At 63.2% G+C, this 110,771-nt stretch carries 129 protein-coding genes and 1 pseudogene (1 of these 130 only partly in view); 89 read left to right on the forward strand and 41 right to left on the reverse strand.

Going from position 1 to position 110,771, the window contains the following annotated elements:
* Positions 1–305, forward strand: partial view of a BREX system ATP-binding domain-containing protein gene (locus VJ109_RS12240; protein WP_324757035.1) — the final stretch only. The gene continues 874 nt to the left of window position 1, outside the view; the window shows 305 of its 1,179 coding nt (coding positions 875–1,179); the start codon falls outside the window, past its left edge; it ends in the stop codon at positions 303–305.
* 56 nt (positions 306–361) lie between these two features.
* On the opposite strand, the gene VJ109_RS12245 is transcribed toward VJ109_RS12240, so the two are convergent.
* Both VJ109_RS12245 and VJ109_RS12250 read right to left on the reverse strand, forming a co-directional pair.
* Positions 362–3,526 carry a UvrD-helicase domain-containing protein gene (locus tag VJ109_RS12245; RefSeq protein WP_324757036.1) on the reverse strand — a complete coding sequence of 1,055 codons (3,165 nt, stop codon included), beginning with the start codon at positions 3,524–3,526 and terminating at the stop codon, positions 362–364.
* A gap of 59 nt (positions 3,527–3,585) precedes the next feature.
* Positions 3,586–4,605, reverse strand: a complete 1,020-nt coding sequence (locus VJ109_RS12250; RefSeq protein ID WP_324757038.1) for a transcription initiation factor IIB — start codon at positions 4,603–4,605, stop codon at positions 3,586–3,588.
* Positions 4,606–5,152: 547 nt separating this feature from the next.
* On the opposite strand from VJ109_RS12250, the gene VJ109_RS12255 reads away from it, so the two are divergent.
* The 3 genes from VJ109_RS12255 to VJ109_RS12265 all read left to right on the forward strand — a co-directional run bounded on the left by VJ109_RS12255 (position 5,153) and on the right by VJ109_RS12265 (position 10,434).
* Positions 5,153–7,492: an ATP-binding protein gene (locus tag VJ109_RS12255; RefSeq protein WP_324757039.1), complete on the forward strand. Its 2,340-nt coding sequence runs from the start codon at positions 5,153–5,155 to the stop codon at positions 7,490–7,492.
* Between the two features lie 81 nt (positions 7,493–7,573).
* Positions 7,574–9,721: a queuine tRNA-ribosyltransferase tRNA-guanine transglycosylase gene (locus tag VJ109_RS12260; protein WP_324757040.1), complete on the forward strand. Its 2,148-nt coding sequence runs from the start codon at positions 7,574–7,576 to the stop codon at positions 9,719–9,721.
* Positions 9,722–9,723: 2 nt separating this feature from the next.
* On the forward strand, positions 9,724–10,434 hold the full coding sequence (locus VJ109_RS12265) for a hypothetical protein (protein WP_324757042.1): 711 nt from the start codon (positions 9,724–9,726) through the stop codon (positions 10,432–10,434).
* 19 nt (positions 10,435–10,453) lie between these two features.
* On the opposite strand, the gene VJ109_RS12270 is transcribed toward VJ109_RS12265, so the two are convergent.
* Entirely contained in the window at positions 10,454–11,152 is a 699-nt protein-coding gene (locus tag VJ109_RS12270) for a hypothetical protein (RefSeq protein WP_324757043.1), read from the reverse strand.
* 92 nt (positions 11,153–11,244) lie between these two features.
* Between VJ109_RS12270 and VJ109_RS12275 the strand changes: the two genes are divergently transcribed.
* Entirely contained in the window at positions 11,245–12,036 is a 792-nt protein-coding gene (locus VJ109_RS12275; RefSeq protein WP_324757044.1) for a hypothetical protein, read from the forward strand.
* Between the two features lie 25 nt (positions 12,037–12,061).
* On the opposite strand, the gene VJ109_RS12280 is transcribed toward VJ109_RS12275, so the two are convergent.
* Positions 12,062–12,745, reverse strand: a complete 684-nt coding sequence (locus VJ109_RS12280) for a ribonuclease H-like domain-containing protein (RefSeq protein WP_324757045.1) — start codon at positions 12,743–12,745, stop codon at positions 12,062–12,064.
* Between the two features lie 58 nt (positions 12,746–12,803).
* Positions 12,804–13,079, reverse strand: coding sequence for a transcriptional regulator (locus tag VJ109_RS12285; RefSeq protein WP_324757046.1), 276 nt, complete (start codon positions 13,077–13,079; stop codon positions 12,804–12,806).
* Between the two features lie 391 nt (positions 13,080–13,470).
* Between VJ109_RS12285 and VJ109_RS12290 the strand changes: the two genes are divergently transcribed.
* Entirely contained in the window at positions 13,471–13,821 is a 351-nt protein-coding gene (locus VJ109_RS12290) for a helix-turn-helix transcriptional regulator (protein ID WP_324757047.1), read from the forward strand.
* A gap of 243 nt (positions 13,822–14,064) precedes the next feature.
* Here VJ109_RS12290 and VJ109_RS12295 read toward each other — a convergent pair whose 3' ends face one another.
* Positions 14,065–14,277 (reverse strand): hypothetical protein, encoded by a 213-nt coding sequence (locus VJ109_RS12295; RefSeq protein ID WP_324757048.1) that lies wholly within the window; start codon positions 14,275–14,277, stop codon positions 14,065–14,067.
* A gap of 201 nt (positions 14,278–14,478) precedes the next feature.
* On the opposite strand from VJ109_RS12295, the gene VJ109_RS19615 reads away from it, so the two are divergent.
* From VJ109_RS19615 to VJ109_RS12475, 38 genes are all read left to right on the forward strand, one after another.
* Positions 14,479–14,877 (forward strand): DUF8112 family protein, encoded by a 399-nt coding sequence (locus VJ109_RS19615; protein WP_491745811.1) that lies wholly within the window; start codon positions 14,479–14,481, stop codon positions 14,875–14,877.
* Positions 14,874–15,869 (forward strand): HNH endonuclease, encoded by a 996-nt coding sequence (locus VJ109_RS12300; RefSeq protein ID WP_324757049.1) that lies wholly within the window; start codon positions 14,874–14,876, stop codon positions 15,867–15,869. The genes VJ109_RS19615 and VJ109_RS12300 overlap by 4 nt, the downstream gene beginning before the upstream one ends.
* Positions 15,870–16,279: 410 nt before the next feature.
* Positions 16,280–16,540 carry a DUF7386 family protein gene (locus VJ109_RS19535; RefSeq protein ID WP_434737258.1) on the forward strand — a complete coding sequence of 87 codons (261 nt, stop codon included), beginning with the start codon at positions 16,280–16,282 and terminating at the stop codon, positions 16,538–16,540.
* Between the two features lie 188 nt (positions 16,541–16,728).
* Positions 16,729–18,288 carry a pentapeptide repeat-containing protein gene (locus tag VJ109_RS12305; RefSeq protein WP_324757051.1) on the forward strand — a complete coding sequence of 520 codons (1,560 nt, stop codon included), beginning with the start codon at positions 16,729–16,731 and terminating at the stop codon, positions 18,286–18,288.
* A 326-nt stretch (positions 18,289–18,614) separates the two neighbouring features.
* The gene (locus tag VJ109_RS12310; protein ID WP_324757052.1) at positions 18,615–18,839 is read left to right on the forward strand and encodes a hypothetical protein; all 225 of its coding nucleotides are present in this window, start codon (positions 18,615–18,617) and stop codon (positions 18,837–18,839) included.
* 214 nt (positions 18,840–19,053) lie between these two features.
* Positions 19,054–23,010 carry a hypothetical protein gene (locus VJ109_RS12315; RefSeq protein WP_324757054.1) on the forward strand — a complete coding sequence of 1,319 codons (3,957 nt, stop codon included), beginning with the start codon at positions 19,054–19,056 and terminating at the stop codon, positions 23,008–23,010.
* Positions 23,007–23,264 carry a helix-turn-helix domain-containing protein gene (locus VJ109_RS12320; protein WP_324757055.1) on the forward strand — a complete coding sequence of 86 codons (258 nt, stop codon included), beginning with the start codon at positions 23,007–23,009 and terminating at the stop codon, positions 23,262–23,264. Before VJ109_RS12315 ends, VJ109_RS12320 begins: the two co-directional genes overlap by 4 nt.
* Before the next feature lie 54 nt (positions 23,265–23,318).
* The gene (locus VJ109_RS12325) at positions 23,319–23,879 is read left to right on the forward strand and encodes a hypothetical protein (RefSeq protein WP_324757057.1); all 561 of its coding nucleotides are present in this window, start codon (positions 23,319–23,321) and stop codon (positions 23,877–23,879) included.
* A 229-nt stretch (positions 23,880–24,108) separates the two neighbouring features.
* Positions 24,109–24,438: a hypothetical protein gene (locus VJ109_RS12330; RefSeq protein WP_324757059.1), complete on the forward strand. Its 330-nt coding sequence runs from the start codon at positions 24,109–24,111 to the stop codon at positions 24,436–24,438.
* Positions 24,425–24,652, forward strand: coding sequence for a hypothetical protein (locus VJ109_RS12335; protein ID WP_324757061.1), 228 nt, complete (start codon positions 24,425–24,427; stop codon positions 24,650–24,652). Before VJ109_RS12330 ends, VJ109_RS12335 begins: the two co-directional genes overlap by 14 nt.
* Positions 24,642–24,767 (forward strand): hypothetical protein, encoded by a 126-nt coding sequence (locus VJ109_RS12340; RefSeq protein ID WP_324757062.1) that lies wholly within the window; start codon positions 24,642–24,644, stop codon positions 24,765–24,767. The genes VJ109_RS12335 and VJ109_RS12340 overlap by 11 nt, the downstream gene beginning before the upstream one ends.
* Positions 24,764–24,901, forward strand: coding sequence for a hypothetical protein (locus VJ109_RS12345; protein ID WP_324757064.1), 138 nt, complete (start codon positions 24,764–24,766; stop codon positions 24,899–24,901). The genes VJ109_RS12340 and VJ109_RS12345 overlap by 4 nt, the downstream gene beginning before the upstream one ends.
* 16 nt (positions 24,902–24,917) lie before the next feature.
* Positions 24,918–25,673, forward strand: coding sequence for a hypothetical protein (locus VJ109_RS12350; protein ID WP_324757066.1), 756 nt, complete (start codon positions 24,918–24,920; stop codon positions 25,671–25,673).
* Positions 25,670–26,236: a hypothetical protein gene (locus VJ109_RS12355; protein ID WP_324757068.1), complete on the forward strand. Its 567-nt coding sequence runs from the start codon at positions 25,670–25,672 to the stop codon at positions 26,234–26,236. The genes VJ109_RS12350 and VJ109_RS12355 overlap by 4 nt, the downstream gene beginning before the upstream one ends.
* Entirely contained in the window at positions 26,233–27,750 is a 1,518-nt protein-coding gene (locus tag VJ109_RS12360) for a DEAD/DEAH box helicase family protein (RefSeq protein ID WP_324757070.1), read from the forward strand. The genes VJ109_RS12355 and VJ109_RS12360 overlap by 4 nt, the downstream gene beginning before the upstream one ends.
* Positions 27,751–27,755: 5 nt before the next feature.
* On the forward strand, positions 27,756–27,911 hold the full coding sequence (locus VJ109_RS12365) for a hypothetical protein (RefSeq protein WP_324757071.1): 156 nt from the start codon (positions 27,756–27,758) through the stop codon (positions 27,909–27,911).
* On the forward strand, positions 27,908–29,488 hold the full coding sequence (locus VJ109_RS12370; RefSeq protein WP_324757073.1) for an anti-CBASS protein Acb1 family protein: 1,581 nt from the start codon (positions 27,908–27,910) through the stop codon (positions 29,486–29,488). The genes VJ109_RS12365 and VJ109_RS12370 overlap by 4 nt, the downstream gene beginning before the upstream one ends.
* Positions 29,488–30,465, forward strand: a complete 978-nt coding sequence (locus VJ109_RS12375; RefSeq protein WP_324757075.1) for a phage minor head protein — start codon at positions 29,488–29,490, stop codon at positions 30,463–30,465. Before VJ109_RS12370 ends, VJ109_RS12375 begins: the two co-directional genes overlap by 1 nt.
* 47 nt (positions 30,466–30,512) lie before the next feature.
* A complete protein-coding gene (locus VJ109_RS12380) occupies positions 30,513–30,887 on the forward strand; it encodes a hypothetical protein (RefSeq protein WP_324757077.1) in 375 nt (124 codons plus the stop codon).
* A 2-nt stretch (positions 30,888–30,889) separates the two neighbouring features.
* Complete coding sequence (locus VJ109_RS12385) at positions 30,890–31,513, forward strand: hypothetical protein (RefSeq protein WP_324757080.1); 624 nt, start codon at positions 30,890–30,892, stop codon at positions 31,511–31,513.
* A gap of 97 nt (positions 31,514–31,610) precedes the next feature.
* A complete protein-coding gene (locus tag VJ109_RS12390; RefSeq protein ID WP_324757082.1) occupies positions 31,611–33,251 on the forward strand; it encodes a DUF7282 domain-containing protein in 1,641 nt (546 codons plus the stop codon).
* A gap of 3 nt (positions 33,252–33,254) precedes the next feature.
* Positions 33,255–33,716, forward strand: coding sequence for a hypothetical protein (locus tag VJ109_RS12395; RefSeq protein WP_324757083.1), 462 nt, complete (start codon positions 33,255–33,257; stop codon positions 33,714–33,716).
* A gap of 10 nt (positions 33,717–33,726) precedes the next feature.
* Entirely contained in the window at positions 33,727–34,881 is a 1,155-nt protein-coding gene (locus tag VJ109_RS12400) for a hypothetical protein (protein WP_324757085.1), read from the forward strand.
* 4 nt (positions 34,882–34,885) lie between these two features.
* A complete protein-coding gene (locus tag VJ109_RS12405) occupies positions 34,886–35,275 on the forward strand; it encodes a DUF8129 domain-containing protein (protein WP_324757086.1) in 390 nt (129 codons plus the stop codon).
* Positions 35,276–35,278: 3 nt separating this feature from the next.
* Positions 35,279–35,641, forward strand: a complete 363-nt coding sequence (locus VJ109_RS12410) for a hypothetical protein (RefSeq protein WP_324757088.1) — start codon at positions 35,279–35,281, stop codon at positions 35,639–35,641.
* Positions 35,638–36,012 (forward strand): hypothetical protein, encoded by a 375-nt coding sequence (locus VJ109_RS12415; protein ID WP_324757089.1) that lies wholly within the window; start codon positions 35,638–35,640, stop codon positions 36,010–36,012. The genes VJ109_RS12410 and VJ109_RS12415 overlap by 4 nt, the downstream gene beginning before the upstream one ends.
* Positions 36,012–36,359, forward strand: coding sequence for a hypothetical protein (locus VJ109_RS12420; protein WP_324757090.1), 348 nt, complete (start codon positions 36,012–36,014; stop codon positions 36,357–36,359). The genes VJ109_RS12415 and VJ109_RS12420 overlap by 1 nt, the downstream gene beginning before the upstream one ends.
* A gap of 1 nt (position 36,360) precedes the next feature.
* The gene (locus VJ109_RS12425) at positions 36,361–36,642 is read left to right on the forward strand and encodes a hypothetical protein (RefSeq protein ID WP_324757091.1); all 282 of its coding nucleotides are present in this window, start codon (positions 36,361–36,363) and stop codon (positions 36,640–36,642) included.
* Positions 36,639–37,163, forward strand: coding sequence for a hypothetical protein (locus VJ109_RS12430; RefSeq protein ID WP_324757093.1), 525 nt, complete (start codon positions 36,639–36,641; stop codon positions 37,161–37,163). The genes VJ109_RS12425 and VJ109_RS12430 overlap by 4 nt, the downstream gene beginning before the upstream one ends.
* Before the next feature lie 5 nt (positions 37,164–37,168).
* Positions 37,169–37,336 (forward strand): hypothetical protein, encoded by a 168-nt coding sequence (locus tag VJ109_RS12435; protein ID WP_324757095.1) that lies wholly within the window; start codon positions 37,169–37,171, stop codon positions 37,334–37,336.
* Positions 37,333–38,571: a hypothetical protein gene (locus VJ109_RS12440; protein ID WP_324757096.1), complete on the forward strand. Its 1,239-nt coding sequence runs from the start codon at positions 37,333–37,335 to the stop codon at positions 38,569–38,571. Before VJ109_RS12435 ends, VJ109_RS12440 begins: the two co-directional genes overlap by 4 nt.
* Positions 38,571–39,041: a hypothetical protein gene (locus VJ109_RS12445; RefSeq protein WP_324757098.1), complete on the forward strand. Its 471-nt coding sequence runs from the start codon at positions 38,571–38,573 to the stop codon at positions 39,039–39,041. Before VJ109_RS12440 ends, VJ109_RS12445 begins: the two co-directional genes overlap by 1 nt.
* Positions 39,038–39,295, forward strand: a complete 258-nt coding sequence (locus tag VJ109_RS12450; protein ID WP_324757100.1) for a hypothetical protein — start codon at positions 39,038–39,040, stop codon at positions 39,293–39,295. The genes VJ109_RS12445 and VJ109_RS12450 overlap by 4 nt, the downstream gene beginning before the upstream one ends.
* An 18-nt stretch (positions 39,296–39,313) precedes the next feature.
* Complete coding sequence (locus VJ109_RS12455; RefSeq protein WP_324757101.1) at positions 39,314–42,133, forward strand: phage tail tape measure protein; 2,820 nt, start codon at positions 39,314–39,316, stop codon at positions 42,131–42,133.
* Positions 42,130–44,181, forward strand: coding sequence for a phage tail family protein (locus tag VJ109_RS12460; RefSeq protein WP_324757102.1), 2,052 nt, complete (start codon positions 42,130–42,132; stop codon positions 44,179–44,181). Before VJ109_RS12455 ends, VJ109_RS12460 begins: the two co-directional genes overlap by 4 nt.
* Positions 44,181–44,963: a hypothetical protein gene (locus VJ109_RS12465; RefSeq protein WP_324757104.1), complete on the forward strand. Its 783-nt coding sequence runs from the start codon at positions 44,181–44,183 to the stop codon at positions 44,961–44,963. Before VJ109_RS12460 ends, VJ109_RS12465 begins: the two co-directional genes overlap by 1 nt.
* 2 nt (positions 44,964–44,965) lie before the next feature.
* Positions 44,966–45,892, forward strand: coding sequence for a hypothetical protein (locus VJ109_RS12470; protein WP_324757105.1), 927 nt, complete (start codon positions 44,966–44,968; stop codon positions 45,890–45,892).
* Positions 45,893–45,967: 75 nt separating this feature from the next.
* The gene (locus tag VJ109_RS12475; RefSeq protein WP_324757107.1) at positions 45,968–46,279 is read left to right on the forward strand and encodes a hypothetical protein; all 312 of its coding nucleotides are present in this window, start codon (positions 45,968–45,970) and stop codon (positions 46,277–46,279) included.
* Positions 46,280–46,357: 78 nt separating this feature from the next.
* On the opposite strand, the gene VJ109_RS12480 is transcribed toward VJ109_RS12475, so the two are convergent.
* From VJ109_RS12480 to VJ109_RS12500, 5 genes are read right to left on the reverse strand one after another with little or no spacing between them, the layout of a single operon-like run.
* Entirely contained in the window at positions 46,358–46,807 is a 450-nt protein-coding gene (locus VJ109_RS12480; protein WP_324757110.1) for a hypothetical protein, read from the reverse strand.
* Complete coding sequence (locus VJ109_RS12485) at positions 46,804–47,007, reverse strand: hypothetical protein (RefSeq protein ID WP_324757112.1); 204 nt, start codon at positions 47,005–47,007, stop codon at positions 46,804–46,806. Before VJ109_RS12485 ends, VJ109_RS12480 begins: the two co-directional genes overlap by 4 nt.
* Complete coding sequence (locus VJ109_RS12490; protein ID WP_324757113.1) at positions 47,000–47,407, reverse strand: hypothetical protein; 408 nt, start codon at positions 47,405–47,407, stop codon at positions 47,000–47,002. The genes VJ109_RS12485 and VJ109_RS12490 overlap by 8 nt, the downstream gene beginning before the upstream one ends.
* Positions 47,407–47,772, reverse strand: a complete 366-nt coding sequence (locus VJ109_RS12495; RefSeq protein ID WP_324757115.1) for a hypothetical protein — start codon at positions 47,770–47,772, stop codon at positions 47,407–47,409. Before VJ109_RS12495 ends, VJ109_RS12490 begins: the two co-directional genes overlap by 1 nt.
* Complete coding sequence (locus VJ109_RS12500) at positions 47,772–47,951, reverse strand: DUF8118 domain-containing protein (RefSeq protein WP_324757117.1); 180 nt, start codon at positions 47,949–47,951, stop codon at positions 47,772–47,774. The genes VJ109_RS12495 and VJ109_RS12500 overlap by 1 nt, the downstream gene beginning before the upstream one ends.
* Before the next feature lie 174 nt (positions 47,952–48,125).
* Here VJ109_RS12500 and VJ109_RS12505 point away from each other — a divergent pair, with 174 nt between their 5' ends.
* The 4 genes from VJ109_RS12505 to VJ109_RS12520 all read left to right on the forward strand — a co-directional run bounded on the left by VJ109_RS12505 (position 48,126) and on the right by VJ109_RS12520 (position 51,683).
* Entirely contained in the window at positions 48,126–48,395 is a 270-nt protein-coding gene (locus VJ109_RS12505) for a hypothetical protein (RefSeq protein ID WP_324757119.1), read from the forward strand.
* Between the two features lie 90 nt (positions 48,396–48,485).
* Positions 48,486–50,300 carry an ATP-binding protein gene (locus tag VJ109_RS12510; protein WP_324757121.1) on the forward strand — a complete coding sequence of 605 codons (1,815 nt, stop codon included), beginning with the start codon at positions 48,486–48,488 and terminating at the stop codon, positions 50,298–50,300.
* Complete coding sequence (locus tag VJ109_RS12515; protein WP_324757123.1) at positions 50,297–50,812, forward strand: hypothetical protein; 516 nt, start codon at positions 50,297–50,299, stop codon at positions 50,810–50,812. The genes VJ109_RS12510 and VJ109_RS12515 overlap by 4 nt, the downstream gene beginning before the upstream one ends.
* A gap of 121 nt (positions 50,813–50,933) precedes the next feature.
* Positions 50,934–51,683, forward strand: a complete 750-nt coding sequence (locus VJ109_RS12520; protein WP_324757125.1) for a hypothetical protein — start codon at positions 50,934–50,936, stop codon at positions 51,681–51,683.
* Positions 51,684–51,793: 110 nt separating this feature from the next.
* Here VJ109_RS12520 and VJ109_RS12525 read toward each other — a convergent pair whose 3' ends face one another.
* On the reverse strand, positions 51,794–52,066 hold the full coding sequence (locus VJ109_RS12525; protein ID WP_324757127.1) for a hypothetical protein: 273 nt from the start codon (positions 52,064–52,066) through the stop codon (positions 51,794–51,796).
* A 239-nt stretch (positions 52,067–52,305) separates the two neighbouring features.
* Between VJ109_RS12525 and VJ109_RS12530 the strand changes: the two genes are divergently transcribed.
* Together VJ109_RS12530 and VJ109_RS12535 are read left to right on the forward strand one after the other, a co-directional pair.
* Positions 52,306–52,563 (forward strand): hypothetical protein, encoded by a 258-nt coding sequence (locus tag VJ109_RS12530; RefSeq protein WP_324757129.1) that lies wholly within the window; start codon positions 52,306–52,308, stop codon positions 52,561–52,563.
* A complete protein-coding gene (locus tag VJ109_RS12535) occupies positions 52,560–52,685 on the forward strand; it encodes a hypothetical protein (protein WP_324757131.1) in 126 nt (41 codons plus the stop codon). Before VJ109_RS12530 ends, VJ109_RS12535 begins: the two co-directional genes overlap by 4 nt.
* Positions 52,686–53,096: 411 nt before the next feature.
* On the opposite strand, the gene VJ109_RS12540 is transcribed toward VJ109_RS12535, so the two are convergent.
* Both VJ109_RS12540 and VJ109_RS12545 read right to left on the reverse strand, forming a co-directional pair.
* Positions 53,097–53,759: a DUF3800 domain-containing protein gene (locus VJ109_RS12540; RefSeq protein ID WP_324757133.1), complete on the reverse strand. Its 663-nt coding sequence runs from the start codon at positions 53,757–53,759 to the stop codon at positions 53,097–53,099.
* Positions 53,760–54,007: 248 nt separating this feature from the next.
* Positions 54,008–54,361 (reverse strand): hypothetical protein, encoded by a 354-nt coding sequence (locus tag VJ109_RS12545; RefSeq protein ID WP_324757135.1) that lies wholly within the window; start codon positions 54,359–54,361, stop codon positions 54,008–54,010.
* 151 nt (positions 54,362–54,512) lie between these two features.
* On the opposite strand from VJ109_RS12545, the gene VJ109_RS12550 reads away from it, so the two are divergent.
* A complete protein-coding gene (locus VJ109_RS12550; RefSeq protein ID WP_324757136.1) occupies positions 54,513–55,571 on the forward strand; it encodes a Cdc6/Cdc18 family protein in 1,059 nt (352 codons plus the stop codon).
* A gap of 127 nt (positions 55,572–55,698) precedes the next feature.
* Positions 55,699–55,947, forward strand: a complete 249-nt coding sequence (locus VJ109_RS12555; protein ID WP_324757138.1) for a hypothetical protein — start codon at positions 55,699–55,701, stop codon at positions 55,945–55,947.
* 13 nt (positions 55,948–55,960) lie between these two features.
* Here VJ109_RS12555 and VJ109_RS12560 read toward each other — a convergent pair whose 3' ends face one another.
* On the reverse strand, positions 55,961–56,263 hold the full coding sequence (locus VJ109_RS12560) for a phage repressor protein (protein ID WP_324757140.1): 303 nt from the start codon (positions 56,261–56,263) through the stop codon (positions 55,961–55,963).
* Positions 56,264–56,780: 517 nt separating this feature from the next.
* Between VJ109_RS12560 and VJ109_RS12565 the strand changes: the two genes are divergently transcribed.
* The 8 genes from VJ109_RS12565 (at position 56,781) to VJ109_RS12600 (ending at position 61,883) form a co-directional block, all read left to right on the forward strand.
* Positions 56,781–56,996 (forward strand): hypothetical protein, encoded by a 216-nt coding sequence (locus VJ109_RS12565; RefSeq protein WP_324757142.1) that lies wholly within the window; start codon positions 56,781–56,783, stop codon positions 56,994–56,996.
* Entirely contained in the window at positions 56,996–57,334 is a 339-nt protein-coding gene (locus tag VJ109_RS12570; RefSeq protein WP_324757144.1) for a hypothetical protein, read from the forward strand. Before VJ109_RS12565 ends, VJ109_RS12570 begins: the two co-directional genes overlap by 1 nt.
* Positions 57,334–57,780, forward strand: a complete 447-nt coding sequence (locus VJ109_RS12575) for a hypothetical protein (RefSeq protein ID WP_324757146.1) — start codon at positions 57,334–57,336, stop codon at positions 57,778–57,780. Before VJ109_RS12570 ends, VJ109_RS12575 begins: the two co-directional genes overlap by 1 nt.
* Positions 57,777–58,760, forward strand: a complete 984-nt coding sequence (locus VJ109_RS12580) for a zinc finger domain-containing protein (protein ID WP_324757148.1) — start codon at positions 57,777–57,779, stop codon at positions 58,758–58,760. Before VJ109_RS12575 ends, VJ109_RS12580 begins: the two co-directional genes overlap by 4 nt.
* On the forward strand, positions 58,750–59,520 hold the full coding sequence (locus VJ109_RS12585; RefSeq protein ID WP_324757149.1) for a hypothetical protein: 771 nt from the start codon (positions 58,750–58,752) through the stop codon (positions 59,518–59,520). Before VJ109_RS12580 ends, VJ109_RS12585 begins: the two co-directional genes overlap by 11 nt.
* A complete protein-coding gene (locus tag VJ109_RS12590) occupies positions 59,517–59,918 on the forward strand; it encodes a nucleoside triphosphate pyrophosphohydrolase family protein (protein WP_324757151.1) in 402 nt (133 codons plus the stop codon). The genes VJ109_RS12585 and VJ109_RS12590 overlap by 4 nt, the downstream gene beginning before the upstream one ends.
* Complete coding sequence (locus VJ109_RS12595; protein WP_324757153.1) at positions 59,915–61,645, forward strand: ParB/RepB/Spo0J family partition protein; 1,731 nt, start codon at positions 59,915–59,917, stop codon at positions 61,643–61,645. Before VJ109_RS12590 ends, VJ109_RS12595 begins: the two co-directional genes overlap by 4 nt.
* Before the next feature lie 73 nt (positions 61,646–61,718).
* Positions 61,719–61,883 carry a hypothetical protein gene (locus VJ109_RS12600; protein ID WP_324757155.1) on the forward strand — a complete coding sequence of 55 codons (165 nt, stop codon included), beginning with the start codon at positions 61,719–61,721 and terminating at the stop codon, positions 61,881–61,883.
* Between the two features lie 5 nt (positions 61,884–61,888).
* Here VJ109_RS12600 and VJ109_RS12605 read toward each other — a convergent pair whose 3' ends face one another.
* Positions 61,889–63,172, reverse strand: coding sequence for a site-specific integrase (locus VJ109_RS12605; RefSeq protein ID WP_324757157.1), 1,284 nt, complete (start codon positions 63,170–63,172; stop codon positions 61,889–61,891).
* Between the two features lie 160 nt (positions 63,173–63,332).
* Between VJ109_RS12605 and VJ109_RS12610 the strand changes: the two genes are divergently transcribed.
* From VJ109_RS12610 to VJ109_RS12620, 3 genes are all read left to right on the forward strand, one after another.
* Complete coding sequence (locus tag VJ109_RS12610; RefSeq protein ID WP_324757159.1) at positions 63,333–64,097, forward strand: ABC transporter ATP-binding protein; 765 nt, start codon at positions 63,333–63,335, stop codon at positions 64,095–64,097.
* Entirely contained in the window at positions 64,094–65,674 is a 1,581-nt protein-coding gene (locus VJ109_RS12615) for a hypothetical protein (RefSeq protein WP_324757161.1), read from the forward strand. Before VJ109_RS12610 ends, VJ109_RS12615 begins: the two co-directional genes overlap by 4 nt.
* Before the next feature lie 153 nt (positions 65,675–65,827).
* Positions 65,828–66,655: a DUF7847 domain-containing protein gene (locus VJ109_RS12620; RefSeq protein ID WP_324757163.1), complete on the forward strand. Its 828-nt coding sequence runs from the start codon at positions 65,828–65,830 to the stop codon at positions 66,653–66,655.
* A gap of 44 nt (positions 66,656–66,699) precedes the next feature.
* Here VJ109_RS12620 and VJ109_RS12625 read toward each other — a convergent pair whose 3' ends face one another.
* The 5 genes from VJ109_RS12625 to VJ109_RS12645 form a co-directional block, all read right to left on the reverse strand.
* Positions 66,700–67,053, reverse strand: coding sequence for an ArsR/SmtB family transcription factor (locus VJ109_RS12625; protein WP_324757165.1), 354 nt, complete (start codon positions 67,051–67,053; stop codon positions 66,700–66,702).
* A gap of 2 nt (positions 67,054–67,055) precedes the next feature.
* The gene (locus tag VJ109_RS12630) at positions 67,056–67,724 is read right to left on the reverse strand and encodes a sensor domain-containing protein (RefSeq protein ID WP_324757167.1); all 669 of its coding nucleotides are present in this window, start codon (positions 67,722–67,724) and stop codon (positions 67,056–67,058) included.
* Between the two features lie 80 nt (positions 67,725–67,804).
* Positions 67,805–68,083, reverse strand: a complete 279-nt coding sequence (locus VJ109_RS12635; protein WP_276222417.1) for a DUF7521 family protein — start codon at positions 68,081–68,083, stop codon at positions 67,805–67,807.
* Positions 68,080–68,433 (reverse strand): hypothetical protein, encoded by a 354-nt coding sequence (locus tag VJ109_RS12640; RefSeq protein ID WP_324757169.1) that lies wholly within the window; start codon positions 68,431–68,433, stop codon positions 68,080–68,082. Before VJ109_RS12640 ends, VJ109_RS12635 begins: the two co-directional genes overlap by 4 nt.
* Positions 68,430–68,792 carry an ArsR family transcriptional regulator gene (locus VJ109_RS12645; RefSeq protein ID WP_324757171.1) on the reverse strand — a complete coding sequence of 121 codons (363 nt, stop codon included), beginning with the start codon at positions 68,790–68,792 and terminating at the stop codon, positions 68,430–68,432. Before VJ109_RS12645 ends, VJ109_RS12640 begins: the two co-directional genes overlap by 4 nt.
* Before the next feature lie 106 nt (positions 68,793–68,898).
* Here VJ109_RS12645 and VJ109_RS12650 point away from each other — a divergent pair, with 106 nt between their 5' ends.
* The 3 genes from VJ109_RS12650 to VJ109_RS12660 all read left to right on the forward strand — a co-directional run bounded on the left by VJ109_RS12650 (position 68,899) and on the right by VJ109_RS12660 (position 70,910).
* Positions 68,899–69,684 (forward strand): sensor domain-containing protein, encoded by a 786-nt coding sequence (locus VJ109_RS12650; protein WP_324757173.1) that lies wholly within the window; start codon positions 68,899–68,901, stop codon positions 69,682–69,684.
* 22 nt (positions 69,685–69,706) lie between these two features.
* Positions 69,707–70,348 (forward strand): hypothetical protein, encoded by a 642-nt coding sequence (locus VJ109_RS12655; protein WP_324757174.1) that lies wholly within the window; start codon positions 69,707–69,709, stop codon positions 70,346–70,348.
* Positions 70,349–70,514: 166 nt separating this feature from the next.
* On the forward strand, positions 70,515–70,910 hold the full coding sequence (locus VJ109_RS12660; RefSeq protein ID WP_324757175.1) for a hypothetical protein: 396 nt from the start codon (positions 70,515–70,517) through the stop codon (positions 70,908–70,910).
* 3 nt (positions 70,911–70,913) lie between these two features.
* On the opposite strand, the gene VJ109_RS12665 is transcribed toward VJ109_RS12660, so the two are convergent.
* From VJ109_RS12665 to VJ109_RS12675, 3 genes are all read right to left on the reverse strand, one after another.
* On the reverse strand, positions 70,914–71,444 hold the full coding sequence (locus VJ109_RS12665; RefSeq protein WP_324757176.1) for a GNAT family N-acetyltransferase: 531 nt from the start codon (positions 71,442–71,444) through the stop codon (positions 70,914–70,916).
* 67 nt (positions 71,445–71,511) lie between these two features.
* Positions 71,512–72,015 carry a PH domain-containing protein gene (locus VJ109_RS12670; protein WP_324757177.1) on the reverse strand — a complete coding sequence of 168 codons (504 nt, stop codon included), beginning with the start codon at positions 72,013–72,015 and terminating at the stop codon, positions 71,512–71,514.
* A 1-nt stretch (position 72,016) separates the two neighbouring features.
* Entirely contained in the window at positions 72,017–72,814 is a 798-nt protein-coding gene (locus tag VJ109_RS12675) for a hypothetical protein (protein WP_324757179.1), read from the reverse strand.
* Positions 72,815–72,912: 98 nt separating this feature from the next.
* Here VJ109_RS12675 and VJ109_RS12680 point away from each other — a divergent pair, with 98 nt between their 5' ends.
* The 10 genes from VJ109_RS12680 (at position 72,913) to VJ109_RS12725 (ending at position 84,994) form a co-directional block, all read left to right on the forward strand.
* Positions 72,913–73,437 carry a hypothetical protein gene (locus VJ109_RS12680; RefSeq protein ID WP_324757181.1) on the forward strand — a complete coding sequence of 175 codons (525 nt, stop codon included), beginning with the start codon at positions 72,913–72,915 and terminating at the stop codon, positions 73,435–73,437.
* 176 nt (positions 73,438–73,613) lie between these two features.
* Complete coding sequence (locus tag VJ109_RS12685; protein WP_324757184.1) at positions 73,614–75,014, forward strand: sulfatase; 1,401 nt, start codon at positions 73,614–73,616, stop codon at positions 75,012–75,014.
* Between the two features lie 6 nt (positions 75,015–75,020).
* Positions 75,021–75,431: a GtrA family protein gene (locus VJ109_RS12690; RefSeq protein WP_324757185.1), complete on the forward strand. Its 411-nt coding sequence runs from the start codon at positions 75,021–75,023 to the stop codon at positions 75,429–75,431.
* Positions 75,432–75,475: 44 nt separating this feature from the next.
* A complete protein-coding gene (locus tag VJ109_RS12695) occupies positions 75,476–77,458 on the forward strand; it encodes a hydantoinase/oxoprolinase family protein (protein ID WP_324757187.1) in 1,983 nt (660 codons plus the stop codon).
* A complete protein-coding gene (locus VJ109_RS12700) occupies positions 77,455–79,017 on the forward strand; it encodes a hydantoinase B/oxoprolinase family protein (RefSeq protein WP_324757189.1) in 1,563 nt (520 codons plus the stop codon). The genes VJ109_RS12695 and VJ109_RS12700 overlap by 4 nt, the downstream gene beginning before the upstream one ends.
* Positions 79,018–79,220: 203 nt before the next feature.
* Positions 79,221–81,119 (forward strand): 2-oxoacid:acceptor oxidoreductase subunit alpha, encoded by a 1,899-nt coding sequence (locus VJ109_RS12705; RefSeq protein ID WP_324757191.1) that lies wholly within the window; start codon positions 79,221–79,223, stop codon positions 81,117–81,119.
* A gap of 2 nt (positions 81,120–81,121) precedes the next feature.
* On the forward strand, positions 81,122–82,060 hold the full coding sequence (locus VJ109_RS12710) for a thiamine pyrophosphate-dependent enzyme (protein ID WP_324757193.1): 939 nt from the start codon (positions 81,122–81,124) through the stop codon (positions 82,058–82,060).
* Positions 82,061–82,140: 80 nt separating this feature from the next.
* Complete coding sequence (lrpA1, locus tag VJ109_RS12715) at positions 82,141–82,569, forward strand: HTH-type transcriptional regulator LrpA1 (RefSeq protein WP_276222389.1); 429 nt, start codon at positions 82,141–82,143, stop codon at positions 82,567–82,569.
* Positions 82,570–82,613: 44 nt separating this feature from the next.
* Positions 82,614–84,161: a DHH family phosphoesterase gene (locus VJ109_RS12720; RefSeq protein ID WP_324757196.1), complete on the forward strand. Its 1,548-nt coding sequence runs from the start codon at positions 82,614–82,616 to the stop codon at positions 84,159–84,161.
* Positions 84,162–84,199: 38 nt separating this feature from the next.
* Positions 84,200–84,994 (forward strand): CBS pair associated ParBc domain-containing protein, encoded by a 795-nt coding sequence (locus VJ109_RS12725; RefSeq protein ID WP_324757197.1) that lies wholly within the window; start codon positions 84,200–84,202, stop codon positions 84,992–84,994.
* Here VJ109_RS12725 and VJ109_RS12730 read toward each other — a convergent pair whose 3' ends face one another.
* From VJ109_RS12730 to VJ109_RS12755, 6 genes are all read right to left on the reverse strand, one after another.
* Complete coding sequence (locus VJ109_RS12730; RefSeq protein ID WP_324757200.1) at positions 84,995–85,843, reverse strand: ABC transporter permease subunit; 849 nt, start codon at positions 85,841–85,843, stop codon at positions 84,995–84,997.
* Positions 85,840–86,754, reverse strand: a complete 915-nt coding sequence (locus VJ109_RS12735; RefSeq protein WP_324757202.1) for an ABC transporter ATP-binding protein — start codon at positions 86,752–86,754, stop codon at positions 85,840–85,842. Before VJ109_RS12735 ends, VJ109_RS12730 begins: the two co-directional genes overlap by 4 nt.
* A 45-nt stretch (positions 86,755–86,799) precedes the next feature.
* Positions 86,800–87,084, reverse strand: coding sequence for a DUF7520 family protein (locus VJ109_RS12740; protein WP_276222381.1), 285 nt, complete (start codon positions 87,082–87,084; stop codon positions 86,800–86,802).
* A 200-nt stretch (positions 87,085–87,284) separates the two neighbouring features.
* Complete coding sequence (ctaD, locus tag VJ109_RS12745; RefSeq protein WP_324757205.1) at positions 87,285–89,078, reverse strand: cytochrome c oxidase subunit I; 1,794 nt, start codon at positions 89,076–89,078, stop codon at positions 87,285–87,287.
* 193 nt (positions 89,079–89,271) lie between these two features.
* Positions 89,272–89,523 (reverse strand): DUF6684 family protein, encoded by a 252-nt coding sequence (locus VJ109_RS12750; RefSeq protein ID WP_324757206.1) that lies wholly within the window; start codon positions 89,521–89,523, stop codon positions 89,272–89,274.
* A gap of 48 nt (positions 89,524–89,571) precedes the next feature.
* Positions 89,572–89,967 (reverse strand): DUF7541 family protein, encoded by a 396-nt coding sequence (locus tag VJ109_RS12755; RefSeq protein ID WP_324757208.1) that lies wholly within the window; start codon positions 89,965–89,967, stop codon positions 89,572–89,574.
* Between the two features lie 130 nt (positions 89,968–90,097).
* On the opposite strand from VJ109_RS12755, the gene VJ109_RS12760 reads away from it, so the two are divergent.
* Entirely contained in the window at positions 90,098–92,677 is a 2,580-nt protein-coding gene (locus tag VJ109_RS12760) for a DUF7527 domain-containing protein (RefSeq protein ID WP_324757209.1), read from the forward strand.
* Positions 92,678–92,717: 40 nt separating this feature from the next.
* On the opposite strand, the gene VJ109_RS12765 is transcribed toward VJ109_RS12760, so the two are convergent.
* The gene (locus tag VJ109_RS12765) at positions 92,718–93,023 is read right to left on the reverse strand and encodes a hypothetical protein (RefSeq protein ID WP_135304560.1); all 306 of its coding nucleotides are present in this window, start codon (positions 93,021–93,023) and stop codon (positions 92,718–92,720) included.
* A 197-nt stretch (positions 93,024–93,220) separates the two neighbouring features.
* Between VJ109_RS12765 and VJ109_RS12770 the strand changes: the two genes are divergently transcribed.
* The gene (locus VJ109_RS12770) at positions 93,221–94,597 is read left to right on the forward strand and encodes an adenylosuccinate synthase (RefSeq protein WP_324757213.1); all 1,377 of its coding nucleotides are present in this window, start codon (positions 93,221–93,223) and stop codon (positions 94,595–94,597) included.
* 3 nt (positions 94,598–94,600) lie between these two features.
* Here the strand turns inward: VJ109_RS12770 and VJ109_RS12775 are convergent, their stop codons facing one another.
* Complete coding sequence (locus VJ109_RS12775; protein WP_324757215.1) at positions 94,601–94,960, reverse strand: group I truncated hemoglobin; 360 nt, start codon at positions 94,958–94,960, stop codon at positions 94,601–94,603.
* Positions 94,961–95,047: 87 nt separating this feature from the next.
* On the opposite strand from VJ109_RS12775, the gene VJ109_RS12780 reads away from it, so the two are divergent.
* Positions 95,048–95,242, forward strand: a complete 195-nt coding sequence (locus VJ109_RS12780) for a methytransferase partner Trm112 (protein ID WP_324757217.1) — start codon at positions 95,048–95,050, stop codon at positions 95,240–95,242.
* Positions 95,243–95,275: 33 nt separating this feature from the next.
* Entirely contained in the window at positions 95,276–95,830 is a 555-nt protein-coding gene (locus tag VJ109_RS12785; RefSeq protein ID WP_324757219.1) for a DUF7524 family protein, read from the forward strand.
* Here VJ109_RS12785 and VJ109_RS12790 read toward each other — a convergent pair.
* Together VJ109_RS12790 and VJ109_RS12795 are read right to left on the reverse strand one after the other, a co-directional pair.
* Complete coding sequence (locus VJ109_RS12790) at positions 95,827–96,909, reverse strand: DR2241 family protein (protein WP_324757220.1); 1,083 nt, start codon at positions 96,907–96,909, stop codon at positions 95,827–95,829. The two genes, VJ109_RS12785 and VJ109_RS12790, sit on opposite strands and share 4 nt — an antisense overlap.
* Positions 96,910–96,979: 70 nt before the next feature.
* On the reverse strand, positions 96,980–97,861 hold the full coding sequence (locus tag VJ109_RS12795; protein ID WP_324757222.1) for a CbiX/SirB N-terminal domain-containing protein: 882 nt from the start codon (positions 97,859–97,861) through the stop codon (positions 96,980–96,982).
* 85 nt (positions 97,862–97,946) lie between these two features.
* On the opposite strand from VJ109_RS12795, the gene VJ109_RS12800 reads away from it, so the two are divergent.
* Positions 97,947–98,417: a DUF7523 family protein gene (locus tag VJ109_RS12800; RefSeq protein WP_324757224.1), complete on the forward strand. Its 471-nt coding sequence runs from the start codon at positions 97,947–97,949 to the stop codon at positions 98,415–98,417.
* Here the strand turns inward: VJ109_RS12800 and VJ109_RS12805 are convergent.
* Complete coding sequence (locus tag VJ109_RS12805) at positions 98,414–98,848, reverse strand: type IV pilin domain-containing protein (RefSeq protein ID WP_324757226.1); 435 nt, start codon at positions 98,846–98,848, stop codon at positions 98,414–98,416. The two genes, VJ109_RS12800 and VJ109_RS12805, sit on opposite strands and share 4 nt — an antisense overlap.
* An 89-nt stretch (positions 98,849–98,937) precedes the next feature.
* On the opposite strand from VJ109_RS12805, the gene cysS reads away from it, so the two are divergent.
* From cysS to corA, 3 genes are all read left to right on the forward strand, one after another.
* On the forward strand, positions 98,938–100,416 hold the full coding sequence (gene cysS, locus VJ109_RS12810; RefSeq protein ID WP_324757227.1) for a cysteine--tRNA ligase: 1,479 nt from the start codon (positions 98,938–98,940) through the stop codon (positions 100,414–100,416).
* A 111-nt stretch (positions 100,417–100,527) separates the two neighbouring features.
* Entirely contained in the window at positions 100,528–100,695 is a 168-nt protein-coding gene (locus VJ109_RS12815) for a hypothetical protein (protein WP_324757228.1), read from the forward strand.
* Entirely contained in the window at positions 100,692–101,669 is a 978-nt protein-coding gene (gene corA, locus VJ109_RS12820; protein WP_324757229.1) for a magnesium/cobalt transporter CorA, read from the forward strand. The genes VJ109_RS12815 and corA overlap by 4 nt, the downstream gene beginning before the upstream one ends.
* On the opposite strand, the gene VJ109_RS12825 is transcribed toward corA, so the two are convergent.
* From VJ109_RS12825 to VJ109_RS12840, 4 genes are all read right to left on the reverse strand, one after another.
* Positions 101,664–102,890: a tripartite tricarboxylate transporter permease gene (locus VJ109_RS12825; RefSeq protein WP_324757230.1), complete on the reverse strand. Its 1,227-nt coding sequence runs from the start codon at positions 102,888–102,890 to the stop codon at positions 101,664–101,666. The two genes, corA and VJ109_RS12825, sit on opposite strands and share 6 nt — an antisense overlap.
* Positions 102,891–102,999: 109 nt before the next feature.
* Positions 103,000–103,350 (reverse strand): 50S ribosomal protein P1, encoded by a 351-nt coding sequence (rpl12p, locus tag VJ109_RS12830; protein WP_324757232.1) that lies wholly within the window; start codon positions 103,348–103,350, stop codon positions 103,000–103,002.
* Positions 103,351–103,365: 15 nt separating this feature from the next.
* The gene (locus VJ109_RS12835; protein WP_324757234.1) at positions 103,366–104,409 is read right to left on the reverse strand and encodes a 50S ribosomal protein L10; all 1,044 of its coding nucleotides are present in this window, start codon (positions 104,407–104,409) and stop codon (positions 103,366–103,368) included.
* A gap of 1 nt (position 104,410) precedes the next feature.
* The gene (locus VJ109_RS12840; RefSeq protein ID WP_276222346.1) at positions 104,411–105,049 is read right to left on the reverse strand and encodes a 50S ribosomal protein L1; all 639 of its coding nucleotides are present in this window, start codon (positions 105,047–105,049) and stop codon (positions 104,411–104,413) included.
* Positions 105,050–105,199: 150 nt separating this feature from the next.
* Between VJ109_RS12840 and VJ109_RS12845 the strand changes: the two genes are divergently transcribed.
* Entirely contained in the window at positions 105,200–106,843 is a 1,644-nt protein-coding gene (locus VJ109_RS12845; protein WP_324757237.1) for a sensor histidine kinase, read from the forward strand.
* Between the two features lie 21 nt (positions 106,844–106,864).
* On the opposite strand, the gene VJ109_RS12850 is transcribed toward VJ109_RS12845, so the two are convergent.
* Both VJ109_RS12850 and VJ109_RS12855 read right to left on the reverse strand, forming a co-directional pair.
* Entirely contained in the window at positions 106,865–107,353 is a 489-nt protein-coding gene (locus tag VJ109_RS12850; protein ID WP_324757239.1) for a 50S ribosomal protein L11, read from the reverse strand.
* Between the two features lie 129 nt (positions 107,354–107,482).
* The gene (locus tag VJ109_RS12855) at positions 107,483–107,683 is read right to left on the reverse strand and encodes a VNG_1110C family protein (protein ID WP_324757241.1); all 201 of its coding nucleotides are present in this window, start codon (positions 107,681–107,683) and stop codon (positions 107,483–107,485) included.
* Positions 107,684–107,818: 135 nt separating this feature from the next.
* On the opposite strand from VJ109_RS12855, the gene VJ109_RS12860 reads away from it, so the two are divergent.
* The 4 genes and pseudogenes from VJ109_RS12860 to VJ109_RS19540 all read left to right on the forward strand — a co-directional run.
* A complete protein-coding gene (locus VJ109_RS12860; RefSeq protein WP_324757243.1) occupies positions 107,819–108,931 on the forward strand; it encodes an OBG GTPase family GTP-binding protein in 1,113 nt (370 codons plus the stop codon).
* An 89-nt stretch (positions 108,932–109,020) separates the two neighbouring features.
* Complete coding sequence (locus VJ109_RS12865; protein WP_324757245.1) at positions 109,021–109,467, forward strand: TIGR04206 family protein; 447 nt, start codon at positions 109,021–109,023, stop codon at positions 109,465–109,467.
* A 31-nt stretch (positions 109,468–109,498) separates the two neighbouring features.
* The gene (locus VJ109_RS12870) at positions 109,499–110,251 is read left to right on the forward strand and encodes a VOC family protein (RefSeq protein ID WP_324757247.1); all 753 of its coding nucleotides are present in this window, start codon (positions 109,499–109,501) and stop codon (positions 110,249–110,251) included.
* A 327-nt stretch (positions 110,252–110,578) separates the two neighbouring features.
* Positions 110,579–110,674 (forward strand): annotated as a pseudogene (locus VJ109_RS19540) (surface glycoprotein); the annotation flags it as partial.
* Positions 110,675–110,771: the final 97 nt, after the last annotated feature.

Raw genomic sequence — 110,771 nt, forward strand, 5'->3', positions numbered from 1 at the left:
TGTGGCAGGACGTAATGAGTGAGTACCATGCCTTTTCCGAGCGAATCGGTCAGGAGGTCGCACTCCGGCCACTTTCCGAAAACGATCTAGAGGATTTGATCCGCTCGTATCTTGAAACGGCCCGAAAGAGCGGAAAAGCAGACATCTCCCCGTTTACTGAGGATGGACTACAGGCGATTCTCCAACGCTCACAGGGCAACACCAGACAGGTCCTTTCAGTATGTAGCCGCGCGTTGGACCGCGCAGTCGACCGCGATTATAGTCGTGTCGACGAAGATATCGTTATCGACGTGCTTGACGGATAAACAATACAGCTCTCAGTCACGTTCTCGACCCAACTGACCCCAAAAATTGTCAGCCGCTATGGGTCGTACGCGTCGCAGTCGTTGTTCACGGGGCACTCTGCACAGGTTTTTTGATCGGGAGCGTCACCGTCGTCAATTGCACCCCATGAGTCTGTCTCCCTAGTGGCTTCGATCTCGCCAACCGTGTCGTCGAACGCGTCTAGCGCATCCTCAACGTCTATCTCGTCGAAGGAGATGGTCAGTCGTTCGCGTTCGGGGTCATCCTCGTTAATGAAATAAATCACCCCTTCGTCGGGTAATTCGCCTTCCGAGCGACGGTACAACGCCGCGTAGGCTTTGAGCTGCAGGCGGTATTCCGCGAGTAGCTCGTCGTCGTCTTCCGGCCGCTTGGCGGCCTTGTAGTCGCACAACGTGACGGCGTTGTCTTCGACTATCACATCCACTACGCCGTTGAGAACTGCCGACCGAGTATCATAGCGAAGTTTTTGCTCGGTGTCTGTGACCCGAGGGTACAGATCTGGTCCGACGGTCCGGTTGAATCGCTCAATGTGCTCGAAGATGGTATCCTCAACGGCGGCCCCGACTGGAAGGATTCGTTGCTCGCGCAACGCGGTCACTGACTCATCGAAGTACTCTCGCAACCTTTCTCTATCAGGGATTTCACCTGCAGTGGCGCCGTTGAGGTCGCCGCGGAAATGGCGGTGGGCGCGGTCGAGTGTCCGGTGAACGACGAGCCCAGCGAACAACTGCGTCGCCTGTGGCGTCGCGTAGTCGTATTCGACGAGATAGCCGTACTGCCGCTGGCACCGCCGGAACGCGAGCCAGTCACCGACGACACTGTACTCACGCTTAGGGTCGCCCGCTGATGCAGGACCTATCGGCGTCGACGGGTCTGCGATATCATCAGCATCACGGACTGTTCTGTCGGGGGCAAACCAGTCCAGCCCCATCGCTGTTCCATCTGCTTGCTGGCCCAGTGAGGGGACAAGCCCACCAGCCGTGTCGAACTCGTCACGAGTGCCCAGCAGGACTAGGTGCTCGCTCGCACGGCTATGTGCCACGTAGAACTGTCTGACGAGATCGCGTGCGGCCCGAACGTCAGCCGAGGCGGTGGCACGACGCTCTCCGTACGGTCCGAGGGTGTCTTCAGTCCAGTGAGATGCCCCGGCGTCGGTCTCCCAGTCGATACTCCCGACAAATGTGACTGGGAATTCTAGCCCCTTCGCTTGATGGACAGTCATCACTTGAACATGCCCGTCGGGCAACTGGTCGTGGAGGTCCTCGGGGTCGTCGAGGTTCGCTTTGGTCACGTAATCGCAGAACTCCCAGTACAGCGATGTCAGAAACTGCGTTGAGGCAGTGTTGTAGTCATTGTGGGTAGTCCGGATAATCTCCCGCGAGGAGAGTGTCCCCGGTGCAACGCCCTCGAACGACTCCAGCAGCGCCGTGACCTTGCCAATCCGCCGGGTCCGCATGGGTGTCCGCTCCGCTCCTTCTGTCCATGAGGAAATTGGATCACACCCTCGGATTGCGTAGAAAAGTTCGAGCAGTCCGAAACCGAGTGACTCACCAGGGTCTGTCCGCCGAACGCGCTCTGCGTACTCGCTGATGGTGTCGCGGAGATCGCTGTCTGCCGAGACGACACGCTCGAACGTAGCGAACCACTGGTGGACCTGGTCGAGATTGTCGCCGACGCGGTCCTCGAACACTTCCAACCCTGGGTCGAGACACTTGATCAGTGACGCGAGGATGACCTGCACGTCGTCTTCATCCATGAACGCCTTGTTACGTGGATTGTGGACGGGGACTCCGCGGCTTCGAAGTTCGGTGACACAGCGGCCGACGAGTGTCGCGTTCCCACTGCGTGATTCCATCGTGCTGTGCGTGAGCAGCGCGATGTCGCTGTAATCGTCGATATATCCCGACTCATGGAGCTGAACGACAGTGTCAGCGAATCGGGTCGCCAGTGCCGCCTCATCACGGTCGGTGAGTGCCGTCACTGCTTCGGCGTCCGTGTCCGGACGGACTGGTCGCATCGGTTCCTTCCCCGGTGCTCGTGCTCCGGGGCCCTGCATCACCGGATGCTGCCCGATGAATCGGTTGATCCACCGGACGATGCCCGGCCGCGAGCGGTAATTACTCCGTAGCTGCACCGTCTCGACGGAATCCTCGTCTACCGACAGTTTCCGTGCTACCCGTTCAGGGAACTCGATGAGCGAGTCCACTGTCGCGCCCCGAAAGCGGTACAGCGATTGGTCGTCGTCACCGACAACTGTGATACTTGGCTCGTCCATCGTTGCCGCGAGCGTGAGATAGATTTTCTCCTGCAGCGGGTTGACATCCTGGTATTCGTCAACGAGCACGTGCGTAAGAGGTGGGACGCCGCGCTCGTCGTCGCCCTCAAGGAACCGCTGGCCGGCAGTGCTTTCGAGAAATTCTATGAACCGCTCTTGCACGGTAGTGAAGTCGCACCGTGCGGCCTCGGCAAGAGACTCCTCGTACTGTTCGCGGGCGGCTGCAAGTTCGCGCAGCCCTGGGTCGTCCGCTGTTGCGAGGGCATCGAGATCGACGCAGTACTGCCCGACGCGATTGAACAGGGTCGTCGCTGCGTTTGCTGCAAACACTTTCCGACATCCACTTCCGGACGTGTACCACACGTCACGCGTTCCAACCAGCCCGTCGAACGAGTGGATTCCGCCATCGGATAGATAGTCGACAAAGTCGCTCTCGCGCCGGATAAAGAACTTCTGTGCGTCCTCGTCCAGAAGCTCAACGTCGAGGTACTCTTCCCAGCGGAACTCCCGCATGATATCGTCCCACACGGCGTGGCTCGTCCCGACCCACATCTCGCTTACATCGACAGTGTCGCCGACTCCCAATCCCGAGAGCCGGTCGACGAGCCGCTGTTCGAGACTCTGTGCCGCCTTCTTCGTGTAGGTGGTGAGCACGATTCCATGTGGGTCGACGCCATCGACGAGGATCCACTTGAGCGTCCGCGCGACGCTGACTTCGGACTTACCCGACCCTGGTCCGGCCGTAACCTGCAGAGGGGCGTCCGGCGCCGTGATGGCGGCCTGCTGGCTCTCATTGAACGACCAGCCCTCACGACCGGTCCGTTCACGCATGACCGCTTCGTATTCTGTAATGAACCGCTCGATGCTCCACGTCCCCGGTGCGGGGACCTCCTGTGTTCCGTTCTGCGTAAAGTTGTCACTGGACATAGTGCTATTGCGGGCTCGCTCATCAGGGCGGCCGAGCCCACTGACCGCCGACGCGATATTCAGTCGCGTTTCACGATGGTGTTCAGCGTCTCTTCGTCGATGTCGTCGATGACCTTCTTGCCCGTCGTCCGAATCGTCTTCTTACACGGTCCTCCCGCGTCGTCAATCTCCTGCTGAGTCGGCGTGTTCGGTGCATCTAATTGTCGACCCGTCTCGAACAGCAACGCAGCAGCGTAGCTCATTGATTTTCGACCGTCTCCCAGTCGTGCATATTCCACGGCGTCGAGCAAATCGATTGTTGCTTGTTCGACCACGGGGGACGCTCCACAGTCGGAGACGAGCCGACGAATATGCTGAGCGATTTTTTCTCGGAGTTCATCTTCATCGGGGACAATCGAGTCCCAGAGGCTGAACTCGTCGGCTATCTGTTTCTGGGAACGTAGCACCTTTTCTTTCGGAGCCTGAGACACGGTGAGAATCTCCTCAATGTCGCGGGACTGGTTGCACTGCTCGAGAGCGATATTGAGGGCAGCGGTCGACACGTCTTCTCTCGACCACCCTGGGAGCAGCCCCGCTTCGACGCACTGCTGGTACAGTCTACAGGCGCACTCTTTCACATGACCCTTGACCCCAAGTGCTGAGCACATCCGATTGATCTCTCCGAGACCGTCTCGATGGCTCTCTTCTCTGCGCTGTGCAGTCTTACCATACTGCTGGGTGCGTCGAATTTTATTTGCTCGGCGGCGTTGGTGCTCGCTGAGACGGTTACCGTTAGCATCCTTGTCCTGCCAGTCGATTTCGGTCGTGAGGCCCCCGTCATGTAGAGTTTCCGTGACCGGGGACCCGCAGCGTGCTCGCTTGTCGCGTTCGGTAGCTGTGCTAGCCCGCCACTCTGGGCCTCGGTCGATAGTTGATTCTTGGACGACGAGCCCGCACTCTTTACAGATGTGTTCCGACTCCTCAGTGATGATTCCACCATTGCACTCGGGGCACGTTCTCGTCTGCCCGTCGTGGCTGGTCTTCTGACCAGTGCTCTCGGCGGTTTCGGTCTCCGCTCGAAGTATCCCTGCCTTACTCATCGGTTACCACCACAGTGCGGTCGTTGACCATTGCACCCACATGTACAGAGAGCCACAATAAAAGGCTACCGGCAGATTTGCCGATTCGACAGTTAGACGCGTCGCCCTATCGCTATAGACAGAAGAAAATGAGATTCTGCTGGCAAATACTCTTGCTATATCTAACCCAATTTACCGTTGTGAAATTCGGCTAACTTCGCAATAATGACAGTACGTTCAAAAACCGCTGATAGGAACTGCTTGCAATCGGCACTCTTTGGTGTCATCTTCGCTAATTAATCGCAAATCTTAGTGTCGATGATATCTGTCGAGCACGCTGTAGATCAACGAGAAAAAAATCCACGACGAAAACAGATTCTAATCACCGAATAAAGTTCTGTCATGAAGGTTGATTACGCACCCGCTATCACAACTATTTCTTTGCGTTTCAAAGGCACTCTAACACCGTGGTTAATCCGACCTATGAAATCACCCGAGTAATAGCCAAAATAACGGAGTAGTTAGAGGGGAGGTTTATACAATTGGAGGGGGTAACAGCTAATAGACGATGTCAGAAGACCGCTCTAACTCCGAAACGGCGAATAACCGCCCAGTTGCAAAGGTTCATCCATCAAAAAGCACTTACAGTTCGATCGCCGCAGACGTAACCGTTGATTCGGCACTTGCAGAACTCATCGATAATTCGATCGATTCGGCAGCGATTCATGACAAAGATCCCGTTAACGTCACCATAAGCTACGAAGACGACGCCGAAGAGATGGTTTACTCCGACCGTGCAGGTGGGGTTAAAGCGGACGAAATGGGTGTGTTTCTCGGACTCGGCCGGAGTAAAGATACACGGGCTGAAGGTCGAAATATCGGTGCCTTCGGATTGGGTACTAAAAAGGCGCTTAACCATCTAGCTAACAAGTTTACAATTGCCAGTCGGCATGAAGACGCGGACCAAGGCTGGAAGTATACCGTCGGTGAAGATTTCTTTGCAGAGGACAACGAGACGTGGGAATTCGAAATGGAGCCCGCAGACTTGGAACGCGGTCAGACCGTTATTACGCTCCATGACTTGACGTTTGAATGGGAGGATGAGGGAGACGCTATCCGCGAGGAGCTGGAACAAAAGTATCAGCGTTTCCTCTCAGATGACAATGATACGAGTGCCAATCTCTCTGTCGACCTGGCTGGCGAAGAACTCACTCCGCCGCCGCAGGTACAGTGGACATTTTCACCTTGGCAAGGAGGCGCACACCCACGTCACTTTACTGGATTGGAGTTCACCGATGACCAATGGAGCGCGCCAATCCAAGTTGAAGTGACCGTTGGGTTGATGCGGAGTTCCGACATTCAAAAGGTTGAGGCTGGTACTGCATTCTTTTGCCAGGACCGTCTAGTTGAGCAGGGCATCACGGAAACCAAGGGTGGCTTCGGCCAGTCTGGAATGAACAAATTCAATAATGCAAAAGACAAGCGTCTCCGGATCGAGATTAATTTTTACACGGATGGCGATGCTGACGACCTTCCGTGGAACTCCGACAAGAGCCGCATCAGTCGGATGCACCCTGCCCTGTCTAGGGAAAATGGCGTATACTTTTGGCTACGCCGTTTCGCAGATCGACATAAGCGAATCGGCCAGTATGGTAGGGCCCCAAAGTGGATATTCACGGAATACGATAGTGATAGTCTCCACGCAGCGAACGACGGTGAAATAGAGGAGGTCAACATCGCTGATAAGCAGCAACGGCTTGAACAGGGTGATATATCCCAGCCTCGGATTCATAACAAGCCAGATAAGGATCTCTCGCTTGCAGAAGATATGGAGCGGGTAGCTATCGCTCACTCGGAATTAGGTATTAAATCCGAGAAAATCGACTGGTTCAAAAGTTGGGTTGTTCCGGCGTACGAGCAGGCGATATATGTGGAATTCAAAGACCGGTTCGACATTGATGATGATCACCTGCCACACCTGTTGGACATTGACGATCTTGATGAACTCTTAGATGAGGACGGCTTCGAAAAAGACGAGATTATTGCTGGGCTCTACGAAACCAGCGGCGCCCCGGACGGGCAGACTCCACCGTGGGACACCGAGGAGAACATCGATGGTGTTCTCAATGGGATTGAACGAGAAGCGAAACAAGATGTCAAATCGAACCAAAGACGGTCTGCTGATGCTTACGATGATCTCCGCATTCACCGTTACGAGTACGAACTTGCTCGCGCCGGTGCGGATATTGACGTAGACTTAGATGATTTGACTCCAGTTAATGACGAGCCCGCCCCGCTCGTGGAGCAGGAAGAGCCAGAGGTGCCTGACACAACTGATTCCGAAGCGGACAGTACTGACCGTGGCTCTCAAGACAGCCCGTCGAGTAATCGTGAGCCAGAGGCACCTGATACTGACGGGTCTGAGACTTCGACGGCTGATGGCCCCTCTGAAAATTCTGCAGGCAGTAGCTCTCCGCTCGACGACATCGCTGACATGGATCCCGGTGTCTCACATAATTCGGGCGATGCGGATTCGCAAACCGCTCTTGGTACCACGGAGTCTGACAGTTCAATAAAACCAGAGGTTGATGAGGGTGCTGAAACTCATGACAGCCAAGATACTGCAGAAGGGGACCCGGTCCGTGACCCCGATGCCGCTGCGGTTACTGAGCAACTTGAGGGGCTCAAACGTGAGCATGACGAACTCTTGGACCGGCTCGATATTGACGAGGACGCCGATCCCGGCGAGTGGATTGACCAACTCGTCGACGCTGCCGAGCAACTCCAGACCGTACTTGACCTACTAGAGGATTCTCCTGCAGAGGGAGACTCACTGGAGGAACGGCTCGAAACGCTGATCGACCAGGCAAATCGCTACGAGAAGATGATGCAGGCTGCGGGCGAATAATCACACCACTGAAACGGTATCGACACGGACCGCGCCTTTCAAATGGAGTCACATAGTAACCATCGGAAGGTGAATTAATTCGTGCGGTTCTATGTACCGGACTGGGACGACCACGTCGACGCTAATTACGATTTCCTGTACGATGTCCACTCCGAGGCTGAGAACGCCGCTCGTGAGAATCTCTTTCTCTGGGACGTATTCGAGGGTCGTAATCTCCCCGTAGATGGACTGCTGCTCTCACGCGACTCAGTGACACAGAGCGCTGGGCTGCGCGATCGACTCAATGAACACGGAATTTACGGTGACCCACGCCTCAATATTCCCTCGTGGCTTCCAACCATTAGCGACTGCGGCGCATGGGGCTACCGGGATCACCCGTTTCCGGTATATGGTATCCAGGAACTCATTGATTTTTATGACCGGATCGGAGTGAGAATCGGTGTCACCCCCGATCACGTCGTTTGGAAAGGACCGAACCAGCGTCGCCTGTACCTCGATGAGCGTGCCTTCGATTCTGAGATTTCCCCAGACGATGTACTTGGAGAACTGCGAGCCACGGAGGGGCTCGACGTGTTTGTGACTGAGTGGCCCGACGCTTGGCCTGATTACGTGCGTGAGTTTGACTCTGATGTCTACGATGGCATCGTTGAGATGTTCACACACGACGACTTTGAGGGGTCAGCGGAAGAAGTCTGTAATCGGCTTGCATCATCGTCGAGCGCGGTCTTTCGAGAGCAGGACAATGTTTTTCGACAGGACCTTTCAGAGGAGCTAGCCCAGCGGATCCGTGAAGAGTATGACCCGGCCGAGGACGGGTTTCGGCTGATGGCTGCAGTCCAAGGATGGGACCCTGAGAGCTATGCTGAGGACGCTCGAAAAGCCCTCGAACAGGGGTATGACTGTCTCGGCATCGGTGGACTCGCTGGCGCGCGTGCAAACGATGTGGCTGCGGTCGTCGAGGAAGTCGGCGATGTTATCGCCGAGTACGAATCTGAACGTGGACGCCGCATTGACGCCCACGTGTTCGGGTTCGCAAAGACTGCACTCTTCGAGACGGTCCGCGATGCTGGTATCACGAGCTTCGACAGTACGAGTATGCTCATTGCCGCTTGGACAGGCGGAAAGAACTACCACCTCGACTCTGAAGAACAGTACGACGCAGTCAGAGTCCGATTCCCACGCGCCCGTGACGATCGTTCGACACAGGTCGAGAAAGCAATTCGCGGCCAAGAGATGATCCGCGCGCTGGAGGCGTACGACGCCGGTGAGTCGATCCCTGCAGCACTCGAGTCCTTCTATGACGAGGCAGAGGCGACTCTTGATGCAACTATAGCGTACCTTCAAGATCGTCGCCATGCTGATGGGTACAACGCTGATAATATGATGGATGCCCGTGTCTTCTTCCGCGAAGATTTCGAGCATGCAGTCGAATTCAAGGGAACTGTCGGTGAGCCTATCTGGCGAGATATCATTCACCTGCTCCGAAAGGATACTGAGAATAACCCACGGCTGTTCGAGGATTATGAAGATCGTATTCGCCCAGTCCGTCAGTTCTTATCAGGTCGGCGAGAGGGTGAACCTGTACGCTCTGCTGAGTCGCTCATCTCGCCCGAACAGGGCTCGTTCGAGGCGCTGTCACCGTATCTTCGTGAGTACGCTCAGGCTGTCGGCGACACAGACAAGCTTGACGGATACAGACGCACACTGGAAGAACGGCCGTGGGAACGCTGTGATTGCCCGTTCTGCGAGAAACATGGGATTCAGATGTGTATCTTTCGCGGGAACAATCGGAATCGCCGACGTGGCTTCCACAACATGTACCGGTTTAGGCTAGAAATGGCCGAGACGTTCGATGAAATCTTTGTCGCAGCTGCACTCCCCGAAGCACCAGATGCGCGCTGCGATGATGCTCTCAGCGAGCGATACCCGGAATTCTGGTCGCACGTTGTCGACCTCCCGTCGGTCGAACTGGGTGCGCTCACTCCCGACGGTGCAGTAGAGTGGTGGGACCGACTTGACACGGATGCGGTCGCCGACCGGAGCCCCGAAAGCATCGCCGCACAGTTCGAGCGTGTCCTCCTATACGACCCTGACGAAGAATCTTCGATGGTTGAGGCAATTGAGGCGGCCGGCTGTACGGTCGACACGTTTGACTCGCCATCTGAGCTCCAATCGGCTGCGATGAGACGACTCCGTCCGAGTGAACAGCAGAGCCTTACGGAGTTCTAAACATGCATGTACTCATCGTCGACCAGTGTTGTAAACAGAAGGCCTATCCCAAAGATAGCGAGACGCTCACCGCCGACGATATTGATGCAACAGAGCGAGAGGCCCTGCTTGACCGCAAGGATGTTCACTCAATCCCAGCAGCGGATCTGTACGTCGGACGCCAACAGAAGGCAATTGATCGCGCTGTTAATACGCTTCGTGCGACTGACCACACAGTCACACGGGTATTCATAAGCGCGGGATTCGGCGTCGTTGATGAGAATGAACCTTTGCCCCCATACAATGTGACTTTCAGTGGAATGTCCGCGGGTGATATCCGAAAGCGCGCGGATGAACTCTCAATCACCCAAGACCTGCTCAACGTAATCAGTGACTCGCCTAAACCTGATGTCGCGTTCTTTGCGCTTGGCGCCGATTATTTTACTTCGTTCGATACTGAGGCTGTCCTCTCCGCACTCCCCGGTGAGACAGTCAACGTGTTATATAATCGTGAGGAGCGTGCGTCGACGTTGTCAAATTCGATCTCGTTGCCCGCACGTAATGCCGATGCGAGCCAGTATGGCGTCAATGCAATTGAACTGAAGGGCTACTATATTGAGCGGTTCGCCTCCCGCCTTGAGTCAGTGAGTGACGATCAGCCACTGTCTACCGATGAAATATGGTCGGTTTGTACAGAAAGTAACAGTTCACAATCTGCTCTCGATTCTTTCTAGAGGCGTCGAATAGTCCTGTCTACTCCGTTCCTGGGAGACTATCTTGTTCAGTCGTTATTTCCCAATCTTCCGGCTGAAGATGCTCAAGTTGCTTTCTGAGCCGCCGACCTTTACCGGTCAGTTCGTATCTGCCGCCGCCTACAGGAACTATCCAGTTGATATGTTCAGCCCAGTCGAAGTGAACCTCAGTCTTCGTCTGTTTCGTGTTCTGTTCCCACGTTGGATCGTATTTTTGGAGATGCTGTACGCGTCGAATGAAACCTGATGTTCGGTCGTTGCTGTGTCCATATGAGACTGATTCTGTCTCTGCTTGATGGAGAACGGCAAGCATTGGTATCAGATTGTGCTCCAAAAGTAGCGACTGAAACAGAGATTGTTCCGTCCGTGTCAGCTTCTCTTTGGTATCGATTGGTGGAACAGTATCAGTGTTGGACTCGGGCCGTTGAAATACACCAGCGATTGTCGCACCGGCGCCCGTTAGATTATCGTCAGGTCCACCAAGGCACCCTATCTTCCTAAGAATACTTGACACCTCACTGACTTTGGTTTCGGCGGCAGAATTAAGCAGAATTTCTCTTATATCCTGCCAGGCATCTTGTGGACGCTCGGCACGCAGTGCGAGTACTTCACACGCGAATGGGAGGTCGCTGTGAGAGGGTTGCGGCCCCTCTATGTGAGGCGAGTCCGGTGCAGACGGGTCGATTGAGGAACCCTTCATACCTGATTATACCGAGTTTGATCATATAAGCCGCCCGGCAATTACCCGGGACGAGACGCAGCAGTTATTCGCCGCCGTAGTAAGAGAATGGTATGACGATGGCTGTCGACCGACCGCATCCGATATCTCTCGCTGACGGAAAAGAGTACGTCATTGGCGATGCGGTTGAAGTGCTTTCATCTATCGATGATGCGGATGTAATTTGTCTTGATGATGCATGGTCTAGACCCCACCGGGGTGGGCAGTTCGGAGTCGAGTACGACACCCACCCATTTGATCACGAACATAACGATTCGGCAACCTCGACAAAGCTGGTTGTAGACGCTTGTATGGAGGCGCTCAATCCTGGTGGGTGGCTGATCGCTGATGCGGATGATTGGCTACTTCCCCGGCTTACATCCTATCTAATGGATGAATACGGAGATGTCAACGACGACTACGGTGGCGGCGGATACCGGAAGGTTGGGAGCGTCACATATCTGAGTTCGGATGGCACACCTGATCGAAGTACTCCTGGTATGTACGGGTCCACTGGGGGATATTCTGTCGTGTTCGGGCACAAAGGTGAAACCGAGAGGCGGTGGTCCGAATCTGTCAGACAGGTTGTTCCACGACAGCGAGAGAAATTCGGCTGGGGTAGCGTCAAGCCAATTGTGCCCTATAAAAAATGGGTCAGTGACATTTTGAATCCAGACGACCACTTGGTCGTCCCGTGTGCCGGCACAGCGCCAGCCGCACTGGGCGCGGAGATCGCTTTTGGGGCGTCCATTAGGTACACCTGTATCGACAACGAGCCGGATGCCTACAATGCGTTTCGCCGGCGGGCTCGTGAAGAGGGCACCGTTGAAGCGGACGCATTGAATTTACCGGATCTTCTAAGTTAAGTAATACCGAGCGGTTGAATTAGGTCTATTTGAACGGTCGTGCGTCCGCCAGTTCGAAGAGCAACTCAACATCCGCTTGTACGTAGTGAGTTAGCATCTCTTCGAGGACAGCTACAGGTATATCACTACGCTCACCGTCAACCCTATCAAGATAAATCTCGCCGAGGAGCGCAAGGTCGGCTGACGTGATCGCCTCTGAGGGGTTTTTTGTCCATTCACTACGTGGAATCTTGTGGTCAAACTTGCTGGGCAGAGTCTCCACCGGGTCAAGGCCGACTTGTTCCAGTGCCTCCTCTAAGCTCGTATAGTCACCATACGCAGCCCATGCTTCCGGTTTGAGATCGATATGTTCAGTCCCCTCAAAATATGACTGTACGGGTTCGTGTGCACGCTCACCGACTGTTGCACCAGCGATTCGGGCTCTCCCCTCTAGGTGTGCGAGGTCGAACCGTTCACCGTTGTAAGTGATAACCGTTTCTGCGGGTTCAAGCCGGTCAAGTAAAGTCTCGATCAGGTCGAGCTCTGCCCGTGGGCCCCATCCATTGCGCCATTCTACGACCGTTTCTCTCGAACCGTCTGCGTACTCGTAGGCGATGCCCGCGCCTGAGAGTTCGAAGTCGTGTGAGTCCGTGAAGTCTGGGTACTGGTCGTCCGGAACGTCCGGAGAAACGGTCTCAATATCAAACGCTGCCCGTACTATGTTGCTCACACCGTCTGTAGCTAAGTCGATTATATAAGCCTCCTATCGAAGTCAGGTCGCCACCATGTCACCTGTCTTCAGAAAGGAATTCACGGCCAAGATCAGTAATCCACCACATCGGCACGCGACCAGATTTTTTTGTGGCTATGAGCCCCTCATCATTAAGCGCGCGAAGGCGAGGGAGAGTACCCTGATTCGAGAAACCAATTTCGTCAGCGACTTCGCCTGTAAATAGGGCTGGATCTTCGGTCTCATCGAACACTCGGAGTATCTCCGTATCTGTTATTGTTTCCTCACGTCCGCCAGCCATTGAGTATATGTCTGAACTCTGTCCGTATATCACCATAGGATTGTGCTGAAAGGCCGAGATAAGTCTACTAAACTAGTTTAGTACAAACAACTAAGTGTCGAGAGTTGTTACGGGTAGTTACGGGACAAACACATCGGTGGCGAATTCGGTGTGATGAGAAGCGGACTCGGTGCTGGTACACCAGTCCGCGAGAGGTCCCGTAGTTACGGTACGGAACCCATGTACGCAAACACAATACGGGGATTTCAAACCCCAGCACGGATTGATTTACGGTCCAAAAACCGACAAGAGACTCGTCCGAAGATCAGTATTACCGACTACGAGATACTCTACTATGCTAAGAGAGGGCGAACTTCGTTTGTAGCATCTTCAGGTCGGCCTCAAAGTGTACTTACAGAGTATCAGATGCCATGCGAGCAGAACAATGTCTAGCCACTCCTCACAGCCAAAAAAGTTGACCGAAAGTGATGCACACCCCCGTTGGACTGATCTGACAGCGTTCGAAGGGAATGTCCTCTACGCTGTCGTTCGCCTCCAGACTGATGATGAGACTCCCTATGGTCTTGCAGTCAAAAGTGTCCTCGAAAATATCTACGATGAAGAAATTAATCACGGGAGAGTATATCGCGCACTTGATGATCTTGCGGAATACGGACTCGTGAAGAAGTCTACCTTGGACAAACGGACGAATGAATACAAAGCCACTGACGTTGGCTATGATTTGATCCGCCGACGAGCCAGTCTACTCCACGATACACTCAATAAAAAAGAATAGTCTCAGGGCGGTACATGGATTAGTCGACTTGATTACTACCTTTCTCCGTGCCGGGACACTCACTGCGTTCTATGGCACACTCGCCTTTGCAGATTGTAGTGGTAGCGGAGTCGTGCCGCTGCGCCAGAAGCTCTGCAGCAGTAATGGATAGTTCGATCTGTGTAGATTGGCTTCCGATTTGGACTGTGTAGTAACCAAATTAGGTGGAGAACTACTGATGATCAACACCGAAATGAATCCACCTTAGATATCTTCTTCATCGCAGACAATAGCACGTATTTCATCGAGCAGTTCCGGATGGTGCTCCTCTAGTAATTCAACATCCTGTGGTAATTCATCTTGAATACGGTTCCTAACCCGGGAAATGGCCTGATAGCGCTTATTCTCATCCACTTCGCCTTCTTTCGAAATTTGCTCTCGATCAGTCTTCGTCAATAGAGCACGAGTCCGAGCCATCTAATTGGGGTTTTGCTCCGACATTTCAAATACACACACCATATGCACATAGACATAGTTTGCTTATGGGCATACGTTTGCACATTTGCAAACTATTAAGTTACTGCAGTATGTACTCTCAGGAGAGGCCCTATACTCAGCGTGTTGAGGAAACTGGTGGGTGATGGCCACCAGAAAGGGTTCTCATTACCCAGAGAACCAATGACAGGTAACAAACTGACGGACAATGAAGATGCCGATGAACGGACAATCGAAGAAGTATATCAAATATCACAAGACTGGCCCGTGGAATGTCAAGTCTGTGATCAGCAGCTGAGGGATGGGAGCGTGGTATCTGCGTATGCGGTTCGGGGTGGATCGCGCGCTCCGTGGTTGGTTTCCAATGTTCAGTGTGGGGACAATTCACTTTCGCTTGGGAGTCTCTCGACGTTTGGTGTGTATGAGCGGGTGGTGTCAGGGCGGCTTGGTCGCGTGGTGGATCAGGCGTCGCAGCGTGAGTGGCGTGTGGTTCTTGGTCGGGTTAGGGAAGTGTCGCCGGCGTGTACAAGATCTGTTGCGGTCTGTGACGATTTTCACGGTTCACGGAGGGAGCGAGCGTGACGGGGGAACCATGTCACGGTCCGGGCGACGAACACGAGACTGTTGCCCCGGCGAAGCGTGAAGCGGTACTAGACCGGGATAATCATCGGTGTCGGATGTGTAACCGAGTCGGGTCGACGGGTGGTGGGACTGCAGAACTCCAGATTCACCACGCGACGCGTGATCCTGACGGTATGGATGAACATGACATGGAAAATCTGGTTACGTTGTGCCGTGGGTGTCATCACTGGCATCATCAGCAAGCGAGCGAGGATGACCTGCCGGTGACGATTACTGATGCTGATCGTGAAGAGGTGGTGTTGGAACACGATGGCAAAATCTTGGAGACGCTGGATCGGATTGGGCCAGCGACAACAGGTGAGATTGAAGATGCTTTAAGCGTGGATCTCAGCAACCTGACGATACGGGAGCGGCTCTGGAAATTGATGGGACTGGATAACAGAGTCGATGAGCGTGAGCGGCAAATTGTCGATCAGGATGCCGATTCCGGAAAATGGGGGCTGACAAGTCAGATCTCGACATCGGCCCGTGGGCGGATTCCGGACGACACGCAGAAACTGTTGCAGCGAGCCGAAGAAGAACGAGTCAGGATGGCGCTTGACCGTGGTTGTGACCGGGACATGGTCGCTGCCGTGATGGGTGTGACCGAACGGACGACATGGCATAAAGAAGCACGGGCAAAAGCCTACGACTTCCCGTTAGCAGCGCTTGAAAGTCACCGCGGGCAGTCAGACACAAGCGAGGAAACGGCCCCGGACCAGGCGGCTTCACAAGGCGACCCCGTTGCCAGTGACGATACCAACGATCAAGATGGGCAGCAACAACTTGGGAGCGTAGCTGTGGATGACGAGGCGAGTAATGACAATATGGGTGCCGACGCTGATCTAGGCGATGTGCGTGTAACGCCGACTGACGGTGGTGACGGCGACAGTCTTGAAAGCCATATCCAGCAGGCTATCGACGCGTTAAGCGCGCTTCACGCGGAGCTCTAAACCGCTATTGACAGTCACGCGGTATCCCGTCCGCCTCAGCCGTTTGCTGCATAAAATGATGTTTCAACCCGCTCAACGATAGTCTAAGGTTCACGTTCGATTCACCCACCATGTTCCGGTTTAGCGATTACGTTGGAAAAACAGCCTGTATGAGAAACGAAAGTCTGCTCAGATACTTGGAACCGGATTCTCAATCCCGACCCCAAGGGGTTGCACGTCAATGTATGCAGTTGCCGCGATGTATGCACACTTTTCTCGGGGAGCACGGAATTGCGTATATAGATCGAAGGGTTGCTCACCGGAATCACAGTACTATCGAATTAGGAACTCCTGAGCCAATTATAAAGAAACAGTGTTCAGTCACCTCAGAACGACGGCAACCACCCCATCGTATGGACATTTGTATATAAATGGCTGATAGAACCACACTCAGACTAAGTGACGAGAGGAAGCACAAAATTGATCGCGCCAGCGAGATCGTAGCCGGCGGCCCGGATGATGATCCGCCGATGAGCGATGTCATTGACGCAGCCCTGACGCACCTCATCGAGAGCGAAGAAAATCTGCAGGATGTTCGTGACCGATACCCGCCGCAAAAAATCAAAGATTGCTGTAACACGTCTGTGCTTGGATTACGGTATCGGACGAGCATTGAGTCGAAATGGCGATAGTCAGTAGTTCAATTCACCAATCCTTGCGGGTCTGATTGAATTGACGATAGCTCCTACCGAACCTGGTAAAGTAGGGCCACCTGGAAATTAATAGATTCATTCTCTTGGCAGTTATACATTAAAATATGGATCATCCATTCCGCTGGTATTTAGATGGCTGACATCAGATGTACTGACTACTGTTTAGAATGACTCATTGTGGATATGTTAAGCCTAAATCAGAGTTACCATCTGGCTTTGGTGAGGCTGCCTGTGCCCGAGAAACTTGGAATAATACTGGACGCTGTATTTGGCATGCTGATGAGAATCAAAAGCCGGCTACAGAAATGGAGCGCATTCGCATTATTGGCCCAGAGCGTATTGATGACCTGATTGTGCGAAATACTGATATCGCGCATCGAATTGACTTTGAGCAGTGTACCTTAGTCAACGCCGATTTTTCAGGTACAAGATTAGCTGGGTGTGATTTTACTGGAGCGTACCTTAGAAAAGCAGATTTCACTGGTTGTCAAATGAGAAGTGCGGAATTTGATGACGTGATGGCGAATAGTGCACACTTTTCTAACTCTTGGGGGGCTGGCACTACGTTCACAAATGCAGACTTGGTTCACGCTGTGTTCACATCAACAAATCCAATGCCGACAATTTTTTCTGAGGCTGATTTTACCGATGCAGACTTATTTGATGCTGATTTTAGCAAGGCAGACATCTCAGGAAGCGACTTTCATGGAGCGCGTCTACGTCACGCAGAGTTTCTTGACACACAAGCACAGAGTGTGGATTTCCGTGATTCGGATTTAAGAAATGCATCCTTTGTATATGCTCGTCTTCATAACGCTGTGTTTGGGAACGCAAGGATAGCTACCTCAACTGAATTCGGAAACCATGCTGCTTCAGAACTAATTGCGGATCAAATAGCAGAGTCTGTCCCAATGCTGGCAAAGGTGAAATTGGATGTTATCCGATTCATCCATTGGATAGTTCATAAACCTATATTATCGTTGAGGAAGTATGAGGATATGGGGAAATGGTGCTTGATAACGATTGTTTTGAAATTGTTTCTCTTCCCCTTCCGAATTATAACAGGTTATCTTCCTACAGTGCCCAGGCCGTCCTCAATTGACGCTAATAGTATCATTCTGAGTAACTCAAGTGCTTACCCTCGGACAAGAAGAGAACGATTTCGTATGGCTATTAGGAGATTTTACAATAGAATATCCTTGGAACTTGGAAGGAGAGAGAGCCACAACCGTCGTTTGAAAGAGGGTATCGCTACTTATCAGTTGCTTCGTCACCAACTGAAAACAACACCATTGAAGGACGAATATGAGCGATTTTATCTCCGTTCCCGCCATGCTAAGCGCAAGGTAGCGTTTTCCAATCAGCAATATTGGAAGTGGATGAAGCTAACCCTCTCTCGAATCACTATTCGTTACGGAGCGAGCCCTTGGCGTCCGGGATTCTTTGGCATCGGTGTGATTGGGCTTAGCGCACTAGCGTATCCTATCTGGGGGTTAAGAACAACAAGCGGGAGTGAGAATGTCCTTCTCCAATATGGTGCAGATGAGCCACTCCTCTCAGTAATCACCGAAAGCCTGTACTTTAGCTTGGGAGCTTTTACTACGCTTGGATACAACGGTGTACAACCTACTGGGCTTGGAAAAATGATTGCTATGATAGAGGCGGGGATAGGATCTATATTAATCGCTTTAATTGTCTTCGTGTTGGGTTGGAGAACCACACGCTAATTCTCTTAGACTCATTCTATGATCCGTTATTTTCGATTAACTCTATTATCGCAGAGAGTGTCAATACACCTCTACCTGAGAATTTTCTCTATTTGGGTTCCCAATGTGTACCCGAAATTTCGATGATGCGCCAGATGTTTGGCTGAGAACGCGGAACATCTGGAGCACACGGCTCAACACGACGGACCGACTTCGCAGAACGAAACTCCGAACATCCCATCGCGGGATGGTTCTCTTCCGCTGTTTTCGACCGCCAGCGGCGTCTATGAAGCAAATTTCGCTATAGCGACGCCGCCAGGTACAGTCGAAACAGGGGGGTGCTCGGCATGAGCCGGAGTTCCTACTCCGGCGACCCGCTGGACGGAACCGTCCAGTACATCACCGAGCGTCCCGAACTCGACGACAACGGCGAGACCGTCGACGTCGTCGACGACCGGATCGATGCCGAGGGCGAGGAGCGCGTCGAGAACGTCCCGATCCCCGAGGACGAGCCTGACCGGCCCGACGCCGGCGGCCAGTCGACGCTCGATGACTGGGGGTGGTCACGGTGAGTCGCCTCGTAGAGCGCGATTCGTGGCCACTCGACGAGCGGGATCGTGTTCACCGTGCCCTGTGCGAGGCTGTTTTTTGGCAACGAGTTGAACCGCACAAAGCCGATTACTGGTCTACGTTCGATCAGACCCTCCTCGCCGGGTATCCCGATGTCAGGTTCGAAGAATCTGAGCCACAAACCCGACTCGACGAGTTCGCGGGGGGTGCGTCTGCGTGACCGACGGGCTCTCGCTGCGGGAGCGCGTCGAGCGCCATCGCGAACAACACCCCACCGCTTCCGCTGTTCAGATCGCCGGCGCTCTAGGGGCACCCCCGTCAGCAGTCGCGGACGTCCTCGACGAGAACACCGGCGATGACCCCCCACAGTTAAGTGAAGATGCGGGGGACCGTGTGAGAAGGTCGCGAGAGCGGTCTCGTATAGGCGCCGAGTGGGGCCGTTGGAACGGGGCCGACTGGGCTGACCCCGAGGCTGACGTCTACCCGCCGGCGCTGCTCGATCGCGAACAGTGGATGGGCCACCAGGAGAAGAAACCGTTCGCGCCGTGGGCTGATCGCGACGCTCCCGCAGAATGCAGCGAGGACGGCCACGACACCGCGGCGACCTGTGACTGCGACGCACGGTATAAGTGGGGCTACGAGGGCAATTACCTCGACGGCGAGGGCATCGCGATGGCCGAGGTCGACCCCCGCCTCGATGGCCGGGCATTCCTCCAGCAACCCGAGGATCCGTTCGCCTACGTCGACGGTGACGACGTCCGGAACCCCGAAACCGGCGACGTCCACCCGGCCTTTGTCGCCATCCTCGAACATTTGGGCCTGACCTACGCCGACGTCTCCCAGTCCGGCAGCGGGGCCCACGCCATCTACCGCGGCGAGCTCCCCGAGGGCGTCAAGGAGGCTTCCTGGCAGCTCGACGAGGATCCGTGGGGCGGCAACGACGACCTCCCGAGCGTCGAGATTTACGCCCGGAAGCGCGTGTGCGTGATGACCGGCGACCACGTCGACGGCACGCCCACCGAGGTCCGGGAGTGGGATGACGACGCCCTGGAGACGATCGTCCGGGTCAACGACGACGTCGCTGCCAGCCAGCAGGAGCGCGTCGAGGACGTCGACGCCGCTCGCGAGAGCTTCGACAGCACGGACTACGAACCAGCTGCGACTTCGGCCGACGAGACGACGACCGACATCCGGGACATCTTCGCCGCAATTGACCGCCTGGATGCTCGCGACGTCGCCGACCGGACGATCGTCCACCGCTGGAACGACTCGGCGTCGACGAGCGACGGCGAGCGGGCGTTCGCCCCTACCTGGGGGAAGAGCTCGAATGGCACCGCGAACATCGTCAACGACAAGCGCTGGATGGACACGGGCGACCGTGGCGGGTACGGCGGTCCCGTGGTCATGGCGGCGATCGACGCCGGCGAGCTCGACGAACGCCACGCTGCGGGTGGGGTCTCCGGCGAGACCTGGTGGCGCGGCGTCGAGCACCTCCGGGACCTGGGCTTTTCGATCCCGGAGCTGGAGGAGCCCGACGACTACGACGCCGAGCAGACCAGCGGGGGGATCTCCGAACACTGGCCCATCGAGGAGTGTGAGCCTCCGAGCCTGGACAGGGAGACCGTTACTCCCGAGGACCGCTGGGGCGAACTGCAGGGCGAGCGCTTCGAGCAGTTCGTCGACGCCGACGGCCCCGTCGCCTGGGCAGACGACCCCGGGAACGGGAAGACGACGAACGCCGCCATCGGCGCCGAGAAACGGGAGCGGCCCCACGCCGTCCTGTTCGACAAGCACCAGAAGGCCCGGGAGTTCATCGAGGACGACCCCACGGCCGACGATTACTACCACCTGAAGGGCGGCGCTCAGAAGCGCGGCGCCGTCTGCATGGACGTCGATCACGACGACGACCAGGAGATGTGCCCCGAGCACGGCCACGTCGCCGACTGCCCCCACATGTGTCCGATCTACGACTTCGCGACGGACCACGAGGGCCGCAAGCGCTACGAGGCCCTCGCTGGCGAGGTCGGCCCGGTTAAGGCCCACCAGATCCTCGCCGACGAACTGCCGGGTCACGACGAACACGGTCACTGTGCCTGGCTCGATCAGTTCGACGAGTTATCGAGCAAGGACCGCGTCGTCGGCGTGCATCAGTACCAGCTGCTCAAGACGGTCCAGCAGAAGGGATCGGACGGCCCGCAGCGAGACATCCTCATCGACGAGAGTCCGGACTCGCTGCGCTCCGACCGGCGGGTGACCGTCGAGGACCTCGCCCGCGCTGGCAACGCCCTGGAGGGCATGGTCTCGAACGCCGGCGACGACAACCAGGATGCGCTCGGGGAGTTCGCTCGCTTCGCCCGCGATCTCGTCGACGCGATCACCGATCCCGATGCCCCCGATACGCTGGTCGATCTAGAGGCGCCCGCTGTCGAGGGCGAGACGATCACCCGCGAGGTCGACCCCGAGGATCTCCCCGACGACGTCGACGAAGCGGACGTCGAGACCAAGACCGTGCGCGAGCACCAGGGGATGCCCGGCGAGGGGTACACGGAGGTCGAGAAGGCCGTCGTCGAGGAGCCGATGGTCGAGGAGACGCTGGCCCAGTGCAAGCTCCACTACAACGAGACGCTCATCGCCCGGATGCGAGACGACCGCTGGTCGGGGACGCCGCTGGTCTTCGACGCGCTGCTGGCCGCCGCTGCGGCGGCCGGCCTCGACGACGAGAGCGCTCGGACGGCGATCGCTGTCGCGACCACGCTCGATCACTGTCCGTGGTGTGGGGAGGACGTCGGGTTCGAAAACGGCGCCCGCCACTGCGAGAGTGCGGCCTGTGACTGGCACGAGGCAGACCACAACATCACGCGTCGCGACGGACCCACGGCACGCGCCTGTGCCGAGCTCGATCTGGAGCCCGAGGAGGCCGGCGACCCTCAGGGAGTGTTCTACGAGGAGCTACCCCAGCCCTCCAGCCTGCCCGACTCGCCGCTGATCCTCGACGCGACGACGACCAAGCGCAAGATCGCCGGGCTCTACCGGACCCCCGTCGACGACGTCCTCGTCACCGGCGACGAGCCCCAATCCTTCGAGAACCTTCGGGCTACGCAGGTCCTGGACGGGCAGTACCACGCCGGGACGATCGACGACAGCGAGAGTCTCCAGGAGCGCATCCAGCGCGTCATCGACACGGCGGCCGACGTCCACCAGTCGCCGCTGTACGTGGTCAAGCGTGGCCTGCAGCCCCACTTCGAGTTCCCCGACGACTCGCCAGTGTTGCACTACCACGCTGCCCGGGGGCTCAACTACAACGACTGTGACGCGGTCGTCGCGATCGGGGCGCCCCACCCCCGCGTCGACGACCTGGAGCGGGAGGCCGAACTGCTCGCGATGGATCACCCCGATCTCCGGGTCGGCGGCGTCGAGCACTCGACGCGAGCCGACACCGAGGATCCAGTGTACCGGAAGCTCCACTTCGAGGACGGCGATGGCACGGGCCGGGCCGTGCCCACGAAGCACTTCTCGGGGCTGACGGGCGACCTCTTCGAGGAGAGCCGCTCGAAGGAGCTTACGCAGGTCATCCACCGGACTCGGCCTGTGCTCGCCGACGAGACAAAGCACGCCTACCTGCTGACGAACGTCCCGACCGACGTTCCCGTCGACGAGGTCTCCTCCTTCGACGAGCTCGCCGATCCCATCGAGGCGATGCTGCCTGTCCCCGAGGGTGCGGTCGACCTCTTGGAGGCCGTTGACGACGTCGTCCACGGTGAGGGGCCCGACGGGTTCCGCGCCGATCGGCTCGTCGACGAACGTGATGATGGGACGATCGCCAACCGCGTCGAGGGCTACCACCGGCTCGCCCAGCTGGCCGGCCTCGACGTCTCCCAGCGCACGGTCTACAACTGGGTCCATGCCCTGGAGGACATCGGCCTTCTGCAGCCCGAGAGCTACGAACAGCACGCTGGGGTGGCCTACACCGCCGATGCTGCTACTTTGAAATCGGCGTTATCAGTTCTATCCAGTAACGGGAGTTTCAAAGTAGCGGCCAAGCGCCGCTTACGGTCGCTACTGGCAGAATCCGAGTCCGGCCTCGACTGGCTGGCCTGGGCGAAACGTGTGTTCGAGTTACGCGGCACCGAATCGGGGGCGGTATCTCCCGGTGGAGGTGCGCCAGGGGCGTGACTGGCACTGAGTCGGGACGGCTTGACGACCTCCCGCCCAGTGCCAAGTACGTCTACGACGTTGTCGATCGCGATGGGCCACTCTCCCGACAGGAGCTCCAGGAGCGAACTGGCCTCCCGGAGACCACACTCGACGACGCTGTAAAAACTCTCGAAAATCGTGACTACCTGCTCAGAACGCGTGATTCCGAGGACCTCAGACAGGTAGTCATGAAAACCGTGACTATGCGGACGTATAACCCCTCTCGGGAGTGATATAACAGCGACGCGCTACCAGCCGCCCTGGCCCGGCGGTGACCTCCCCCAGCTATGTCTATCGAAATTCCATCCACGGCGAGCATCGCGACCGACGACGTCGACGTCCCCGACGACCCCGAAGACGTCTTCGAGACGCTGGTCGCCGACCCGTCGCTATGCTGCCAGCAGTGCTACCGACGGGTCCGGGCTCGCTACGAGTTCGACCACGGCTGGGGTCGGGACGTGGGAGACATCCTGAGCTTCGTCGACTACGATCTCCCGGAGGGCGCGGTCGACTGGAACACCGCCGACCGAGAGTACTGGGAGGAAGCCGAGCTCGCCGACCGTCGCGAGGAGGCCCACCCTCCCGGCGATGACGGGTCGGGAAAGGCCTGCTCGTTCTGCGGCGCCGTCGATCACCACCGATCGCCGTCGACGCGGTCCCGGGAGGAGGCCCTGGAGGCCGCGGTCGGGATCGTCGCGACGCTGATCGAGTTCGGCGCCGCCCACAACCCGCTCGTGTTGCTCGTCGAGGTTGCCGACCTGAAGCGAGATCCCGACTACGCCGGCGACGACTACGAGACGTTCCGGCTGGCCGTCGCGAGGGCCGTTCGTGCCGGCCGCTCCCGATGACCCGCAAGGCGAGGGCATACTGGCTTCCGTCCGTTCACCCACCCCCTACCCAGCAGTGAATCGTCAGTCAACCGGCCGGCACTGATTGCTTGTCCGACCATCGCCGGCCGCCCCGCCCGGATCCAGCACGCTCGCGAGAGCGTGGGGTGCAACTCCCCAGCCGGGCACTTATGATACAGCAGCGCACCGACAACTCAACTGCCTCTGGGGTTGGGGCCCACGATGCATCATGACCCACACAACTCCACGAAACCGGCCCTGGTACGTCCCGGACCGGCTGGCAGACGACTACTGCGAGATCGCCCGCTCGGGTGGTGACCTCCGGATGCTCAAGACGCTCAAGATACTCCGGAGCATCCTCGTCAACGTCGGCATTATCGGTATCACGGCCTACACGCTTCTGTTCACGACCGCCGACCCGACCGTCGTCTTCATCTTCGGCATCGGAATCCTCGGCGGGTACAACGGTATCGAGGTCGCGGACTACGCCGCCCTCGCGACGGCCTTCGCCGAGGTGAGACAGCAACAGACCGAGGATGGGACCGATGATTCGCCGTAGGACCATCCGACTCGCCATCTCGGCGCTGATCGTCACCGCGACGTTCGCGCTCTGGATGCGCGCCCGTCTCACCGCCGGCGGTATGGGCACGCTCTGGGAGGTCGTCGCCCTCGCGATCGTCATCGCGGCGTGCTACGTCGTGTTCGGCGAGCGCATCTTCGGCAGCGCCCTCGATGAGGCCCAAGAGATGCAGGAGGGCGACGATGGCGAGTGAGACGGGACTGACCGAGGCCGTCGGGCTGCTGTCGGTCATCCTCATGCTGGTCGCGATGGCGGCCTACGGTTACGCCAGGCATCTCTGGGATAGGGTTACGGGGTGGCTGTCATGACCGACGGCCCGCTTCCCGACGACGTCGTCGACGAGTTCGCTTCCACTTTTAAAGAGTGGCACTACCTGATCGGCGGCGCTGCGGTCGGGTTCGTCGCCGGGATCGAGTACGGCCGACGGATCTCACAGGACTGACGAAACAATCAATCCCATGGACGTCACCGAAGAGGACCTCATCGGCGAGCCGCTCGACCAGGTCCCACAGCAACAGCCAACCGATGGGTCCTGCATGGGTCGGCGCTGGGAAAAGCAAGACGGTGAAACGCTGTTCGTTGGCTACTGCGGTGCGTGGCCAGGCAAGGGTACCGACCATGTCGGCGAGGGTCGGTGCTCGAAGCACGGTGGCGAAGCGGGCTCCGGTGGTGAGCGAGAGGGATCCGGCGCTCCCGAGGAGAACACGAACGCCGTCACCCACGGCGCCTACGCGGACTGTAACAGCTACTACCAGGACGTCCTCTCAGACGAGCTGCGGAAGTTCGTCGACGATGTCTTCGCGGACTACCTCAAAAAGTATCAGGAGTGTCATGGTGGCGCCGGGCTTGATGACGACGCCGACCTGACCGACGGCATCCCCCTCGGCATCGAGTCAGAGCTGTTCCGGATCTCGGTGACGCACGCGAAGGACATTGGCCTTGATCGGTGGGCCGACGGAAAGCCTGACCGGCTCGAAAGCGGCCACGCGCTGGTGGACAAGGACACGACGGTGAAGACCACGCAGCACGAGACGTTGAAAGAAACCGAGTACAGGGAGTCGGTCGTCCTTACCGCACAGAAGCGGTTGTCGACCGACCGACGTCAGTGGCTGAAGGACCTCGGCCTGCTGGAGGACCCGCAGTCGCAGACGGCCGATGCCATCAGTGACCTGAAAGATGCGTGGAAGACCTCCGCGCAGGGTGGTGATCTATGAGCCTGGAGAAAGCCCCGATCTCTTACGACGAGCACGGCGAGGATGTCGTCGGGCTGGGCGCGTATCGCGTTCTCGAGACGTTTACCGATGCGGCGGCCGACACCGACGAGGCGATCGTCGAAGACGTCCGCCGAAAGATGAGGCGGGCACTACAGGACTACCCGGCGCTGGCCCACAAGACTGTCACCATCGGTCGGCTCGACCCCGACGAAGACGTCCTCGGTCGCGCTCGGTTCTGGAACCTGCTGGTCCTGTACCCGACCGATCGCTACACGTCCTTCCAGACGGTCTACCACGAGCTGGCGCATCTCGCCATTCACATCCGGGACCAGCGCGGTGAGGATGTCCCGCCTACATCCGAGGAGTTCTGCTCGATATTTGCGATCGCGCGGATGCCGCCGGAGTTTCTCGACGAGGACCGTATCGCCTATCTCGGCCACCCGTCGGCACCTCAGAAAGAGTGGCCCGAGATCTGCGAGCGCGCCCTGGAGTACCGTGACGAGAACGGCGTGAACAGTCATTACATCCAGCGAGCCCGCGAGTGGCTGGGGGTCGACGAATGAGCACCCAGGAACTTCCCGAGAACGTCGAGCAGCGCCTCCCGGAGCACTACACGGGACCCGAGCGCTACTGGCAGGCCGCCGAGGACTGGTTCGACATCACGCTCTCGCCCGAGCAGCGGGAGATCCTTGAACACGTCGCCACCCACCAGTACACGCACCTGGAGGGCGGCAACGGCTTCGGGAAGACGTTCGGGATCGTTGCGCTCGCGCTGGCGTTCCACAAGCGCCACTACCCCAGTTCGGTCGTCGTGACGTCGGGGACCTACGGCAAGCTGAAGCGGACCTTCTGCGCCGACGCCGAGGGACTCCACCAGTCGAGCCCGCTGTTCGGCGAGTGGAAGTGGTCGCCGAACCCGCACATCGACATCGCTGACGAGCCGACGTGGCAGTTCGAGGTCATCAGCCCCGAAGACCCGGGCGAACTCGAGGGCGTCCACAACGACCACGTCCTGGTCATCGTCGACGAGGCCGACAAGAAGGACGTCGACCTCGACACGCTGGACTCGATGGACTCGCTCATCTCCGACCGGAACGACCGGATGGTCGTCATCAGCAACCCGCCGGAGGACGAGACGAACGCGGTCGCGAACATGGGCGAGATCGGCCTCGAGCCCGAGAAGCTGCAGTTCTCGACGTTCGACTCCCACAACGTCCACGTCGAGCTCGACCGTCGCGATGGCGACCGCATCCCGGGGCTGACCGGCCTCCACAAGCTCAAGAAAAAGTGGGAGGCCCACAACGGCGAGTCCTGGCCCGGTTACGACGAGGCGCGGGCGATGTCACTCCCCGGGAACGCGAAGTTCCGGAAGGACCTCAACACGCTCTGGTATCGGCGCTTCGCCGGGATCATGCCGCCCGCCGGCGCCACGAAGAACCGCCCGATCCAGGCCGATCTCGTCGACGCCGGCTACGTCGAGGACGGTCACGACGACGTCGGCTCTCGCTGCGGGACCGGCATCGACGTTGCCCGCTCGGGTGACCGGACGGTCCAGATCGACGAGCGCGATGGCTCCCTGACGGTTGAGTATTCCGAGCCCGGGACAAATCACACGGTCCAGTTCAACGAGATCTGGAGCAACCTCGAAGCCGAGTCGGAGGCACAGATCTCAGGCGACGCGGTCGGCGAGGGATCGGGCAAGCTCGACGACACGGCGCAGCGCTTCCCCGATGTCGACCGATTCAAGGCTGGCGAGAACGCGGTCCAGTCGGACGAGTACAAGGACCGCTGGACGGAGGGGCTGTGCGAACTCGGGAAGTGGCTCGAACGCGGCGGCGAGTTCACCGACACTCGACTTCGGAAGGAACTGAAGATCGCCGCCCGGGAGCTGACCCTTTCGGAGACGTACATCAAGAGTCGCGACGAGCAGGTCTACGTCGCCGACCCGAAGGACGACGTCAAGGACCGCCTCGGCCACTCGCCGGACCACCTCGACGCGGCGGTCATGGCGATCACCGCCGCGGAGGGGCTGCAGCCTGAGGAAGAGACCGGCCCGAGCGGGTCGGGGACGTGGTGATTTTCATGAGCATAACATCTGACCCCAGCTACGCGAACTATCCGGATCGGGGAGACAACTGTGTCGTCTGCGACTCGACGATTGAACCCACCAAGTACCTCTGCTCGTTCTGCGAGGCCGCGCTCGACCTCGCAGAGTGGAGCGCACTGGGGGAATCATGACTGACACACCGCCGCGAGATCCCGAGACCGGACAGTTCGTGAGTGACGACGTCGGCGTCCAGGAGGCGACTGGCGCCGTCGGCGGCGGTGACGATGACGTCCTCGAACTCACCGCTGCCGAACAGGTCGACCTGACGATGCGGCAGTCACTCGCGGCCCTCCTCGGCGAGAACATCCAGGGTGGCGACGAAGACTTTGACTACTACGAGGTGTTCGAGTGGGACAAGAACCCGGGCGTCAAGCAGTTCTATGCACTGGCGCTTCGGAATCCCTACGCGTTTGCCGTCACGTTCCTGCCGGCGTCGACGTCCTGGCGAAAGCCGCCAGAGATCGTCGACGACGAAGACGCCAGCAACGGCGACCAAACCGAGTTTGAGTCCGAGATCGCCGACCTGCAGGACGAGGTCGACCTCTGGAACTACTGCAAGCGGGCGGACAAGCTCGCTGGCATCGGCGAGTTTGGTATCCTCGTCCTCGAGCTCGACGATGTCCAGCAGGACGATGTTTCGGAACCCGACGACGATGGCGATGAAGTGAACACGGACGCCTTTGCGAACCCCGTCAGTGGTGCCGAGCAGCTTACCGGCCTGCGTCCGTTCTCGGAAGAGTCGATCGACGGCGTCACCCTCGGCGGGCCGGGCTCCGGTCGCTGGGGAAAGCCCGTCAAGTACCAGCTCGACCTCTCCGACGAGGAGGATCAGGAAGACGCGACGATATCCCAGACAGGACCGGACACGATGCGTGTCCATCACTCACGGGTTATCCACATTCACTCGGACGTCCTCCTCGATGACGAAGTTCGTGGGATCCCGCGGCAGCAGCCCGTCTACAACAACCTAATCGATATCGAGCGGACGCTCGGCTCGGCCGGTCAGCTCGCCTATCGGGCGGCGGCCTGGGGAATCAACATCAACATCGACAAGGACTTTGACGTCGAGGACGACGGCGACAAGCTGCGCAAGCACCTCCATCGCTGGGAGGTTGGGCTCGAGAACGTGCTGAAAACGCACGGCGCCCAGGATGTCCAGTCACTGGGCGGTGAGGAGATCGACCCGTCGACAGTCATCGACCCGAACATTGAGGCGATCGCCAGTCAGCCCTACATGCCCCCGCAGTCTGTCCTGAAGGGCAACGAGACTGGCGAGCGCGCGACGACCCAGGACCTCAAAGAATGGTACGGGAAGATCGGCGAGCGACGCCGGGAGTTCGTCGAGCCGACGATCGTCCGGTCGCTCATCGACCGCCTGCTGGAGTACGATATCGTCCAGTCACCGAAGGGGGACAGCTACGATGTCGAATGGAAGCCGCTCCACGAGACCAGCGCGAAGGACGAGGCCGAGATCCAGAACACACGGGCGCAGATGCTCAAGCGGTGGACCAACGGCAACCCCGACGACTACCTCTCGCGAGAGCAGCAGCGCCAGTTCATCGAAGAGGGCCGGTTCCCATCTGAGATGGACGAGGTCGAGCGAACGTTCGTCGACGAGTCGAGCAGCGAGGTCCAGTCGCAGTTCGAGGACCTCGAAGAGAGCGCGGCCAAACTGACAGCAAGCGCACCGTCGGAGGGTGATGACTGATGTCGGCGAGCGCGACTAGACAGGACGTCGACACCGGAGACGGCGCCGAGGGCGTCCTGGTCGCTCGGACGGACTCGCCGACCAGGACAAAGACTGTCGAAGAGCGCTACGCGCAGAAGCTCCGCGGCGGCTACCAGCGCATCAACACGGTCGTCCGGAAGTACGTCGGCGAACGGGATGTCCTCGGCCTCGGCGACGGCGAACTGACGGCCGTCGAAGCCCCGCCCGACTTCTCGTTCATCCGTGACGACCAGAAGATCTCGGAGTTCCGTGAGTGGCTCGACCAGGCCCAGGAGGACGAGATCCTCGACGTCGTCGGCGAGGGTGAGAACCGGTACGTCAGGCAGGCCTACGAGACGGGTGTCCGGGCAACGAACGCGGACATCCGGCAGGCTGGTGTCGGCACGCCGGCGACGAACGCTGCGGTGTCCTTGCAGCTCCCCATCCACCAGGACACCCTGCAACGACTGTTCACGCGGAACTTCTCAGAGCTGCAGGGGCTCACCGACGAGATGGGGCGCGATGTCGCTCGCGAGCTCACCGAGTCGATGGCGCGAGGAGAAGGACCCCGGGACGCGGCGAGACGTCTCACGGACGTCCTCGGGTCGGTCGAAGACGGCACACCCCACGGCGCCCAGGCGCGAGCGACGACGATCGCCCGGACGGAGATGCTCCGGGCCCGGCACCTCGCCGCCCAGGAGCAGTACCAGCGCTTTGGCGTCGAACTCGTCGAGCCGCTGCTGGCGCCGAGCGCCTGCCCGCAGTGCGTGGCCGTGGCAGCTGGCGCACCCTACAAGGCGAGCGAGATCTCTGGCATCTGGCCGGTCCACCCCAACTGCCGTTGCTCGGTCACCGTCTACACGGGCTCGGCAGAGGCGACGGCCAGCGCCTACCGCGTCCCCGTCGAGATGGCGGAGACGCTGGCAGCCAGCCCGGCGCCGATGACCCCCGAACGACTCCACGCGACCGGCGCGTGAGGGGCGAGCACCCCGGCTGGACCCACTGACATTTCAGATACAGACCGATGACTCAGACAAAATCACAGGAGACGATCCAGCCCCGAGATCTTACCGGGGAGAGCATCGTCGTTCGACAGCGCGGCAGTACGAGCGCGATCCTCTACCGATTCCTCAGCACACTCGATGCCGACGTCCACGTTACGCTGGAGGGGACCGACGACATCGACGGCGAAAGCTTCGCTGAGACGGAGTCGCTGCCCATCGGCGGCGACTCCGGCGATCCCGACCCGGAGACGAAATATATCGCGGCCGGTGACACGACCACACAGATCGATTCGACGCTGCTGACCGAGGGCTGGCCGTGGCTTCGGTTTACGGTCACGCCGCAGACGTCTCCGACGTCGGGTGAGTTCGAACTCCGCGACATCAAGAACTTCTGACGGTGACGGGAGACAAATATCGCCAGCCGGGTGATGCCGACAAGCACCTGGCTGACTGGCGGTTCGACTCGGCGGTCGGGGGGTTGGTCAGTGCAACACGGGCACATATCGGTCAAAGCACAGAAGTCTTTGAGAGCGCTGCTGGCTCGACAGTCATCCAGAACACGGACGATAATCCGATCAATATCCAGCTCTATCCGAGTGGGCGGGTGTTTCTCACTGGTAACGACACCACAGAGACAGTTATCAACACGCAAAACGAGTGGGTTGAGATCGAGGGTGGGTGGGACAGCGCTCATATGAATTACCTCTCGACAGACGGGAACGGTAAATTGATCTACGACGGTGATGTGACGACGCAGACTCAGTATCAAGTCGGTGGCGCATATTCTTCTCCGTCAAACAACGCAACCTACGAGATCGGGATGTTCAAAGATGGAGCACTGAAAGAACGGACGGCGGTCGACTTTTCACCGCCACGGCAGAATGAAACCCTTTCTCTACCCGGTATCTTCGGATTCACAGACACGACGACGACGAATATGTCGCACTCAGTCCGCGTTCGGTGTACGTCAGGGGCGACTAATCTCACGGTTCACGCTCTGTCGTTTATCTTACGAGGGTAGTACACGATCCGGTCCGGCGCCGATGACCCTCACACGACACCCACCGCGAGAGTGGTGAGAGGCGAGGATCCCGGGCCGACAACACAGTTTCCAAAAGATGCACAACGACAACCATGACCTGCGGGTGTCGGCCCGGACGGCCCGGCTGACCGCAGGTTCGAACGACGACACCGATCCACCCTATCGCTTCTCGGGCGTGGCGGTCGCAGCCGGCGACATCCTCCATATGGATGACGGGACGCCAGTCCTGTTCTCCGAGGAGGAGCTCAAGGCAGCAGCCGAGACGCAGGCCGGCGAGCCACTCACAAAAGACCACCCCGAAGACGACGAGGGCCGCCCGGTCTACCCGCCGCCGACCGACGACACGGTCGGGAAGGTCCCCAAAGCGGGCTGGCTCGACAGTCAGCAGGCCGTCGGCTACGAGGCAACTGCGCACGACGAGTCGATCGCCCAGGGCGTCCAGGCCGGCAGCTACGAGGTGTCGGTCCACCCGACGTTCGAACTGGGGACGAAAGACGAGGAGACGGGGGCGTACAAGGCGACGAACATCCAGTTCCGCGACCTGTCGGTCGTCTCGAAGGGCGACTCGCCGTCGAATACGGCGGAGTGGGGGCCGAACGAGGCACTCGCGTCGTTCACGCGCGGGACCGACATCGGCGCCGAGCTGACCGCGGCCGACGGCATCGACGACGTCGACGACCCCGAGGGGCTGGTTGAGAAGCTTGCCCGGACGTTCGGGATCATCGGCGACTCGGGCGACAATCGCGGAGCGGTCTGGTTTAAAGACCAGACCAGCGACGGAACGTCCGTCCGCGTCGACGAGGCGCGGTTCGCTGATGCTGAGTGGCTGCTGGCTGCTCACCTGGAAGGCGACGACTTCCCGGAGGTCGGTCCCGGGCTCGGACCCGCCATCGGGTCGAGCGACGTCTACGACGGCGGGAAGGTTGCGATGGACGTGGCGGTTCCGTTCGATGACCCCCTCGACGAGGACACCACGGTCTACGTTGTCCTCCACTACGCCGGCGAGGGCGGCGAGGTCCTCGACCCGATCACCGCGGCCGACGGCGCCTACTTCTACGACTCGGCGTTCGTCGGCGTTGCGCCGGACGGCGCCGAGGTCACGGCCGAGGGGAGTACAGACACGGAGACGACGGGGGCGGAATCCTCCACGGATGCGGATCCTGACGGTTCTACCAAGAACATGGACAGCAACACTCGAGAGCAGTACGTTCAGTTCCTGACCGCCAACGCCGGCTTCGCCGAGGAGTCGCTCCAGGCGATGGACGACGACGTGCTCGAACAGACGTACGAACTCGCTGCCGACGGCGCCGCGGACGACGCGGACGCTAACGGTGGTAGCAACGACGACCCGGACGACCCCAACAGCGGGGATCAGACGCTCGGCGACATGACCGTCGACGAGCTCGGCGACGCGCTGCGCGACCAGGGCTTCGTCACACAGGACCAGGCCGGCGACCTCGTTGAGGAGGCGCAGGCCCAGGCCAGCAAGCAGGAGAAGGTCGACGAGATCATCGCGAAGGCCGACAGCTACGACGAGGGCGATCGCGAGGATCTCCTCGCGTCGGCCGACGCGCTGGTCGACCGCGAGCACCAGCGCGTCCGCGGTGAACTGACGGCGCAGCTGCCGGGCTCGGCCGGCGCCGGCCCGAGTCTCACGGCGGGCGCGAGTTCGGATGCCGACGCCGACGAGTACGGCACCGGGGTCCAGGAGGACTAACTCATGATCGCACAGAACCAGTCCGTCATCGCACAGGTCAACGGCAACGAGAGCTACGTCGAAGGGAGTGCGGATGCGCCGATCGAGCCGGGTCGCGGCGTCGTCTGGTACGAGGACGCCGACGGCGAGAAGCAGGTCAAGCTGGCGGGCGCCGACGCCAACACCAAGCGCGTCGCTCGCGAGCAGCGCAACCCGCCGCGCTCGCTCGGAGGTACTGGCGACTCGCCGCTCGACGACGCCTACGCGGCGGGCGACAACCTCGAGACGGTCGGCTTCCGCCGACACGACCGGGCCCGACTCCGCCACGACGGCAACATCGGGACGCCGGGCAACTTCGAGGACGCCGAGGTCGGCTGGGACGCCAACGGCTACATCACCAGCTCGCCGACGACCGCGATCGGTCGCGGCATCCGCGTCATCGACCGCGACAGTGGCGACGACTTCGTCGTCGTGGAGTTCTACTGAGGTTCCTGACATGAGTGCAACCAACGTTTCTACCGAGACCAAGTGGTCGAAGAGTGTCGAAAACGACCTGTCGCTGACCGCGCAGAAGGCGCTGTTCAACCCGGTCCCGAGGGTCCGCGAACAGGCCCTCCAGCAGCTCCGCGCCGAGTCGCCCTTCAGCCCGGAGCAGTGGGAGCAGCTCGACAAGGCGACCGGCATCAAGAGCACGAACCCGTCTGCCGAACTGACGGCGGACTCGACGCTGGAGGTCGACTCGTGGGCGCAGTACGCGGACATGGTCCTCAGCGACCAGTTCGTCCAGTCGACTGTCGTCGACCAGCTGATCGGGGCTGGCTTCGTCGCTTCCAGTGACCTCTCGCGGTACGCGCACTTCTCGCCGATGAGCGGGACTCGGCTGGAGGGCACGACGTCGATGAACCTGCGGACTCGCAGCGAGCAGGAGATGACGGGTCACGCCCTCGATGGTGTCCCACTCCCGATGGACATCGTCACCTATCAGATCGACGCCCGCGAGTTCCAGAACGCGCAGGCGTTCGGTGAGAGCTTCGACGACTCGGTCGGAACTGAAGCGCGACAGGCACTCAACCGCCTGGAGCACAGCAAGCTCTGGGACGGCTGGGGGCCGGATGTCCAGACCGAGCGCGGGCTACTCTCCGTTGACGGGCTGGACTCGAACATCTCGGAGATCATCCAGGCCAGCAACTCCACCGGCTGGATCGGCGACGCCGCCGGGATGCTCGACGACATCGACACGCTTCACGACTCGGTCGAGGACCAGACCGACGTCGTCGACGAGGACGACGTCCCGCTGGTCAGCGAGGTCGGTGGGTGGCTGTTCGTCCCGCGGGCGATGTGGGGCGAGTTCACCCGCGAGGACTACGAGACCGAGCAGGCTGACGAGACGGTCCGCGACCGTATCGAGCGTAAGTACGACTACCTCAACATCGTCCCGGCGCCGCGCCTGGACTCCGACAGTGTCATCATGATGCTGGACGACCCGCGGTACTTCCAGATCGTCAACGCCCAGGGCGTCACAAACACCAGCTGGGAGAGCGACGGCGGCGCCGCACTCAACAACCGCCTCATCAGCTCCCGGACGCCGTTCATCCGGACCCAGCCCGACGGCATCTCGGGCATCACCCGGATGACCGGGATCGACGCCTGAGACCATGACTGACACCGTACCCGTCCGCGTGACGGACGGCGACGTCTGGGTCGACGGCGAGCATCTCACACTCGGCGACGAAACCGAGATCCCCGCCGTGGTCTACGAACGGATCCCGGGGTCGTTCGAGCAGCTCGACAACGGCGACGATAACGACGAGACCGAGGACGCGAAGACCCAGAGCGCAGACGCGAGCGGCGAGGCCTCCGAGCTCACCGAGGACGATCTCGACCCGCACCCGGAGGACCTCACTGTCGGCGAACTCGAAGCCCGAATCGAAGGCGTCGACGACATCGGTCTCCTGAGAACGATCCTCGGGGCCGAAAGGGCATCAGAGGATCGAACCACGGCAACGGACACCCTCGAAGCTCGCATCCGGGAACTGGAGGAGTAACCGATGCCCACCGCGACAGCGGCCGATGTCCGTGTCGAGATTGACACGTATCTCGACGACACGAAGATCACGTCGGTCATCGAGCGGATCGAACGGGACATCCCACGCGAGATGGATGACCCCCCCGCCGACGACACCGACGACCGCCGGGACCTCGAAGCCGTCCTCGCAGCGATCCACATCGGGACCTCGCTGGACCGCGCAGCGAGCGAGGCCTCAACTGGTCGAACGTCGGAAACCTACGAGGAAGATGTCATCGACCAACTGCGCGGTCGCGCTAAGCGACTCGGGGCGCCGGACAGTCTGATCGGCACGAACGCGGGCAAACCGACGTTCTCGTTGTCGGTTCCGGACACCTCAGAATGAGTTGGGGCATCGCGATGATGGGCTTCGATGCGGCGATGGGGCTCATCGAGGATGTCGGTGTTGACTACAGCGGCGAGACTGTGTATATCGCCGCGCCGACGGTCGAGTATGCAATCTATCAGGAGTTGGGAACGTCAAAGATGGAGGCGCGGCCGTTTGTCCGCCCCGCGGCGGAGTACGTCCAGGCGAACACCGAGTCTGAAATCCGCCGAATCTCGACGTCCCAGGGCATCCCACTCGTGTCCGAAGAAGCCATCGTCCGCTGTGCGGCGCTGGCCGTCCAAGACCGGATGAAACGAATCGCCGACCGGAAAGATATCCGCGATACGGGTACGCTCATCGCGACTATCGAAATCGAGAGGGTCAGCTGATGACTGGTGCTGCTTACCGGCTCATCAAGAAGCGAGGCAAGGAGTACGACATCCGGAACGCCAGCGGTGGCGGCGGGCGGTCGACGCCGTCGTACTCGCCTGACGGCTCCATCATCGGCGTGCTCGAATCCCGTGGGATGCCCAAGACCGTCACGCTCTCGGACGGCTCGGAAGCCGAGACGCGGACCGAAATCCGTGTCGTCCCTGACGACCAGACGATCCGCCCCGAAGGCGACGCCGACGGCTACCCGACGAAGCTTGACCACCCGAACGACACGACGTACCGAGTCATCGACCGCTACGAAGAGGACGGTGGCGTGATCGTCCTGACCGTCATCGAGGACTGACATGACAGAATCACCAGACTACTGGCTACCGCCGTGGTGGGACCTGCCCACACCTGGCTACAAGACGCACCGTCTCATCACCGGTCAGCACGTGCCACACTCGCCCCCGACAGTTCCTGCCGCGTCCTCTGTTACCGTCACTCTAGATGACTTCGGGGATGGTGGTCCACCGGGTCCACCACCTGCCGCTGGCGCTGCAGCTGTCGCCGTCGACGAAGAGGCACTCCGCGAGATACGCCGCATCAAGCAGCTTCAGGACACTAACCGGGTGATGTTCGAGTGACTCGAGACATCAAGAAGGACCTCGTCGCGTTCCTCCGCGAGCACTTCGACGACTCCGTCGTCCCGGTGACGTTCGACGCCGGCGACCCCACCCAACCAGCGACCGATGGCGACGTCCGGTTTGCTGACTACGACGGCGCCAACGACTATCCGCAGGTCGCGATCGCGAGCGAGGACCCGACCGTCGCCGGCGGCGGCGAAACCGGCTACTCGGGGATGGACCCCGGCGGCAACGGCGGCATCCAGGACACGATCACCAGCGTCCAAATCGACTGCTGGGGAGGGCCGGACGACGCCGACATCTACCAGTCCGACGGCTCACATCCCGACGTCGTCGCGAACGCGCTGGGGAGGGAGGTCCACGATATCCTCTTCGAGGCCGACGAATCCGACGACGGCCCGCCCACCCCCGACGGCTACGACTGGGTCAACGCCCAGCCGCCCACCGAGAGCAACGACACGGAGCGGTCGCCGACGCACTACCGACGGTTCGTCGTCGCCCGGCTCAAGCATACGGAGTGACCGAGATGTACGTCACAAACACGAACACTGCGACACAGCGCCTCTTCAATAGCGGCTTCATGGACGAGCCTGTCGAGTTTGCCGACACCGGCACCGCACAGGTCCCCCAGGAGGTCGGCGAGGCGCTGGTCGACCACTACGACACGATCAAACTCAAGGAGACTGACACATGAGCGCACGAGATACCCCAGAAAGCGGGACGCTACCGGGCCGGCACGGCTACGTTGTCGAGTCCGAGCCCATGGCCGTCCCGACCGATCCCGACTGGCAACGCCCATCAGACGTGATGCGAGAGTTCACGGCGAGCGGCGGCGCGACCGTCGAGCGCCAGGACGCCATCAGCACCCCTGACCCCGTCGACCACAATCGCGGGACAGAAGAACCCGAAGCAACCGTCGCCTACGACATGCAACAGTTCCCCGTCGACGGCGACGGTAACCCTAACTCGCTGGATGCGTATGGCCTGCTCCGGGACGAGTACAACGCCCTGGAGGGAACGATCCTCTACCAGGAGCGGACCCGGATCCCTGGCGGCAACGACGACGCCGGCATCCGGCTCTACACGGTCGTCCGCGGGGCTGCTGTCGAGTCCGTCGAAGCGACGCTGGACCCAAGCGAGGCTCAGCCCATCCTGCTGGAGTGTGGCCTCATGCCGCGCAAGGTCCGCAGCTACGCCATCCACCAGCCCAGTGCGTCGACGACACTGGAGATCACGTCGACGGACGACGCGGACACGATGGATGTCACGATCGAGAACGAGGGTGCCGGGACGACCGAAACGATATCGCTGACTGGCACGACCAGCGTCACCACGACGGAGTCATTCGGCGATATCGACTCCGTCTGGCTCTCCGAGCAGCCGACCGGCGATATCACGATCACCGACGGCAGCGGCACCACCTTCGTCGAGCTGCAGGGCGGACTGACCTATTCCGATGACGACCAGCCCGTCGACGGCGACCGCGGTATCCCGTCGCTGGGGGCGGGCTCGCACGGTAGCGAGATCGGCACAACGTTCGAGCACTTCGTCGGCGATCGCGTCGAGCGGCCAGCCGGCTCGCCGCTGCGACCTCGTCTTAACAGTGCGTCGTGGTCGGTCGAGAACGACATCTCGACCGATAGCCTCCACGACACACGCGCGCCATCGGTCGACACAAGCGACCGGACGGTCACGGTCGACGCCGATGTCGGCGGACCGAAGGTCAGCCACGACTCAATGATGGAGGCGCTCACGAAGACGAAAAACGATATCGAACACGAGCTATCTGGCGGGGAGTTCGTATTCCCGAACTCGACGCTGACCGACGGCGGCGAGCGGCAGCGTGAGGCATCCGGGCAAGCTGTCGCAAGCATCAGCGAGACGTTCGAAGCATCGGGCGATCCGGCAATCATCATTTCAGCTAACTGATGACGGACCAAAACACACGACTCAACGACGGTAGCGACCTCCAGATTGCACAGCCCGAGGACTTCGGCGTCCATCGCGACGATAACGGCGATCTCGTCCCGCAAAAACAGCGCATCCCCGGCACCGACCTCGCGATCAAGGTCAAACCACTCGTCGGCGGCGCGGCCGAGCGCTACGAGGACGTGCTCGAAAGCGATCGTGCCGATGACGAGCGCGTCGAGGAGTTCTTCGACGAGTTCATCGCCGAGGGCGTCGGCTCCGCCGGCGATCTCGACAACGTCCCGGACTATCTCGTCTCGGGGCTCATCAAGGCGATCAAGAACTCGTCGGGGTTTGGGTCGCATCAGGCGGTCCAGCAGCAGGAGATGGAGGAGAACGCGGCGGCGATGCAGGCCGTCGGCGCGAGCCCCGAGGAGCTGGTCGACCAGGCGATGGAGTTCGCGAACGACGAGGACGCGGACACTCGTTGAGGCAGCAGGCGGCCATCGAGGTCGCGCTGCACGACACGGGCGGCTATGATTTTATGACCATCCCGCAGCTGCACGCATCGGAGATCCGGCGGTTTGCTGAGGGGATGGAACTCCGTCGAGAACAGCGCCAACACGCCCAGTCCGGCACCCACTCGCCCGAGAAGCGAAGCCAGAAGCAGGCGATCAAGGCCGGCCAGCGGGCCGAGCGCCAACAACTCCTCGACGAGATCAACGACGACTTCGGCGGCGGGTAGCCGCCAGGATACTTATATATGGCAATCACAGGAGCCCGGGAGGAGGTCCAGGTCGAGATTGGCGGCGACGCGTCCAGCCTCCAGGAGGCGACCGACGACGCAGCCGAAGGGTTGCGGAACATGAAGGTCGCCGTCGGCGTGGCCGGCGCCGCCCTGGGCGCGCTCGCGACTGGGGCGCTCGCGAAGGCGACCAGCGCCGCGGCGGACTTTGAAGAGCAGCTGGTCGACGTCGAGAAAGTGACCAATCCCGAGACGGCCCGGGAGATGGGAACGGCGATCCGCGAGATGGCCGCCGAAATGCCGATCGCGCAGCGCGAACTCGCGGGGATCACCGAGCAGGCCGGCCGCTTCGGCGTCGAGGGATCCGAGAACATCCGGCAGTTTACCGAGACGGTCGCGCAGATGTCCGTCGCGACGAACCTCTCCGCCGAGGAGGCCGGCGAGGCGTTCGCGCGGCTCGCGACGCTGACCGGCGAGCCGATCTCGAACGTCCAGAACGTCGGCGACGTCATCAACGAGCTCTCGAATTCCATGGCGACGTCGTCGAGCGAGATCACCGACGCCGCACTCCGCAGCGCCGGCACCCTCTCGCAGCTGGGGGCATCGAGCGAGGATATCTATGCGCTGAGCGCCGCGATCAACGAGGCCAGCGAGTCCGCGGAACGGGCCGGGACGCGGCTCCGCCGGCTCGCCCAGGAGCTGCAGGACCCGCAGAAAGCCAGCGAACTCGCGGCTGTCCTGGACATGACCACAGAGGAGTTCGTCGCGCTGCGAGAGGAGGATCCGTCGGAACTCATCGCCCAGCTGGCCGAAGTGATGGACGAAGGGACCGAACAAACCGACGAGTTGCGGGCTGCCCTTTCGACGACCTCCCGACAGGGGCTGACCGCACTCGCGCAGAACATGGAGGGGCTGTCCGAGGCCCAGGAGATGGCCAACGAGCAGATGGGCGACGGGACCTCGCTCGCCGAAGAGTACCAGACGGCGAGTGACACGTTCAACAGCGAACTCCAGGTCACGCAAAACCGCCTCCAGAACATCGCCATCCAGATCGGGCAGCAGACGCTCCCGGTAGCGTCCGACCTGCTGGCGGTGATTAATGACTATCTCGAACGGTTTTCGGAGTTTAACAGGCAGACCGGCGGCGCCGCTGGGACGATCGCGCTCGTGACGACCGCACTGGGCGGGTTCACGGCCGCGATTGCGTCGGCCGTCTCGCTGCTGGGCGGGATATCGGCCGCGGTCGGCGCCGTCGGGGCAGCGATCTCCGTCCTGACGGGGCCGATCGGTATCGCCATCGCCGCCGTCGCGGGGCTCGCAGCGGCTTGGCAGACCAACTTTGGCGATATCCGTGGCCATACCGACCGCGGGATCTCGGCAGTCCGGGACATCATCGGCGACGGTCTCACAGTTATCGAGGACCGCTGGGACGAGCACGGCGCCGAGGTCGTCGCGACGACAAATTCGTTCGTCGACGAAACCGCCGCGGCGACAGAAGCGCTCGTCGACGAGAACAAGACCACGCTCGCGGCCCTCAGTACCGCGGTCAGGCGACAACTCGTGTTACCGCTCTCGGACAGCGAGAGCCAGATTCGCCAGACGCTGAATTCGACCGGCAGCGAGTTCAGCGAGACGTTCTCGATGATCCGTCAGACGGTCTCGGAGGTCATGACGGCCGTCGTCTCGCAGTTTATCCGGCCGGCGTTGCAGAACATCAGCCGGCTCTACAGGCAGCACTTCACCGGCTCCGATGGCATCCTCGCCAACACGCGGACGGCGTTCAACGCGATCCTCAACAACGTCATCCGGCCAGCCCTCAACCAGATCCAGGCTCTCTGGCGGGCCTACGACGACGACGTGCTAACGCTCGTCCGCGGGCTGATGGGCACGCTGGAGACGGTCTTTACGGTCGGGATGGACGCGATCCTCACGTCGATCAACGTCGTGTTGGATTTGATCTCGGGGGACTTTGACGGCGCGTGGTCCTCGATCGTCGGGCTCTCGAAGCGCTCGGTCGGGGAGATTGCCGAGTGGATCAAGACCAGCGGGAAGCAACTCTTGGCCGGGGCGTTCGGCATCCTCGTCACGCCGATCGAGCGCCGATTCAAACAACTCTATAACTGGTTGATCGGCAACTCGCTCATCAAAGACCTGATCCGTGACTCGGCCAGTTACGTCCGGAATGCCGGGCAAGAGACCCTCACCGCAGCGTTCGGCGCGCTTGCTGCCGGAATCGAGAACTCGCTGAACATCGACATCTCGGGGGTCACTGACTCTATCGACGATCTGATCGGCGACGTCGAGGATGCCATCGATCGGCTCGAAGATATGTCGGATATTGACGTTGACGTGCCAGAGGTGCCAAACTTTGATCCGGGGAATGGAGATGATGGGGAGGACGGTTCTGAGGAAGAGAATGGCGACGGCGATGATAGCAGTGATGACGGTGACGACGGGGATGATGGGTTTGAGTTCCCTGACACCCCGGTTAGCAATCCCGACCCAACGGACCCATCCGAGTCCGAACAGGACCGGGGGCTGGTCCCCGGTTTCGCATCCGGCGGCATGGTCGCCGAGAGTGGCCTCGCGATGCTCCACAGCCCTGAACTCGTCCTCTCTCGACAGCAGACCGCCGAGGCCCAGCAGGGCGGCGTCGCCGTCGGCGACCTCGACGTGACCGACGACGTGGCCCGTGGGGTCTCGGAGCCGATGGATCAGCAGACGCGAGCGCTTGCCTCGCGACTCGACCGAGCCGTCGCGCTGCTCGATGACGTCGCGACGGAGATGCAGACGATGCGCCGGTCGGCCAGTGAGCCGGGCCGGTACGACTCACTATGACAAATAAACCGACACTTATCGTTGAGGACAGCAGCGGCTCGACGAAAGCGATGCTGGAGGCTGACACAGCCGAGAAGACCGAAGAGTATCGGCAGATGGACCGCGCGCAAGCGGTCGTCGACGCTGAGGAATGGAACGCTGTCTCGCTGGACAGCCGCTCCGACCGCCTAGTCATCCAACGGCCGGACGGCTCGACACTGTTCGGCGGTCGGTACGACGACGACCAGCGCGAGGGCGACGCGACCGTCGTGCAAGTGGCGTCGTACATGCGCGACGCGATCGACGCCGAGCCGACGGCCCCCAACCTGATGCTCCAGAACACGGCCGACTCCGAGGTCGTCCAGACGTTGCTGATCGACGCAGTGCCGACACTATCCGCGGGGACGATCGAGACGCTCGCGCCGTCGCTGTCGTATTCGTTTCCGAACAGCAGCCGGGCGCAGGTCGGCAAGACGGTCGCGACAGCGACCGGCGGCGAGTTCCATTACAACGCCGACCGGACCGTCGATTACGTCGACCGGCTCGGAAGTGACCTCGGGATCGTGATCTCCCCGGACAACCGCAACGTCGTCGGGGAGCCCCGTGTCACACAGGACGTTCGCGACGATGTCACGCATATCAAGGGCTTCGGGGCGGGCGACGGCCCGAATCAGGTCCGCGCCGAGGCCGTCGCCTCCTCCTTCTCGGGCGGCCGGCAGGTCTGGCGAGAGTTCGAGGATACGGACATCAAGGAGCAGAGCCGTCTCCAGACGATCATCGACCGGCTCGTCGAGGAGATGGACGGCGAGCCACGGAAGACGACCGTCGAAGCGACGCTGATCGGCGTCGACGTGGCGCTGGGCGACCGGCTCGAAGTGGTGCTTCCTGACCGCGGGATCGACAGAATGCTCAGGATCACGAAACTCATCGAACGCTACGGCGAGCAGGGCCGCGAGTACTTGGCGACGCTAACCAACCGCCAGGCTGACGACGACCTGGAGGGCAACGAGCGCGAGGTGCGTCAGCGGGTTAACCGCGGGTATGGCGGCTATATCGACCGAAACGTTACCCCCTCTGGCTGGAACGTCGCCGGCGACGGGCACCCCCAAACGCTGACCATCCCGGACTGGCCCGACGATATCGAACGCGAGGATGTCGTCAAACTCGTGGTCCAGGGCCGGCCGTGGCGGAGTCCCGTGTCTAGCTCTGGCCACTCGCACGATGTCGAAGTCACACACCCCTCGCACGATCATAGCGTCTCGGTGCATCACCCGTCGCACGACCATTCCATTGATACGACATCAACCGATAACGCTGACTTCGAATCGGTCACTGAAGCTACTGCCTCTCTCGGCGGTGGAGCACTTTCAACATCGGATTGGACTGCTTTTTCAAGCATTACGCCATCAGGCGGAACGTCGGAAGTAATGGGCGTCTCCCTACTCAAGGTGACTGGTTTGAGTTCGCGCGCGGATCCAATTATCTACATCCGCCTTCGAAATACTTCGACGGGTGAGACATACGGTTCTGGAATAGAGTACCAGGTCAGGAAAGATACTAACGACAATTCAACACCGTCATCAACCACTGTCGTCCTGAGAGACCCAACTGACTGCGACGGGCAAACCGTCCAGTTCGAATATAAAAATCAAGTCGGGGACGCTGAGGTGTCGGTTAGTGAGTATTACGTCGGTATCGGAAAGCACACCCACGAAGTCTCGGACACGACGACGACGGAACTCGGGGCTACCGAGACGGCCACGAGCAGCACTGAGTTAGGGGCAACGGAGTCCTCCACCTCCTCCAGCACGGTCGCCTTCTCGCCGACGATCGTCGAACAGTTTAACGGAAACACCTCCTATCCAACCGATGTCGAGGTCAGCGCCGGCGGCCAGACCATCACGACACTGTCGGGAGACAGCTCTCAGGACTGGCAGGAGACGCTCGACCTCAAGGGCGTGTTCTCGCCCGGCCAGCAGCGCATCGCCGCCGAACCAAAGGGCCAGCGCGGGTCGCTGAACCTCACACTCCAGAGTGAGCTGTTCCGGACAGGGCCGAACACTAACTGATGACGGGCTTTCGCTACGGCGGCGCTCGCTACGGCAGCGCTCGCTGGTCGCCACGGCAGCCGAGACAGTGGACGCTCGATACACTCCCGCTGGTCCCCGACAGCGTCGAACTCGCGCCGATGACCGTCACGCTGTCGGGACAGATCCCCCGCTCCCGACTCCCGGCAGTCCGCCGGCTCGCGGATCGCGTCGGCGACTATCGCGAGCGCCCGCAGTATGGCGGGGCGACCGTCGTCAAGCCGGCCGACGACCAGCCGCCCGTGACGGTCCGCCCGCCGTCAGCCTGGCGACCGCCCGCGGCGGTCTTCGAGGCCGTGGTCGACTCCCTGGAGATTGAGGAGATTAGTCCGGAGCGCCGCCAGGTCGACATCGCGCTCCGGCGGACGGGAACCCCCCTTCCGGACGGCGAGCTGGACGAGAGTGGCGGCGCGCTGGACCTCTCCTTTTCGTGGGGGTCGCTCGCGCTGCCTGCGGACGCCATCGGCCAAATCCCCGAGGGCGGTGCCCGCGGGGGCGAGACCCTCTCGCTGAGTCTAGATCTCCGGCCGCTGGAGGCACGGGCGATCCGGGCTGCGGCTCGGACCGAGGCGATCGTCACGCGCTCAGTCTCGGGCAACGACGACCTCGTCCGCGACTCCGCTGACGGCGAGCAGACTGTGACCGTCACGGCCGTCTCGGAGACGATCGTCGACGGCGACTACGGCGTCCAGGGCTATTCGATCGACCGACCGACACACGGACGGCGACCCTACGCAGCGTCGCTGGACCTCATCAAACGATAACCATGCTCGACTATCGACGCGACGACGGCGCACAGTGCCTCGACCAACAGCAGGAGCTGGACTGGCATCGCGGCTGGCAGGTGATCGATGCCGTCAGCGGCTCGAACAAGGTCGATCCGCCGTCGGGAGGCGGCCTCGCAGTCGATATCCCCTCTGGCCCCATCAACGCCGGGGGGTCGACGGTCTCCTGTGCGTCGGTCACCGACTTTTCGCTTCCCGCTGCTGATCCCGAGCAGCCACGGACCGACGTGATCTATCGCGATGCCGTCGGCGATCCACAGTATAAAGAGGGCGAGCCGGGGGGTATCAAGCCCGAGGGCGTCCAAGCGCGGGATCGGGACGCCGCAGCGCCGCCGCCCTATCCGATGCACGATATCGATGGCGTCGTGCTCGCTACTGTGTGGGTTCCCGCCGGGGCCACGTCGATCACGCTCGCGGACATCCGGGACCGACGGATGCCCGCGTCGCTGGACGTGGACCAGCTGTCGGCTCGGTCGATCGACGCCGGATCGGTCAGCTCCGAGTCGCTAGATACGGGCAATATAGACAACGGAGGGTCTCCGATTCAATTCGGGGATAAGCTGGAGACAATAAGTCCTAACGATCCCTCCGAGGTAATCCGCATGGGCTCTGGAAGAGCCGTTGTCGGTAATCAAACAATTCTGTCTGATGATTCTGTGGTCGTTCTGCGTAATTTAGCCGGTTTTGGGATTCCCGCGTCGGTTCTAGTCAGGAATAACGACGACACTGAAGGGGCAAAGTTCAGCGTAGCAGGGAATAACGTCTCAATAGACGAAAGCGACGGATCGTTTGCAGCTTCGGACACGGACGGCAATATCTGTGTTTACATCGGGGGGAACAACGACCTCGTCCTCAAAAACCGCCTCGGTTCGGAGAAGACCATGAGACTGTTGGCCTTCATTCTCTGACCAGCAATTGAACGGCCGATCCAGCCAGCCGAACAGCGCTGAAACCAACGCGAACCTGACGTTCCGACACCACCCATGCCAACACTCAGCTACAGCGGCCGCGTCGCAGTCGCAACGACCACGAACGGGAAGCTCCCCGCCGAGAGCGCCGAGCGGATGCACACGCTCTTAAACAAGGCCATCACGGCCTACGAGGGCGAGACAGTCGACCTCAAGAAAGCGACCGTCCACTTCGACGGCGAGCCGATCATCGAGATCGAGGTCGCCTCCCAGGCCGCCGAGCTGGCCGAGTTGGAGGCCGTCCAAGACGAGCTTGCCCAGACGGTCGTCGAGATCGGGATGGAGGACAGCGCCGCGGACGCTGCCGAGAAGATCCGTCTCGACTGAGAGCCGGTTTTCGCGCGGTATCAGCAGCCGATAGCGACTGCTATCGGCACAGGATTGGAGACAGCAATAAAATGACCGCTATTCAGGAATCAGCTGGACGATCTCGCCGTCGGGGGCCTCGACCGGCCCCGACAGCTCACAGGCTTCGTCGTGGACGACCTCGAAGAGGTGCTCGTCCAGATTCCCACACGCACACCGAAACGCCAACGGCTCGTTCGTCGCGACGCCGGCCGATCGCTTGCCGGTCGCCGCGATGACGACCGTGATCTCGTGGTGGGGGTCAAACTCGGGCGTGGGCGTCTCGACGTCGACGTCGGGCTCTAAGTCATCGTAGTGAGCGCGGCCGTGCTCGCCACAGAGCGGGCAGTCCTCGGTGTGCCAGATCTGGTCGAGTGTCTCGTCGGCCTGGTGGCACTCCGCGCAGCGGTAGCCGACGCACTCCCCGACGTGGACGTCGGCCGCCTGCGGATCGGTGACCGTCAGCCGGTGGATCGGGAGACCTTCTAGGGGCTCCAGGCGGACTTTCATCGCGACTGCACCTCCGTGAGATGCGTGATCGAAACGTCCTCGACCGCTTCTGAGCCGATCGGCCGCCAGTCGTCGCCGTCGCGTTCGTCGACGTAGCGGGTCCACGCACCATCCTCGGGAACCCACCGGTAGCGGCGGCGCTGGCCAGTGTCGAGTGTGTGCTCGACCACGACGCCCTGACCGCCGTCGGTCTCAGTCACCGTCGCCCTCCCGGTCACCGGCGCCGGCCTTTCCGACGTCCAGCGGCTCGCCGTAGTACGTGAGCCCTTCGGTCTCGGGATCTCGGCGGCGGTCCATGCAGTCGGCTTTCGCGAACAACACCGGCCAGCGCGCGCTCTTCTCGGTCTCGAACAGCGCCGCATACTCCGGGCCGCTGAGGTTGACCACGCGACCCCCGCCGATCTCGTCTAGGCCGTAGTTCCCGTCGCCGGCGTCCTCGGGCCTCCGGCGGGAAGTCGTCCGAACCTTGAACAGCCCGGGCTCGTCCAAGTGGCGCAGCTGGACGATGTCACCGCAGCGGGGTTCGGGGACGTTCTCCGGGAGGTCCTCCGGGCGACGGTCCTCGGCGCTCTGGAGCTTCCGCGGGCGGCCGACGCCCATCACTCGGACCCCCCGTTATCGAAGTGTTGGTAGTCGGGTTCGCCGGCGACGAAGCGCCCGAGATCGTCGTCGATCGCTTCGCGGTCGGCCCAGCTGGGGATCGGCCGCTGGCCGGTCGCGAAGGCGGTTCTCCTCCGATGTTTGCATCCCGCCGAACGCGTCGAGTCGTCCCAGCACTCACAGGCACCCTCGCGAGCGTCGACGACGTAGCTGGACCCTGACCCCGAGACAACCAGAAACATGTCCGGGGCGCCGGCGACGCGGGGCGTGTCGTCCAGGACCGTCATGACCTCCGTGAGTGCCCGGGCGTCGCGTTCGTCGAGTTCGAACGTGTCGGTCGCCGGCCGGAGTTGCTTCGACGCCATCACAGACCACCGCAGCAGTCGGTGAGGTCCCGCTCGCGCATCGCCTCGGCGCCGCAGCTCTCACAGCGGTAGAAGTGCTCTCCGGTGTGTTGCCCGAACTTGTCGAACTCTGGGATCGGGCCCTCGATGCGGTCGTCAGTGTCGGTACGTTCTTGGGTTGCGGTCTGGTAGGTAGACATGCTCTGTTGGTCCAGAGCACTGGTCCGGCGTTGGTGCGCCGGGCCGCTTCTACAGCGGACTCGTGCTCTACTTCATAGTACGGCATGTTTGCACTTATAGTTTGTGATGCAAACCACTATCAACAACTTGTGTACCAAGCTTTTTACGCGAAGGGTTCGAACAGTAAGTTTGTAATGCAAGCCAAGGAACCCAACCCCATGGCGCTGGATGCTGACGACCTGCGGGACGTCGATCGGGATCTGTTGGACTACCTGCGCGAGGGGCGAGTGACACCGGCGTACGCACGCGACCGGATGATCGACGAGGAGAAACGAGAGGTGACCAGTACCTACCTCGGGCAGCGCCTCCAGCGGCTGGAGGAGCACGACCACGTCCGGAACCTCTACGACAACGGGCTCTACGAGCTCGTCGACGACCCACGGGAGGGGGACAGCGATGCCTGACCTGGTACTCAGCATCGCGGTCGCGGGGGTCGTCTGGACGACGGCGCTCGCGCTGTGGATGGGCTACGTCCACTACCAGGAGGGAGAGTGATGGCGGCACAAGCCCAACTCGATCCCGAAGAGATGACCGACTCGACCGTCACGCTGGGCGACGTCCAGTTCGATCCCGTTGCCGAGCAGGACTTTCGGCTGAGTGTCGAGGGAACCAGCAAGACCGGCAAGAGCAACACCATGGCGGTGATTCTCGAAGACCTGGCCGGCGTCGCGATCCCGACGCTCATCATCGAGCGCCTGGGATCCCTATCGCCGGTCCGCCTCGAAGACGAGGACATCGTCGTGGTCGGCGCTCGCGAGGAGGACGCCGTCGACCTCGCGGTCGGGCTGGAGGACCTCGACCAGCTGGGCGAGTGGGTCCTCGATCGGGGCATGAAGGTGCTGGTAGACGTCTCGACCTACGCCGACTACGAGGACGAGGACTCGCGTGTCCACGCCGCTGCGGCGCGAGCGCTCCAGAGTCTCAACGATCGCGCCCACGAGAAGTTCCGCGCTGGCGACCGGACCAAGAGCCTCTTGGTCGTCGACGAGGCCCACATCATGGCGCCGAAAGACTCCGCGCCCGAGCCCGAGCTCGACGATCACGTCAAGCGCTGTCGGGGCCAGCTCATCAAGGCCAGCACCGAGGGCGGCAACAAGGGGATCTCCATCGTCGTGGGCTACCAGCGCCGGGCGTTTCTCCACAACGGCGTCATCCAGCTCGCCCAGGACTTCGTCGCCCACAAGCCCGGCGGCGAGGACATCGCTCGGACTGCCGACGCACTGCGCTGCTCGGAGGACGTCCTCGACGGGCTCGGCCAGGGCGAGATCGTCGCCCGCGGGCCCGCGCTCTCCGATGGCAACCTCGTCGGCCCGACCCAGGTCCGCAAGCGTCGGTCGCCCGATCCGCGCGAGGAGAGCTTCGACCTGCCCGAGACACCCGACGAACTGGCCGACGTCCTGGAGGAGATCCAGTCCGAGGTCGAGGCCGACCGCGAGCGCCGGACCGAACGCGAAAACGAACTGGAGCGCCTCCGTGCGGAGAACGAACGCCTCCAGGACCGCGTCGAGGAACTCGAAGAGGAGCTTGACGACACCGATCGACTGGCGGGCGCGCTGGAGAACCTCGCCGGCTCGAACGGTGGGGCGGCGGCCGACGTCGGCGAGGGCGTCGCGGACCTCCAGGATCGCGTCGACGAGCTACGCGCCGAGCGCGAGGACCTCGTCGAAGATCTGGAGGCTGTTCGCGAGGAGCGCGACGACCTGGCCGACGAGAACGAGACGCTGCAGGAGCAGGTCGCGGATCTGGAGGCCGAGATCCAGGAGCTCCGGTCGGCCTTCGACGGCGCCGCGGCGGATATCCGTTCGCTGGCCGAGACGTTCGAGGTGGACGTCGACATCGCGACCAGCGCCGGCGACCAGGAAACCGAGGACCTCCGCCGGCAGCTGGCCGACGCTCAGGAGCGCATCGACGACCTGGAGGCCGCGAACGAGCGCCTGCGCGAGCAGCAGTCTGAGGCACTGGAGTCCCTGACCGACTACGAGCAGTTCCTCGAAGACGAGGCAGTCAAAGCGGCGATCGACGGCGCCAAAGACGAGGCCAGTTGCTCGCCGCGGTATATCAAGGGCGTTGTCGCGACGATCATCGACGAGGGCGGGTGGGTCTCCTACGACGCCGTCGCCGAGCGGTTGGGTGTCTCGACGACCAGCGATGTCTCGAAGGCCGCGTCCGAACTGGAACGGCGGAAAGTCATCCAGAAGGACAAGCGCGACGGCGGGATGCACGTGGATCTCAACGTCGAGGGGCTCAACGAGGTACGCCAGGCCGCCGCAAAACGCGAGAAGACCGAGCAGTTGATGGACGAATTATGAGAGATAGCAACATCGACCCGACCAGCGACGGGCTGCAGTACCGCATCATCGAGCGCGACGGCGTGTGGCTCCTCCGGCGCGAACACACAGAGATGCCACTCACGCCCGACGAACACCTGGCGATGGCCGAGATCCGGAAAGCGATGCCCACCCGCGGCGGCCGGCTCGTCGTCCCGAAGGCCACCCGCGAGCAGCTGGACGCCGAGGTCGGCGACGTGGTCAGCGTCGTCGAGGTCGCAAGCGCACAGGTCCAAGCGATGACGACTGCTGTCCAGGCCGCGTTCCAGCCGGCGATCGAGGCGATGGGCGAGGTCGTCAACTCGTTCGCGAGCGACGTGGCCCGCGCGCTGGGGGAGGTGTCGACCGCCGACGGCGAAGAGCAGGACGAGACCGATCGCGAGCAGCGGCTCCCGAAGCGACTCCGCGAGGCTCGGGAACGTCGCGAACAGCAGCGCGAACAGCAACGACGGCAAGCCGGCGCGCGGTATCCGAACACAGACGACTCAGTGTGAGGGACGGTTTTGCGTCGGCGAGTGGCCCGACTCTTATTAGTCACCACTCCATTGACGTGTTATGGACAGACGGTCTTTTTTAGTGTCCAGCTGCATCGGTCTTGCCGCCCTCGCGGGATGCGTGTCCCCAGCCGACGACACTGAGCCGGAGGAGACGCCGATCGACGACAGCCCCGATACCGAGACGCCGACGGGAACCCCCACCGACACCGAGACACCGACGGAGACAGACACGGAAACAGAGACCGAAACGGCCACCGACACCGAAGAGCCAACGGAAACGGCGACCGAGGCCGAGCCCGCCACGAACGGCTATCAGGTCCGGATCTCCTACGACGGCGAGTGGTCGGGGAGCATCGGCGGTGGCGGGTCGACCCGCAGCGTCGACGGATCGGGGACCCAAACGCTCGACGTCCAGGGCGATCCCAATATCGTGAGTGCCAACGCGCAAAAACAGGACGATAGCTCGCGGCGGCTGACCGTCGAGATCCTCCGTGACGGCGAGGTGGTTTCCGACAGTGCCACGACGGCGGCGTATGGGGTTGCTCAGGCCACGTCCGATGGCGGGATCGGTGGCTTCGGCGACGACGATAGCGACACGGCCAGCGGCGGCTTCGAGGTCCGCGTCGAGTACGGTGGTGAGTGGTCGGGGAGTATCAACGCCGGCGGGTCCTCCCGCACCGTCGATGGGGCTGGCTCACAGACGCTTGCCGTCGAGGGCGATCCGGATATCATCTCAGCGAACGCACAAAAGCAGGACGACAGCGACCGGACGCTGACGATCCAGATCCTCCGCGATGGCGAGGTCCTCAAAGAGACGAGCACCAGCGCGGAATACGGCGTGGCCCAGACGACGTACTCGGCGTTCTGAGTCAGTGCTGTCCGGCCTGGTCAGCGAGCCCGACTCCCACCGCGACGTGATCCGAGCGCTGCCGGATCTCTATCGGTACGCACACGTGCTGGATTTTCGGACGTTCGACGCTATCTGAACTGCCTCCTATTGCGGGTCGGCTGGCGGCCGGGCTTCGGAGCTGGCTGGGGCGTCGTCGGGTACCGTTTTCTTCCACCAGAGACGGACCCCGACCGGTGCTCGTCGTGATCGCGAACATCGCCTAATTTCAACAATGCACCACCCGGCTCCAGGTCCTCCTCGTCATCGCTACGATAGTCCTTCGCCCGGTGATACACGTCGATCACAAAGCGACAGACAGTTGCAGTTCTCGATGCGATCTCAAGGGCGAGCGTAATGCTCATACTCTAACTTGTCGGGCAAAGCGTATATAGGCTCGGGTGCTAAGGCCATGGTATCCCCATGGCATGGGCGCTTTGAAGCGGGTTTTCAGATTCCCGCCTCTACGTTTTGATTGTTTTCTGACTCTATAACCTGCCCCCGACAAAAGGGTGGCAATAGCTGAGGTCGCGCTCGCGAAGGTCGGCAAACGGTTTCGCTGGCGGTGAGAGCAATTAACACAGCGGCCGCCCATGGTCTCAACATGGCGCAGTACATCACGTCCGACGTCCAGGAGGCGATCGTCGACGACGAGACCTCCCGACTGGAGATGGCGATCGTCGCCGCGACGTCGCCGGACGACGTCCGCGCCCGGGCGGGTGAGTACGACGGCGTCGTCGTCGAGGACGAGCTCCCCTCTGGCGTGGTGCCCGTCTCGGTGGACACTGACGTCGCGACGGACTTTCTGGACACGCCGGCGATCGGGTCAGCGTCGTTCGCGACGCGTGAGGTCCAGCTATGACAGAACGCCAGGGCGGGGACGGCGACGGCTTCGAAGGGACACGTCTCTCGAACAGCCCACCGTGTGGCCCGATCGGGGCGATGCGGAAGGTCCTTCGACGGTACCGGGAGACTCGACGATAGGGCCCAACTGTCGCGAGCAGTGTCGCGGTCCCCCGTCCCCCGGGGCGCGGGGGTCCCCGGGACGCCTGCGCGCGTGCCCCGCTCAGCAACGATTGGGTCCCCCAAACGGGGCAGTCCCCCGGGTGGTCCCCGGGACGATTTCGTCCCCCGGTCCTGGATACACACCCGGAGTTTCGATGGGCGGTGTGGGATATTTTTAGTTTAGATATAGAAGTAAATTACATTTACAAGCCTTGAGACGTATGTTCTGGCATACGCAAAACTTATGTGTCACGAGTAAAAAGATACAGGTACCGATAAAGCCGTGAGAGGGCGATGACCTCGCATAGGTGTGAAAAGCACCTCGTCTGTTGGGGACCCGCGGACAATTGATCCGGGCGACCCCCGACAGGCTGGCGGGTGGGAGGCCGATCACGGTTCGGTTTCGTAGCGGTGGAGGTCCGTCTCTAGCTTCGCGAGTGAGCTGTAACTACACTCCGTGATGTTGCTTTGGTCGAGATTGCTCAGCCAGTCACTCTCCCCCTTGTGATCCTCAGCGACAGCGCCGGCCAGACAATCGGCCGTCTGGATCCCGGGCGATTGGCGTGATCCTTTGATGAATGGACTGACGCCTGGAACGTATTCTTGAAAGTGGTCCGCCACCTTCTCTGATTGTTTCTTCGAACTGATCCGGTCAAAAGTGAAGGTGGCAATGTTCTCGTTCGATGCGCCCATTTCGTACAGTATCTCGCCATAAGCATACCCCGCGAGGGCCAGGTCCCAAGCCGGCGGGAATTTTACGTCTTGATGGAGGTAGTGGTAGCCATCGACTGACCGCAGTTTTTCCTGCGTAAAGGTGGCAAACCCGAACTCGATGTGCTCATTATCGGCAAGACATTCGAATAGCCGCCGCTTTTGCTTATCGAGAAGGTCGTTCCACTTCGCTTCGGGGATGTCATCGATATTCCTGACAGCTCTTTTAGCACACTGGCCACAGGAGACTTTATCCCCAGCGACAATGGCCATCACACAGATCTCACAATCACCCTGTAGAACACCCTTGAGATGGCCGGATTCGTCCCCGAAATAGTCCATTAGATAACAGTGTGGTGGGGTATGGGACGGGTTTAAACTGTCGGTGATGTGGTTTTGATTGTTTTGAAATCTCCCGCGGCGACCACTATCGCGGCCATCAGAGTACGCGTGCCCACCGATGGATTCGGGGAAGAGTCGTGGTGCAGTACTGATGACTGACAGCCAGTTCGAAACGGTGCTGGTCAGGTTTTTCCGACCGTGCTGACCAGAATCGATAGCGAGCCAAACGTACAACGTGGAATATAATTCTAATCTTGTATAGTGTAATGTACGGCGTCCACTTCCTTTTCTTCTACCTGAGTGGGTATAACCCGCACCTCAATTTCACCCTCATAGACTAATGAAGAAAGGTGCGTCTTTATAAACGCCTCAGTGTAAACAGTATATTGCGTTCTAGTTATTACGACGCCGAGCATCTCCTCTATTGGCAAGTTTTCCTCCGGGATATCTAGCTCAAAATCTGAATCAATCACCTCAAGTGAAATCTCTTCAGGAGTAAAAGCTTGATCCGGGTTTGATTTCAAGAAATCCAAGATGTTAGCTTTAGTCGAGTTTTTAGCGGAGGCGGAGTTCCACTTATCGGATTCAGTATCTACTGGCATGCAGGTGAATTGTGCGACCCAGAATTTATATTTTTGTGAACATTTTAGACTCGGACCACTTCTGGATACTGATTGACTCGGTTGCGGCGTTGCTCACTCCCGGAATTGACGCACCCGTTTATATACCAGTCTCTCATCACTACCGGCCACCATGATCGCTGACAGGTCGGTCTTCGGCGACGACCACCCCCCACAGGAGTTGCTCCACCGGGAACCCGCCGTGGCCGCCCTAACACGCGCCTTCGATCCCGCCCTCCGCGGCGATCGCGCCGACGACGTCCTCATCGCCGGCCCCAGTGGCGTCGGCAAGACCGTCCTCGCGACCCATTCCCTTCGACGGCTCCAGCAGCGGGCCGACGTCCACACCGCCTACGTCCGCGCGCTGGACCAGTCCGCCGCCGGGATCGTCCGCGGCGTCCTCCAGGACCTTCCCGGATCGGACCCAGCGATGAACACGCCACTGGAGGACCTCTGTCTCGAACTCGACGATCGGGTCGATCGGCCGACGATCGTCGTCCTCGACGAAGCGAGTGAACTCCCCCGATCGGATGCGCTCGCTCGGCTGGATGACGTCCCACTGTGCTCGTGGATCGCGATTTGCCACGAACCAACCGACTGGCTGGCCCGCGTCGACGATCGCGTCCGTCACCGGGTCGTCGGCCGCGAGGTCGTCCTCGATCGCTACTCCGTCGACGAGCTCGCGGACATCCTCGAACCCCGGGTGCGCCAGGGGCTGCGTGGTGATCCCGTCGCTCGCGACCAACTGGAACGTATCGCCGACACCGTCGCCGGCGTCGCCCGTGCGGGGATCCAGACGCTGCTGGCCGCGGCGGAGATCGCCGACGAGCGCCAGCACAATACGATCCGGGACGCCGACATCGAGGACGGCTGGCCACGAGCGCAGGCGTGGATCCGCGAGAGCAACCTGGAGTCGCTCCCGTTCGATCACCAGCTGCTGTACGAACTCATCCGTCGCGACGGCCCGCTGCGGGGTGGGGCGTTGCACGACCAATATGATGCGATCGCCGACCAGGCCTATGCAGGGCGGGCGCGGACGCCGGTCCAGCGCCGAGCGCGTCGCGATCAACTGGCGAAGCTCCGCGAATACGACTTAGTCGTGCGCGAGGGATCCGGACGCGGCGCCGAGTATCGGGTGTGTGACGCCTCGATTCGGTCGCCGTACGAGGTTGCTGTGCCGCCGGAGCAGTGACGGTGGACCTTAACCTACATTTGGCTGGGTAACCGGGGGCATCTGTTGGTTAAGCTCTTCACCACCGGTTTGCTTTCCGGAATTGAAGCGAACTTTAAGTGTGCTATCCCCCGTCGGTCCTCAGTGTATGCCCGACAAGACAACCATCGAGATCCGCAAGGGGCTGGACGTCGAAGTTGAGCACCTGGAGCCTCGCGGCGAGCGCGGCGCCCGCGTCGACGTCGAGACCGACGACGGCCGGAAGTGGCGCCTGGACATCACTCGGGGCGGGAAGTACGAGGTCGTGACAAGCTGGCGCGACGGTGAGCTAGCCGATCTCGACGAACCCGAGTGGCTGGACGATCTGCTCGCGAGGATTGGACGGGCAGCTGCGTAGAACGATGTCAAGACTATTTCGTCAGTCCGTCGAGAAGCTCATCGAAATCGACGTCGTCCTTGTGGTAGTGTTCGCGATGCTCATACGCTACCCGCCCACGGTCGGTGAGCTCGTACAGCCCCGAGTCCTCGTAGGGGCCGATCTTTTCCACAAGCCCGTAGTCCAGAAGGTACGGCATACGCTGGTTGATGTAGTTCCTGGCGCGATCGATATCCAGCGCGATGTTCGCCGGGATGTTTCTCCCATCCGTCAGCACCCCCAGGATGAGGAAATCCGTCTCGGTGAGTTTCACTTTGCGCGTCGGTTTCGTTGCCATCAATATCATACCGTTGGTAAGGCGACGTTAAATAACCGACGCAACCTTTACGGAAGTAGCTAAGCGTCGCTAATATTAAGTGCCCCCTACACGATAGTCGAAACTGGAAGCCACACGTCTCTCGTGAAAACGGCCCCTCAAATGGTGCTGACACACCTCGGGGCCGGCGGCTTCCGTATCCCTACCCGGGAGATTACGAAGCCATGAACAAGTCACACGACCGGGCTTATCAAACTAAGCCCACCGACAGTTGTAATGCAGCCCCTACGCGGGGGCGTGAGAGTAGCGACTCCTCGACTGAAAACGAAGACCCACGCGGAGACGTGGGTCCACACACGTTGGGGGGTTGTGCAGGCGCAAAAACGCGCCCAGGAGAATCGTCCGACGGCACCGGTAAAAACACTGTCGGGCTGGTCGCTGACGGCTCCGGTGCCATCGACAACGCCTTCGCCGATGCCGAAGAGCCCGCCCTCCACGTCGGCGCCAAACCCGCCCAGCAACCGGGAGGCGGTCAGTGATGTTCGGCGACGTCGCCGACCGCGCCGAAGCCCGGCGCCGGACCGAGCATCCCTTTCTGCGCGAGCAGTGCCTGACGACGTTCGACCACGCGGGATACACGTTGATCGCGCCGGAGGGGGATGTCCTCCGGAACGGCGACGACGTCGCCCAGGCCATCGACGGCGAGGCCTGGATCGCCAGTGAGGTCGCGATCGATCCCCGGGAGGTCCGCTGATGCCGAACCTGACCCGCGACAGCCGGCAAGAGCGGATCGAGCGAGACAACGGCGACCCGGACGATATCGTCCGCGTTCGATCGACGCGGACCTCCGGGACGCCCATCTACCACACAAATGACGAGGAGTGTCGTCACGTCGACGAGCGGGCCGTCGAGACCGACGAGGTCACGCGCGGGTGGTGCTGGAACCGAAACTACCCGCCGTGCATGCGCTGCATCCTCGACGACGTCGACGAAACCGGGCCGACCGGATCGCCGGCCATCGCGATGGCTGACGACCAGTTCGAGCCCGACTACGAGTTCGAATGGGACCAGGACGAGGGAGGTGAGGCCTGATGTCGACCCATCCGGCCGCTGAGGACCTTCCCTTCTCGACTGAGCGGCTGCCGCTGCCGATCGGCCAGCCCGCCAGCGACCAAGCGCTGGCCGTCCTGGAGGAGATCGTCGACGGTCGCCCGACCGTCCACCGTGTGCGAGAGGTCTGTCAGGAGGAAGCGCCCGACAGCGCTGCCGGGGCGACCGACTGGTCGCGCACGCTCGCCCACGCCGACGGAGAGCTGGTCGCGGTCACGTGGTCGTCGACGGGCGTGACGGAGGTCGGCTACGACGCCGGCGACGATAGTTTCGAGGTCGTCGGCTGGTCGAAGCTCGCCGAGACGATGGGCAACGACGCCCGCTTCGCCGAGACCGCGTCGGCCGCGAAGGCCCGGGATCTGCTGGGCGGCGCTCCGCAGCTGATCCATCGCGAGGAATCCGATCGGCTGGGGGGTGACGGGGCGTGACGGCCATCGCAGACTGCGAGGATTGTGCCTGGAGGGAGCCCGCCGAAGACCTCCTCGAGGCCAGCGACCTTGCTGAACGTCACGAGGCCAAGGAGATGCACGACGTCGATGTGGATCGCGTCGCGACGGACGGTGGTCCTCACGTTCCGGAACTCTGCGAGTGGGACTACAACGCTGTCATCCACGGCGCTGACGTCGACGCCGACTGTCTCGCGCTCACGGGGACGGGCAAGCCCTGTTCGTACAACGCCTACCAGAGCAACGACCTCCCGGTGTGCAACACCCACGCCGACGTCGACGATCCGGACATCGTCGTCGACGCCCACCAGTGGGCTCGGATCTCGGACGGCAACCAAGGCCCGGTGACCGTGTGTGTCAACTGCGAGGAGGTGTGGTTCGGCCACGAACCCGAGGTCGCCGTCGCCTGTCCGGAGTGCGAGGCCGTCCACGGCGAGCGGTGCAAGGACGAGACCAGTACCTTTGCCGCGCCGTTGCCGCCACACCCGAGCCGTCGCAAGCGTGCCTACGAGACGCTTGAGGGGTACGAGCCATGCGAGGCCAACCCCGCCGGCGACCAGGGCCAGAAGGTCCTGACCGACGGCGGCGAGCATCTCCTCGACGAGGATGACGTCATCCTCTCGATTCACATCGCAGACGGGGAGGGTGGCAGTACCGACTTCGGGTTCGGCGTGACGACGTCGCGCCACCTCGTCCGGACGATCAACGCTGGTCTGCGCGTCGACGAGGTCTTCGAGCGGCTCCCGGACAACAAGCGTGACACGATTCGTGCGTTCGCCGACGCGCTCGGTGATGCGGCGAGCAAGCAAGCACAGACCGACGGCGGCCGTGCCGTCCACGCGGTCCAGCAGCTCCGCGGGGTCGGCGATCAGGGGCTGTGCCCCAACGGCTCGCGGGACTGTCCCGACGAGCACGGACTGCCCTGTTCAGACTGTTTCCTGGGAGGGGACCATGGCGAGTAAGCAACGCGAACGCGCGACGATGATTCCGAGCCGTGTCGGCCCGCCGGTCACGGAGATCGACGGGATCGACGACCTGCAGTCCCGGATGAAAGACTGCGACGACATCCGCGACTGGTCGTTCCTGCTGAACGACTACATCCAGTGGGGGAACAACAGCAAGGTCAGCAAGTACGTCGGGATCTTCAACCTCGGCGCCGCTCACGACTGCCCCAACCGCTGGACCGAGCGCTGTCAGGTCGACGGCAACGAGTGCTATGCCGTCGTCGACGAGAAGCGGTACGATTACGTGCTGGCGTACTTTCGTCGGCAGGAGTATCTCTGGGACTGCCTGGACGCACGGACCTTCGCCGAGGCGTTCCTCGCGATCGTCGATCGGAAGCACTCGGTCGAGGCACGGGCGCTGAAGTTCTCCCAGGCCGGCGACGTTCGACACGAGGCAGATATCCGGAAGATCGACCGCATCGCGCAGCTGCTCGACGACGCCGGTGCCGACGTCGACGTCTTCCTCTACAGCGCGAGCTCGAATCTGGACTGGTCCGACGCCGAGCACATCACGGTCAACCAGTCCAACGACCAGCGCGAGTACGGTGATCGGCGGTACCGGGCAGTTGAGTCACCGACCGAGATCCGCGACGACGAGGTGTGGTGTCCATACGACCGGGAGAAGCGCGAGGGCGTGCCTCTCGATGACCGGACGAAGTGTGGCGAATGCTCAGCGTGTATCGTCAAGGACGGCCCCGATGTGGCGGTGGTAAAATGAGCGACCAAGGCGACACGTACGACGTCGACGACCCTGGTGTCCCCAACGGGGAGGGCGAGAGCTGGGAGGAAGTTTCCCAGCGCCGGACCGAAGACCACATCGCCGACCGCGAGACGCTCCAGGACTGCATTGACGTCTACGGCGCCAACCTCCAGTCCGTCATCGCTGTCGAGGAGCTCTCGGAACTGACCGCCGAGATCGCTCGCAGCGCGCGCTACGGTGACCCGCTGGACGTCTCCCCACGACAGCAGCTGATCGAGGAACTCGCGGACGCGCGGATCATGCTCGACCAGCTGACGCTGATCGTCGGCGAGGAAGAGGTCCTCGACGAACGCGAGGCCGCGATCAGTCGGTTGCAGCGTCGGATCGAGCAAGCTCCTGGAGGTGACGAGTCATGAGTAACCCGTTCAACGACTCTCTGGACGACCACTTCCGCGGCGCCCACGTGCGGGTCGTCAGCAACGACGGCTCGACCTACGTCGGGTGGTGCGAACGGCTCCATCACCGCGACCGCCACGTCCTCCTGCGGGATGCGACCAACGTCACGCTAAAGAGCGGCGTCGGGTCGACGCTGGTCTCGCACTGTGACAGCATCGAGGTCCTCGACGACAGCGAGCGCATCGAGTCGATCTCGCTGGACGCCATCCAGTCGGCGCCGTATGCCGTCCGGGAGTTCCAACGCGAGGACAACCGCCGGTATATCGCCCGGGTCCGATCGAACGGCTGGACCGGATCGTTCCCGGTGGTCCGGCCCGTCGACGGCGACCTCGACCACCCCGGCGACCAGGGCTTCGAGGTCGTCGAGGGGCACAAGCGGCTGTGGGTCGCACAACAGGCCGGCCTCGACGAGCACCCGGTCGAGATCGTCGACGTCGACGACTGGGAACTGGCCTGGCGCTTCTGTGTCGACCATCTGCCCGACCAGGATCAGGTCCACGACGACGGATCGACGGCCAACGGGTGCTACGACGCCGACGATATCGAGGCGGCCATCGAGCAGCTCGTCGACGACTGGGGCGAGCGCGCAACGGAGCTCCCGCGCGTGGAGTACAACGCCGACCGGCTTGGGCTGGACGTCGTCGACGGCACCGACCCAGTCAGGGAGACCGACGAGTCAGCAGAGGCTGATCCCGAAGCTGACACCGACGGAGACGATACTGACCTCGAAGAGCCACAGACCGGAGCCAAGGAGGAGGCTCACGAACCGGTCGACGAGGCGACCGACGACACCGAGCAAGCGAAAGAGTGGGATTCCGGGATCGAGGAAGAGATGGTCGCCCCTCTCGCTGACGGCCCCGGCGACGAGGATGCTCTCACGTCGAAGCCGGCCGTCGAGGCCTGGGTTGCTGATCGGCTCCTGGACGGCTGGCGCCGGTTCACCGGCCCCGAGGCCGCCGACGCGACCGACACCAGCGCCACGTGGGCCGGCCGTGCGATCAACCAGCTGGACGACAGTGAGGCACCGCTGTTGGTCAACCGCGAACACCACGACAACGCGAACGAGACGACCGTCTACATCATCACGCCAGAGCCGCCTGCGGAGCCTGCGGCGTCGGCGGACCACGGAGAGGAGGATGAGGACAGCGATCTCCCGGATGGTGCCGAGGAGGACGACGTCCAGGACGGGGTCGAGGAGGACGACGTCCAGGACGGGGTCGAGGAGGACGACGTCCAGGACAGCGCTGAGGAGAAGGACGAAACCGACGACGAGCCACCAGAGCTCGAACGCGATGACGAGGACCTCAAGTGGTGGTGTGGCTACTGCGGCGAGGGGCCATGGATTCAGAAGACAGGCGTCGACGATCACCACGAACGTCAGGCGCATCCTGGTGAGCCGCTCCGGCGGACGATCGAGCCGCTGACCGACGAACTCGGATGCACTGAGGGCAACGTCGGCAACTTCGCGACCGCGGATCCGGGCGAACGCGTCGCGCAGTGGATCCAGGGGTGTGTCCCCGATCGGACGACGTTCTGTACTGCGGATGTCGCCGTCGAGTGCGACATCACCGGTAACGAAGCCCACGACGCCCTGGAGATCATCGACCTCGACGATTACGAGATCGAGCGGGACAGTGGCGTCTGGCGTGTGCGAGCGCCAGTCCCCGCTGGAGGTGAGGAAGCGTGACACCCCAACAGACCGGGGTCGTCGTGCTCGCGATCGGCATCGCGAGTCTGCTGTTTATCTGGCTGGTGATACCATGAGCGCAACGACGCCAGAAGAGCCATCGGCAGAAGAACGGCTTCGCGACCGCCTCGACGAGCTGGAGGAACTGGTCGAGGTTGAGCGCGAACGTGACGGAGACGCGGCGTGGGTCTACGAGCGCGTCTATGAGAATCTTCGCGAGCGGGAGGGGGAGACCTGATGCCGTCAGTCCTCCAAGAGGCTGGGATCCTCGGCGATCACCTCGCGGACGATTCCCTTGAGCTCCCGTCGGTCGGTGTCGGACTCACTGATCGCATCCGTGGAGACGTCGTCTTTGGCGTCCTCTTTCAGCTGACGGGCGGCGTCGTCGGTTTCGTGCCCGCAGTTGGGGCAGAACTGCGCGGTGGCCTCGATCTCCTCTCGACAGTTTCCGCAGACGACGTGCTCGAAGGCGAGTTCGTCCTCGTCGCCCCCGCCGGCGCCGCTGCTGAACCCGAGCGCCTCGTGGATGGCACTGTTGCGTTCGGACTCGGTGGTCTGGTCGTAGGCCTCCAGCGGTCGGTCGTCCGACCAGCCGAGGATCTGGATGATCTCCTGGGGCGTGAGGCGGTCGGAGTTCGACATCCGCGTCGCCCCCGTCCGACGGAAGTTGTGGGGGTTGACCGGCTTCGTGATGCCGGCGCGCTCGGCGCACGCCTGCAGGACGTCACGGACGCGATCGTCACCGACGGCGCTTTGCTGGGGGTTGTCGTGATCGTACCCGCGTTCGAGGGCCCACACCGGCGCGTTTGGGTTGCCCTTGTCGGGGTGGTGATGCCTGAGGTAGGTACGAACTTCCGCACGCGAGTACAGGACGGGGATTTGTGTACTATCGAGGTCTTTCAGCCCGTCGACGACGTCGGCGTTCGGTTCGAAGTAGGGCTCGTCGCCGTCGAGGTGCATGTCCTTGCGTCGCAGCGAGAGGACCATACCGATGCGGCCGCCGATGTCGGCCAACAGGGCGATCAACGCCCGATCGCGAGGGCAGGAGGCGGCGTCTTTCAGCGCCTCGATGTCTTCGCCCGAGAGCATCTCGTCGCGAGAGCCGGCGCCGGACATCTCCAACGTCGGGAGTTCGACGTCTTCGTGCCAGGGGTAGCCGGGCCAGTCTTCGCTTTCGTCGAGGAACCGGAAGAAGACCCGGAGCGCTCGCTTGTAGCCGTACATCCCGGTGCCGTCGGGATCGAGGCCGTAGCCCTCGGGCTTTGGCGTGACGAGCGTGCTCAGGAGCCGACGGAGGTCGCCGAAGGACATGTCGACCAGCCAGGTCTCGGCTCGCTCGGATGCACAGCGCAGTTGACTGAGGTCGTTCGTGAGTGTGGACCGCGCCCTGTCTTCGACATCGCGACGGTACTCGACGAAGGCACGGATGGCCTCACGGTCGCGATCGTCGATGTCGGCGGCGTCGAGCTGCTCCCAGCGCCGGTCCAGTTTTTGCTGGAGTCGGGTGGGCTCGTTGACGTCGACCATACTCACTGTTCAGAGGCACATATGTTAGGATTAACTGACCGTACATGCGCCAGATGTTTGGATAACGCCGCACGCTCTTTCTTCGCGGTTCGCCGCTCTTTCGGAATCGGTTCGACGTGCACCGTCACACATTCCTAACAGCCCGTCGAACGGACTGTCGATGAGTGGTCCTCCAGCGATCGAGACGGACTCCCTCCAGAAGACGTATGGTTCGACGACGGCCGTCGATGGGCTCGATCTCACTGTCGATTCGGCGACGGTATACGGCTTCCTGGGTCCCAACGGGGCCGGGAAGACGACGACGATGGAGATGCTCACCGGGCTCGTCGAACCGACCGGCGGACAGGCACGCGTCGCCGGGGTCGACAGCCGGAACCGACCGGAGCTGGTCGGCGAGATCGGATTACTGCCGGAGGAGCCGCCGCTGTACGACGACCTTTCTGGACGCGAGCAGCTCCAGTTCGCGGCCGACGTACGCTCGCTCGACTGGGACGCCGTCGCGGATCAGGCACTGGAACTCGTCGAGCGGCTCGGACTCGCACCCGATCTGGACCAGCGTATCGAGGGGTATTCGAAGGGGATGTCCCAGAAGCTCGCGTTCGTCCAGGCGGTCCAGCACGATCCGACGGTCGTCTTTCTGGACGAGCCGACTAGCGGATTGGACCCGCGGGCGGCGAAGACGCTGCGGGTTCTCGTCGCGGAACTGGCCGACAGTGGGACGACGGTGTTCCTCTCGACGCACATCCTGCCGGTCGTCGAAGCCATCGCCGACACCGTCGGTGTCCTCCACGAGGGACGCCTCGTCGCCGAGGGGCCGCCAGACGAACTGGCCGACGGCGCCACGGGAACGGACGTAGCGACCGGCGCGAGCCTCGAAGACGTCTTCCTCGAACTGACGAGCGAGCAGCCGGCACCGGACCGATGAGACGCCACGAACTGCACGCAGCGCGCGCACTCGCAACGACCGAACTCCGGTGTCGGGTGCGCGGGATACGGAAACAGCCGCGGAAACTCCTGTCGACGGTCCTGTTGGTGGTGCTGTTCGGAGTTCTCGCACCGCTGGGACTGATCGGTCCGGCGATGGCTGTCGGGCAGGAACTGGGGGCGGGGGAACCCCCGATCGGCCGCCTGGGGGTAGCCGTCGCCGGCGTCGCGGGCGGCGGACTCTACCTCGGCGGTGCAACAGCGATGAGCCAGAGCGAGCTCGGCCGCGTCGGGCCGCTCGTCCGGACTGCAACGACGCCGCGGGCGGTCGTCGTCGGACGTGCGGGGAGTGAACTCCTCCAGGTCGGCGTCTTCGTCGTCCCGTTCTGTGGCGTCGGCTTGGGTGCGATCTCGGTCGGTGCTCGGGGGCTGCTGGCACCGATACTGGTCGGCGTCGGACTGATCCCAGTCTTATTTGCGTCCCTGGTTGGGGGCCGTGCGCTCGGGTCGACGGGGCGTCTCGTCGGACACCGACTCGGCGTCGGCGGGTGGACACGAGTCACGCTGGGGCTCATCGCTGCGGCGGCGCTGTACGTCGGGTCACAGGTCGTCATCAGGGGCGCTGTCGAGGGGTCCGGGAGCGGCTATCCGGAGACAGCCGTCGTCCCCGGGGCACCGCTGCAGGCGTACGCCCGGCTCGTCGTGGCTCCGTTGGGGGGGTCTGTCACCGTCACTGGAACTGCAGTCGCGGTCGGGATCGCTGCTATCGCGGCCCTCAGTGTGGCAGTTGCGATCCGTGCCGAGCACGCACTGCTCGTCGTTGACGACGATGGGAGCGCCGCCGGAAGCGGGACGGTCCCGTGGCCGTTCGATCGGACGCCGGCGGCGCGGATCGGCTGGCGGTATCTGTTGCGAGCGCGGCGGAACCCGGCGATCCTGAGCCACCTGTTTCCCGTGGCGTTCGGGCTGTTTAGCCTCCTTGCCACTTTCGTGACCGACCCTGGACTGTTGGTGTCACTCGGGCCAGGAACCGTCTACGTCGTGGCCGTCCTGCTCGCGGGGGCGACGTTCGGGCTGAACCCGCTGGGTGACGAACGGGAGCAACTGCCCGTCCTGTTGACGAGTGCGCGATCGACGGCGGTGCTCCTCCGTGGCCGAATCGTCGCCGGGACGACAGTCGGTGCCGGTCTCGTTTTGACTGTCGGGCTCCCGCTTGACGTCTACGCCGTCGGGGGAGAACTGGCGATCGCACACGCCGCACACGCGCTGGCGTTGGTCGGCTGTGGGGCGGGGACGGCGCTGTGGTTCGGTGCCGCGGTGCCAGCCTTCGAGCGCCGCGAATACATGAACGTCGAGCGGGCACATCCCTCGATGTTCGTGTTGTTCGGGTACTCGCTGGGTGGGTTGGTCCCGGCGATCGGCGGGCACTTCCTGGTGGACCTGACGGTCAACAGCGACGAGACAACCCTGCTCGCGGGCGTCTGGGCCGTCTATCTCCTCGTCATCGTCGGCATCGGCGTGGGTGGCTACAGCTACGCGGTCCGACGCTTCGACGGGTTCTCCCTCGACGAGGTATGAACTCGCCGGTCGTCGCCGACGGGAGCCAGTGATTTATTACGACGAGGGGAGACGGTCCCCCTGTATGGTCCCCCCCAGCGGCTCGATCCAATTCGTATCGGACAACGATTGTACGGCGTCGGCACAGGCCGACGCTGCGGGAGGTGTCCACCGGTGAGTCTCGACATCGGCGACGCCATCTCGAACGGATTCGAACGGCTCACCGACCGGAACGGGCTGCTCCTGCTCGGGGTGTTCGTCGCCTTCGGTCTGGTCAACACCGTCGTCGGTCAATCGTTTTTCACGGCGTATCTGGAGTTCGTCCGATCGTCGTTCGAGACGATGCCCGGCGGCCCCGGGATGGGAGACCAACCGTTCCCCTTCGCACCCGGGGGCCAGTCGATGCCCTTCTCGCTGCCGTTGTCGCTCCCGGTGGTTGCGGCACTGTCGCTCGGACTCGCCGTCCTCTCGGAGGCGCTTCGCATCGTCACCATCCGGGTGATCGCCAGCGACGAGCGAACGACGATCCCCGACACCGCGACGCGGAACATCGGGATGGCGACGGTGACCGCGTTCCTGCTGGGGCTGGTCGTCAACATCGCTATCGGGATCGGACTCGTGTTCCTGATCCTCCCGGGTGTCTTCCTGGCCGTGTCGTTTTATTTCGTCCGCCCGGCTATCGCGCTGGAGGACAAGGGGATTGACGCGCTCTCCCGGTCCTGGGAACTCGCGACTGGCAACCGTCTCGACCTGTTCCTGTTGCTGGTCCTCGTGTGGTTCATCTCGCTGCTCGCGTCGATCCCGGCGACGATACTCAACTTCGTGAGCCCGATCGCCGGGGCACTGGTCGGTGTCGTCGTCAACGCGGTCGTTCTGGTCTTCGGGATCGCGGTTGCGACCGACGCGTTCCTCCAGCTTCGGACGGACGAGGACGATGACGAGGACATCGGCGCTGTCGATGCCGATTCGGAGTTCTTCGATGCGGAGCGTGAGGAGCTGTAAGACGAACGGAGACGGCGGTACAGGGGCGTCAGTTCGGAGACCGATCAGGCGTCACTGGTTTCGACAGTACAACACAGTCCGTCGGTACCGAGTCGGATCGACGCGGAGTCGTACCGGAGTCTGAACGTCTTGCAGTGGTGGCCGTCGCTGTCGTAGCGCATCTCTGTGGTGACCAGCCCTGCCTCTTGAAGACGGTTGAGCCGTCGGTAGACCGTCGGCCGGGAGCTGTTGCATTCCCTGACGATCTCGCGGGCGGATTTCGCCTCGTCGGTGATCGCGGTGATGATCTCGCGGGCGTGGTCGTCGTCGAGCAGCGCGACGAGTTCGGTCGCCTTGATCGTCTCCTCGGGCGCCCCTGTGGCTCTGTCAGCGGTCTGTGGGTGGTGTGTCTGGGCCATGGTTACTCCGTGAGGTCGGCCTGTTCGACCGAGAGCAGCGCGTCGGTCAGATACCCGCCCAGATCGGCCAGCGCGGTCAGGACGTGCAGCGCCACCAGTCCGAGGATCACGCCGAGTCCAGCCAGGCCGAGCGCTACGGGTAGGGTGGTGACGGTGAGACTCCCGGCCTGATAGGTGACCGTCGGATCGTCGTACAGCAGTGGGGCGGCAAGCAGTGCGGGGACGACCGAACCGGCTACCACGAGTGCGACGAAGGCAACCAGGCCGAACACCGACTTCAACAGCACGACGACGAGGCTCGTCCAGGTCGTCGGGTCGACGAGAAACGCCTTGCAGGCCGCCAGTACGTCCGTCTCGGGATCGTCCAATCCCCGCTGGAACGTCGACAGTGCGGTCGGGACTGGCGTCTCCTGGTCCAACAGCGCCCGGGAGAGATGTGCCTCCAGCCAGGCCGCACCCGTCACGGCCAGCAGCGTCAGGCCGAGGATCGGGAGGCCGATCAGTATCGTCGAGAGGCTCAGGCCCGTCGAGATGCCGGTGGTCGCACCGACGAAGTACGCGAAACCGAGCGGACCGGCCAGCAGGAGGTATGCGAGGCGTCTGTAGGTCGTCTCCTCGAAGGGAATACGGACAAACTGTGCGAACGTGTCTGAGATCGATCGGGTCGTCATCGTCACAGTTCGACGGACGAGCCCTGAGACGGTATAAGGGGTCAACCGGCTGGTGAGCGGACAGATGGCCGGTAGTTTTATTATCCTGAATCGAACGTCCGGTAGATCGCGAGCAGTCCGATAGTGTGTGAGAGTGTGGCGGCAAGCAGCGCCTGTGCGTCGCTGAGGGCCACGAACGGTGCGATTACCGACGCGAGGAGGTACGGGACGACCGCGATCGCGATGATGCCGACCGCGAGCGCTCGCATCGTGGGGCTGTCGTTGCGCCGGTAGCCCTGGAACGCCAGGATGGCGACGACGGTTCCCAGTGTTGCGGTCACGAGCGAACTCCCCGTCGCGAGCAGATCGAGCCAGCTCATCGGCTCCCTCCGTAGACGACGACGAGGATGGTCAGCAGGCCGGCCGATTCGAGCAGGGAGGTCGTCAGGACTCTGACCGTCGAGGGGACGACGACGAGGTTCCCGGCGACGAAACGGACAAACATCGGTGCGGGCGCGAGCAGGAACATCCCGACCGCGAGCAACAGGATCGGCGTGGCTCGGGACCGGCGATACCCCTGGACGAACCGATAGGTCACGAGTACCGACAGCGCCGTCGCGACGAGGAACGTCGCGATCGCGAGCAGACCGACGACGGTCCCGCCACCTTCGACCGTGACCTGTGCGTAGGAGTCGGCCCCGACACGGAGTGTGGGTGGGTGTGCGGTCATCCCGTGAACTCCTCGTACAGTCTGGTGAAACGGTCGGCCGCCGGTTCGCGTCTATCGACGTCGATGGTGACGCCGTCGTCGTGGAACTCGATCTCGACGCGTTCGAGTCGGGCCGAATAGGTCTTGTAGTGGTTCCCGTTCGGATCGAGCTGCTGGTGTGCGTCCAGCAGGTCCCGGTCCTGTAACCGCTCGATCCGGCGATAGATCGTCGAGTCGTCGGCGTCACAGAGTTCGCTCAGCGCCTGGGCGGACTTGCCCTCCTCGCGCGTCGCGACGAGTATCGTCCGGGCATACTCGTCGTCGAGCAAAGCGAGGAGCTCTTCGTCGACATCGCGGACCTCGCCGACGACCGAGGGCATCGTCCGTGTTTGCGGGGTGGACCATATTAACCCCCCGCCAGTGTCTCAGAATCGCCGTCCTCGGCATGTTTTTTGTCGGTGCCCCACCGACGGTCAACGCGACGGTATGTCCGCTGGTCATCCGCTCCGCGAGCGCCTTCCGACCCTCCGATCGCTCCTCCTGGCCCCCGTTCGTCCCCGACCGTACCTCCGAGCACTGTATCTCTTCGTCGCCTTTCCGCTGGGAATCGTCTACTTCGTCGTGCTGGTGACGGGCGTGACGGCGGCCGTCCCGACGGTGCTCGTTCTCGTCGGCGTCCCGTTGTGCGTTGGCGTCCTGTTGCTCGCCCGTGGACTCGGACTGGTCGAGCGACACCTCGTCACCGCACTCCTCGGTGTCGACGTTCCAGCCCCGGCCTACGGCTTCCTGGAGGGGTCGGTCCGCGAACGCGTGGTCGCGCTCGTGGTCGATCGGTCTACCTGGACCGAACTGCTCTACCTGTTTAGCATGTTCGGGTTCGGGATGGGATCGTTCGTCTTCCTGGTCACCTCGCTTGCGATGTCCCTGACCTTCGTGGCGACGCCGCTGTACTACGACAGCGCTCCGGGGCGGGTCGGCATCTTTCCCGGGAAGCCGATCGGACTCACACAGTCGCTGTATATCCCCTGGGGTGACCTCCTGGTCGGTGCGGAAGTCGGCCTCACGATGAGCGAGTGGGCCGTCGACTCGCTTCCCGACGCGATGGCGATGTCGCTGGTCGGGTTCGCCCTGTTGTTCGTGACGCTCAACCTCGTCGATGGGATCGGATGGCTCTGGGGACAGTACGCACGGCTGATGCTCTCGGACGATCTCCGGCCGGTCGCCTGGCTCCGTGGTCACCTCAACGGCGTTGGAAACACAACAAATAGGTGAGGAGACGCTGACATCTCGACCCATGAGCCCTCCCACCGATAGCCCAGCGGTCCCCAGCGACGCACGCGCGGTCGCCGATCGGTACCTCCGGCGCGAACGCCTGCTCAGTGGGGTGATGGCGATCTCGGTCGGCCTCCTCGGGGCCGCCGCAGTGCTGCTGTTGCCGTTGCTCCAGGCGGTTGGCGTCGTCGCCGTCCTGCTCGTAGCGTTTCGGCTCCCGGTGTTCCGGACTGCGGGGACGGCCACACTGTCGACCGAGGCTGAACCGGCCGCTGTGCGTGCGGCGTTCGCCGGTCCGACACCGCCCGTGTTCCCCTTCCAGTGGGGGATCGCCGACACCGTCCGGACGATCGACGGTGGGGCCGCCTACGATGTCTCCTATCTCTTCGGACTCCGGTCGGTGACGATGACCGTCGAGACGGTAGTGACGGGCGAGGACACGCTCGAACTCGTGGTCACCGCCGGGGAGCAGGAGTGGGCGACCTACGACGTCTCGATCCACGAGACCGAGGGCGAGACGACCGTCGACATCGAGTGGGCGGCGGACAGACGGTTTGCCCTCCGACGGCTCCCGCAGACGCTGCTTGCGGGCCGATACCGCGAGCAGGCCCTGGCCGCACAGGGGTACACGACCGTCGAGTGGGACACGTCGCTGTCCCTGTGATCGACGGGCGGTTTTTGTCCACCGAGCCGGTAGTGGCTGGTATGTCCTCACCTGGCGAGTTCGGAGCGTTCGGCGGGCGACACGGAGATCCAGACCGCCGCCGAGAAGTTCGATCCGACCTGAGCCCGGCCGAAGACTTTTGCGCCGACGTGTGGTAGCCGCGGATATGGTCCGTCTCCCGTGGCGCGACGACCCGGACGAACCCACCGAGAGCGACGGTACCGGCGGGTCCGTCGGGAGCCACGACGCTCACCCCGACGCGGTCGTCGCCTGCTCGTTCCAGGACGGGACACTGGCCGTCTACGAAGACGAGGTAGTGATCGAGCGCGTCGAGCGCTCGCGGTTCGACGACACGACGGTTCCGCTGGCGGACATCCGGGGCGTCGACCACGAGCGTGGCATCACCATCGGCTACGTCCAACTCGAAGTCGTCGGCGTCGAACCGGACGCGGGCGGCCTGTTCAGCGACCCGGTCAACGCGTACACGGTCCACTTCGGCCGGGATGGCCGGGACTGCGCACAGCAGGCCCGAGACGCGATTCTCGAACGGATGTCGGGCTGACCGTCACAGCGACTTCTCGAAGTGGAGGAGTTCGTACTCGCCCTCGATCGATTCGCTGACGTTCTCGTACCCCTCTTCGCGGTAGAACTCGACCGCTGCGGCCTGTCGCCGTGCCGTCGTCGCCAGGAGCAACTCGTACCCGTCCTCGGCGGCGCGGCCCTCCAGTCGATGGAGGAGGTCCCGGCCGACGCCGCGGCGCTGACAGGGTGGAGCGACCCGCATCCGGTGGAGTTCGGCGGCACCGGGGACCGTCCGCTCGTCGGGGTGGCCGACCTCGTTGGGGAGGTAGCCCCCGATGGCGGCGACCCGACCGTCGACCGTCCGCGGGAGGTCCGACTCGGCAGAATCGCCTGTGAGGACACCGACCAGAAACTCGCCGCCGGTGTCGAGATACCGGCCCTCGACGTCTCTGAGGTCGTCGGTCCCGGGTACGTCTGCCGGCTCGGTCCCTGCGGCCCGCATCGCCCACTCGTGGAGCTTCCACACGGCGTCGGCGTCTTCACGGCGATACCGGCGGAACTGGACGGCTGACATCTGCCGGGGCTCGGACTGGCAACGGCTTCAGGGTGTCGGCTTCCCGCCGATCCGTCGGCCACACCGGTCACGCCCGCCGGACACACTCCCGAACGATGTTGTAGACGCGGTCCGGGTTCTCGACGTTCTCCAGTCGGATGCTCCCGAGGCCGAGGTTCATCGTGATGGTCCCGAACCCCAGGGCCTTCTGGAAGCGGTTCTGGTTCAGCCGGTGGCTCCGGACCTGCTCGAAGCGGACACCCTTCGTCCGGGTCCGGAAGAGGAACTGGTACTCCCGCTCGACCCGGTCGCGGGTCACGACGTAGGTCGTCTTGACGAGGACAACAGTCCGGACCAGCAGTCTGAGCGCGACCAACACCGTCACGAGCAGGACGACGAGCCCGACGGTGTTCGTCACCTCCGGACCGCCGAGCAGTTCCGGCCGTTGCTGGAGGGCGACCACGACTGCCAGCCCCAGTAGCAGAAACACCGCTAGCCTGAGCAGCGTCGGTTTCGTGGTCGGGTTCGTCCGCAGTAGCTCCCCGTCCCCGCTCTGTTCTCCGCCGTCGGTTCTGATAGCAGTTCGTTGCATGTCAGATCAGCCCCATCGTCGTCGCGACGACCGACCCGGCGACGTACAGCACCGGCGAGAGCGCCACGGCGACGACCGTGGTCGCCGCGTCGGTTCTACTGGTCCGGTGGTTGATTCGCGCGCCGAGATACAGCGACAGGAGGTAATACAGCGTTGTGACACACAGCAGTGCCAGCACCCACCGACCCTGTGTCGTCAGCGGCCCGGCGACCAGCGAATCGGGCCGGCCCCCGGGCAGTTCCAGGCTCGACCCCAACAGGTCGATGACCCAGTAGACGAACGCCGCCTGGACGTTCCGGACGAGCGCGCGTGCCGCTGCCAGCCCGTCGGTGTTGGTGAGATACCAGACGCCGGAAAACAGCGCCACGAGGTACGCACTGGTCGTATAAACCACAGTGTGGACACTCTGAACGAGGCCGCGTGCCCCGCCTGTCGCGACGACGCCCAGGTGGAAGGTCAACAGCGTGATCCCCGTCGCGACGGTGATAAACGCACAGTTCTGGACGAACGCGACGGTGATCGCCCAGCCCGCGGCCGGATCACCGAGCAGTGGTGCCGCGACCGCGACGAAGACAGCGGGAGGCGACCCCGCTTGCTGAAGCCCGACACCGGCGACGGTCAGCGGCAGGGCGTACAACACGAGGTTGACGAGATAGACGACCACCAGCGACGCCAGCTGTCGGGCGGTCGCGGTCAGCGAGTCGCCGTAGGCACTCTGCTGGAACGCGACGAACCGGCGGGGTCGAACCACCGCGTCGAAGGCCGCCCGGACAACCGGTCCCACACCCCTCGCGACCATACGTGGTTGTTTTCGAAGACGTATTTAGCCGTTTGTGTCGCGGCATCGTGGGGCGCTTTTTTATCGGAACGGGGCAAACAGTCCCGACAGTCGTCACTATGGCAGATCGATCAGACACGCCGCTCGTTGCCGTGACCGTGCTGTCGACGCTGTGGCTGGACGGACTCGCCGTCGGCTTTCTCCTCGACCTCGCGACCCCGATACAACTGCTGGCTGCCTGCTGGGCACTCTCATTTCCGCTCGTCCCGCTCGTCGTCGCGGACGGCGAGGGGACAGGTGCCCTCTCCTGGCCGTTGATCGTCGCCCTGGAACTCCCGGTGGTGAACGTCCTGGCGGGGCTGGGCTACGCTATCGGCCGTCATCGGGCAGCTAGACCCTCGAAAGACGGGTTGTTGGGTCACGGTGGCTTGTACGGGCTGGGCATCGCCTCCGCCGCCCTCTCGCTGGTCGTGGCCCCGTTTCTGACGGGGCTGATCGCGCTGGGCTGTGGCTACCGGGTCCGGTCGGCGTATCACCGCCGGCAGGGCTCGCTACTGCTTGCTGTCGCCGGTGTGTTGATGCTGGCGGGGCTCGTCGTGAACGTGGTGATCTTCCTGTTTCTCCGCCCCGGACCGATCCTCTGAGTGGACTGATCGACAGCCGGCGCCACCGTCGTCCCTGGCTCGCTCGCCCGCGACCGTGACCAGAACGTTCAGTACTGTGTATCCCCATGTGCCGGTATGTACGATCGGCTCTCCGGGACAGTGCGGCCGCCGCCAGCGGTCCCCGTCCCGTCACAATCGACGTGGGGCGGTGAGGGATGACAGGCCCGTCGAACGTCGTCCTCGTCACGGTGGACTCGCTGCGAGCGGACGCGCTGGACGCGGGGGCGTCACCGACGCTCGATCGGCTGGCCGACGAGGGCATCGTCTTCGAAGACGCCATCGCACACGGCAACTGGACGCCGTTTTCCTTCCCGACGATCCTCGGCTCACGGCCGGTGTTCGACGAGGGACCCTCGATCGGGGTCGCGTCGTCCCCGACCCTGGCCGAGCGGCTCTCCGACGCCGGGTTCGCTACGGGGGGGTTCAACGCCGCCAACGGCTTTCTCACCGACCACTGGGGGTACGACCGCGGGTTCGACGAGTTCGAACCGTTCGTCGACAGTAGCGGGTACAGCAAGTACCTGGCAGCACATCCGACCGTCCAGGCGTGGGTCCAACTCGGCCTCTCACCGTTCCGGCGGGCGGCGACGAAACTCCGGGGCGGTGATGACGACCGCCCCTTCGCCGATGTCTCGCGGCTGACCGATGTCGAGGACCACGCGAAGTCGTTCGTCGGACGGACGGACGACCGCTTCTTCCTGTGGGTCCATTACATGGATACCCACACGCCGTACGTCCCGGCACCACGGCACCTCCGTGAAGTCTCGGACAACCGACTCGGCGTCGCACGGATGCTCGGCTCACACCTCCGGACCGGGCTGGGCTGGGACGTGGACGAGGGCCGGCTCGCGACGCTGCGGACGCTGTACGACGGCACCGTTCGCCAGGTCGACGAGAGCGTCAGCCGCATCCTCGACGCGCTGGCGGCCGAGGGAGTCGCCGACGAGACGGCCATCGTCGTCGCGGGCGACCACGGCGAGGAGTTCCTCGAACACGGCCATCTCGCTCACTACCCGAAACTCTACCGCGAACTCGTCGAGGTACCGTATTTCGTCTCCGTCCCCGGCGGACCGAGCCGTCGGGTGACGGAGCCGGTCGGACTCGACACCGTTGCGCCGACGGTGTGTGACCTCCTCGGTGTCGACCCCGCACCGGAGTGGGCGGGCCAGTCAGTCGTTCCTGCCTTCGAGGGCGAGCCGATCGACGACAGTCCCGTCGTCTCGGTCGCCGTGCGGGGTGAGTCGGTCACGAGCCAGCCGATCCCGCGCCGCCGTGACGACGGGGAGCTACTCGTCGGCGTCCGGGACGAGCGCTGGACCTACATCGAGCACACGGAGTCGGATCACCACGAGTTGTACGACCGTCGGACTGACCCCGGCGAACAGACCGATATCTCCGACGCCGAACACGACGGGGTAGATACCACCGGCGTCGTCGACCGCCTCTCGGCCGTCGTCTCGGACCACGTCGAGGCGCTTGGCGACGGTTCGACCGACGACGAACTGGAAGAGAGCGACGAAATAGCGGCACGCTTACAAGCCTTGGGCTATCAATAGTCTCCGATGGCGCTCGCCGAAGGATCGCTCGTCTGGAACCCACGGCTGATCCGGTTTTTTCTCGTCGGCCTTACCGCGGCGTCGATCCAGACGGTCCTGCTGTGGTTGTTCATCGAGTTCGGCGGCCTGAACTACCTCGTGGGTGCGGCTATCGCGATCGAGATCACGATCCTGCTCCAGTACGTCCTCAACAACGCCTGGACGTTCAGCCACGACAGGCACACGTCCCGCTGGGAGTATCTGGTCGGGATGAGCAAGACCAATCTGGTCCGCGGCTCGGCGATCCCGCTCCAGCTCGGACTCCTGTATGCCTTCGTCAACTGGGCCGCTGCGGTCCCGCTCCTCGCAAACGGCGGTGCGATCGCGCTGACGGGCATCTACCGGTACGTCCTCGATGCCCGGTGGACCTGGGGCTGACCCGAGCACGACCGTTTTAAGAGTCGGCAGCCTCGACTGTCGGTATGAACGAGACGGTCCGGCTGGGCGTCGATGTCGGCGGGACCTTCACCGATGTCGTCCTCGCCACGGATCGCGGTCTCACGACGGCGAAAGTTCCTTCGACGGTCCCGCAACACGAAGGCGTCCTCGACGGTATCAGCGTAGCGCTGGACGCTGCTGACACCGATCCGGCGGACGTGGGTCAGTTCCGGCACGCGACGACGGTCGCGACGAACGCGTTGCTGGAGGGGACCGGCGCAGAGACGGCGCTTGTCACGACCGAGGGGTTCGCCGACGCGCTGGCGATCGGCCGACAGGATCGGCCGTCGCTGTACGACCAGCGTGCCGAGCGTCCCGACCCCCTCGTCCCGGCCGAGCGGCGATACGAGGTCGACGAGCGGGCGACGACCGAAGGGATCGAGCGGGATATCGACACGGAGGAGATCCGGGCGTTAGCCGAGTCGATCGAGGCGGAGGCCGTCGCGGTCGCGTTCCTCCACGCCTACGCACACCCGGAGAACGAGCGGACGGCGGCGGAAACGCTGCGGACAGAACTGGACGTACCTGTGTCGGCGAGCCACGAGGTACTGGGGGAGTTCCGCGAGTACGAGCGGACCGCGACGACCGTCGCCGACGCCGTCCTGACGCCGGTCATCGACGACTACGTCGGGCGACTGGTGGCCGGTGCGACCGAACGCGGACTGCCGGCCCCGCGGATCATGCAATCAAACGGGGGGATCACCGACGCCGAGACCGTCCGGGACAACGCCGTGACGACGGCGCTATCGGGGCCGGCGGCGGGCGTCGTCGGGGCCAGTGCGTTCGAACCAGACGGCGTCGACGGCCTGATCACCTTCGACATGGGCGGGACCTCCAGTGATGTCTCACTGGTCCGGGAGGGCTCCGTCGAGCGGACGACCGAGGCCGACGTGGGCAGCCGGCCGGTCCGCGTGCCGATGGTCGACGTGGAGACGGTCGGGGCCGGCGGCGGATCGATCGCGTGGGTCGACGCCGGCGGCGCGCTCCGGGTCGGCCCCCAGTCGGCCGGTGCGGAGCCGGGTCCGGCCTGTTACGGGAAAGGCGGGACCGACCCGACGGTGACCGACGCCGCGTTGGTACTGGGCTATCTCGGGGCCGACACCACACTGGGGGAGGACCTGACCCTTGATGTCGATGCGGCGACCGACGCGCTCGCAGCGCTGGCCGAGGAGGCGGCCCTGGACGGTCCGGTCGAGGCCGCTCACGGTGTCTACGAGGTCGCTAACGCGGCGATGACACGGGCGATCCGGAGCGTGACTGTCGAGCGGGGCCACGACCCTCGCGAGTTCGCGCTTGCTGCCTTCGGCGGCGCGGGGCCGATGCACGCCGCCGCGCTCGCCGATGGACTCGACGTTTCGACGGTCGTCGTCCCCCGAGCGAGTGGTGTCCTCTCGGCTCGCGGACTGCTGGCTGCCGACGAGCGCCATGACGCTGCCCGGACGTACCGGGCCGAACTGGGGACGGTCGATCCGGACGCGGTCCGCGACGTGCTCGCGGACCTCGAATCAACGGTACTCGCGGACACGAGCGACCCGACGGCCGCGACGGTCACGTTCCGGGCGGACTGTCGCTACGCCGGCCAGAGCTACGAACTCGGTGTCGGCCTGGAGGAGTTCGATCGGGCCAGCGTAGCCGCCCGGTTCCACGCTGTCCACGATCAGGCTCGTGGGTACAAACTGCCCGAACAGTCGGTCGAACTGGTGACGCTCAGAGCGACGGCGACCGTCTCCCACGAGATGCCGACCGCGAGACACCACGCCGAGGGCGACCCCGTCAGCGGCCGCCGGGAGGCCCGTTTCGACTCTCCCCGGGAGACGCCAGTTCTGGACTGGGGCGCGCTCGGCTCGGGCCACAGCAGGTCGGGACCGGCGATCGTCGAGGGTGGCGAGAGCACCGTCGTCGTCCCGCCCGCGTGGCGACTGACCGTCGACGACCAGGGGACGCTCACGATGGAGGAAGATCGATGACAGACGGGGACCGCTCCAGGGCAGACGACGATCTCGACGCCGTAGAACTAGAGATATTGCGGACTCAACTGGAAAGCGTCGCCGAGGAGATGGGACAGGTCCTGATCCGCGGGGCGTTCTCGCCGAACATTACCGAGCGCCGGGACTGCTCGACGGCGCTGTTCGACGCCGACGGCGACCTCGTCGCACAGGCCGAACACATCCCGGTCCACCTGGGGGCGATGCCGGAGGCCGTCGACGCGGTGCTGGCACACGATCCACGACCGGGCGACGTGTTCGTCCTGAACGACCCTTTCGAGGGCGGGACCCACCTCCCGGACGTGACGCTGGTCTCGCCGATCACCGACGACGGTGATATCGTCGGCTACACCGTCTCGCGGGCACACCACGCCGATGTCGGTGGGATGGCACCGGGAAGTATGCCGGCCGGTGCCCGGGAGATCCACCAGGAGGGCGTCCGCATCCCGCCGACGCGACTCCTCTCCGATGGCGAGATACGCGAGGATATCCTGGATCTGTTGCTGGCGAACGTCCGCAACCCGGCACAGCGACGCGCCGACCTCCGTGCCCAGCGAGGGGCGAACCAGCGCGGACGGGAGCGTGTGGGCGACCTCCTCGCGGACCACGGCGGCCGCCTGCTCGGGGCCTTCGAGGCCGTCCAGAACTACTCGCGCAAGCGTGTCGAGGCGGAACTGACGGCGATGCCGGACGGGACCTACACCGCTCGCGATCTCATGGAGGGCGACGGCGTCGTCGATACGGACATCCCGATCGAGGTTACCGTCACAATCGACGGGGCTCATCTGGACGTGGACTTCGCCGGGACTGCGCCCCAGGTCGACGGCAACGTCAACGCGCCGCTGTCGGTCGCCAAGAGCGCCGTCTACTTTGTCGTCCGGTCGGTCACCGATCCCGACGTACCGCCCAACGAGGGCTGTTACGACCCCGTCTCGGTCCACGCACCGCCCGGATCGCTGGTCAACCCCGAACCACCGGCCGCGGTCGTCGGTGGCAACGTCGAGACGAGCCAGCGGATCGCCGACGTGGTCTTCCGGGCGCTGGCGGAGGCGGTCCCCGGACGGGTGCCGGCGGCCGGCCAGGGGACGATGAACAACGTCGTCGTCGGCGCGCCCGACTTTAGCTACTACGAGACGGTCGGCGGCGGGATGGGCGCCAGCAGTGACACCGACGGCCTCTCGGGTGTCCAGGTCGGGATGACGAACACGCTGAACACCCCTGTCGAGGCCCTGGAGGCGGCCTATCCGATCCGGGTCGACGAGTACAGCCTGCGGACCGACAGCGGTGGCGCCGGCCGACACCGCGGCGGTGACGGACTGGTCCGCGCGTTCACCGTCGAGACCGACGCGACCGTCTCACTGTTGACCGAACGGCGACGCCACCCTCCCTGGGGGCTCGACGGCGGCGGGGACGGGTCAACGGGTCACAACTACATCGACGGCGAGTCGGTTCCGGCGAAGGTCACACGCGACGTTTCGGCGGGGACGACCGTCCGTATCGAGACGCCGGGCGGTGGCGGTCACGGCGAACCGGAGCAGTGAGGGGAGTTCTCTCCAGAACTGGCTACACCGGTTGGACGTGTGGTATCATATATCAATTGATTGGTCTAAATTCTGAAATCCGGAATCTGAATGGTCCGAGCCCAACGATAACGATTTATATGGATTAATACAGTGAAAAATCTTTAGTCACGGCCCCCCATTTACCAGAGTACGGCACCACTGCTGGGGCCGAGGATTTCACTATGACAGATAACGAATTAATCTGGCGAATCGCAGGTGGTTCCGGTGACGGGATCGACTCGACGAGCCAGAACTTCGCGAAGGCCCTGATGCGATCGGGACTTCACGTGTTCACACATCGCCACTACCCGTCGCGCATCCGGGGCGGCCACACGTACGTAGAGGTACGGGCGAAAGACGAACCGGTACAGTCACGCGGTGACGGCTACAACTTCCTGCTCGCGCTGGGGGACTCGTTCGCACGGAACCCACAGGAAGAAGCCTACTACGGCAAAGAAGAGCTGAAACCGCTGTACGAGAACTTCGACGACCTCCGTGAGGGCGGCGTCCTGCTGTACGACGAGGGGCTGCTCGACCAGGAAGACGTCGACGAGACCGATCTCGAAGCGGCCGCCGAGGAGAACGGCTGGCACGTCGTTCCGATGGACCTTCGTGGTATCGCCAAGGAACACGGCCGCGAGATCATGCGCAACACCGCCGGGATCGGTGCGACCGCTGCGATCCTCGACATCGGGACCGAGGAGTTCGAGGAACTCATCAAGCAGAACATGGCGGGGGATATGCAGGAGGCCAACCTCAACGTCCTCCAAGACGCCTACGACGCAGCAGCCGAACGCGACATCGACCACGATATCGAAGTCCCCGAGAGCTCCCACGACGAAGAGCAGGTCATCCTCTCGGGGTCGAACGCGATCTCCTACGGTGCGCTCGACGAGGGTTGTCGGTTCATCTCCGGCTATCCGATGACCCCCTGGACCGATGTCTTCACGATCATGTCCCAACACCTGCCGGAGTTCGGCGGGATCTCCGAGCAGGTCGAGGACGAGATCGCCGCGGCGGCACTGGCGCTGGGGGCGTCCCACGCCGGCGTGAAGGCCATGTCCGGTTCCTCCGGCGGTGGCTTCGCGCTGATGTCCGAACCGCTTGGGCTGGCCGAGATGACCGAGACGCCGCTCGTGCTGGTCGAAGCGATGCGTGCCGGCCCGTCGACCGGGATGCCGACCAAACCGGAACAGGCCGACCTCGAACACGTCCTGTACACCTCACAGGGGGACTCGGCCCGTGTCGTGTTCGCTCCGGCGAACATCCGCGAGTGTTACACCCAAACTCGGGCCGCCTTCCGGATCGCCTACGAGTACCAGATTCCGGCGATCGTCGTCTACGACCAGAAGATCCAGGGCGAACTCCGGAACCTGCCGGCCAGCCACTTCGACGAGGAGCCAAACGCCGACCCCGGATCGGTGCTGACCGAAGACGAGATCCAGGACGCGGCCCACCACTCCTCGGGCAAGTTCCAGCGGTTCCTCCACGAACCGGAGGACGGCTCGAACGTTAGCCCGCGGTCGGTGCCCGGCCAGAAGGACGGGCGCTTCCTCGCGACGGGTAACGAGCACAACCCCTCGGGCCACATCAGCGAGGACCCACAGAACCGCATCGCACAGATGAACCGTCGGCTCGGCAAACTCGACGACATCCGTGCGGACTTAGACGAGAACGCGAGCCATCAGTCCTACTACGGCCCGGAGGACGCCGACTACGGCATCCTCGTCTGGGGGAGCCAGCAGGACACCGTCTTCGAAGCCGTCGACCGGCTCAACGAGAACGGGCATAGCGTCAAAGCCCTGGGCGTCTCGGATATGATGCCCTACCCCGTCGAGGAGGTCAGCGAGTGGCTGGAATCCGTCGACGAGGCACTGGTCGTCGAGATGAACGCGACGGCCCAGTTCCGCGGCCTGACCCAGAAGGAGATCGGCAAGTACGGCGACAAGCTGTCGAGTCTCCTGAAGTACAACGGCAACCCCTTCGAACCCGCCGAGATCGTCGACGGGTTCGAATCCAGTATCAACGGCGAGGACCTCGCCGCTTCCAACATGAAATTCCTCCCCGCAGCAGGTGACTAACCATGAGTGCATTCAGTGCAATCGGCGACGACCGCGAGATCGACCGAGACGAGTTCACACCCGGGATCGAACCCCAGGCGACCTGGTGTCCCGGCTGTGGCGACTTCGGCGTCCTCAAGGCGCTGAAACAGGCCATGCCGGAGGTCGGGCGCAACCCCGACGAAGTCGCGCTGTTTACCGGGATCGGCTGTTCCGGCAAGCTCAATAGCTACTTCAACAGCTACGGCTTCCACACCATCCACGGCCGCTCGCTGCCCGTCGCCCGGGCCGCGAAGCTGGCCAACCCCGAACTGGAAGTCATCGCCGCCGGTGGCGACGGCGACGGCTACGGGATCGGTGGGAACCACCTGATCCACACGGCTCGTGAGAACCACGACATGACCTACATCGTGTTCAACAACGAGATCTTCGGGCTCACCAAGGGCCAGACTTCGCCGACCTCGCCGAAGGGCCACAAGTCCAAGACCCAACCTCACGGCTCGGCGAAGTCGCCGATCCGTCCGCTGAGCCAGTCGCTCAACGCGGGCGCGACCTACGTCGCCCGGACCGCGGCGGTCAACCCCAACCAAGCAAAGGAGATCATCGCCGAAGCAATCGAGCACGACGGCTTCGCGCACATCGACTTCCTGACCCAGTGTCCGACCTGGAACAAGGACGCGAAACACTACGTCCCGTACACGGACGTCCAGCAGTCCGACGACTACGACTTCGACGTCTCGGACCGCAAAGATGCGGCCGAGATGATGCGACAGACCGAGGAGAAGCTCTACGAGGGTGAGGTGCTCACCGGTCGTATGTACGTCGAGGACGCCCGTCCCTCCTACGGCGAGGAGAAACGCCAGATCGGCGAGATGCCCGACGAACCGCTGGCCGAGCGGTACTTCGACGAAGACGCCGAGTGGGAGCGGACCTACGACAAGCTGCTCCAGCATCACAAGTAAGCTCCCGACACCGCCAAACAGGGGCCAATTCGGGTTTGTGGTTCGGAAGATATTTTTTTATGCACCCGAAACAATAATCTATGAGCGCTGAGTCTACGGAGCGTCGAATCCTCTCGGTTCTGGAGGACGACGCACAGGCCTCCTACGCCGAGATCGCACAACGGGCAGACGTTTCGAAGCCCACTGTGCGAAAGTATATCAAGAAACTCGAAGAAGAGGGCGTGATCGTCGGCTATTCGGCGGACATCGACCCGAAGAAACTCGCCGGGCAGTCGATCGCGATGGTGGGGATCGACGTCGCCAGCGACTGCTACGTCGAGGCGACTCGGCAACTCAAAGAGATCCCCGGCTTGGAGGAGCTATACACCTCAAGCGGGGACCACATGCTGATGGCGGAACTCCGCGCGAGCGACGGGGACTCGCTGGCTGCCGCTATCGAGGACGAGATTCTCAGTATCGACGGTGTCACGGCCGCACACCCCTCGTTCCTCCAGGAACGGTTGAAGTGATCGACATAGCGGGTTTTTAGACGCTCCGGTGCTGACAGACTGCTATGCGTTCTCGGCTGGTGTTGGGCTCTGGGTCGATCGGTCTCCCACTTCTCGCGGAGATTCGATCCGACAGTGACGAGTTAATTGTCGTTACCGACAACGACCACCAGGCGTCGGCACTCCGGGAGGACGGGATCGCAGTCGAGATCCAGGACCCGACCGATCGGTCGGTGCTGGACGGACTGGACATCGATCCCGATACCGTCGCAGTTACCAGCGACGATCCGGCTCGGAACCTCGCGGCGACGATCGCAGCAGCCGAGCGGTTCCCGGCCGCGTTCGTACTGGCGTACGCGGGAGCCGATCCCACGGCGGCACAGCTACGCGAACTCTCGTCGGTCGCAGATCGGGTCGTCGATCCGGCCGCCGCGATCACCGACCGGCTCACACAGGTCGTCGGCGGTGAGAGTTCGCGGGTCCGACAGCTCCAGCGTGTCCTCCGTGACCTGGAGACGATGGCGATCGTCACCCACGACAACCCGGACCCGGACGCGATCGCCAGCGCCGTCGCGCTGGGGCTGCTCGCCGAGCGGGCGGGCTGTGAGACCACGTTGTGCTACTACGGATCGATCTCCCACCAGGAGAACCGCGCGTTCGTCAACTTACTCGACTACGATCTCGTCGAACTCGATCCCGACGAGCCGGCTGCTCTCGACGCCTTCGAGGGCTTCGCACTGGTCGATCACTCCCGACCCGGTGTCAACGATCAGCTCCCGTCGGACCTAGATATCGACATCGTGATCGACCACCATCCACCGCGAGCCCCCGTGGAAGCCCGGTTCGTCGACCTCCGGAGCGGAGTCGGCGCGACCAGTACGCTCCTCGTGGACTATCTCCGGCAGTTCGGCGTCGAGATTCCGGAAGCAGTCGCGACGGGGCTTCTGTTCGGAATCCGGGTCGATACCAAGGACTTCCAGCGGGAAGTCTCCGCTGTGGATTTCGAGGCGGCGGCACATCTCGTTTCGCGAACCGATATGGATGTCCTGCAACGGATCGAGGACCCCAGCGTCAGCGCCGAGACGTTCTCGGTGATCGCCCGCGCGATCAGCAACCGGACGATGGAGGGGTCGGTCCTGTTAAGCTGTGTGGGTAAACTCTCCGATCGGGACGCGTTGGCCCAGGCTGCCGATCGGCTACTGGATATGGAAGACGTCCACGCGACACTCGTTTACGGCGTCCTCGATGGCACCATCTACGCCTCCGCACGCGCTCGGGGAGCCGACATCGATCTCGGGGAAGTGCTCCGGGACGCGTTCGGCCAGATCGGCTCCGCCGGCGGCCACGCCGACATGGCCGGCGCACAGATCGCGTTGGGCGTGTTGGATTCGATCGACGACCGCGAGGAATCGCTCCACGACATCGTCACCTCGGTCGTCACCGATCGCTTTCTCGATGCCATCGAGTCCCGCTCGCATCGGTTGCTCGGGACAGTCTACGGCGATTCGGCGTACGGCCCGGAGGCGGTCGTCGGCCCGCTCGCCGAATCGTCGGAGGGAGATGACTCGACCGGTGACGACGTGGACGCGACCTCCGGGACCGACTCCGCGTAGGCGAGAGTTTTAGTCCACGCGTGGCTAGCGTCCGGTGAATGGGAAACTCCGGTAAGCCCACCGTCCGGGAGTACATGACACGTGATGTCTCGACGGTCGAGTTAGACGATACCGTCGAGACTGTCTCCCGGCGGATCGCCGAGAGCGACGGGTTCAGCGGGTTCCCGGTCACCGACGGTCGCCGCGTCGAGGGGTTCGTCAGCGCCAGGGACCTCCTGCTCGCCGAGGAGTACGAGCCGATGTTCCGCGTGATGAGCGAGGACATCGTCGTCGCACATCCAGACATGGCGATCCAGGACGCGGCGCGCGTGATCCTCCGGTCGGGACTCCAGAAACTCCCCGTCGTCGACGACGCCGGCCACCTGGTCGGGATCATCTCGAACGCCGACGTGGTCCGCTCACAGATCGAGCGGGCGACTCCCGACAAGGTCGACAACCTCACACAGACCCTCGAACGAATCCACGGCGTCGACGCCCACGAGGAACGCCGCGAGGTTTCCCTCGCCGATCTGACTCCCACACAGACGACGGTGTACGCCGACGAACTCGAAGGCAGAAAGTACGAACTGGAACGCGGGCTGGCGGAACCACTCGTCGTCATCGACAACCACGGCCAACTCCTGCTGGCGGACGGACACCACCGTGTGAAAGCCGCCCAGCGGGCCGGTATCGAGGAGATGGACGCCTACGTCATCGTCCTCGGTGAACCAGTTTCGCTGGGGATGGCAGAAACGGCCGCCGAGTCCGGACTAGAGCGGATCGACGACATCGACGTGGTCGACTACGCCCATCACCCGCTCGTCGAGACGACCCACCGGCTCCAACAGGAGTGATCAGGGCAGGTCGACCGATCGGAACAGCGAGTAGCCCAGCCAGGGGGCGACGACCAACCATCCTACCAGGGCCAGCACCGCGAACAGCGCTGTCGTCGTCGCGTATCCGAGCGGCTCGTTCGGAGCCGCGAGCGGGATGACCGTCCCTTCGCCGAACGTCCCGAACACGAGCCGTGTGTAGGCCACGCCGGGGTTCAACTGCCCGATCGCGTAGTACCAGGACGGCTTCGGCGGCCGGGGGTACTCCAGGAACTCGGTCGGGTGGATAATCAGCGCGAAGTGCTGTGCCAGTGGCCAGAGGATTCCGAACAGCAGCATGCTCGCGGCGATACCGGCGACGGCTCGGGTCTCGGTTTTGACGCTCGCCGAGATCGTCAGACCGATCCCGACGGCGATGACGGTGTAGACCAGTGACCAGCCCAACACGGCGAGGAATCCGACGAGTTCGAGCCCGTCGAAGACGGCGACCGAGAACAGCCACGCAGCGGTCAGACAGACGGTAAAGGGCGCTGCGACCAGTAGCGTCCGGCTGAGGAGCTTCCCGAGGTAGGCGTCGAACCGGGAGTTGGGCAGTCCCAACAGGAACCGGACGCTCCCGGTCTTGCGCTCGGTGACGATGGCACCGTAGCTCCCGACCAGCGCCACCAGCGGGAGCAAGACGACCTGGATCGCCGCGATGAACAGCAGGACGACCCGCACCTCGGGGATCGAGCCCCCGCCCAGCGTCATGAGAAACGCTGTCACGGCGACGCCGACAGTCGACAGCAGCATCAGTCCCGCGACCGTCCACCCCATCTTCGAGCGCCGCAGGTGCAACAGATCCCCGCGGGCCACGTCGCGCCAGGTCACGCCGACCCCTCCGTGGCCGCCGAGAAGACGTCTCCCAGCGAGGGCTCCCTGACGGCGAAGTCGTCGAACCCGACACCGCCACGGGCCACGCGGTCCAGCACCGAGACCTTCGTCTGGCCGCCGCTGCAGGTGACGGTCAGTTCTCCCTCGCCGGCGGTCACCGCCGAGACGCCGTCGATCGCCCGGAGATCGTCGACCAACTCCTGGGGGGTCGCTTCGACGTAGATACTCAGCGTCGTGTCCGCGTCGAGTTCCTGCCGGAGCTGGGAGACGGGACCTTCCTGGACGAGCCGGCCGTGCTGGAGGATTCCGACGCGGTCGGCGACGGCCTCGACCTGTGCCATGATGTGACTGGAGAACAGCACGGTCGCGCCGCGGTCGGCCTCCTCGCGGACGACCCGGCGCAACATCCGGGCGCCGTTGGGGTCCAGGCCGGTCGTCGGTTCGTCAAGCACGAGCAGCCGTGGGTCGCCGACGAGTGCCATCGCCAGCGCCAGGCGCTGGCGGAGTCCCTTCGAGAGGTCGCCCGCCGGGCGGTCGCGGGCCTCGACCTCCAGTTCGACTCTGTCGAGCAACCGTTCCGGGTCGTCGGTCGCTTCCTTGGTCCGTATCGCTTGGTTCAGGTGCTCGTAGGGGGTGAGCTGTTCGTAGACGCCGTAGCCTTCCAGCAGCGTCCCGGTCTCCTGTCGGATCGCGACGCTGTGTTCCTGTGCGTCTAGATCGAACACGGAGACGGTCCCGCTGGTGGGCCGCATGAACCCCAGGAGCATGTTGATCGTCGTCGATTTCCCCGCACCGTTGGGGCCGAGAAAGCCGTACACTTCGCCGTCGTCGACCGAGAGGGTGAGGTCGTCGACGGCGGTCACGTCGTCGAACTGTTTGGTCAGGTCGTGGAGCTGTAGGAGGGTCATACCGACAGGGCGTTACTCGCAACTACCCTGTCCGTCGAATTAAAGCTACTGACGCGGACCGGTGTCACGGACCTCCGTCTCCGTCCGCCGGGAGACGAACACGACCAGTCCCAGCAGGACACCCAGTCCTACCCCGATGGTCACGACGCCGTAGATGGCGACACCCAGCGGCGTCGGCGGGAGCGCGATCACACCGAACAGCTCGGGTTCGAGGTCCTCCGGACGGATCGACCCCAGGACGAAGCCCATGAGGCCGGCCAGAGCGACGATGGCGACGTACAACCACACGACGACCCGTTCCCCGGACCGGCCGGCCGGCTCCTCTGTCATGCCCGTGTGTAGGAAACCAGGACGATTAGCCTTTTTCACTTCCGTCCCGTAGGCGTGGTATGTCCCAGAAGGAACTGTTGTTCGTCGTACTCTCGGGCATCGCGGTGATGATGTTTCTGACTGCGATCGTCCTGGTCGCCGGGGCCGGATAACGGATCGCCGCGAACACGAACCGGATCGCCGCGAAAACAGTACCGAGTTTACTCTTCGGCGTCGTCGACGGGTTCGCCGCCGTCAGTCCGCACGTCGCCCTGTTCCTGGCCGCCGTCCATGATCGCCGTTTCGAGCTGGTCGTCGAACCACTGGAACTCGCGGTCGAGCATGCCGTCACGTTCGAGGTTCCAGGGGTCGCCGTCGGTGACCCGCGGCCCTTCGAGCCAGGACTGGACGATGTTCCAGACGAAGATGAGCTGTCCGACCATCAGGATCACCGCGCCGACCGTCGCCAGCAGGTGGAACGTCTCGACCTGCACGAGCGGTGCGATGGCACCGTTGAACTCGTAGGTCGCGTACCGGCGGGGCATGCCGAGATAGCCAAGCGCCAGCATCGCGAAGAACGTCAGGTTGGTCCCGACCATCGAGAGCCAGAAGTGTGCCTTCCCGAGGGTCCGCTGGTACATCCGGCCGGTGAAGATCGGGAACCAGTAGTAGATTCCGGCGAAGACCGCAAAGCCGATCGCACCCATCACGACGTAGTGGAAGTGCCCGACGACGTAGTAGGTGTCGTGGAGGATCAGGTCAACCGGCACTGCGGCGAGGAAGACGCCCGTGACACCGCCGATGATGAAGTTCGAGACGAAGCCGATACAGAACAGCATCGGGGCCGTCAGCCGCAGACGGCCGTTCCACATCGTCGTGATCCAGTTGAACGTCTTGACTGCGCTTGGAATCGCGATAGCCAGCGAGACGGCCATGAAGGAGGCCCGCAGCCGCGGGTCCATGCCGGTCGAGAACATGTGGTGAGCCCAGACGCCAAAGGAGAGGACCCCGATGGCCAGCGTGGAGTAGACGACGAACTTGAACCCGAACAGTTTCCGACCCGAGAACTTCGGCAAGATCAGACTCACCAGTCCCATCGGCGGGAGCACGAGGATGTACACTTCGGGGTGACCGAAGAACCAGAAGAGATGTTGCCACAGCAGCGGGCCACCGCCCTCGACGGCGAAGAACGTCGTCGCGAGGTTCCGATCGAGCAGGAGCATGATGAGTGCGCTCCCCAGCAGCGGGAACGCGAACAGGATGAGCGCCGACTGAGTGAGGATCGTCCACGAGAAGATGTCGAGGTTCGCCCAGGAGACGTCCTCGTCACGCTCGGTGAAGATGGTCGCGATGAAGTTGATCGCTCCCATCGTCGTCGCGACCCCGGAGAGGTGCAGACCGAGCAACATCAGGTCCACGCCGGGGTTGGTCTGCTCGACCGACAGCGGCGTGTACATCGTCCAGGCCGTCTGTGCCGGTTCGATCATGTTCTCGGTGACCGGCGCGAGGAAGAAGCCCGCCCAAATGAGCAAGGCAGCGGGGGGAAGCAGCCAGAACGCGATCGCGTTGATCCGCGGGAACGCCATGTCGTCGGCGCCGATCAACAGCGGGATGAAGTAGTTCGCGAAGGCTGCGATGATCGGCGTCCCGAACAGGAACAGCATTGTGATGCCGTGACTCGTTAGGATGGAGTTGTAAGCGCTCGCCCCCAGCAAAGCGCCCGACGGCGTCACGAGCTGGAGCCGGATGAGCATCGCCATGATGCCACCGACCGCGAAGGCGATGATCGCGAACAGCCCGTAGAGGATGCCGATATCCTTGTGGTCGACTGTCGTCAGCCAGCGGATGATGCCGGCCGGTTTCTCTCGGCGAACGACACTGATATCCTCGCCGGTGGCTGTCCCTCCGGCCAGTGGCGTGTACGAGCGCCAGTTTTCGATGCGCGTCAAGAGCGCGGCGATGCCGACGAGGAGGACGGCCATCATCCCCGTCAGCACTAGATCTCCTGCTGCCATACTGGCCCCTCAGGACTGGGTGCTAATGAAAGGGACGATTCTTTTCAAAGAGCACCCGAATATGTCGGGGACAGGGCGGCAACGGGGACCGATATCTCTCCGGACGGGGACGGGAGAACGGGGTCGTGAGACACGGCCTGCCGTCGCTGGGCAGAGATCGACGACCAGGGCGTGTGAGAAGTGAAACCGAGAGCTACGCCTCTTCCTCGCCGGCCTGTTCGGCCTTCTCGGCGTCCTCGACGGCCTTGCCGGCGTAGTAGGTCAGTACCGCCAGGAGGAGGAACATCGTGATCATCAGCGCGAACTGGAGTCCCGAGAACACCGGGTCGGTGCCGAAGGCCGGCACTAGGGCGAACGCGACGATGAAGAACCCGAGGATGCCCAGCGGGATGACGTTGACCGTGAGATCGAGTAGGGTGTCCTTTTCGAACCCGAACAATGCCATATCTGGATGGAGATTAGCGAAGGCCGGTAAATAGACTGTTGGTTTCGCTCAAACGGTGCTCTGTTCCATGATCGAGCCGACACCGCCCATCGCAGCCATCACGACACCCGCGATGACGACGGCGACGAGTCGGGTGAACAACGGTCCCTCGCCGATGTTCGAGACGACCAGTTCCGCGGCCGGGAGCTGGAGGACGGCGATAGCGGCCGCGATAGCCGCGAGGATCACGCCGACGCCGACCAGCGTCGGCCACGGCCGCTCGACGTAGCCTGATTCGGTGAGGATACCGGCGACACTCCCGCCAAAGAGGATGAGGCCGAAGACGGCGACCGGGAACAGGCCGACGAACACCCCGACCTCCGAGAGCGCCAGCCCCAGCGCGACGAACAGCGGCCACGGACTCGCGGTCGGATACTGGTCGCTCAACCCTGGTTCCTCGTCCATACCCGGAGTTACGGCTCACAGGACATATGTGCATCGGACCTCGCGTGCGTGGGAACGCGAGCGAACCCGCCACGGCCGCCCGGGAACGGGGGCACAAACTATTTGTCCGTAATGTGGCTTGGTAGGGGTAATGAGTAGCCGTACTGTCGATCAGGTCGACGAGTGGGAGCCGGTCTCCGTTCGCGGTGGGTACGAGGGGCTCCGAACGCTCGCCGACCGGGAGTTCTCCGGCGCCGTCGTCGCTGGGACGGCCCGTCTGTTCATGCTCAACGGGACTGTCATCGGGATCGTCGACGGTGACATCGAGGACTACGAGGACGCCGAGGGAACCGCCCGCGAGGCACCCCACGAATCCCTCCCGTTGCTGGCAGTGATGCAGGCACAGGGCCAGGAGTCACAGGGGCAGTACTACACCGAAGACACCTCGATATCGGAGGTCGACGGGACGCTCTCCGACGGCAACTTCACCGGCTACGTCGAACTCTCCGAGAACGTCCTCTCGGGGGACTACTACGTCGTCTATCACCAGGGGCGATCGATGAGCGTCGCCTGGGTCGGGACATCCGAACAGCTAGTCACCGGTGACGAGGCCTTCGATCAGGCCGACGACGAGGTCGGCATCTACGAGGTGTTCCCCGCCGACATCGAGCCGATCGAGATACCCGGATCGTCGACGACGCAGGGGGCTCCGGGCGGCGACACCGCCCACGGTGGCGGGGAGCCGCGGCCGACAAGCGACACCGACTCCGAGGGGACCGACGACGCCGCGAGCGGTGCCACGACCGATCGGTCCGCGGACCAGGGGAGAGAGACACGCGGGGACCCGCCGACGACCGCCGACGCGGAGTCACGCGACCAGTCGCGGACGACGGTCGAACAGTCCCCGGACGAGTGGGCTCGATCGGCTGGCGAGCGGACGGAAACTCACTCAGACGAAGCCGGTACAGCCGATAGCGACGAGCCCTCGGATGCAGGACAGCGAGACTCCCGTTCTACAGGCGGCCCGCCAGGATCGAAGAGCGTCGGCGGTCGGGAGCCAGTCTCCGACGAACCCGAGGTGCGGCAGTCCGACGCCGGCCAAGGAGAGTCCCCGGAGACAGCCGACGAGCGAGAGGAGCGAACGGATACCGAGCGGGCACCGTCCTCCGAGGACTCGTCGTCGGATCTCGACGACACCCCGACCAGCCGTAGGAGTTCCGAGGACACGGGTTTAGATCGATCGACACGGTCCGACGAGGCACAGTCCCCGACGACCGCGGAGTCCCAGGCCAGCGACCCCGAACCGGCCGACTCGTCACGACAGCAGTCCACCGAGCCAGCCGCTCCGGAAGCAAGCCAGGAACGGTCGGAGCCGTCGACGACCCGCTCCGAGAGCGACACGGCGATCCCGGACTTCGAGACGCGATCGATCCCGTCGCTCGACCCGGAGCGGTCCACCCAACTAAGCGATCCGACGCCCGACGAGGACGGCCCCGGAGCCGGCGACGAGCAGGCAGAGACGACAGCCCGCTCGACGCCACACCGGGACACGGACCAATCGGACACGACGGGCACCCGAGGAACACAGCGTCGGGAGTCGACACAGAGCCCACAGCGACACGACCAGGAGTCACAGCCACGACAGTCCGAGTCAGCATCCACGCGGGCTGCGGGAACCCACGGCGAACCGTCTGCCTCGTCCACGGAGCCGACGCAGTCGGCACCGGACGCTTCACAGTCGGGACGTGCCGACGAGCGCGTCAGGGAGCTGCGTGCCGAACTCGACGAACGGACGGCGACAGTCGATCAGCTCGAGACGGAGCTCGCAGACCTGGAGGCAGAAAACACCGATCTCAGAGGGGAAAACGAGGACCTCAGGGCCGAGCGCGAGCGGCTGGAAGCACAACTCCGTGAAGCGAACCAGAAGGTCGCACAGCTGGAAGACCGGGTGTCGTCGCTGCGAAACCAGCTTCCGGAGCACGTGACTGGCACCGACCCCAGTCAACGGCTCGCTCCGGAGGAGGCACTTGACGGGACGAACCTCTTTGTCAGATACAACTCCAAGAGCGACCCGACGTTGGCCGACGCACGGGACGGGAGTGCCGCTCCCGAGGACGTCGACGCGAACCTCCGCATCCAGTATCACACCCAGTTCGAGGCCGAGTCGGTAACCGTCGACGGTCGTCCCTTCCACGAGTTCCTGACGGACTGTCTGCCGTATCAGTTCGTCAGTTGGCTCGTCACGAAACTGCTCTACGAGATCCGTGACACAGGTCACGCGACCGAGATGGAGGTCCTGTACGACGCACTCCCGGAGATCGACCGGGTCGAACTCAACGGACAGGTATCGATCACCTACGTCGAAAACGGCGACGAACACCGCGAGCAGGAGCGATACGACGTGGTCGTGCGCGACCGGATGGGTAACCCGCTCATCGTCGCCAACATCAACGACCGCAAGGAGCCCGCCACCGAGGAGCAGATGACCGATCTGCTCACGACCACCGAACGGCTCGGCAACACCAGTTCGTCGCTGGCGGCCGCGTTCCTGGTGACCGAGAGCTTCTTCGCTCCCGAGGCGCTCGAAACGGCCGAAGAAGCGACGGCGAGCGGACTGTTCAGCAGGAGCAAGCGGGCGAGTTTCGTCAACCTCTCCCGGTCCGACGGCTACCACCTCTGTCTGCTCGAAGCGCGGGAAGGAGAGTTCAATATGGCCGTCCCGGAGCTGTAGTTCGAGAACCGTACAGAACGCGTTTCGGCGTGTATCGAAGCTATCCTTCGATCTCGGCCGCGTCTTCGATCTTCATCCCTTCGAGCTTCTCGATGATCTCGTCGATCTTCTCGTCTAAGTCGTCGACGAACTCACCGGTCTGCTCGGTCGTGATCGCTCCCTGACTGGAGGGTTCGATGAGGTTCTCCTCTTCGAGAACCCGCAGCGAGTAGCGAACCTTGTGGTGGGGGTAGCCGGTCTCGTTGGACATCTTCACGATCCCGATAGGCTCGTTCTCGATGACCATCCGGAGCACCTGTAAGTGGCGCTCCAGCATGTCGACTTCCTTCTCAAGCCTGTCTATCATGGCAATTGTTAACTTGTGGTAGCGGGATTTAAAAGTTACCCTCGGACGGCCCGCTTTGCCGGGTTTTCCGCTTCACACGCCCCTCTCTTAAACCCGTCGTAACAGTTCACATGGGAATCGCCACCATTCCAGGGACGGGCCACACGGATCGGTAGGGACCGTAATCGGTTTATCACGGAGGATAAAACGTCCGAGCGATGACCGTAACCATCGTCGGCTCGCAACTCGGCGACGAGGGGAAAGGCGGCATCGTCGACCTGTACGGTGACGACGCGGACGTCGTCGCGCGCTACCAGGGCGGCGACAACGCCGGCCACACCGTCGTCCACGAGGGCGAGGAGTACAAGCTCTCGCTCGTGCCGAGTGGAGCCATCCGCGGCAAGGTCGGCGTACTCGGCAACGGGTGCGTCGTCAACCCGCGGACGCTGTTCGACGAGATCGACACGCTACAGGACCGCGGCCTCGACCCGGACGTGCGCGTCGCCGAACGCGCTCACGTCATCCTCCCCTACCACCGTATCCTCGACGGTATCGAGGAGGATATCAAGAGCGAAGACGACGACGAGATCGGCACGACCGGCCGCGGGATCGGCCCGACCTACGAGGACAAGGCCGGCCGACGCGGGGTTCGGGTGGGCGACCTGCTCGACCCCGACGTGCTCCGTGAACGACTGGAGTACGTCGTCCCGCAGAAACGCGCGGTCGTCGAGGACGTCTACGGGCTCGACATCGAGGAGTTAGCGGACCCCGACGCGTTCGATGTCGACGCGCTGTTCGAGGAGTTCCGCGAGTTCGGCCGTCGCTTCGAGGCCGAAGAGATGACTGTCAACGCCGGGGCCTTCCTCGCTGCGGCCCGAGACGAGGGCCAGAACGTCATGCTCGAAGGCGCACAGGGGACGATCATCGATATCGACCACGGCAACTACCCCTACGTCACCTCCTCGAACCCGACCGCGGGCGGCGCGGCGACCGGGACGGGCCTGAGCCCCGGTGTCGTCGGTAGCGGCGAAGTCATCGGTATCGTCAAGGCCTACCTCACTCGTGTCGGGAGCGGCCCGCTTCCGACTGAACTGGGCGGTGTCGCCGGCGACACGCCCGGCTACGACGAACAGGGCGAGGGCGAGAACGAGGAGCTAGCGACCTACATCCGCGAGGAGGGCGGCGAGTACGGCACCGTCACCGGCCGACCGCGCCGTGTCGGCTGGCTCGACGTGCCGATGTTGCGCCACTCGACCCGGGTCTCCGGGTTCACCGGGCTCGCACTCAACCACCTGGACGTACTCGCCGGACTGGACGAAGTGAAGGTCGGGCATACGTACACGCTCGACGGCGAGGAACTCGCCGCGATGCCCGCCACTACCGAGCAATGGAGTCGCTGTGAGGCGAACTTCCGGACCTTCGAGGGGTGGCCCGAGGTCGACTGGGCCGGGGTCGCCGCCGAGGGGTACGAAGCGCTTCCCGAGAACGCGAAGGGCTACGTCGAATATATCGAGGACGAACTCGACACGCCGGTGTACGCGATCGGTGTCGGCCCCGGCCGTGGCGAGACCATCGTCCGCGAACACCCCTTCTGATTCTCAGCGGTTCAACACGTCGTCTTCGAGGTCGGCGACCGCCGATAGCACCGCCTCTCTGTCCCCGTCCGCCGCGCCCGCTGCCGCCAGCGCGTCGTCGAGGTGGCCGGCGACAGCCGCGAAGTCGGCCCCGTCGAGGTCGAGGTGCGCGTGTGCGGTTCGCATGTCCGCGCCGTCGTACTCGGTCGGGCCGCCGGTTACCATCGTGATGAACTCCCGCTGGTGCTCGCGGAGTTCAGCCATGTCGGTGTCCTCGAAGTACTCGACGAGCGAGTCGTCGTCGAGCACCCGGTCGTAGAAGTCCTCGACGACGGCTTCGATCCCATCGGCACCGCCGAGTCGGTCGTAGAGCGTCTCGCTCATACGTTGTGAGGGCTGGCCCGGCGACAAAAAGCCCGCGGTCGTCGGGGTAGCGGCACGCTTTTGGGGCCGCCGGACCGACTCGGTAGCATGAAAGAGGATCTGATGGAGATCATCTGCTGTCCGCTCGACAAGCACGACCTCGAACTCGATGTCGACGAGCGGGACGGCGAAGAGATCCTGGACGGGACGCTGGTCTGTACCGAGTGTGGCGAGCGGTTCCCGATCGAGGACGGTATCCCGAACCTGCTGCCGCCGGATATGCGCGACGAAGCACCGGCCTGAACCTTTTTCTTGCGTCCGCGCGCAGTCGTAACTGTGCCCGATCCGTTGCCGATCCACATCAACCGCGAGGAGATCCACGGGCTGGAGGTCCCGACGGACTACGAGTCGACGGGTGGGTTCGATATCCGACTGATCAACCACGGCGAGCCAACCCACGTCCATCTCCACCTCGACAGTGACCTCTCGTCGGTTGCGTCGCTGGCCGCGACGAACCACTACGTCGACCGCGAGGGGGACCGGCTCGTTCGCGTCGAGGTGACCGGCGACGGGTCGGTTCGGGGGAACCTCAAGGTCGTCAGTGGCTACGGCGCACAGACCCGTCTGGTCGATGTCGCGCTCGTCGAGCCCGACGAGACGGAGGAGACCGTCGAGGTGGGAGAAGACCTCTCGACGCCGGCGCCGAAACCCGAACCGGACTCCCCCGACCTCCCGGGCTCGATCGGGACGCTCCCGGTGATGGTGCTGGCGACGGTCGCGTTGCTCACTGCGCTGGGTGCCGTCGCCGTGTTCCAGAACACCGCCGTCTTCGTCGGCGCCGCGGTCGTCGTCGTGGGCGTGTTGGTCGCGCTGTACAGCCTGCTGGCTTAGTCCTCGGTCGGGACGCCGTCGAAGTTACCTTCGTCGTCGAACAGTTTCGCACGAAGGAATCGAGCACGATAGCGGTTCGCCCCGTCGTAGATGTCGGCTTCGCGGATGTCGTCGACCCGCCCGTCGGCGACCGCGTCGATGATCTCCTCGACCTGCTCTTTCTCGCTCGGTGTCAACTCGAACTCGTAGGTCCGGGGCTGTTCGGACTCGATTTTCGTCCACTGGCGTGCGGCCGTGATGACGACTGAGCACGGTTCCCGGCAGGGGAACTCGCCGTCGCCCCCGTCGACGTCGAGGTCGGTCTCCTCGTCGTACTCCCACTCGCGGCGCTTGAGACACTGGGAGTCGTCACAGCAGGCCTCGGCGACCCAGTTGACGTGTTCGTATCCTTCGCCACGGTCCCAGGTCTTGACGACGCCGTAGATCCCGGTCTGGCGCTGGGTGGTCTCGTGCCAGTGGGTCACGTCGAGGTCACCCTGCCGTTCCCGGTACCAGTTCTGGACGGTCGCCGGGTAGAACGTGTGAACGGCCTCGACCAGCGCGGCCGGGTCCAGTTCCGGGAACACCCACCCAGTGTGGAGCGTCGGAGCCGTCTTGAGCGGCCGGTACCGGTCCCGGTCGTCGTGTTTCGCCAGTTCGCGGGCGGCGACGGGGTCGTCGTAGCTGTCTAGGTCGTCGGCGTCGACACCGCGGTCGGCCTCGTGGCGCAGGTCGTAGACGCGGTCGCCGTCCGCATCGCGCTCGACGGTGACGGCGAGTTCCCCCCAGGTCGTCGTCACCCCGCCGTCGAGGCGGTCGTATCGATCGGGGACCGACAGCTCGTCGGCGCCTTCGAGCCACCGGAGAAACGCCCACCGCGGTTCGGCTTGCGGGGCCGTCGCGTGCCAGAAGTACCAGTTCGTCACGTAGCGCTCGACGGCGGGGTCCACGTCGGCGAGGGCCGCGACCGACCCCTCGGCAGTGGTCCCGTCGGCCGTCGAGAGCGTGTAGCTGTCGTCCTCGACCTGCGCCTCGATGCCGTCGAAGTCGACGCCGTCGGCGGCGGCGTCGGCAAACGCCTCGACGCGGGTGTCGTCCATGCGTCCGGGTTGGAGGCGGATCGCAAAAAGCCGCCCGTTCCACTGCGGTACCGGCGACCGACGCGCCCGTTCAGTCTCCGGTCGCGGGATCGGCACCGCGGGTCCGGTCCCGGACCTGATCGATCGCCCCCGAGACGTCCGCGCCGGCGTCGGCGGCCCGCTCCAACACCACGTCGGCCATCAGCGGTTCGGTGCCGACGGCACCGGCGTACCAGATGTCGTGGCCGTCGACCTCGGTCGGCACGTCGTACCCCTCGCGGTAGTCCTCACAGAGCCCCATGTCCTCGGGGATGTCCTCCTGGGTGTGGTAGCCGTCGGCGATGAACAGCGGGACCACGACGATATCGTCGGACTCGAAGAAGTCGGTCACGTCGTCGACCTCGGGATCCTCGTCCATGAACAGCGCCTGCACCTCGTCGAAACGGTCCATCTCCCGGATGCGGTCGGCGTGGTATTCGATCGCCTTCGCGGAGTTCTCGTTGCGCTCGGTGCCGTGGCCGACCACCGCGAGACCGAACCCCTCGCCCACGTCCGGGTCGCCGGTGACGGACTTGGCGCGCTGGACGATGACATCGCTCATCGAGTCGTGGGTTCCGACCGGACCACAGTAGTGGACCGTCTGCCCGGTGTCGCCGGCGGTCAGGCTCGCGTCACTCGCACTGGTGCCGTCCGACTCCCACAGATCGGGGTCCCACCCCTCCAGGCGGAACTCCCGGGGGATGACCTGCTCGGTGAAATACCCCTCCGAGACGAACAGCGGGACCAGATACACTTCTTCGGCGTCGACGGTCCGCAGCCCCTCCCGGAAGGCCGGTTCCTCCTTCCAGAAGGACTCGCGGACCTCGCTGAACGCGCCGGTCGCCCGGATCGTATCGGCGTGGCTGAACGTCGGGGTGCTCGACTCGGCGTTGAGATGCGACCCGTGAGCCGCGATGACGAGCGCTGGCTTCATAGCTCTGCGTTAGGTCGAACCGGTCTTAGGAGCTTCGCCACGACGGCGAGACACGCTTTTGACGGTTCGGCACGGCGACGTAGGTATGTCACTCGCAGCCCAGACACGTGACGCAGCCAGGGCGCGGCCGTTCCTCTACGACGCGCTCCGGGCGGGCGTGGTCAACTACACCGCCGCCGCGCGAACCCTCGATGTCGACGGTGAGACGGAGGCCGTCGCGACGGCGCTTCGGCGCTTCGCCGAGGAGTTAGACGACTACGACCCACCGGCCGGCGACGCCCGCGTCTCCATGCAGAGTGGACTCGGCCCGGCCGACGGGGCGGACCCGCTCGTGACGGTTGGCGACCGGTCGCTGGCTGCTGGCGGTGGCTCGCTCACCGGCATCGTCGCCACGGGCGATGTCTCTCCCCGACTGTTGGGCGACGTACTCGGCCGTCTCCGGGCGACCGATATCGAGGTCGAGGTGGCGGCTGCCGACGGGGACTCCCTGATCGTCGCCGTCGGGCGGCGGGACGGCCCGGACGCACTCAGAGTGGTCGAAGCGGTCGTGAGCTAACCCGACCACTCGGCCAGTGTGGCGTTTGCTCCCGCTGTCTGCCACTGGAGGCTGACGGTATCGCCGGCCATCGCGGCGACGGTGAACGATTCCCGCGCGCTCAACTGGCTCCCCAGTCCCGTACAACGGTCGGTCAACGCGAGGCCCTCACCGGTCGGCGTCGCGCCGGTCAGGCGGAGTTCGTCGGTCTGGATGGTGCTCCCGGCCTCGTGGCTGATCCGCAGCAACGCCGTCTCCATCGTCGGGTGGCAGTCCGCACTCCGACTGGGCTCGGTCGCCGTGGTGATCGTCACCGACGCGGTCGGCTCGCTACTGTCGATCGACTCCCCGATGTCGAAGGCGAGCACCGAAAGCCCGGCGGCGAAGACGATCACGACCACGACGAGCAGCAGGTTCCCCAGTACTGCCGAGGACGCTCTCCCACGGTTCACGGCAGTCTGTTTGCCGATGTCATACATATCGGTTGGGCAATCGAGCCGTTCCGACGGCTTGAAACGAACGGGCGGAGTGGACACGGGTAATGACGCTTCGCGTGACGAACACGCTGACCGGCGAGAAAGAACGCTTCGAACCGTCGGACCCCGACTCTGTCTTGCTCTACTACTGCGGGCTGACGACTTCGGACCCACCTCACCTGGGCCACGCCCGCGGCTGGGTCCACGTCGACGTGATGTGTCGCTGGCTGGAGCAGGTCGGCTACGACGTCCGCCACGTCGAGAACTTCACCGACATCAACGAGAAGATCGTCGCCCGGGTCGGCGAGGACGGCGACAGCGAGGCCGACGTGGCACGCCACTACGTCCGGCAGGTCATCGAGGACATGCGCTCGCTGAACCTCGACCGGGCCGAGGTCTACCCGCGCGTCTCCGAACACGTCCCCGAGATCGTCGACCTGGTCGAACGCCTCGTCGAGGGCGGCCACGCCTACGAGGCCAACGGCTCCGTGTATTTCGACGTGACGAGTTTCGAGGCGTACGGCAAACTCTCGAACCAGACCGTCGAGGACATCGAGGCACAGGGGACCGACGCCGAATCCGAGAAGCGCCACCCGGCGGATTTCGCCCTCTGGAAGGCCGGCGGCGTCGGCCCCGAGGATATCGCCGAGCATCGACACCCCGAAGCCGACCCCGCCGAGGAGGCCTGCGAGACCGCCCAGACGTGGGATTCCCCCTGGGGCGAAGGTCGTCCCGGCTGGCACATCGAGTGTTCGGCGATGTCGATGACCCACCTCGACGAGACCATCGATGTCCACGTCGGGGGCCAGGACCTCGTCTTCCCTCACCACGAGAACGAGATCGCCCAGAGCGAGGCCGCGACCGGCCAGCAGTTCGCCAACTACTGGCTCCACGTCCGCCTGCTGGAGACCGACGACGAGAAGATGTCCTCCTCGCTGGGGAACTACTTCACCGTCAGCGAGGCCGTCGCGGAGTTCGGTCCCGACGTACTCCGGACCTTCCTGCTGTCGACGGCGTACACCTCGCGGGCGACCTACAGCGACGAGACCATCGCGGAGGCCCAGGAACGCTGGGACCGACTGGAACGGGGCTACGAGCGGGCCGTTGAGGCCTGTGACAGCGTCGACGCCTACGCGACGGTCACCGATGAGACGCTCCGATCCGCGGTCGAGACGGCCACCGACGCGTTCGCCACGGCGATGAACGACGACTTCAACACCCGGGAAGCGACGACTGCCCTGCTGGACCTGACGGCGGCGGTCAACACCCACGTCGACGACCACGAGGCATACGACTACCGGGGACTCCGGCAGGCTATCGCGGCCTTCGAGACGTTCGGCGGCGAGGTGCTTGGACTCGGGTTCGGGACCGAGCAGGACAGCGAGGTCACTGTCGCCGGCGACCTCGTGGAACTCGTCTTGAACGTCCGCGAACAGGAGCGGGCGGCCGGCAACTACGAGCGCGCCGACGAACTCCGTGATGAACTCGAAGCAATCGGTGTGGAAGTTCAGGACACCGACGACGGACCGACCTACCGGCTGTAAGCGACTGTAGGTGGTTTCTCATCGTGTCCGGGACCGATGGACGCCTGTTACAGACTGTTGGCTTTCCGTGCCGGGGGTACGTTTTTTTACGGGCGGCGCGAGGTGTGGCCCATGCATCCCGCCGCCATCGCCGGGACAGTGCTGACGCTCGCGGGAGCCGCCGGATACGCCGCAGGCGTGGTCGTCCCCTACCCCGGCCGTGCGTTCTCGATAACTGCCGTCATGGTCGGGCTCACGGTCCTCTCGGTCGGTAGAGTCTCGCGCGAGGAGGAAGCGTGATCTCCGCGGTCGTCTACGCCGACGGCCAGCCCGTCGAGTACGACGACCTCACGGCGGCGCGACAAGCGACTGGGACGACCTGGGTTCACGCCGCCGAGGCGACGGTCGAGGAACTCGACAGCGTCCGGTCGGCGTTCGATCTGCACCCGCTCACCATCGAGGACATCCAGAGTCAGGTCCGGGCCAAGACCGAGGAGTTCCCGACCTACACCTTCGTGTTGCTGAAGACTGCGACGCTTACCCCCGGCGAGACGACTTTCGAGAAGGAGGTCGCGACCAGTCCCGTCGGGATCTTCATCGGGAGCGATTGGGTCGTCACCGTCGCGACGGGGCCGGCCCAGCCGGTCCAGCGGGTCCTCGATGCGGTCAGCCGTGGCGACGAACGACTCCTCCACCGCGGGCCGGATTTCACCGCCTACCGGGTCGTCGATGTCATCGTCGACGGCTACTTCGATCTGCTGGACGGCATCGAGACCGATATCGAGGAGATCGAGGAGGAGGTGACTGTCTCGACGGAGATCGAGACCTTAGAGAAGATCAATGATGTCCGCCGGGACCTCCTCTCGTTCCGGAAGGTCGCGTGGCCGACACGGGAGGCCGTGGGAGTCCTGGCCCGCGGTGATCCGGACCAGATCCAGCAGGAGACGGAGAAGTACTTCCGTGACGTCTACGACCATCTCGTCCAGGTCGTCGACCTCACCGAGACCTACCGGGACCTGGTCGCCGGTGCCCGGGACATCTACCTCAACACGCTCTCGCAGTCGACCAACGAGGTGATGAAGGTGTTGACGGTGGTCGCGACGATCTTCATCCCGCTGACGTTCGTCGTCGGGGTCTACGGGATGAACTTCGCCGACAGCCCGTACAACATGCCCGAACTGAGCTGGACGTTCGGTTACCCGGCGACGATGGTCGGCATGGTGTTCATCGTCGTCGTCATGCTCGCCCACTTCCGCCAGCGGGGCTACTTATAACGCCAGCGGGACGAGCAACACCCCCATGAGCGTCGCGCGGCGGGCGCCGAAATACGGCGGGAGGTGACCGACCGCCGTGGCTAGCCCGAACGCGCCGACGCCGACCCCACCGGCGAAGACGTACGACAGCACGAGCAGGCCGACGAGTACCGACACCGAGAGGACGGCCGGATCGAGCCGGCCGACCGTCCGCAGGTAGCGGTCCCCGAGGAGGGGGACGAGGACGGCACCGGAAAGCGCGGCGACGGCGACGGCCGTGAGCAGCCAGGGCAGCGCCAGCGGCGGACCGACCTGGTCGAGTGCGACCAGCACGCCGGTTCTGGGAGTCCCGAGCGCGACGAGGGCGAACAGGGCGAAGACGGCCGTCGCCGTGTTGACACCGCTGGTCGTCACGGTGAACGCCCGCGGGCCACGCCCGCTCGTCAGTCCGAGTGCCAGGGTCGCCGCGACGGCGCTGGAGACGCCCGGGAGATAGCCGACGACGGCGCCACAGAGGGTCCCGACGGCCGCCAGCCGTGCTACCGTGTTCCGCGGGACGGTCACCGTGGTCCCCGACTGTGGCGGGACACCGTCCCCGTCGATGGCCGAGAGCAACACCGGCGCACCGAACAGCCCCGAGAACAGCGGGACGAGCACGTCCGCGACCGGGAGCACCGCCGAGACGGACGCATCGAGCAGCCAGACGCCCAGCGCGCCGCTCGCGGCGAGCGAACAACAGGCGCCGACCGCTGCCCGCCGGTCCTGTTCGGTCACGACCAGCAGTGCCGCGATAACGCCCAGCACCAGCGGGAGCCGTTCCGCGACGAGCGGGTACGCCCGCTGCATCACGAGCGTCACTGGGATGGCGAGTGGCACTGCAAACGCTACGGCCAGCCCGCTGCCCAGCGCCGAGAGCCGCAGCGCCTCCCGTCCGCGACCCTGGATGACCAGCCGGTGTCCGGGAAGGGCGTTGGCCGCCATCGCCGGATCGGGGACGCCAAGTGCCAGCGCCGGGACGATATCGAGGAAGGTGTGTGTCACCCCGGCGGCCAGCATCGCCGCGCCGACGGCGACCGCCGAGCCGGGTACCGCTCCCGCGATCGCTGCCAGCAACAGGGCGAACGTGTTGGCGTGTAGCCCCGGGACGAGGCCGCTGACGGTTCCGAGGCCGACCCCGGCCACGATGGCGACGAGCAACGGCAGGGTCGGTGTCGACAGCCCGACGGCGGGAAGCCCGAACACGCCCGGGCCTGGCCCCGTGCCGGTACTTGAACGTCAGGGCGGCCCGGTGTCGGGAACGCCGTCGCTACCCGGTCGCGTCGCGCAAAGAAAGGTGTGTGTCGTCGTCGACTTAGCCGAAGAGTTCGCCGAGACCTTCGCCGCTGGCCTCGTCGTCCTCGTCGTCGTCACCGTCGTCGCCGCCCTCGTCGGCAGCTTCTTCGGCCTCGTCGCCACCGTCGTCGGCGTCGTCGTCGGTGTCGTCAGCAGCGGGTGCCGCGGCGCCACCGCTTGCCGGGACCGGTGCGGCCGACGCCTGCTCGACGGCCTCCTCGATGTCGACGTCTTCCAGCGCGGCGATGAGTGCCTTGACGCGGGATTCCTCGACGTCGACACCGGCGGCTTCGAGCACGTCGGTGAGGTTGCTCTGGTTGATCTCTTCGCCCGATTCGTTCAGGATGAGTGCAGCGTAAACGTATTCCATTGTTGTCGTTGTGAGTTAGAACATCGCTCCGAGCGCGTCGCCGGCGTCTTCGTCGTCATCGTCGTCGTCCTCGGCCTCCTCGGCCGCGTCGTCCTCGTCGGCGGGCTCGTCGGATGCGGTGTCGTCTTGGTCGTCAGCCGGTTCCTCTGTGGCTGCCTCGGCCTCCACGTCCTGGAGTTCCTCGGGCAGCGCCTCCGGATCGTCGATCTGCGCGGCGAGCGAGCGGACCTGTGCGTCGGCCTTGCTCACGAGGTCGGGGACGACCTCGGGGTCCTCGATGGCTGCCTGGAGCGCGAGGCTCTTGGCGTCGGCGCGGGCCGACTGCAGCAGCGTCGGGGCCGTCGTCGCGGTCGGGTACTCGGCGTTGACCGAGAGGTTGAACGCCTGCCTGGCGGCCGCCTTGATGTCGCTCTCGTAGGCCTCGATGTCCAGTTCGAGTTCGTCGGGTTCGAACAGGACGCCGTCGGCGAACACCGCACGGAGATCGAGCCCGACTTCCTTGGGCTCGATCCCGAGCTCGTTCAGCACGTTCGCGAGCTCCTGGGAGACCTCCTCGCCGGCGTCGAGCACGGTCGAGTCCGAGAGGACCTGGATCGATCCTTCCTGGATGCGTGCGTCGGCACCGACACTCTGGAGTTCACCGACGAACGGCCCCGGATCGACGCCCGTGTCCCCTTCGGGGATCACGATGTCGTTGGGCGCGATCTCGCCGGCACCGATCGGTGCGGGCGTCTTCGACGCTTCGAGGGACTGGAACAGCGAGAACGGGTTGTCGTTCGTCCCGATGAGACCGACCTGTCCGGCCACGTAGTCGGTGAGCTGTTCGAGACCGTCGTCGACCTCCTCGACCGCACGCGAGAGGAGCGTGTTCCGGGCGACCCGAAGCTCCGCGGTGCCGTGCAGGTCACGACGCATGTCCTGGAGCTGGCGGGACGGAATCCCCGCGATGTTGACGACGCCGACGCTCTCGTAGGATTCGATCATCCCGACGATGTCGTCGACCTCGTCCTGTTTCCACTGCGGGATCGTCTCGGTCTTTCGCTCTCCTTCGGCGCTCATCTCAGGCCACCTCCACGGCGGGGCCCATCGTGGTCTTGACGAAGACCGTGTCGATGTTCATCGGCCCCTTTTCGAGGTCCGCGTGCAGACGGCGCAGGATAACGTCGATGTTGTCGGCGATGTCCTCGGCGGACATGTCCTGTGCACCGACGCGCGTGTGGAACGTTCGCCGCTCCCCGCTGCGCAGCTGGACGGTGTTTTTCATGCGGTTGATGACCTCGACGACGTCGTCGTCGGGATCGAGCGGTTCCGGCATCTTCCCGCGTGGGCCCAGGACGGTCCCGAGGTATCGGCCGATGTCCTGCATGAGTCCCTTCTCCGCGATGAAGAAGTCGGTGTCATCGGCGAGGTCCTTGGCGGCGTCGTCGTCGTCGCCAAGCTCTTCGAGATCGTCGTGGTCGAGTACGTCGTCGGCTGCCTCCTCGGCACGAAGGGCTGTCTCACCCTCGGCGAAGACCACAATCGTGGTCTCCTGACCGGTGCCGGAAGGCAGAACGACGGACTCGTCGACGCGGTTCGACGGGTCGTTAAGATCTAGGTCGCGCAGGTTGATCGCGAGGTCCACCGTTTCACGGAAATTCCGCTGGGGTGCGTCCTCGAGTGCGCGAGAGACTGCTTGCTCTATTTCTTGATCTGCCATTGTTCACCTCCGTAGTACGCCAAGTGGCTTCTACGGGTCAGTGAAACAGGCGGATGCCTGTCTCGTCCGAGTAGATGCCAATGCGACACTTAAAAGCGTCGAACCCACCTTCCCGGTCCATTTATGCCACAATGGCCTCACTACACGACAATGCACCTGCGGACGACGTTTTTCCTGACGCTCGCCGCAGTCGCGCTTGTCCTCTCCGGGGTCGTCTTTGCCGGGTTTTCCCTCCACAAACAGGAGGTCACACAACAGGAGCGGACGAGGCTCAACACGTCTGCAGAGACGGTCGCCCACGATATCGACACGAGGCTGGGGGAGAAACAGGCGACGGTCTCACTTTGGGCCACCAACGACGACATCGCGGCCCACGGAGCACCTGCACAGCGAAGCGCTCTCGCCACCTTTCGAAGCCAGACGGCGTTCGAGGGGGTGTCGGTCGTCGCCGCAAACGGGACGATGGTCGCGATCGACTCGGCGGGACTCTCCGCCGAGCAACGGGCTGAACTAATCGGCACCGACTTCAGTACCAGACCGTACGTCCAGGAAGCCCTCGACGGGAAGCAGTACATTAGCGCCCCGTTCGAAGCCGAAAGCGGGAACTTCATCGTCACGATCTCGGCGCCGATCAGACAACACGGGAACGTCGTCGGGACGCTCAACGGCGCGTTCCATCTCACGGCGACGAACTTCTTCGAGTCCTCGACGACGCTACTGCCCCCGGAACAGGCGTTGACCGTCCGCTCGGCCGACGACACACGACTCTACTCGGACCCGCCCCCGAGCGGTGAGCGGTTCACTGCGACCGCCCCCGTCGATCAGACTGGCTGGACGGTTACCGTCGCCGTCGACAGGGCGGCCGTCGCACAACCGATCCGGCGGGCGAGCAGCTACCAGTTCGGTGCGCTCGCCCTGACACTGTTTGCCGTTGCCGTCCTGGGAATCTGGGCATCGCGGTTGACGATCCGACAGATCGACGAACTCGTCGCTGGTTTCGACGCGCTTGAGTCGGGGAACTACGGGACGACCGTCGATTTGGGGACGACGACGGAGTGGCAACGGATCTCCCATCGGTTCAGCGAACTGGCCGCGACACTGGACCGCCGGACATCCCAGATGCTCGTGTTCAATCGCGTGTTCCGCCACAACCTCCGGAACGACATGTCGGTGATCCTGTTGTCCGCCGAGCGGATTCTCGACACCGAGGACGTCCCCGAGCCGGTCGAGCGCTCGGCGGAACGCATCCAGGCCAGGGCCGAGTCGTTCATGGAGATGAGCGAGCACGCACGCACGATTCAGAACGAACTGTGGAGCGGCAATCCAACCGGGATCGACCGTATCGACGCGACACGCGCGATCGACGAGATCGCCGAGACGCTCCGTGACGAGTACCCCGAGGCGGCGATCGAAACCGACCTCGGCGAGGCGGTACCGGTCTACGCGGCCCGGGTTCTCTTCCCACTCGTCACGGAACTCGGACGGAACGCGCTCGAACACAACGACCTGCCCGCTTCGGACCGAAGCGTGACGCTTCGCGTGTCCTGCCAGACCGACACTGCGGCCATCACCGTCGCCGACAACGGCCCGGGCATTCCGGACCTCGAAACGGAACTGCTCGCCGGAACCCGCGACGAGACACCGACCTCACACGGGAACGGACTGGGGCTGTGGCTCGTGAAGTGGTTGGTCGACTCACTCGGCGGCGAGATATCCATCGCGACCGGGACACAGCGCGGAACGGCGATCACGATCACGCTGCCCGGCGCCGAGGCTACCGAGGAGCGCGCCTAAAGAAACGCAGTACAGACGGGGTTATGCCGACGCTTCCGCCGCGAACACGTCGTCGTACTCGCCGGCGTCGATCTTCGCTTTGAACTCGCGGGGGTTCTCGCCCTCGATGGTGACGCCCAGCGAGGTACAGGTCCCGACGACTTCCTTCGCTGCGTTCGTCAGGTCGTACGAGAGCAGGTCGGGGTGTTTCTGCTCCGCGATCTGCTTGATCTGATCGACGGAGAGGTCGGCGACGAACTCCTCGTGGGGTTCACCGCTTCCGGTGTCGAAGCCGGCCTCGTCTTTGATGAGTTCGGCCGTCGGCGGGACACCGACTTCGATAGTGAACGAGCCATCGTCCTCGTATTCGATCGTGACCGGGACCTCGGTCCCGTCGAACGCTTCCGTCTGGTCGTTGATCTCCTGGACGACTGCCTGTACGTCCACCGGTGTCGGGCCGAGTTCCGGACCGAGCGGCGGGCCGGGATTGGCCTCTCCACCGGGAACGAGTACTTCGATAGTTCCAGCCATGTATGGGCCATTTCTCCCGGCGGCTTAAAGGATTGCGTTTCACCGACACCCGCGTGACCGCTCCACATGGCTGTTTTCGTCGGTGCCGGCGGCTTCCAGCAAACCGCTAGATCTTGCACAGCGTCGCGATCACGCGAAGGCCACGCCGTTCATCGCGAGGAAGTCGCCGGCGTCTTTGATCTCGACTGGCGAACCGATGATCCGGACCTGGTTTCCCTCCTCCCGGACCGTGAGGGTAAACTGTTGTTCGAGTTCCTCGCGGACGCCGTCCAGTGCACCCGCTGGCAACAGGATCTGCGTACTGTCGCGGAACCGGTTGGCGTCTCCCATTGTCGATTTTTGATGGTGGGTGCCGTATAGGTGTATCGAATTACATGTGTGATTGTTCGGGATAGTCTGCTGTCCCCACGCGTCGCGACCCAGGGAAGAAAGTCTTATTCGGTGTGAGGGGCCGACGTACACACGATGGGGCTCGAAGAGGAGATCCAGGAACTGGAGGACGAAATCGCCAGTACGCCCTACAACAAGTCCACGGAGGCACACATCGGCCGGTTGAAGTCGAAACTCGCCGAAAAAAAGGAGAAGCTCGAACAACAGCAGTCCTCCTCCGGCGGCGGTGGCGGCTACGGCGTCGAGAAACACGGGGACGCGACCGTCGCGCTCGTGGGCTTTCCCAGTGTCGGGAAATCGACGCTGTTGAACGCGCTGACGAACGCCGACTCCGAGACGGGTGCCTACGAGTTCACGACCCTGGACGTGTACCCGGGCATGCTCAAACACAAGGGCGCCAACATCCAGATCCTCGACGTGCCGGGGCTGATCGAGGGGGCCGCCGGCGGCCGTGGTGGCGGACAGGAGGTCCTCTCCGTGGTTCGGACCGCGGATCTCATCGTCTTCATGGTCTCCGTCTTCGAGATCGACCAGTACGACCGACTCTCCGAGGAACTCTACAAGAACAAGATCCGTCTCGACCGGGACCCCCCACGGGTCACCATTCGCAAGAAAGCCAAGGACGGGCTCAGCGTCAACAGTTCGGTCGATCTGGACCTCGACGAGGAGACGATCAAGTCCGTGTTGCGCGAACACGGCTACGTCAACGCCGACGTGACGATCGGTGAGCAGGTCGATCTCGACCGGCTGATCGATGGTGTGATGGACAACCGCGTCTATCTCCCCTCGATCACCGTCGTGAACAAGGCCGATCTCATCGAGCCCGACTACCTCCCGACGGTCGAGAGCGAACTGGAGGACCGCGACATCGACCCCGACGATGCGATCTTCATCAGCGCCGAGGAGAAGCGGGGACTCGACGGACTCACCGAACGGATCTGGGAGGAGCTGGGTCTGATACGGATCTACATGGACAAACCCGGCCGCGGCGTCGACTACGAGGAGCCGCTGATCCTTCGTGAGGGCGATACCGTCGGTGCGGCCTGCGAGAAGTTGGGTGGGAGTTTCGACGACCGGTTCCGCTTCGCCCGTGTCTCCGGTCCCAGTGCGAAACACGACGAACAACAGGTCGGCCGCGACCACGAACTCGCCGACGAGGACGTGCTTCGGATCATCGCCAGGAAGTGAGTAGCCGATTAACTTCATGATTTCAGTTCCGCGTGCACCCGCGAGCGCGCGTCCGTGAGTGATATACCGCTCCACCACTGGCTACCGGTATGGGACAGGGTCCGCGTCGACGCCTGATCGCCGTCCTCGCCGTCGGGGTTCTCCCGTGGACGGTTCTGGTTATCGGCGGTGAGTTGACGGTGCTGTTCACCTTCGGGCTGTTCAACACGAACCCGCTGGCCGTGGTCTCGATCTACGACTACTTCTACCGGTTCACCCAGGGGCTCCCTGCGTTCATCGAAGCCTGGCGGAGCGGCGTTGTCCTCTATCTCCTCGCGCTCGCGAGCGCGGTGTCGGGTGTCGTCTGGCGCGAGGACGAGCGGATCACTGCACTCGCACTCGTCGGTGCCGGACTCACACAGGTGAGCGTGTTTCTGGGATTCAACCGGCGGATCGGCTACGTCGCGCTTCCGGTCGGGACCGTTCTGTTGTTGGCCGTCGTCTGGTGGTACTACTGGCCGCTCGTCGCCCCTGATAGCGGTGGCCGCTCCCGGTAGTCTTTTCGCCCCGCCGGCCTTCGATCCGGATATGCTGACACTGGATCATACGATGATGCGCGTCGAGGATCTGGACGCCGCACTCGACTGGTACCAGACGTACCTCGACTACGAGGAGAAGGGCCGCTGGGAGGCCGAGACGTTCACGAACGTCTTCCTCGGCCCCGAGGATGTCCACGATCAGGGGGCGCTGCTGGAGCTGACGTACAACCACGACGGGCGCACGTACACGATGGGCGACGCCTGGGGACACATCGCCGTCCGCTGTGAGGATGTCTACGAGGCCTACGAGGAACTGATGGACGCCGGCGCGGAGGACTACCGCGATCCGGACTCCTGTGGTGGCTCCTACGCCTTCGTCAAAGATCCCGACGGCCACGAGGTCGAGATCGTCGAGCGCGACCACGGGGCGAAGTGGTCCCTGGACCACACGATGCTCCGCGTCGAGGACGCCGACGAGGCGATCGGCTGGTACGTCCGCAAACTGGACTACGATCTCACCCGGCGGGAGGAGTTCGACGACTTCGCGCTGTACTTCGTCGAGCCCAGCGACGCACCGCCGGAGGCGATGTCGGTCGAGTTGACCTACAACTACGACGGGCGGTCCTACGAGTTGGGCGACGCCTGGGGACACCTCGCGGTCCGGACCGACGACCTCCACGAGACGTGGGGGACACTCGTGGACCGCCACGCCGAGGACTACCGCGACCCGGCGAGTTGTGACGACCGATACGCGTTCACCAAAGACCTCGACGGCCACGAGATCGAGGTCGTTACCAACTGAGTCCCAATTAGGTCGGGCAAAGTACCACTAGCGGACCGAAATTTATACTTTTTCTACAGGTGTCTGACGAAGCGATGACACGCGGCTGATACAAAACCGAACCGACGCTGAACGCAGTCGTATCGCCTCTACTGCCCGTTTTCCGGTGTGTTACACTCTCTCATCCCGGTTCACTGACCACAAAGCATTTATAACATCCAACGTTGGTTTAGACCGTACCCCTACCCATGGTGATGGCAGTGAGTACGATCGTTCAGACCGGTACGCGGGTCGCGTCTGCGATCGAGGAAAGCTCCCGTCGCCGACCCAGATAGCACATAACCAAACATGACAAACACAAACGAAAAGCTCCGCAGTCTATTCCTCGCGGCGCTGATGGTCTTCTCCGTATTCGGAGGGGCCGTCGCGTTCTCAGGAGGAGTAGCCGCCGCGGAGTCAGGCAATTCCAGTCTGTCAACCTCGGGGAATACCCAGGTGCTGACAACGGAATTGACCTATGAAGACGGTACAGATCCAGATA

This window comes from Haloarcula montana, from assembly GCF_035666295.1.
Classification (GTDB): Archaea; Halobacteriota; Halobacteria; order Halobacteriales; family Haloarculaceae; genus Haloarcula; species Haloarcula montana.

Coding starts and splice junctions, on each gene's coding strand:
- VJ109_RS12710 (WP_324757193.1), top strand. CDS start 81,122: ATGAGTGCATTCAGTGCAATCGGCGACGACCGCGAGATCGACCGAGAC.
- cysS (WP_324757227.1), top strand. CDS start 98,938: ATGACGCTTCGCGTGACGAACACGCTGACCGGCGAGAAAGAACGCTTC.
- VJ109_RS12330 (WP_324757059.1), top strand. CDS start 24,109: ATGACCCACACAACTCCACGAAACCGGCCCTGGTACGTCCCGGACCGG.
- VJ109_RS12350 (WP_324757066.1), top strand. CDS start 24,918: ATGGACGTCACCGAAGAGGACCTCATCGGCGAGCCGCTCGACCAGGTC.
- ctaD (WP_324757205.1), bottom strand. CDS start 89,078: ATGGCAGCAGGAGATCTAGTGCTGACGGGGATGATGGCCGTCCTCCTC.
- VJ109_RS12250 (WP_324757038.1), bottom strand. CDS start 4,605: ATGAGTAAGGCAGGGATACTTCGAGCGGAGACCGAAACCGCCGAGAGC.
- VJ109_RS12420 (WP_324757090.1), top strand. CDS start 36,012: ATGACTGGTGCTGCTTACCGGCTCATCAAGAAGCGAGGCAAGGAGTAC.
- VJ109_RS12335 (WP_324757061.1), top strand. CDS start 24,425: ATGATTCGCCGTAGGACCATCCGACTCGCCATCTCGGCGCTGATCGTC.
- VJ109_RS12460 (WP_324757102.1), top strand. CDS start 42,130: ATGACAAATAAACCGACACTTATCGTTGAGGACAGCAGCGGCTCGACG.
- VJ109_RS12275 (WP_324757044.1), top strand. CDS start 11,245: ATGACGATGGCTGTCGACCGACCGCATCCGATATCTCTCGCTGACGGA.
- VJ109_RS12570 (WP_324757144.1), top strand. CDS start 56,996: ATGCCGAACCTGACCCGCGACAGCCGGCAAGAGCGGATCGAGCGAGAC.
- VJ109_RS12480 (WP_324757110.1), bottom strand. CDS start 46,807: ATGAAAGTCCGCCTGGAGCCCCTAGAAGGTCTCCCGATCCACCGGCTG.
- VJ109_RS12655 (WP_324757174.1), top strand. CDS start 69,707: ATGAGCCCTCCCACCGATAGCCCAGCGGTCCCCAGCGACGCACGCGCG.
- VJ109_RS12400 (WP_324757085.1), top strand. CDS start 33,727: ATGAGTGCAACCAACGTTTCTACCGAGACCAAGTGGTCGAAGAGTGTC.
- VJ109_RS12290 (WP_324757047.1), top strand. CDS start 13,471: ATGTCTAGCCACTCCTCACAGCCAAAAAAGTTGACCGAAAGTGATGCA.
- VJ109_RS12360 (WP_324757070.1), top strand. CDS start 26,233: ATGAGCACCCAGGAACTTCCCGAGAACGTCGAGCAGCGCCTCCCGGAG.
- VJ109_RS12780 (WP_324757217.1), top strand. CDS start 95,048: ATGAAAGAGGATCTGATGGAGATCATCTGCTGTCCGCTCGACAAGCAC.
- VJ109_RS12510 (WP_324757121.1), top strand. CDS start 48,486: ATGGCGGCACAAGCCCAACTCGATCCCGAAGAGATGACCGACTCGACC.
- VJ109_RS12685 (WP_324757184.1), top strand. CDS start 73,614: ATGACAGGCCCGTCGAACGTCGTCCTCGTCACGGTGGACTCGCTGCGA.
- VJ109_RS12615 (WP_324757161.1), top strand. CDS start 64,094: ATGAGACGCCACGAACTGCACGCAGCGCGCGCACTCGCAACGACCGAA.
- VJ109_RS12295 (WP_324757048.1), bottom strand. CDS start 14,277: ATGGCTCGGACTCGTGCTCTATTGACGAAGACTGATCGAGAGCAAATT.
- VJ109_RS12590 (WP_324757151.1), top strand. CDS start 59,517: ATGAGCGACCAAGGCGACACGTACGACGTCGACGACCCTGGTGTCCCC.
- VJ109_RS12740 (WP_276222381.1), bottom strand. CDS start 87,084: ATGACAGAGGAGCCGGCCGGCCGGTCCGGGGAACGGGTCGTCGTGTGG.
- VJ109_RS12770 (WP_324757213.1), top strand. CDS start 93,221: ATGACCGTAACCATCGTCGGCTCGCAACTCGGCGACGAGGGGAAAGGC.
- VJ109_RS12415 (WP_324757089.1), top strand. CDS start 35,638: ATGAGTTGGGGCATCGCGATGATGGGCTTCGATGCGGCGATGGGGCTC.
- VJ109_RS12440 (WP_324757096.1), top strand. CDS start 37,333: ATGAGCGCACGAGATACCCCAGAAAGCGGGACGCTACCGGGCCGGCAC.
- VJ109_RS12610 (WP_324757159.1), top strand. CDS start 63,333: ATGAGTGGTCCTCCAGCGATCGAGACGGACTCCCTCCAGAAGACGTAT.
- VJ109_RS12760 (WP_324757209.1), top strand. CDS start 90,098: ATGAGTAGCCGTACTGTCGATCAGGTCGACGAGTGGGAGCCGGTCTCC.
- VJ109_RS12245 (WP_324757036.1), bottom strand. CDS start 3,526: ATGTCCAGTGACAACTTTACGCAGAACGGAACACAGGAGGTCCCCGCA.
- VJ109_RS12550 (WP_324757136.1), top strand. CDS start 54,513: ATGATCGCTGACAGGTCGGTCTTCGGCGACGACCACCCCCCACAGGAG.
- VJ109_RS12545 (WP_324757135.1), bottom strand. CDS start 54,361: ATGCCAGTAGATACTGAATCCGATAAGTGGAACTCCGCCTCCGCTAAA.
- VJ109_RS12575 (WP_324757146.1), top strand. CDS start 57,334: ATGTCGACCCATCCGGCCGCTGAGGACCTTCCCTTCTCGACTGAGCGG.
- VJ109_RS12395 (WP_324757083.1), top strand. CDS start 33,255: ATGATCGCACAGAACCAGTCCGTCATCGCACAGGTCAACGGCAACGAG.
- VJ109_RS12850 (WP_324757239.1), bottom strand. CDS start 107,353: ATGGCTGGAACTATCGAAGTACTCGTTCCCGGTGGAGAGGCCAATCCC.
- VJ109_RS12595 (WP_324757153.1), top strand. CDS start 59,915: ATGAGTAACCCGTTCAACGACTCTCTGGACGACCACTTCCGCGGCGCC.
- VJ109_RS12755 (WP_324757208.1), bottom strand. CDS start 89,967: ATGGACGAGGAACCAGGGTTGAGCGACCAGTATCCGACCGCGAGTCCG.
- VJ109_RS12325 (WP_324757057.1), top strand. CDS start 23,319: ATGTCTATCGAAATTCCATCCACGGCGAGCATCGCGACCGACGACGTC.
- VJ109_RS12695 (WP_324757187.1), top strand. CDS start 75,476: ATGAACGAGACGGTCCGGCTGGGCGTCGATGTCGGCGGGACCTTCACC.
- VJ109_RS12815 (WP_324757228.1), top strand. CDS start 100,528: ATGCATCCCGCCGCCATCGCCGGGACAGTGCTGACGCTCGCGGGAGCC.
- VJ109_RS12525 (WP_324757127.1), bottom strand. CDS start 52,066: ATGAGCATTACGCTCGCCCTTGAGATCGCATCGAGAACTGCAACTGTC.
- VJ109_RS12720 (WP_324757196.1), top strand. CDS start 82,614: ATGCGTTCTCGGCTGGTGTTGGGCTCTGGGTCGATCGGTCTCCCACTT.
- lrpA1 (WP_276222389.1), top strand. CDS start 82,141: ATGAGCGCTGAGTCTACGGAGCGTCGAATCCTCTCGGTTCTGGAGGAC.
- VJ109_RS12365 (WP_324757071.1), top strand. CDS start 27,756: ATGAGCATAACATCTGACCCCAGCTACGCGAACTATCCGGATCGGGGA.
- VJ109_RS12455 (WP_324757101.1), top strand. CDS start 39,314: ATGGCAATCACAGGAGCCCGGGAGGAGGTCCAGGTCGAGATTGGCGGC.
- VJ109_RS12555 (WP_324757138.1), top strand. CDS start 55,699: ATGCCCGACAAGACAACCATCGAGATCCGCAAGGGGCTGGACGTCGAA.
- VJ109_RS12535 (WP_324757131.1), top strand. CDS start 52,560: ATGACAGAACGCCAGGGCGGGGACGGCGACGGCTTCGAAGGGACACGT.
- VJ109_RS12800 (WP_324757224.1), top strand. CDS start 97,947: ATGTCACTCGCAGCCCAGACACGTGACGCAGCCAGGGCGCGGCCGTTC.
- VJ109_RS19535 (WP_434737258.1), top strand. CDS start 16,280: ATGGCTGATAGAACCACACTCAGACTAAGTGACGAGAGGAAGCACAAA.
- VJ109_RS12840 (WP_276222346.1), bottom strand. CDS start 105,049: ATGGCAGATCAAGAAATAGAGCAAGCAGTCTCTCGCGCACTCGAGGAC.
- VJ109_RS12690 (WP_324757185.1), top strand. CDS start 75,021: ATGGCGCTCGCCGAAGGATCGCTCGTCTGGAACCCACGGCTGATCCGG.
- VJ109_RS12435 (WP_324757095.1), top strand. CDS start 37,169: ATGTACGTCACAAACACGAACACTGCGACACAGCGCCTCTTCAATAGC.
- VJ109_RS12370 (WP_324757073.1), top strand. CDS start 27,908: ATGACTGACACACCGCCGCGAGATCCCGAGACCGGACAGTTCGTGAGT.
- VJ109_RS12605 (WP_324757157.1), bottom strand. CDS start 63,172: ATGGTCGACGTCAACGAGCCCACCCGACTCCAGCAAAAACTGGACCGG.
- VJ109_RS12660 (WP_324757175.1), top strand. CDS start 70,515: ATGGTCCGTCTCCCGTGGCGCGACGACCCGGACGAACCCACCGAGAGC.
- VJ109_RS12465 (WP_324757104.1), top strand. CDS start 44,181: ATGACGGGCTTTCGCTACGGCGGCGCTCGCTACGGCAGCGCTCGCTGG.
- rpl12p (WP_324757232.1), bottom strand. CDS start 103,350: ATGGAATACGTTTACGCTGCACTCATCCTGAACGAATCGGGCGAAGAG.
- VJ109_RS12665 (WP_324757176.1), bottom strand. CDS start 71,444: ATGTCAGCCGTCCAGTTCCGCCGGTATCGCCGTGAAGACGCCGACGCC.
- VJ109_RS12305 (WP_324757051.1), top strand. CDS start 16,729: ATGACTCATTGTGGATATGTTAAGCCTAAATCAGAGTTACCATCTGGC.
- VJ109_RS12470 (WP_324757105.1), top strand. CDS start 44,966: ATGCTCGACTATCGACGCGACGACGGCGCACAGTGCCTCGACCAACAG.
- VJ109_RS12565 (WP_324757142.1), top strand. CDS start 56,781: ATGTTCGGCGACGTCGCCGACCGCGCCGAAGCCCGGCGCCGGACCGAG.
- VJ109_RS12835 (WP_324757234.1), bottom strand. CDS start 104,409: ATGAGCGCCGAAGGAGAGCGAAAGACCGAGACGATCCCGCAGTGGAAA.
- VJ109_RS12870 (WP_324757247.1), top strand. CDS start 109,499: ATGCTGACACTGGATCATACGATGATGCGCGTCGAGGATCTGGACGCC.
- VJ109_RS19615 (WP_491745811.1), top strand. CDS start 14,479: ATGACAGGTAACAAACTGACGGACAATGAAGATGCCGATGAACGGACA.
- VJ109_RS12670 (WP_324757177.1), bottom strand. CDS start 72,015: ATGCAACGAACTGCTATCAGAACCGACGGCGGAGAACAGAGCGGGGAC.
- VJ109_RS12255 (WP_324757039.1), top strand. CDS start 5,153: ATGTCAGAAGACCGCTCTAACTCCGAAACGGCGAATAACCGCCCAGTT.
- VJ109_RS12340 (WP_324757062.1), top strand. CDS start 24,642: ATGGCGAGTGAGACGGGACTGACCGAGGCCGTCGGGCTGCTGTCGGTC.
- VJ109_RS12425 (WP_324757091.1), top strand. CDS start 36,361: ATGACAGAATCACCAGACTACTGGCTACCGCCGTGGTGGGACCTGCCC.
- VJ109_RS12390 (WP_324757082.1), top strand. CDS start 31,611: ATGCACAACGACAACCATGACCTGCGGGTGTCGGCCCGGACGGCCCGG.
- VJ109_RS12795 (WP_324757222.1), bottom strand. CDS start 97,861: ATGAAGCCAGCGCTCGTCATCGCGGCTCACGGGTCGCATCTCAACGCC.
- VJ109_RS12345 (WP_324757064.1), top strand. CDS start 24,764: ATGACCGACGGCCCGCTTCCCGACGACGTCGTCGACGAGTTCGCTTCC.
- VJ109_RS12585 (WP_324757149.1), top strand. CDS start 58,750: ATGGCGAGTAAGCAACGCGAACGCGCGACGATGATTCCGAGCCGTGTC.
- VJ109_RS12475 (WP_324757107.1), top strand. CDS start 45,968: ATGCCAACACTCAGCTACAGCGGCCGCGTCGCAGTCGCAACGACCACG.
- VJ109_RS12270 (WP_324757043.1), bottom strand. CDS start 11,152: ATGAAGGGTTCCTCAATCGACCCGTCTGCACCGGACTCGCCTCACATA.
- VJ109_RS12380 (WP_324757077.1), top strand. CDS start 30,513: ATGACTCAGACAAAATCACAGGAGACGATCCAGCCCCGAGATCTTACC.
- VJ109_RS12405 (WP_324757086.1), top strand. CDS start 34,886: ATGACTGACACCGTACCCGTCCGCGTGACGGACGGCGACGTCTGGGTC.
- VJ109_RS12700 (WP_324757189.1), top strand. CDS start 77,455: ATGACAGACGGGGACCGCTCCAGGGCAGACGACGATCTCGACGCCGTA.
- VJ109_RS12635 (WP_276222417.1), bottom strand. CDS start 68,083: ATGAGCTGGCTCGATCTGCTCGCGACGGGGAGTTCGCTCGTGACCGCA.
- VJ109_RS12625 (WP_324757165.1), bottom strand. CDS start 67,053: ATGGCCCAGACACACCACCCACAGACCGCTGACAGAGCCACAGGGGCG.
- VJ109_RS12540 (WP_324757133.1), bottom strand. CDS start 53,759: ATGGACTATTTCGGGGACGAATCCGGCCATCTCAAGGGTGTTCTACAG.
- VJ109_RS12600 (WP_324757155.1), top strand. CDS start 61,719: ATGAGCGCAACGACGCCAGAAGAGCCATCGGCAGAAGAACGGCTTCGC.
- VJ109_RS12490 (WP_324757113.1), bottom strand. CDS start 47,407: ATGGGCGTCGGCCGCCCGCGGAAGCTCCAGAGCGCCGAGGACCGTCGC.
- VJ109_RS12765 (WP_135304560.1), bottom strand. CDS start 93,023: ATGATAGACAGGCTTGAGAAGGAAGTCGACATGCTGGAGCGCCACTTA.
- VJ109_RS12860 (WP_324757243.1), top strand. CDS start 107,819: ATGGGGCTCGAAGAGGAGATCCAGGAACTGGAGGACGAAATCGCCAGT.
- VJ109_RS12375 (WP_324757075.1), top strand. CDS start 29,488: ATGTCGGCGAGCGCGACTAGACAGGACGTCGACACCGGAGACGGCGCC.
- VJ109_RS12495 (WP_324757115.1), bottom strand. CDS start 47,772: ATGGCGTCGAAGCAACTCCGGCCGGCGACCGACACGTTCGAACTCGAC.
- VJ109_RS12645 (WP_324757171.1), bottom strand. CDS start 68,792: ATGCCCTCGGTCGTCGGCGAGGTCCGCGATGTCGACGAAGAGCTCCTC.
- VJ109_RS12310 (WP_324757052.1), top strand. CDS start 18,615: ATGAGCCGGAGTTCCTACTCCGGCGACCCGCTGGACGGAACCGTCCAG.
- VJ109_RS12845 (WP_324757237.1), top strand. CDS start 105,200: ATGCACCTGCGGACGACGTTTTTCCTGACGCTCGCCGCAGTCGCGCTT.
- VJ109_RS12750 (WP_324757206.1), bottom strand. CDS start 89,523: ATGGCATTGTTCGGGTTCGAAAAGGACACCCTACTCGATCTCACGGTC.
- VJ109_RS12445 (WP_324757098.1), top strand. CDS start 38,571: ATGACGGACCAAAACACACGACTCAACGACGGTAGCGACCTCCAGATT.
- VJ109_RS12650 (WP_324757173.1), top strand. CDS start 68,899: ATGTCCGCTGGTCATCCGCTCCGCGAGCGCCTTCCGACCCTCCGATCG.
- VJ109_RS12865 (WP_324757245.1), top strand. CDS start 109,021: ATGGGACAGGGTCCGCGTCGACGCCTGATCGCCGTCCTCGCCGTCGGG.
- VJ109_RS12560 (WP_324757140.1), bottom strand. CDS start 56,263: ATGGCAACGAAACCGACGCGCAAAGTGAAACTCACCGAGACGGATTTC.
- VJ109_RS12855 (WP_324757241.1), bottom strand. CDS start 107,683: ATGGGAGACGCCAACCGGTTCCGCGACAGTACGCAGATCCTGTTGCCA.
- VJ109_RS12675 (WP_324757179.1), bottom strand. CDS start 72,814: ATGGTCGCGAGGGGTGTGGGACCGGTTGTCCGGGCGGCCTTCGACGCG.
- VJ109_RS12410 (WP_324757088.1), top strand. CDS start 35,279: ATGCCCACCGCGACAGCGGCCGATGTCCGTGTCGAGATTGACACGTAT.
- VJ109_RS12735 (WP_324757202.1), bottom strand. CDS start 86,754: ATGACCCTCCTACAGCTCCACGACCTGACCAAACAGTTCGACGACGTG.
- VJ109_RS12530 (WP_324757129.1), top strand. CDS start 52,306: ATGGCGCAGTACATCACGTCCGACGTCCAGGAGGCGATCGTCGACGAC.
- VJ109_RS12355 (WP_324757068.1), top strand. CDS start 25,670: ATGAGCCTGGAGAAAGCCCCGATCTCTTACGACGAGCACGGCGAGGAT.
- VJ109_RS12265 (WP_324757042.1), top strand. CDS start 9,724: ATGCATGTACTCATCGTCGACCAGTGTTGTAAACAGAAGGCCTATCCC.
- VJ109_RS12500 (WP_324757117.1), bottom strand. CDS start 47,951: ATGTCTACCTACCAGACCGCAACCCAAGAACGTACCGACACTGACGAC.
- VJ109_RS12640 (WP_324757169.1), bottom strand. CDS start 68,433: ATGACCGCACACCCACCCACACTCCGTGTCGGGGCCGACTCCTACGCA.
- VJ109_RS12515 (WP_324757123.1), top strand. CDS start 50,297: ATGAGAGATAGCAACATCGACCCGACCAGCGACGGGCTGCAGTACCGC.
- VJ109_RS12505 (WP_324757119.1), top strand. CDS start 48,126: ATGCAAGCCAAGGAACCCAACCCCATGGCGCTGGATGCTGACGACCTG.
- VJ109_RS12705 (WP_324757191.1), top strand. CDS start 79,221: ATGACAGATAACGAATTAATCTGGCGAATCGCAGGTGGTTCCGGTGAC.
- VJ109_RS12790 (WP_324757220.1), bottom strand. CDS start 96,909: ATGGACGACACCCGCGTCGAGGCGTTTGCCGACGCCGCCGCCGACGGC.
- VJ109_RS12725 (WP_324757197.1), top strand. CDS start 84,200: ATGGGAAACTCCGGTAAGCCCACCGTCCGGGAGTACATGACACGTGAT.
- VJ109_RS12630 (WP_324757167.1), bottom strand. CDS start 67,724: ATGACGACCCGATCGATCTCAGACACGTTCGCACAGTTTGTCCGTATT.
- VJ109_RS12775 (WP_324757215.1), bottom strand. CDS start 94,960: ATGAGCGAGACGCTCTACGACCGACTCGGCGGTGCCGATGGGATCGAA.
- VJ109_RS12680 (WP_324757181.1), top strand. CDS start 72,913: ATGGCAGATCGATCAGACACGCCGCTCGTTGCCGTGACCGTGCTGTCG.